Raw genomic sequence first — 99059 nt, 5'->3', positions numbered from 1 at the left:
TTAGAATAGTGAGCGCGTTTCTGCTTAATGGACTTTCCACTTACAAAGTTTGACTTGTGCTTACTATCATAAGTGGCAACAACAAAGTTGATACCTCTATCAATACCTACAACGTTACAGATATCGGAGATATTACTTTCTTCGATATCATAAGTAACAGGGATATGTAAAAAATATTTTCCCGACTTATTTACGAGCTTGGCAGTGCCAAACTTATATATATCGTGGTCGAAGTATTTAGACATCCCTTCAGCGAAATAAGGCAACTTAACACGACCATTCAGCGTGTTTACTGAAAAGCAGTTTTGCGTAAGAGAATAATCTCTGTTCCATACAAGGTCATACTGTGGCTTTTTGAAGGATGGCTGAATCCACTCTTTCTGATTTTCGAGGATGGTCTTGTATCTTGCGATGACGGTCTTAAACGCAGACTGAGCCATCTGAGATTTGAGTCCAAACTTCTTTCGGAGTGTAGAATACAGAACCTTGTTAAGTGAAAACTGTTTTAAGTCATGAGTACGGAACACATATTCAGATACATAATTACAGGCATCAGAATAGACAGACATGGTTTTATCAAGTAGAACCTTATTGTCTGCACTAACGGATATCTGAATTTTAGCCGTGACTGTCATCTGTTCCATAATGTACCTCATTATTATTTCACTAAATATATGATATAATAATTATTAGTGAAATTCAATTGTTTACAAGGAGATTTCAATGACTCAAATTAAGTACTATGGCGTAGATACAGGAATTCCGATATCTCAGAAACATGTACTACGAGTAAAAGAAAATAATGGACGGTGTTCTGCGGTTGTTATGGATATGCATTCTCTTACAGTAGAGCGCAGTGATTGGTGTGCCAGCATTCAAGATTTGAATAACTTTATGCATAAGTGCATCATTGCTATGGAAACTGACAAAGACCATATTCATTTTCTGATAAACTACGACACCACAGATAGAGTATGCGACATAGTTAAGCTGATTAAACAACAAACAACCTATTATCTGTGGCAGAAATATCCAAATTTCTTATCCAAGTGTTATTGGAAACATAAGATATTTTGGTCAGATAGATATTTTGCTTGCAGTATTGGCGAAGTATCATCAGCCACTATACAAAAGTACATAGAAAGCCAGGGTTAATGGCTACGAATATACAAGGCTCCTCCACCGCCCAAGGGCAGTGGGTTTCCGCCTACGAAACCGAAAGGATTTTATTTATGAAATATTCTTAATGTGTTTCTTTAAAACGTTTTACCCAGTACGGGTTTTCTTTATCGAATATTTCTTTCTGTTCAGGAGTAAGTTTGTCAGGATAAACTGATCACGGTCATTATCTTTTAAAGGTTCTAAAATAGCTGGATTGTAAACTTCTATGAATTCCTTTGGAACATTCTTAATTCTTTTTCTTGTCAGCCCCACCGATACCCTTTGCTATATTCTTGGCAAGATTTAAACAGTTTCCTGTTCCCGAATAACAGAATATTGCATTTTCGTGCATAGCAGACCTCCATCATTTTTCATCAGATTTTAAATATAGCTCACAGTCTCATCCAAAGACTTTCGGCTGTTATGATTTGCTAAAGGTCCCGCACCATCCGAAGCATACCCTAGATCTAAAAACGTTAATACATCCATAAATTCCATTTGGTCATTCCTCCTATTTTTTAATAAATTTTTTTCAGCAGAATAAGATTAATATAAAGTATACCATTAATAAACGTAGGTACGATAACAACCTCTATTTTCAATAGAAAAAATCGACTCTTCAGAATTGATTGAGTATATATACTGATACTCCATCAATTCTGAAGAGTCGATTTTTCAAACCACATACGATAATCTTCTATCTTTTTATATCGAAGTTCATATTCATAATGTTTTTTATAGAGTCAACATCATCCGTGATATTTGCATCTCCCCTGATGGTATGCTTTATAGCACTACTGGCAACTGCAAAATTAACTGTTTCAATAGGATCATAATTGTTCATCATTGCATATATCAACCCTGAAGCAAAAGCATCTCCTCCACCTACTCTGTCCAATATATTGAATGTGAACATTTTACTTTCATATGTTTTTCCGTCATGCCATAAGTATGCCTTTAAACTGTTTTCGCTTCAGCACCACCATAGCTTGCTTCAAACGTCTGTGTCATCCTGATTTCTTCATAATTTGGCGGGGTGAGGCGAAGCATTATTTCACCCATTGTGATAAATCTATGTTCCATTGGAAATCTCCTTACGTTTCACGATAGTTATCCTTTTACTCCTAAACCAGCCTTTCTGAACTATTCCATGTAAGCACCTTTCATTGTACTTACCGCATGCTGAGCGAACAGTTTTAAAAGACCGCTCCTGTATTTACTTTCAAAGCCTTTCCATTTAGCCTTTCTTTCGGCTATTACAGCATCTATTTCCTCCGGAGTTTTCCTCTCTCCATAGATGCCAATTATGGAAATGTTTCTATTTTCCACATCAAGCTCTATAAGGTCACCCTCTTCAACAAATGCGATCGGACCGCCTACAGCAGCTTCCGGAGATACATGTCCTATAACAGGTCCTCTTGACGCACCTGAAAATCTTCCGTCTGTAATTAGCGCAACACTTGATGCAAGCTTAGGATCTGCACAGATAGCTTCTCCTGTATAGAACATCTCCGGCATTCCGCTGCCTCTGGGACCTTCATATCTAATAAAAATTGCATCACCGGGCTTCACTTCACCATGAAGCACAGCATCAATGCATTCTTCCTCACTATCATAAGGTTTTGCCGTAAGAACTGCTTTTAACATATTCTTTGGACATGCGGTATGCTTGATAACGCATCCCTCAGGGGCAAGATTTCCCTTCAGGACGGCGATGCTTCCGTCTGTTCCTTTTGCATTATCAAAGGAATGTATGATTTCTTCTCTGTCGATTTTTCGTTTAAAGAATCTGGTTTTCTCACGAAGTATTTCATCGCAGTGTTCATAAAAACCATTCTTCTTAAGCTCTTCCAAATTTTCCCCAAGAGTTTTTCCTGTAACAGTCATTACGTCGAGATGAAGCATACTCTTTATTTCCTCCATCACACGTGGAACTCCGCCGGCATAATAGAAATACTGTGCCGGCCAGTCACCGGATGGACGAATGTTTAATAAATAATGAGCTCCCCTATGTAAACGGTCGAATGTTTCTGCATCAATCTCGAATCCAAATTCATGCGCTATAGCCGGAATATGCATAGTCGCATTTGTGGAACCTGAAATTGCAGCATGTACCATGATAGCATTTTCAAAGCTCTCTTTCGTTACTATATCCGATGCCTTTATTCCTTTAGATATCAGATACATCATCTGCTTTCCTGCATTATAGGCAGCTTCCTTTAACTCCGGAGCCGTAGATGGCATTAATGCAGTTCCCGGAAGCATAAGACCGAGTGCTTCTGCCATGACCTGCATTGTTGAAGCAGTTCCCATAAACGAACAGGCTCCACAGCTTGGGCACGCATGCTGTTTATAGTAATCCAGCTGCTCGTTTGATATGACACCTGTCTTCTCCCATGCATCGAACTTTCCTATCTGTTCAAGTGTCAGGAGCTTATTTATCTTGCAGGCAGGATCATCAACTACATATTTTTCAGGCAGTACATGAGACTCCATTACTCCGCCGGTTACTACTATCGCACTCATGTCTTTCAGTCGACCAATGCTCATTAACATGGCAGGCATGGATTTATCACAGCTGGCAATAAATACACCACCGTCAAAAACAGTAGCATTAGCCTGTGCTTCAATAAGATTTACCATGGCTTCACGATGTGCAAGAGAATAATTTATTCCATCGTGACCCTGTGCAATACCGTCACACATATCTGTAGTGAAATATCTTGCAGCTTTTCCGCCATTTTCATTTACTGCCTTTACTGCCTCATCCACAAATATATTTAAATGTGCTGATCCGGGATGGCTGTCTCCAAATGAACTTTCAACCATGATCTGAGGTTTGGATAAATCACTGATTTTCCATCCCATTCCCATTCTGAGCGGATCCATCTCAGGTGCCAGTTTTCTTACTTCTTCACTTCTAAGCATATTGATCTCCCGAATCTATTTTTATACAAAACATGAAATAATAAATGCAACTATAAATCCTGTAACGCCGACAAGTGTCTCCATGACAGTCCATGTCTTCAGATTTGTCTTTTCATCTACTCCGACCAACGATTTCACCAGCCAGAATCCCGAATCATTAAAATGTGAGCATACTGTTGAACCGCCTGCAACTGCAGCAACAGTACATGCAAGATAAAGCGGTGATAATTCAGCAATTCCCGGCATAGCAGCAATAATTCCTGCCGCCATAGTCATGGCAACCGTTGCAGAGCCGACACATATTCTTACAAGTGCAGCAACGATAAACGCAACAACTACTATAGGCATATCCACTGATGCAACAGCATTACCGATTAGATCACCGAGTCCGGAATACTGAAGTATGTATCTGAGAACACCACCACAGGCAGTAACCAGAAGGATAAGTCCGGTTGGTTCAAGAGATTTTGTCATTATCTTCTCTAATTCTTCCAGGCTATATCCCTGCTTTTTCCCAAGAATAAACATTGCTACGATTGTTGAAATAAGAAGTGCTACAAATGGCTCTCCTAAAAATGTTAATGCGGGAGCGATAGGAGCCATTGCAGGAATTACTCCTGCAAGCGATTTAAGAATGATAAGAACTAATGGTATAAGAACTATTAGTACGATGGTGCCAAATTTTGGAAGCTTTGCTTCATCAAAATCTTCCTGGTTTGCAATGTGCTCAGGTACAGGGATCATATATTTCTTACCACAGATAGAACCCCAGACAGGGCCTGCAACGATCATTGCAACAGTTCCGCTTGCAATACCGATCAGGATAACCCATCCAAGATCAACGCCAAGCATTGTGGCTACAAGTACAGGTCCCGGTGTTGGTGGAATAAATGCATGTCCTACTGCAAGACCTGCTAAAAGAGGGATTGCATAAAACAAAGTGGAACGCTTTGTTCGCTTTGCCAATGAGAAAGCTAACGGAATCAAAATAATAAGTCCCGCATCGAAAAACACCGGCATTGCTATAACAAGACCTGTTAATCCAAGCGCCCACGCAGCCTTCTCATCTCCAAACTTTTTAACCATGGTTACGGCCAGTGCCTGTGCTCCGCCGGAAGCTTCAAGTATAGCTCCAAACATAGAACCAAGTCCTACCAGTAACGCAATACCTTTTAAAGTATTACTGATTCCATCATTTACAGCTGAAACAATGTTTGTTAGCGGCATACCCGCCACAATTCCAATTGTTATGGCTCCGATAAGTATCGAAAGCATTGCGTGAATTTTAAATTTAATAATAAGAATCAACAAAAGCGCCAATCCGACTAATGCCGCTATTACCAAGCGAGCAGGATCCAGCATAACTGCTTCATTCATTTTTAATCCTCCAAATAATTACATCCTGTTACATTCCCGAATAAATACATCTGACGTCTTTCGTATCTGATAACAGTATATCTACGCTGTTTTTACTCAACAAGTTGTTTCGAATCTACATCTATTTTTCACATTATGCACAAAAAAGCTAGTCAAACCGCTGTGGCAAGACTAGCTTTTAGTGCATATTGTTCATTTTCTTCAATTATTTGTATTTCTACTTGTCTGACATCTTTCTACTTGTTCTTCGACATTTCAAGCAGTTTCTGACGATTATAGGTAAGATGCATTATCATTGCACATTTTGCACCCATACTATCTCCCCTCATGATCGCATCTGTAATTTCTCTATGCGTCTCTATTGTTTCTTTCTGCAATTCTCTGTTTGTCAGATTTGCAAAAGTTGTGACAGCGGTAAGAATAACCGGAATCAGAACTTCAACAACCTGATTGCCACTGCATTTTGCGATTGCTTCGTGAAATTCCATATCCTTTTTTATATGGTTCTTCCCTCCCATATACAATCGTTCTACTTCATCACACAGATTCTTAATCCGCTCCTTATCTTCTTCGGTAGCATTTTTACAAGCCACAGCCGCAACCTCCGGCTCCAGCAGGATCCTGACATCAAACAGTTCCATTGCAAGTCTGTATTTATCCTCAAACTGAGATAACCCCAATGGATCGTTAACAACCATTTCCGTGCTTTTTAGAAATGTTCCGGCGCCTCTTTTTACTTCCAAAATCCCTTTGCTCACAAGACTTTTTGCAGCTTCCCGGATAGTACTTCTACCAACGCCGAATTTTTCCGCCAATTTATATTCACTTGGAAGTTTAGTGCCCGGTTCGATCTGTTCCTGTTGGATATACATGATAAGCTGATCTTCTATCTGTGGAACCAATAAAATTTGATTTACTTTCTCATATTTATAAGCCATATAATGCTCCTGTCACAAGTATCATCCAGTTAGTACTCCTTTGTAATAACTGTGTTTTCTTAAAAATACTGCAATGTTCAAAGATCCTCAACATCTATAGTCTTTATTCCTTTTTCTGAGAGAAGCTCAGCGAGTACACCCTTCCCCTGAATGAGTTTCCCTGTAAAACTCCCGTCATAAATCTGCTTTACACCACATGAGGGACTTCTAGACTGAAGGATTGCAAGATCGACTTTCTCTTCGAGTGCCTTCTTAAGGCAGATATCAGCTCCTGCCCTGAATTCCCTATCCTTACTTTCTCCGTTTCTGTTTGTGACTGTGCCTCCAACTATCTCACAGGGAATACGAGGTATAGGAAGCCCTCCCGCAACTTCAGGACACACAGGAATGACGTCATGCCCTTTTACGTATTCAGCTACTTTCTCACTATAGTTATTACCGCCATTGTATTTACAATCCCGCCCAAGAAGACAGGCACTTACAAGTATTTTCATTTCTTTTGACTTTCTTGATTACAATAATATTTACAGAGGGAAACGTGCCGGATTTAAACTAACTGCTGTTCATATTCTATTCCTGCAACAGACTCATGCTGCAGAATTCCCCTGTCTTTTTCTTGTATCTTATCAGCATATATATGATCCACACTGGGAATCCTATAAAACCTATCAGAACCAATATAATTCCGGAGATAAAGCTATCAGGGTTTACAACAAGCCTGTTTAAAGCTGTGAAGGCATCATACAGCGTATGTATAAGCATCGGAACGAATAAAGCGATAAAATAACAGCTGGCCAACGAACCTTTATTTAGAGCCTTCCTATACTTTGCAATTCCGATAAACTCGCCCATTAACATATTAAGAGCCATATGGGCAGGAACTGATATCTTCCTAAGGAGCATATATACCATCTCAATCCCAGTATCATCACCTGAGTATGCCGTTTCTTCCATTATTGTAAATCCAAAGCCAATGGCAGCTCCTAAAAGTATATATTCATATACGTTTCTAATTCTGGGCTTAAAGAATCCGGCAAATATAATGATTGCAATAAACTTTATTACTTCTTCCGGCATACCTGCGGCCATAAATGCACTTACAACCGACCCCATTAATGAAGGCATTTGATCAACTTCGGTCCTCAATGCCGCATTTGCAAAAAAGAGCTTAACTCCTATAAATCCGGAGATTTCCATCGTAGCCATCCCTAAAGCAACCGGCACAAGTGCCTGTATCCAGCCAATAGGTTTAGGTATCTCCCTTTTTATCATCCTGTAATATAGTATTCCGCATACTAAAACCGTAATAAGTAAAGACAAAATTGTAGAAAGAGTCATGCATGTCCTCCGATATATTTTTCCATCAACACCAGATTTACATGGGGTAAACCGTTATAGATTGTAGGTAAAATAGAAAGCTCTTTATATCCAAGTTTACTGTACATTTTTCGTGCAATAATATTTCGTTCGTTTGTATCTATCCTAAGTTCGGAACAACCATTATGTAATGCATAATCCTCATAAAATCTGAGAAACTGCTTGCCGAGTCCCATCTTTCCCGATCGAGGTGATATTGCAAGTGTATGCAGCACACACACCTTATCATCTTCCACCTCATGCTCCCATTTGACATTATTATATATATCCATCTGAACCTTATTTATGATTCCTGAACCAAGGACAATGCCGTCCTTTTCAATAACAAAAAGGTCATCTCTTTTCAAAGCCTCTTCTGCCGTCTCTTTTACAGGATATATCCCCCTGATCCACCCAACAGTAATTATCCCTGATTCCTCTGCCTGATGGATCTCATCATAGATATTTACTACTGCATCAAGGTCCGATTGCGTTGCTTTACGTATCATGATCTAAGCCCCTTTTTAACATTCTCAAACATCGTATGTCCAACATGTTCGCCATGATAGATCATCTGTCTTGTCATGCCGCCGTCTATGCAGATATTTTCGCCCGTGATAAAACCGGCTTTATCAGAACATAGGAACTTCACCATTTCAGCGATATCTTCCGGCTTTCCTACTCGTCCTACAGGCTGCTGTAAGGCATCTGCTCCTATGATTTCAGTATCAGTCGTATCTATCCATCCCGGTGAAATACTGTTCACTCTGGCTTTTCCTGCAAGGCTGATTGCTAGGGCATGTGTTAATGCAGCTATCCCGCCCTTTGCCGCAGTATAGCTTTCTGTTTTAGGCTGGCTCATCCTGTCACGGGATGAAGAAATATTGATTATACATGCTCCGTCTGACAATACAGGTATCAGAAGCTTTGTGAGATAAAACGGAGCGGTCACACCTACGGAAAGGGCGTATTGAAAGTCCTCGTAACTGCATTCATCAATTCCTTTCATGATTGGAAGGGCATTGTTGATGATGTAATCTACATGCCCGGACTGTTCTATGACTTGTTTTGCAAATCTCTCTAACGTATCCTTATCTCCTATATCACCCACAAACCAGTCCCCGGATGCTTTATCAATAATGTGCACGGTAACACCATCAGCCCGAAACGATTCTGCTACAGCTTTTCCAATGCCGTGAGCACCACCTGTAATTACAGCTACTTTACCATTGTCCATAACGATCTCCATCTTCAAAAAAAGCCACCTGCAATTATTACAGGCAGCTCAAAAAAATTTTTTTGGTATTAAAAGCGTTTTAGACAAAACCAAAAAATAATGAACATTTAGATTTTAACCTATAAACCCTTATAACTAATGGCTTTATAGAGTTTCGTTCATGTTACATAAAATCTACAAAACCTTATTAGCTGCCTAAAAAAATTATGATTCTTTCTGTTTCATATGAGAGTCAATGATACTGATACCAAGAATTATGCGATTTCCTCCCCTCATCTTTGTGATCTTCATATTGACGTATACCGGTGTTCCTGTATCGATCAGCCGGTATGTGGTCGTAAATACACCCTGGGCATCCAGATCATGTAGAACATTCTCTTTGGTGAATAATTTAAGGAATGGCTCCCTGTCCTCCTCATAGATTCGAGTCATTGTATCTCGTCTGGCAGATTCAAAAAATTCCTTACCATGACGTACTATTGTCATTTCCTCGCCGCCGACCTTCGAATAATACTCTGTGTAGTCGTTTGTATCCAGGTCGATCACATACAGATTATAATAGTCAGCCGCAAGTGCTCTGACTATATCCTCATAGGTGGTGCTTTCATTAGGTTCCGTTATGGAAAGAACACCAATAGCAACCGCCTCCACTCCTGTTACACTGTTCTCAGCGATTATCCTTACAAATGAGCGGGCTATTGAACCGTCTTTAACTTCTTCATCTACAAATGCTCGATTGCCATTGTTCCGGCACTGCTCAATAGCCTTCATAAATGAAGATCCGGGGCCTTCCTTCGGAACCGGATATTCTGTTTCCGGATTTGACAGGTCAAATCCGAAAGCACGTTTCATAAAAACTCTAAAGGACTGATTGGTGCGTACATACCTTACTTTTTCACCGCTTCTGTTAATTTCCATAATACCAATTGGAACTGTATCAAAGGTATTCTTTATGACACTTTCATCCAGGTTGGAAAGAAATGAAAGATCAAAGAGATTGACACTTCCCAATGTTTCATAGTATTCGGATTGATCAGAATCTTCGAACCCGTTTTGTATTTCTACAGTATACTTTTCTACTATCTGTTCAGGTGGAACCGGCTTCATAAAATAATATCCCTGAAGTTTAGAACATGCAATTTCCTGAAGAAAACGGACCTGACGCTCTGTTTCAACGCCTTCACAGATCGTATCAATCCCTAGAGATGTCGCCATCTTCATCATCTCTTTCAGTATTATTTTTCCTTCTTCTCCATCATCAAGCCTTCTCATAAAACCCATGTCAAACTTGATCAGGTCAAACTTAACACTTTGAAGAACTTCCAGTGACGAGTAGCCGCTTCCGAAATCATCCATCCAGACCTGGAATCCCTGTGAGCGGAAACGTTCGATCTGTCCTTTCATATAGTCGAAATCGCTGCCCACCATACTTTCTGTTATTTCGATATTGATAAACTTCCGGTCAATTTGGGCTTCATCCACAAGGGTACAGATCTCTTTAACAAGATCGCAAGCTTCAAAATCAGCACGGGAAAAATTTATAGAAACAGGAACATTATGATTATAGAGCTTCTTGTTTGATTTCAGATTTTCCAGAACCTGTCTCACCACACACATATCCAGTTTATGGATCAGACCGGTATCCTCAAGAACCGGAATAAATGCTGCGGGCGATAACATCCCCAGCACCGGGTCATCCCATCGTGCCAGTGCCTCAACACTGCAAACCTTGCCGTTGGTTGTTCGGACGATTGGCTGATAATACACTTTGATCCATTTTTCTTCGATGGCTTTATCAATATTGTCTATGATACTCTGGCGTTTTTTCTCCTCAGACATCATATCCAGGTCAAAAAACGCATAGTAGGATTCATTGTTCTTTTTTCGGACATTAGCTGCCATCCGGGCACGATCACAGGCAGTACTGATTTGTACTGATTCAATCCGGTTTGGATAAATACCGATGCGCACAGGAAGGTTTTTTCCATCGTTAACTTTTGCACACTCTGCTATCACTGCGTCAAGATGCTCTTTCAATCCCTCTTCCGGAGCAAATGCGGCAAAATGATCCTGGGCAAAACGGCCACAGCTTTCGCTGCTAAAATGCTTGGCAAGAATATCTGCCACAGCACAGATCAAACGATTTCCCTCTTCAAATCCATGCCAGCGGTTAAAATGCTTTAAGCCGGTCAGATCAAAAAATAGTATCGCGGAATCGATATTTTGTTCCTGCATCTTTTTACAGCCCGCTTCAGCCAGTTCATAGAAATAAACCGTATTTGGAAGTCTCGTCATATAATCATAATAGGCACCACGATACTGATTGTCTTCCTCAAGAAAACGTCTTAAAGTCTGATTGAGGACACTTTCATAAGTTCCCTGTTCATTTGAGAAATGTCCCTCGTTGGCATACCAGGTCAGACATAAGCGCACATCCGGTTTCGGATAGATGCTCTTTCCATATGCATGCAGGATGATATAGTCTGGATCTTTTAAAGTGCGGGTACGATATACAATGTCATACGGAATATCAAAAGCGGCAAAACGATAAGCAGCATCTGCAACCCTGGTCTTATCATCAGGATGGGTGGCGCGATACATATCATTATCCATGGCTGCATATGCGTCTTCTAAACATTTGAATCCAAATTCATCGCAGAATCCTTTTGAGAGCGCAACTGTCACCACCCGTTTATCAATATATTGATAAACCGCAAACGGGATGGTAAGACTTTCCAGTATTTCTTGTGTTCTTTTATCAAAATAAAATCTCGCTGGGAAATTCATGTTTAATCCTCCTGAGCCCAATCAATACGACATAATAATCTTCCATGTTGATTTACGTTCGGTTAAGATTTATGGCTATTTGTTTCCTTTACTTCCATTATACAACAGCAAACCGTTTGTTTGACATAACCACATAAAAACGACAGGTCCCTAATCATTTCGATTGATTAGAGACCTTTTCCCATATTGCAATGTTATTTGAACAAGATAGGGTTTTGTTCATTTTAAATAAAATCTACAAAACAGTAATATACACCTATACAATACTGTAATAGTTTTGTTTGTTTTTACAGTAAAATATGTCATAAGTGGTAGATAAATGGTTTATTTCAAATTTGCTAATCCAATACTCCCCTTATCGAATCATCGAAGCTTTCTGTGATTAGAGTGATCTGTTCTCCGTTAGATTGGTACCCCTCTATGATTTGGTGGTTATCTTGTTTCAGTTGCTCAGCTGAACAATTAGAATCATCAAGCCTTGTTTCGATATCAGAGCCATGTGATTTTATTTCTTCAAAATGCGAATCTGTATATTCATCTGACATAGCAAGGCAGATGAATCTTATCGACTGAAGATACTGCTCCCCAAAACTATTCCTCCAATCAAAAGGTATATAGCAGCCTTCAACAATAAGGTTCTGCTCATTCTCAATAGCAGTCTTTATTATCTCTCGAACGATTGGCCAAAGATAGTCTGTAAGTTCATCATCGTCTTCTGGGGTGAAATCAGTAATGCCGCTACGAATAAGTCCCATTTTCAAATGGTCAATTGAAAAATAAGGGTATTTGTATTTCTCAAGCATCCGTTGTGCCAGAATCGTTTTCCCGACATGGGATGCTCCCGTTATAATTATTACCATCTTTACCTCCGCAACTGGAATTTGTGCGATTAACTTCCGGTTTATTCTTCCATCAAGGATTATGTATTACATTTCTCTTTCCACTATTGGCAGTTCCTCTTACTTCTTCGTGGTAAAAGTAATCTACGATTGTTGGATGTCCTTTCTCTACTCTCTCATACGGAGTTTCATTATCAACAAACCTGCAATCATACTTTTTAGCCAGCTCTTCTGCTTTCTTTTCCAGCGCTTCAAAATAGCTGCGGTTCTTTTTATTATAGATTTCGTCATACAGCGGCACCAGATCCGGATGTTTATCGGAAATGTATTTCATGATATCTGCCTTAAAACCTCCGCGAAGATTCAGATTCTCAAGCCATACAAGGTCACACTGATCTTTTGTCCTGTCTATGATTGCTTCTATATCCGTAATCCCCGGGAAAACGGGTGAAATGAAGCAAATTGTACGAATGCCTGCCGCATATACCTCTTTCATTGCAGCAAGCCTTCTTTCTATGCTTACTGCCGCATCCATATCATCTTTAAACTCTTCATCAAGAGTATTGATTGACCATGATACTGTAAGTCTGCTATTTTCATTGATCTCTTTTAGCAGATCCAGATCTCTTAGTACAAGGTCTGACTTTGTGCAGATAAGTATGTCCGCACCACTGTCCTTTAGTTCTTCCAGAAGTCTTCTTGTATTTTTATATGTTTCCTCTAGCGGATTATAACCATCCGTAACTGTTCCAATGATCACCTTCTGGCCGGCATACTTCTTTGGATTCTTTATTTCAGGCCAGTCTTTCACATCCATGAAGGTTCCCCATTCCTCCGTATGACCTGTAAAGCGTTTCATAAAAGATGCGTAGCAGTATTTACAGGCATGGGGACACCCCACATAGGGATTCACCGAATATCCTCCAATAGGAGTATTCGATTTTGTCATTACACTTTTTGTTTCTATATGATTTACTCTGATTTCTGGTTGTTCCATATCATCTGTTCCTCCAGCACTTTGTTAAAAGCATCCGGCATTTCCTGTATCATTTCTTCTCCCATAATCGGAACAAGATCTTCTTTCCAGAATACAGGAATGTTCAGTTCATGAGCCTGTTCTGTCAATGAATAAGCCCACCCGGGATCTGTTTTAACAGTCCTGCTCTTTGCACCTGTCATGGTTCCCACCACAATCCAGTCAATGCCTGTAAGATCAACCTTACCCGGATCATCGAACAAAGGCTCAAAGGTAACATGATATTTTTTTGCCTTCACATTGCTCCGCAGTGCATCAATACGCCATAACTCAGACTTTCTCGTAACTGTAACGCCAAACCATGCATTATCAAGATCTGTTTCAAAAGACAGAAGATCCGGTCGTTTGGTAAGAAAAAGAAACTGGTGCTGAGGATTCTCTGCTATCTTTTTAAAGACTTCCTCTCTCCATTCCTCATGCCAGCCCGAGAGATCGCTCATGCCGGTCAGCAGAAAATTCTGCGGTTTTTTCTTTTCCATCATACGAAGCTTTCCTTGAAAAAACTGTGGCTTTTCAAAATCATCTATGATGTGATAACGCCTCGTATTGTTTCTGGCATAGCAGTACGGACATCCAACAGTGCACCCTATAACAAGATTCATGTTCTGAATCTGATCTTTAATACAAATACTCATTTGTCACTCCATTCCTCAAGGTTTACCCTGATGCGGTTAAGATACTCTTCAAACTGAAGAATCTCTTTATCCGTAAAATCACGATAATAAATATTCCCCATCTCATTGGATACGGAGTCATAAGCTTCTTTAAGTTCTTTGGCTTTATCTGTGAGGAACAGAAGAGTTTTTCTCTTATCAGCTTCATCAGTTTTGCGGCTTATCAGTCCGTTTTTTTCCATCCGCTCAAGCATGGTTGTAAGTGAAGTAATTGCAAGTCCGCTTTTCTCGGAAATAATTTTAATAGGAACACCATCTTCCTGCCATAAGACATAAAGAATCCTTCCCTGAGCTCCGTTAAATGCATCAATGTTTTTTTCTGCCAGTATCCTTTCAAATATACGATCACCCAGCTGTTTTATTTTTGTAACAAGAAATCCACCATTTGTCTTCATAATTTAATACTCCTATATCGTAGTTTTATACTACGATATAGGAGTATTTGTGTCAAGCACACATATCATAACTTCCAATTTTATTCACTACAGTATCTGCCTGACAAATAACTTGATTTCCTGCTCCAAGAGCCGAAATACATTTGCAACCAGGTAGCCATCAGCGATTGCATGATTCAGGCGAACTGTTACAGGCATAACCAGACTGCCGTTCTCTTTTCTATATTTCCACCAATTAATGATCGGAGCAAAAAACAAATGTCCATCCGGTAATTCAATATTCAATGAATCATAAGATAACCATGATATATACGATGCATCAAACCAATTTGGATGATTAGCCATATCCAAAACGTATTCTCTCGTCTTCTTTGCCTCTTCTATATCCCGCAAAGCATAGGCGTAAAACCTTTCATAGTCCTTACAGTATTCAGTATATACGGGAGTACATGTTTCCGTATCTTCATGAAAAACATACTGTGTAGGATTGATCACATCGTAGCAGATCAGTTCATCAGTCTGCCAAAGATATCCCATTCTGTAATCATCACGTGAATTCAAAACCTTTGAGAGTAAATATAGGAAATTGATATAAAACTTTGTCCCGTTATTCTTCGAATATGTGACAAGATCCGTGACATCTATTCTCGCTGTTATGGATGTCGAGCATTTACAATCTTCCGAAAAGTGGCGAAACACGCCCTTCCTATAGTATGTCTCTCTGTCAATTACCTTATAGTTCATTTTTGAAATCCTCAATAGAACGTGACAGGTCCCTAATCATTTCGATAGATCAGAGACCTGTTTCCCATATTGCAATGTTATTTGAACAAGATAGGGTTTTGTTCATTTTTTGAATTTTTCAAATTACATTATTAATTATCTATTCCGTTTTTCTCAGTGATTAATTTTTTACATTAAGCTAACTAATGTATAATATCAGTATTATGTTTTTGGAGGATTTTAAAAAATGAATTCTTTCCTTTTGTGGTTTGCACCTTTCCTTATTATTTTCATCTGCTCATTAAGTCTGTTTATTTTGGATGGAAATAAAGCCAAAGAAGAAGGAAGGAAACGAAAGACCTGGATAACCGTTTTATTTATTATCAGTTTTGGATTAATGATGACAGCAATCGTACTATCTGTTCTTCTACTGCTACTCACTATTGCAATAGTACAAAACATGTAACTATAGCTGAAACTTTTCCAATTAAATAATTCCAACATTGATTTCTCAAAAATCCGCAAATATGAGTGATAAAGCTTTTATAAAAATATTACTATGTATAGTTGCTGCCGGAGTCATTATTACAGCCCTTCACGCATACTATATTTATTATGCTTACGAGCATTCTTCAATTATATATTTCATTTCAAAGGAGCTTTGGCCATGAGAAAAACTGTTATCATCACAGCCGTCATCAGCTTCTTTGTTTTTGTTAATGTCTTTTTATATGTCACCCTCACCTCTCGTTTAGGGAATAACTACAGTGGTGTATCTCAGACAAAAATGGTTGATGTGGCAAGATATCTTCCTTTTGAAGAAACATCTAACCTTGCAAAAACAGGTTCCTCCATGCATTTTTCCAGCGAGGATGATCTCCCTGTTCTTGATGGTGCAGCTGCACTGGTTCCTGTGTACGCTTCAGTCATAGATTCAGTTTATCCTGAAGGATCTGTTACCTATGAAGGCGGCTCTTTTTCAGACGATAACAAGTACGGCGAGAATTTTGCAAAAGACAGTGTCATGCAATACCAAAACACTATCCGCGGATATGATGCTCTTTTAGAAGGGTCTGTTGATCTCTTTTTCACGGCACACCCATCTGAAAATCAGATGAAGACAGCGAAAGAAAAAGGAATAGAAATTGAACTTGTACCGGTTGGTCTGGAAGCATTTGTATTTTTTGTTAACAAGAATAATCCTGTAGAAAGTCTTACCACAGATGAGATAAGATCGATCTACAGGGGTAATATAACAAACTGGAAAGAAGTAGGTGGTCCTGACAGAAGCATCAATCCTCTTCTCAGAGTTAAAAACTCCGGAAGCCAGACCATGATGGAGAAATTCATGGAAAATGATATGATCAAGCGTCGCAGTATATTTGCCGTTTTCGGTGCCTCCATCGGTTATTCATTCCGGTATTATCTTTCAGGAATGGTAGCAAATGATAATGTCAGGATGCTTGCCGTAAATGGCGTTTATCCAAATGCACAGAACATAAGAAACGGTCTTTATCCTCTTACTTCAAGTTTTTATGTTGTCTTCAAAAAAGATAACCCTAATCCTAATGTCAGAAAACTGGTAGACTGGCTTCTGTCTCCGGAAGGACAAAGACTTATAGAAGCATGTGGTTATAGTCCCATAACCTCGCCATAAACCATGACTGCATTTCTGACACAGTCATCACAGGGACATAACGGCCTTCCGTCTGTTACAGCTTTAAGGTCCTTGCATCTCAAGGCTCCGCACCTGTTTTGGAACTCTTCCTGTATCTTCCTTGTTGCCATTACAGCGCCTTTACCTTCTGTTTTAAGTCCTGCTATCATGGCTGCACCGATCATGGCACCGCATGTAGCTTCCATATTTCCCATCCCTGCAGCAAATCCGGAGGATAACTGCATTAGCTGCACTTCCGTAAGTGTAGTCTGGTCAGACAGTACCCTTGTCACTGCCTGCGCACAGTTACATACTCCTGAGTTCTTTAATTCTGCAGCCAGTTCTGCTCTCTCGTTTAATGTCATTTTATTAAACCCTTTCCTTTGATTTTATCTTACATATGCCCTGAGTCATAGTTCCCATAGGGCAGAAGGAACACCAGGTTCTCTCTTTGTACAGGACCATCACTATAAGTCCTATCAGGGTAGATGTAAGCATCAGACTATAAAATCCAAACCCGAACTGAGCTACCCAGTCAGGAAAAATGCTTCCGTTATAAGCCCATTGCCACGGAACTCTGAATGTCCAGAATAGTTTTATTGCTTTTCTTAGCGTCCCCGCTCCGGAAAACACCAGATATGTCTGGAAAACCATAGTTCCGAACATAGTGAGGAAGAATATCAAAAAACCATACCTGAACCATTTGGAAGACATCCATTTAGGTGCAGGCTTTCCTCTTGAACATTTGAGATTTCTTCCCAATACCCAGAAGAGCTGGCCCCTTCCACACATATGGTTGCAGAACCATTTATTGCCGCCAACAGCTGCAAAGATCAGCGGCAAAATAAAATCTATCATTCCAAGCCATGCGAAAAGAATGTTGAAAAATCCAAGTGCAAAATAGATAATTGACCAGATCCAAAGGTATTCATACCAATGCTTTTTCTTATTTACTGCCATTTTCTACCTCCGAAACTTTTATTGATCCTGCAGGACACGCCTTTTCACATAAACCACAGCCTACGCATTTACCAATATCCACAAGCGCATAACAGCCTTTATGAATGGAAATGGCCTCTCTAGGGCACTGCAGGGCGCAGACCCCACAGGCAACGCATCTGTCTATATCATTAACAGCCTTTCTCATTTTCAATATCCTCTTTCTGTATTGTTATCTTACACTATTTCCTTTATCTTTCTGACAAGAATATCCTTTGGAACTGCCCCTAATTCTTCATCGACAGTTTTCCCAAATATCTTAACGTGACTACTTGTATTTCTCAGCTGATAACCATATTATATTTAGTATAGTTTTTATATCAAGTACGCAGTTTTCATTAACCTGGTAAGGAAAAGTATACCATGAGAAAAAAAGAGAACCATGAACCATTATGCGAAGATATCGCAGGACAGAATTGTGGGTTAAAAAGAATCATTGATAAGATTGGCGGAAAGTGGAAGATCATGATCCTCTGTGTCATAGATAAGAATGATATCGTGCGTTATGGGGATTTACGTCGTTCAATACATGGAATCACTAACACAATGCTCGCTAACTCTTTGAAAGAGCTGGAGGCAGACGGACTTGTCGAACGAAAACAATACGATGAAATGCCTGTCAGGGTCGAGTACAATCTCACCGAGAAGACAAAGAGCCTCATCCCCATCCTTCTTGACCTCAAAAAATGGGGTGAGGACAATCTGTAGATATGTAGTTTAAGATTCTGATCAACTTATGAAAATGATCACATAATAAAAGACTCTATCGCTTGATCCGATAGGGTCTTTTATTTACGTAGGTTTAATTTATAAGGAGAGATGCTTCTAAATCCTCAAATAAAACATCTGAGTATTCATTATCTGATTCTCCCTTCAATTTAACCCAAAATATGTCCGTCACAGCTGATCGTTACAACCTGCCAGGGTATAAATTTGCCACTTGCCCTGAGAGCATTCTCTGTAGCCCTCTGTAATCCGCCGCAGCAAGGCACCTCCATCCTCACGATAGTTACGCTCTTTATATCATTATCACGGATGATAGCCGTCAGTTTTTCAGTGTAATCCACATCATCAAGCTTAGGACAGCCTATGATGGTGATCTTGCCTTTCATGAATTCTTCATGCATATTGGCGTAGGCATAGGCAGTACAATCAGCCGCGATCAGCAGCTTTGCACCTTCAAAGAATGGTGCCTGTGTCGGTAACAGCTTGATCTGACACGGCCATTGGTTAAGACGTGACACAGGACCGGATTCAGACTTGATGATTTCAGGTTCAGTTGGTTTCTCTTCCCTCTTGAACTGCATCATACGGGACCCGGGACAGCCACCGGCAGGATGCTGCCCACCGGCTGCCAAATGAGCCATCATTTCGGACTTACGTTTTGTCTCATCATCAATCTTCATAATATCTTTTACTGACATATCATCACTATCTTCTGTCAATACAGCATTCTGCTGTGCTGCTTTTACCGCAGCCTCATCATAAGCTGGTGCTTCACGATCTTCGAAAGTGATCGCTCCGGTAGGGCATCCCGGCAGGCAGTCACCAAAACCGTCGCAAAAATTCTCTCTGACCAGTTTTGCCTTCCCATTTACGATATCTATGGCACCTTCATGACAGGCACTGGCACATATTCCGCATCCATTGCACTTTTCTTCATCTATCTTTATGATTTTTCGGATCATTTTATATACTCCTCTCTCGTTCTCTTGATTCCGTAAAATGATTCTAGTATGATATATCAAACTATTCGGTTGTATTTACAACAGAAAGAGGATTTAATGAAAGAATTTATTCTTGTGTTACAGAGGACAAAGTTATTTGCCGGTATAGGCGATGACGAGATTTCTGCCATGCTCTCCTGTCTAGGTGCAAGACTACACAGATTCAAAAAAGGTGAATATGTTCTCAGGCAGGGTGAACGTCTAAATGACATTCTGGTCCTTGTTGAAGGAACTCTCCACATCCAAAGAGATGATTACTGGGGAAACCGAAGTATTCTGGGACATATCGGTGTCGGAGAAATATTTGGTGAGGCATATGCTGCTCCTGAAAGCGGGACACTCATGAATGATGTAGTTGCATTGGAGGACAGTGCAGTTTTCTTATTTGATGTGAAACGGATTATCACCACCTGCTCATCCGCATGTCGTTTTCACACAATGGTCGTTCAGAATCTGTTCTTTGCCATCTCTGAAAAGAACAGAAGTCTTGTTCAAAAGCTTGGCTTCATATCAAAGCGTACAACACGTGATAAACTGATATCTTATCTGTCTGAAGAATCTAAGAAAGCAAACAGCTCCTACTTCACGATCCCTTTTAACCGGCAACAGCTGGCCGATTATCTGTCTGTCGACAGGAGTGCAATGTCGAACGAACTTTGCAAGATGCGTGACGAGGGTCTTTTGGAATTTGAAAAAAATCGATTTAAACTTTTATAAAATAACGCAGGGGCTGTTGCATTAAAAGCCCCTGCGTTTTAATTAGTCTTTTTAATCACTTGTGAGTCAGTGTAGCGCTTATCTGATCATTACGAAATAACCATATTTAAAATAATTCGCATAACCAGATTGGTTGAATTTACAATGATTTCTGATTCTGGAAAGTCAAAAGAAAAGTCTTTTAATTCGCTATTTCTGTACATTCCTCTTTGGTATAATTATCTAAAATATGATAAGGGAGAAGCAGCGCATGAACTTGAACCACATCCATCACATAGCCGTGATTTGTTCCGACAAAGATATCGCATTGGATTTTTATCACAATAAGCTTGGTTTTAAGATTATCAGGGAAAACTATAGACCGGAACGTGATGATTGGAAGATTGATCTTGAACTCGGAGACTGCGAGCTTGAGCTATTTATAATGAAGGATCATCCACTCCGTTCTTCACCGGAATCTTACGGATTAAGGCATCTTGCTTTCCGTGTAGATTGCGTGGATGATACAGTTGCAGAATTGGAAGCTATGGGGATCACTTGCGAACCTATACGACTGGATTCTTTCACAGGAAAGAAAATGACTTTTTTTCACGATCCAGACGGACTTCCTTTAGAAATACATGAGTAACTGTCAGACTGAAAATATGTGGAGGTGAAACTTTGCAAGAATTAGTATTACACAGAGTATACAAGCACTTTAAGGGCGATTATTATCTTGTAGAAGATATTGCCCGAGATTCAGAAACTCAACAAGAAATGGTTGTATACCGCAAACTCTATGATGATGGTTCTCTTTGGGTAAGGTCCAAGGAGATGTTTTTATCCGAAGTGGATCATGAAAAGTATCCAGAGGTAAACCAAAAATACAGATTTGAGCTTCAAAATATACCCGGTAAAATGCACTGAGTGTCTGTTTCTCTGCGCTAATTACAAGGTTCAATAAATATAAAATGAAAGATAAAAAGCTTATACATACGGTTATAGATCGATCTGAAAGCATGGTTCAAAAAATACTCCTATTTCCGTACAGACAGGAAATAGGAGTATTTCTTAATATTGGATAATTATGGATTATTATTTTTTCTGATAGGGTTGTATCCTTTGCTCTTAATATGAAAGACCCGGATTGAAGAATCCAAGTACAACACCTACGAATGCTACAACTACAAGGAGAAGCATTACCTTGATAGGGCTGAAACGCTTCCTTGCCATAAGCCACCAGCAGAAGATAACTACTATTGCGGTGAGGATGCCCGGGAACACTCCGTCAAGCTTCTCCTGAAGAACCATGTAAGCTTCGCCGCTTGCATTAACAAGATGAAAACTGGTCTTGACACTTACCCATGTGGCACTTACCGCACCAATAACGATACCGCCGAGTGTTGTTACTGCCTCACGGATAGCCATACCGATATCTCCTACCAGGTACTCAACGGCTTTTGTTCCCATATGATAACCCTTGTTATAGATGTACTTCATTCCGAAGTAAGCAAAAAGGTTCCAGACAATCATGTAGAAAATAGCCCCCATCGGTGAGCCGCCGCCTGACATACCCATGGCGATGCCGAGAAGGATAGGTATCACAGTACCTACTACAAGTGAATCACCGATACCGGCGATAGGTCCCATGAGACCTGCACGAAGACCATTGATAGTCTCGGAATCTACTTCTTTGTTTCCGTTAGCTCTTGCCTCCTCAAGTCCGGCAGTAACACCGACTATGATAGCGCCGAGCTGAGGCTCTGTATTGAAGAAAGCCCGATAGGTTTCCATAGCCTCTGCCTTCTTGTCCTCATCATCATAAAGCTCATCTACTATAGGAAGCATGGAGCAGAGATAACCAAAGGTCTGCATGTGCTCCTGAGAGAAACAGGTCAGGTTTCCGTAGTACCAGTTATGAAAAGCTTTTGATAATGTTTTTTTCGATATTTTCTTCTCAGCCATTTTAAATGTCCTCCTCGTCATCGTCCCAATTGTTGTTTGCTGCGCCTGCCGCTGCAGGAGCTGCCTTTTTAAGCTGAAGCATCTTAAGGTTGTAGATAACAATTGCAAACATTGCTGCAACAACTGTTGCACTTACAAGATTAAGGCCCATAGAAGCTGCCAGTGTAAATCCGAAAAGATAAGGTACGAAATCAAGTACAGATCTTACTATCTGCTTTAAAAGTATTGCGATTCCGACACAAGGAAGGAGTGCACCAACTGTGAAAAGTGTCTTCATGGGAATTCCGTCCATCGGAAGAGATGTCTTGATGAGGTTTACAACAGGCTCACCGAGAAGACACATAACTACTGTAGGGATAAGCGAAAATGTGATGTGTGAGATCCATGGAAGAACCATGTCTACAAGGTAAAGCTTATGATACTCTCTGTTATCTACCCACTTCCAGCCCATGTGCTGCCAGATAAGGTTCATAGTAGCTGTTCCGTAAAAAAGAACTGTTCCGATAGTACCCACCATGGTTCCGAATGATGTTGCAAGAGCGATACCTTCAGCTGAATCTGCAGCAAGTCCGTAACTCTTTAATGCAAGCATTGCAAGAGGTATACCGATATAGGATACTGCACGAACATCAGCAGAAACGGTTCCGCCCGGAGTTACAAGTGCGATATAAACAACCTGCATCGCACATCCTACGAGAATACCTGTCGGGATATCTCCCAAAACGATACCGCAGATAAGTCCGCCAACCAGAGGACGTCCCAGTGTGTAGTTACCGATAGATGTACCGCCAAGTCCCGGCATACTTGAAAGAGATGCAAACAAACCGAGAATTATAGCCTGAATAACACTTATGTTCATGATTAATCTCCTTAGTTTATCAATTAGTTAAAGCCAAACTGACCTCTGAATTTGTTCCAGTTACCGATAGATGTTTCTTTCAGAAGTGCGAACTCTACTTCATAGCCTTTGTTCCTGATATCCTCAAGAGCCTGTGCCTCTTCCTGAGTGATTGACTGATTGTTTCCAAGCTTTACAGCTCCGGGTCTATCGTTGCAAGGTCCAACGATGACAGTCTTGACATCACCTGGTACAAATCCGGAATCTACAAGTATCTTCTTCATATCGATCGGATTCTTGGTGATAACGAAGTAACGTGTATCTGACTCGATTACCTTCCTGCTCTTTGCGATAAACTCATCTACACCCCATACAAAGGTCTTCTTGTCTGAAGCACTCTTGTAAGCAGCCTTTAAAACAGAGTTTGCTGCTGCCGCATCATTAACTGCGATAAGTCCGTCACAAGGGTACTCAAGTGACCATCTTGTCACTGTCTGTCCGTGGATCATTCTGTCGTCGATTCGTAAAAATGTTACTGCCATATCTTCCTCCTATTAATTAAAGTTCTTCTTCCTCATCCTCTGCTTCGATCCTGAATTCATGCAATTGATCTCTTGCACCATCCAAAGCATCGGTCAGAACTTCATCAGTCTCTGCATCGTCTTTGCCTATCACCGTTGTGATAACAAGTGGGAGATTCATACCTCCAAACATCCTTGTTCTTCCGAGAAGTCCAAGCTCAGAGATAACATTGGCTGCATTGGTAAGTGGTGATCCACCTATCAGATCGCCAAAAAGGATGATCTCATCATCTTCTTTAACTACCTTGAGCATCTCTTTTACATTCTCACAAAACTCATCTGCACCCATGCCGTCCTTAAGGCTTGTTGCCAGCAGATCTTCTCTGTCTTCTCCGGCAAGCATGCAGGCTGCGGTTCTCAGTCCCGGAGCAAATTCACCGTGACTGACCAGCACAACATATTTCATACATATACCTCCCCTCTGAGAACTCAGCTCATTTACACATTCCTCTATAAACGTAGTTTTTATCGTTTATCGGAATCACTCTCTGTTTGATTACACTGATACTATAACGATTTCAGAACATTAAATCAGGTAACAAGCGTCACTGAATCGATCAGAAAATTGTACTTCGAAAGATATGACATTTGTCATTTTTATCCCACTAAAAAAGCTCTCTGCAACAGGTGCAGAGAACTTCTACTTTATAAAATGACAGATGTATATGATTTTCTAACTCAACTTCTTAATGTAATTGTTTATCCTTCGATTCCAGATGATCTGTTCCATCCGGATATTGGATTTATCTTCCAGTATGGAGTCAACCGCAGTGGTCACCTCCGTCGCAATCTCTTCGTAATCCGGAAACCGGTTTTCATTTTCTGCTCTTTCCATGACATAAGTAATGACATCCCTATTCAGAACAACACCATAATGATCAAAAACATACTCAGCAAGCTCAGGATCCTCCGTAACCGATTTAAGGGGTGACAATCCCTCGGAATAATCATATATCTCTTTCTGAACCGCTTCTTCAGAAGTAAGAGTCTTCATAAACTGCCAGGCCTCTTTTTTGTAGTGGGAATCTGATGACATGGCAACCGTGAGCGTATCCAGTCTCGAGACATTATCACCATTCATCCCTGCAGGCATAGAAGTATAGCCCCACTCAAAATCAGAATAGTTCTGATAGCTTAAGTCATTCTGAACACTAGCTCTGTAGGTTGCAAATGACATCGGCTCGAAGGCAACCACTCCTTTATAGAAATCACTTGCGGAAGTGACTTTGCCTTTCGGAAGCTTGGTTAACCGTTCAAGAAAAAGCAGCGATTCATAGATATCGTCACCGGTAAAGTCACAAGCAGTTCCCTTGTCATTGAAAAGTTTTACCTTATTTGCCGCAAATGCATCCTGCCATCCATAGTCTATGACTCCGTACTGTCCTCCGGCATTCGTATCCGAAATCCCAGTCATCTCACACGCCTCGTAAAACTCATCCCAGGTCCAGTTCTCATCCGGAACAGGTATACTGTTATCCCGAAGCAGTGTTTTGTTCATGATCATAAGCACAGGCGAGCATTCAAATGGAAGGGCATACTGTATATTCCTGTATCGTCCGCCCTTAAGAGTTTTTTCATAGAATAAGTCCAAAGAAAACCCTATGTCATGCTTTATGAACCCATCAAGATTCTGCATCACGCCAATATCCGCAAAACTCTGGAAAATATCGGATGGAACCAGAAAGACATCCGGCATCCTGCCCTCTGCCTTTTTTTCCGAGAGCCACTCCTGATATTGTCCCAGGGTGATTCCGCTCACATACTGTACTTTGACTCCCGGATTTTCCTTTTCAAATAAATCGATGGCATCATCCAGTATCTTATAGGAATTTCCATTCTGCAGACTCCAGTAACTTCCCGCAAAGGCTCCAACAGTTAAAACTTTTTCCTCACCGGTGGTTACCGGCAGAAATCCGTGTACTGTGAGGATAGCTAAAAGAACCAAAACCCCACTAAGCAGTAATCTGTATCTTCTCTTCACCATGATCCTCACAAATTATCTATATTTTTATTGACAGTTCCGGTCTGAACCGCCCATATGGCAAGCTGTGTTCTGTCTCTTAGATTCAACTTGCTGAGTACAGTACTGAGAGTATTCCTTACCGTTCCCTCAGAGAGATCGAGCTTTGCTGCAATTTCCTTATTGGACAGACCTCTTCCCACAAGTACAACTATTTTCCATTCATTATCACGCAGATCCTTCACCAGCTCATCATCGACTTCGCTGGCAATGTTGGATTTCGCCATCTTTGAAAAGAGATTTACAACTTTGGAAGTCACTGCTTCATTGATTATGGCTGTACCGTTATACACCTTCCTAATGGCATCCGATAGTTCCGTAACAGAGATACCCTTCAGAAGATAACCGCTGGCTCCGTACTTAAGTGCATCGAATACATATTTATCATCATCAAATGTTGTAAGTATGATGATCTTAATGTCAGGATACTGTTCCTTGATGATCTGCGTACATACTACTCCGTCCATACCCGGCATTCTGATATCCATAAGAATGATGTCCGGTTTTTCATTTCTGACCGAACGTATAACCTCTCTTCCATCACTGACAGCATCCGTAACCTGAAAATCCGGTGTATTTTTAAGTATGATTATGAGACTCTGTCTCAGTAACTCCTGATCATCAGCAATCAAAATCTTAATCATATCTGCTTAATCCTCTTTTTCTTCAACACTATTGCCCCATCTTATCGGGATCGAAGCCTCGATAGTAAATCCATGTGAACCATCATACTTAAGGCTTCCGTTCAAGAGACTCAGCCTTTCCTGCATATGATGGAGGCCGAACCCCTTATACACTTTGCCGCAACCTATTCCGTTATCCTTTATTTTTATATTGAGAAAACCATCTTCCCGACCGATGTCAATGTCTATCACGTCAGCCTTGCCGTGACGGATCGCATTTGTCACACTTTCCTGTACTATCCTGTAAATAGCATCCTCCTCATACTGGCTGAAATCGAGAAGTGGTGTGGTACAGTTGTAATTTATCGTTATACCTGTAGATCTCATGGTCTCATCTATTATCTTAAGAAGTGCATCCTCCAGCTTTAGCCTCTCAAGCGCATCAGGTCTTAATGCCTTCACCGATTGTCTGACATCTGTGATTCCCTGTCTCGCAACTTCTTCTATGGCCTTAAGCTGATCCTTTGTAGCATCCGGTGCGATATCCATAAGCATTATACAGGCTTCTATACCTGTTACTATTCCCGTCAGGGCATGTCCCAGAGTATCATGTATTTCCTGTGCAAAACGGTTTCTTTCCCGTGTTTCGGCAGCACTCACCAGTTCTTCGGTATACTCCTCCAACTGTTTGTTTGCTTCAGCAAGCTTTTCGTTGGCGATAGATAACTCTCTGTAAAGCGCCGCGATCCTTTCTTTCTCACTCATCTGTTCCAGGATGAGGAACACCATATATAAGATGAAGATGAATACATCTATGAGAAACATGATATTGACAGCACCGGAGAAAACCGCTGCAACATCTGACCGATAGTAGTTCCATATCTGACTTACGGAAACAGGACTGATATATCTGGAAAGAACATTTCCGTTGAGAACCAGATCAACACAGGAAAGCAAAACGATATACACGATCTTTTTACCCCAGTCAATTCTGTTTCTGACGATATCTGCCAGGATCAAAAGTACCATTACCGTATAGGAAAGCCCCGTGTAGTAAAAAATACCTGCCCCAATCATTATCTCCAGCCATAGCTTCACTATAAGTTCGATATGATTGGTACACTCTATAGACAGCAGGAATAGCAGACTTATGTAAAGAATCCCCGCAACAACAGGTATTTTCCAGTAAACTATGGTTGCGTGACACTTTGTGATAAGATGGAATGCATTTCCCTCCAGGATAAACCCGTGCATTGCATGAGCTGTTACCAGAGTGAAGAACATTATCACAAGGCAGTTAAACAGCTGCATCAAATAAAAAAGCTGTGCCGTAACCCCCGTGATCTCATATTGATTTTTATTTGTTGATTTTTCTTCCATCTTACTGCCACCTGTCTATGGTAAATGAACCTACATTTGTTCTGGTGACCACCTGAACCGGAACTACAACCTCACTCGGGACGGTTTCACCATTAAGAAGTGCATACAGCGAGTCAGCTGCCTCCATACCTATGCGAGTTGGAAACTGGGCTGCAGAGGCCTGCATCTTGCCTTCATTGATGAGAGCCTTGGCATCAGGTGAAGCATCGACACCATAAAGCTCAACCCGGTCAAGCATACCATATTTTTCGAGAGCACTTGCTGCCCCAAGTGCCGCAAAATCATTCAGACAGAACACAACATCAAATTCTTTACCGGACTGTATAAATTTCTCAAGCCCCGGAAGCGCTATTTCATACTGCCCTTCACAAGGTATCTCACCTACAAGATATGTTTTTTTATTTTGACTGACAGCATCCAGAAATCCCTGCACTCGCTGCCTACCCGACATAGCCTCATTGTGTGTCATCACTAAAACCCTTGAGCCCTCCGGGTGATTGGAACAGTAGTACTGCCCTATAGACTTTCCAGCATTATAATTATCAGACTTTATGGTCACGTCCGAAAGTCCGGGATCCTCCAGTTCTGTATCAACTACAATGATTTTTACACCCATAGCCTTTGCTTTTTTTATGACATCTATAAGAGCTGACGAATCCACGGGAGTAACAACAAGTGCATCTATCCCCATATCAAGCATCTCTTCTATCTGTGATATCTGCCGTTCCACACTAAGCGCGGGATCTCTGAGAACTATATTGTCACCCTGAGCTTCGACCCTGTGATTTATCTGTTCATTTACTATCCCATAGAACTCATTGTTCATAGTCATATAAGTGACACCGATAAGGCGGGCATTTTCTTTCTGACCGGCAGAAAAATCCGGTTTAACACATATATATCCTATGATCAGTATGGCACTGATAGCCACCATAAATACTTCTATGGTACGGATTATATGTATATAATGTCTTGATGAATCACTTTCATCGGTACTTTTTTTGTTATAAAACATACTCTTTCCTTCCGCAAAACAGTATTGTTATAAAAGATCATGCATTTGTTAAGAATTTATCGAATCGATTTATTATAGCATATAGAATTGGAAACACATCAAGTGTTTCCAATTCGTACTTGGCCCGTCCCATTGGTTCACTTGCTGAATTGTTAAAGATATCATTATAGTGTGTTTTCACCCTATGTTCATTATTGATATAACTTTTCTTCCTCCTGCCGCGCTGCTTTTCTGATGGCATCATCATATCCCGTCAATGCTGCAAAGGGAGCAAACTGAGCCGCTCTGTTATATATGGACATGGGTTTATGTTTATCTGAAACATGATGCGGCATATCGATGATATCCCCGTACTTTGCCATGACATCATCATGTTTTCCGTACATCTCTTCCTGTGTTATGCCATGCACATTGTGCCATTCCGGTTTTTCACTGTTCATACTGATCTCCTAAAGAAATACTGTAACTCAGTCCCCGTTGAACTGTCAAAGCAAGCCATGACGGGAATGCTGTCTCTAAAACCTCAAAAAATATGCATTGAAATTCAAAACAAACAACTATGCCTTATGACCTCCTATCTGCTCATTCCTTCCCTTCATGGTTGCACCTTCCTGAAGATTCATTCCTTTTAGAACAGCATTCTTGCCGAATTTCTGTTTTAAAGCCAGTGCTGCTTCCTGAAGTTTTTTCTCCTTTTTACGCTCTATCGCCGCCTTTTCTCTTTCCCTTTCAAGCTTCTCATAATCAGTAAAAAGGTCCATCTGTTCCCAGGTTCCGACCTGATCTCCAAACCTTACGGATGTGTCTGCTTCCTTTTCCTCCTTTATCATTGTGGCAGTTATATTGAAACGCCTCACCAAAAGCACCGGATTTATGATCTCATCATAGAGTTTTGCAGCCGCTTCGGTGATAAGTTTTGTTGAGGCAGTCCACTCAGAAAGATTTATGGTACCGTGAGCATGTTTAGGAACTCTTCGGCCCAGATGATCGATCGTCATCGGACCTTTATATTTTTTTCTGATTTCCGGATCTGACAGATTCTCAATGTCATAGCCCACAGTGATCACAAGCTGCTTCGTCACCAGATGCTTACTGACAAGATCAAGAGACAACTGGTCAGCCATCTCCTTCAGAACAAGTCTGCTCTTTTCACAGTCATACGGGCAATGCAGCACCTGGCCTGAACTGATGCTGTTTGTCTCAGGTTTATAGCTTTTCACATCCTTCATCCCACACGGCTCATAGCCCCAGGCATGATCGATCAAAAGTTCAGCATTGATGCCAAATGTTTTGTACAGAAGTTCTTCATCATCGATGGAGCATCTGGCGATATCCCCCATGGTATAGAGTCCCATAGCCTCCAGTTTTCTGGCATAGCCAACACCTACTCTCCAGAAATCCGTAAGCGGACGGTGATTCCACAGAATCCTCCTATAGCTCATCTCGTCAATGTTTGCGATACGTACTCCGTCCTTGTTGGGCGGGACATGCTTCGCAACTATATCCATGGCTATCTTTGCAAGATACATGTTGGTTCCGATTCCTGCAGTTGCGGTTATCTGTGTTTCAGTGTAGACATCCCGTATCATGTCCATGGCCATGATCTCTGCGATGCGGCGTGGCTCCGGTTCAGTTATTCCATGAGTGGACGCATAGGTTTTGAGATATTCTGTAGCATCGATGAAAACCTCATCTATAGAATAAACATGTATGTCCTCCGAAGATGCATATCTCAGGTAAATGTTGTAAATCTGAGTACTGTACTCGATGTATCTGGCCATCTGCGGCTTTGCGGCAATGTAGCAAAGCTTCAGTGTGGGATCTGCCGAAAGCTTCCTTGCATCATCGGATTCACCTGAAAAATCATGACCTTTAAGCTTTCTTTTACGTTCCGCATTGATCTCATTAACCCTCTCAACGACCTGGAAAAGTCTGGCTCTTCCTGAGATCCCATATGCCTTAAGAGATGGCGAAACCGCAAGACATATGGTCTTTTCGGTTCTGCTGACATCAGCCACCACAAGATTCGTCGTGAGAGGATCACGATCTCTCATATGACACTCCACGGAAGCATAGAACGACTTAAGATCTATACATATATAACATCTGTTTTTCATTGTATTACTCAATTCCACCACCTGTAACTTTCCAGCTTATCTGCCTTCAGGATCATAAACTGCTTCAGGATATCCATCAGCAGAAATGATTTTCAAATGTAACCATCATCTTACCTGTTTTTATATTGACTGATTTCATCACATAACCTATTTCCTGCAGATGTCACAATAGTTCCGTATTCCTTGTAAAAACTATCTTATATTAACCGCATATTTTGCCAGATCGACTTTGCCATCAATAACTTCTATCCCATCTGCTTCCAGGAGTTCCTTCTGAGCCCATGCCCCACCAAAAGCATATTCACCGGCCAGCTCTCCTTTTGAGTTTACAACTCTGTAGCATGGAATGTTCTCAAAATCCGGATTCTTGTGTAAAGCATTTCCTACTGCCCGGCACATCTTTGGATTCCCTGCCATGGCGGCTACCTGTGCGTAAGTTGCCACTTTTCCATTTGGAATCCTTTTGACAGCCTCATATATACGTTTGGTTGGACTGTCTGTTACTAGTTCATAGCTTTCTGCTATCATTCTTTTGATTTCTTCGTCAGGGATAGAACCATCCAAAATCACAGTAATCCAATGATCTTTGTTTTGATGATATGCCGGTACTACAGACTTATAAACACTTCTCCAGAAATCGCGCCATTCAGGGTCACACTTCAGATTAAGACAAATATGTCCATCCTTTTCATATGTCCACAAAAATGCCTTCTTACTTGGATTAACTCTGATCAGCTGCCAATTTGAATCGTGAAAAGGAGCTTCCTGATACGTAGATTCAAATGTCAGACCAAATGCTAATGCCTCTTCCCTGGTTTTCATACAGTATCCTCCTAACTTGCTTTACCTTCTTTTTCTTCTCCGGAAATTCTTCGCACATGTTTTCTCATATTTCGCCTCAATTTGTTTAATATATTTATTCTACCTGTTTCAACAAAAAAACAAAGCACTTCAATGCGAGCTTCACGTTCCTACAGATTCAGGATTGTCAGAGTCCGGTTACATGTGATAATCTAACCACATTATAATTGGAAACAGAGGTTACTAATTAATGGAGCTGATTATTTTTTACGCTGTTGCACTTATGTTCGGAGCGGTGGGCGGACTTTTCTTCTATTATCCCTTTCAACAGGGTTACGATACAAAAGAAAAGATTTTATATATTTCTATCGGTACATTTTTTGCAGCTTTGTCTTTTTCAATGTTTACAAAGAATGTGGTACTTGGTGGAACTCTTCTGACACTTCTGATGGGTGGAGCCACTTTAGGATACGGAGTATACGAATCCTACTCCATCATCACGCATCATATTAAAACCGAGGGTAAGCTTGTAAACATTGATAAACACCACTCTTCGAAAGGGAGCGTTTACTATTCTTTGAATTTTAAACTTGAAGGAGATCGTGAAACCTACACAGTTGACCATATTTCTTTTACTAAAAAGTATGTAATTGGAAACACCTACAATATTTTCATTTCAAATCATGATCATGCAGCCTATATACACCGTATAGGACCGTTTTTTCTAAGCATACTATGTATTATTATGGGCATAATCTGGTTTCAGCTGATACCAGAGCTTCTTTGTAAGTAAATGTAACAGATAAGACGGGGTATAGATAATATCGGAACCCGAAGTTCACTGATATTATCTATACCCCGTCTTAAATATTTACGATATTAAAAAATCGTCTAATGTTTTTTAACCTCATCCTGAGGATCCCCGTAGTAAGTTTAATCCTTCTGTTCTACTATATCTGATATCTCGTCAGAAGTATCTCCCTTAGGTTCTTCAGAAGGAGTTTCTTCGCTCTGCCCGGCATCAGCTTCTGAATCTTCTTCAGAAACTTCTCCATGAGAATCTTCAGAAGAAGTATCTTCACTCTCCTCATCATCTACATCTGATACCTCATCAGATCCATCTTCCCGAGAATCTTCAGATGAAGTCTCTTCGTTCTGTCCGGCAGCTGCTTCAGAATCCTCTTCAGAAACCTCGCCCTGAAGGTTCTCGGATGAAGAATCACCGCTATGTTCATCAGCATCCGGATCCTCTTCAGAAGTTTCAACAGATGATATATCATCGTCCTGGTTGGAAGCTTCCATAGGATCTTCGCTCTCAAACGCTGCGGTAGGATCAACAGGATCGTTATCATCTGCGGTCTCAGCATTTTCATCCATCAGGTTATCGATCTCCTCATCGGAGCTGCCTACTTTGGCAGCTTCATCGGATACGTTTTTGCCGTTATTACCGTTATTATTCCCGGTCTGTTGTCCCTGATTCTGATTTTGTGTGTTGTCATCAGTCTCATACTTATATGAAACACTGACTCCGAATTCACTGTTTGTGTCTGATTTCAGATAAAGAACAGGATATTCATTTTCTCTTTCTTTTATTTCGTTTACGTCTAAAACAAAGAATGATTGCATCTTTTTATCTTGGTTCAGCTTACATATTTCATATTTTGAGTTTTCTTTCAGTGGAATGTTATAATGTAAGTTCTTCGTTAAATTAATATAAACAGGAACATAGTTTTCCGTTCCATTGTCAACCCGGCGTATGTAATAATCATTCAACGTCTCATCATCATTACCCTCAAGTTCGTAACATAAATAGTAGAAACCCTTCAGGTTATTATCAACCTTGTATTCACTGTTTAATGCAGAAAGGATATCATCCGCATCCATGCGTCCCTGAGTATCCGGTCCAGGGAGATACATATAGAATGAATAATCATTGTTTTTATATTTTATATGTATCCGATCATAATCAGGGAGCTCTTCTCCGTCTTTCAGAACTGAACCGACATTCCCGTACTTATCTATACTTGCAAGTGCTTTATCATTTTTGGAATAAGTGAATGTTATTTTATTTGATGTATCTTTAAAGTATTTGTCATAAATATCCTCAAAGTTATCTACCACCACTGGAACATCCGTAATATAACCTTCAGCAGGTTTAAGATCTGACCAGTTATCACTGAATCCATCAACATTGGCATCGTCAAATATTTTTGAAACTTTATCAGCCAGATCATTATATCCATGAAGCATAGTTGAGTAGGTGATGTATCCCTTCACGTCTTTATATGAAGTTGTTGCAGTGATGTTAGGCATTGCGTCATACCAGATCTTCAGGAGATCTTCAAGAGGGATATTTAATTCTTTATTCATCCTGTAACATATGTTGCCATAGATAGTTGCTTTGGCATGGCAATCGTTATGATCAGTATAGGTTGCGCTATAATTCTGTCCTCCAACCTTTGAAACATCACCAAGACTTTCCGGGTCTCCCATGCAGCGGAGATTTTTTCCAACACTTTCTTCTATACTCCATTTTTCGAGATCGATTCCCGTTCCGGTTGCTTTATCTCCGGCAAGATATAGTATCATCTCAAGAATGTTTCCGTTGATATCCGCAAATCCTTCATGTAGAGACTTCTCACTAAGATACTGGGATGTAGGAGCCAGGACATCAAGTACTCCATGCCCTACCTCATGAGCAAGAGAATCAAAGGAAGCATTACCTGTATTATCATTTACTGTTATAGAGAAGTATGCACCTCTGAAGCCACAGCTTGCGTTATCTTCCTGATCATTATTGTCAAAGCCTATGATGAAAGGTATGTTTTTCAGGTTATCAAAAAATCCGAGCTTTTTATATTCGTCATAGGTCTTTTGAACAGTCACGAAACTTTGTACGAAATGTGATTTGATCTGATCATCTATCGACGTGAATCCCTTTTTCAAATTGACAGAAGAAATGGCTGGTTTTAAATTGGCAGCTATTTTTCTTTCTTTATCGACTAAGTAGGAATATCTCACACCATCCACGTCTACAGATGCAACTGTTAGTTTTACATTATTTCCAAAATAATCAGTAAAGGTATGCTCTTCTGTTTGTATATCATCTGAGAAAAGAAAATCAAAAGCATACACATTGTTTTCTTTGGTAGGAACATCAGAGTAAGTACCTATATAAAATATTTCATTATCCGGCTGGATCACATATTTTGATATATAACCTGTAGTATCGTCTTTTCCATAAAAGACCTTGCAGTAAGCATTGGCAGTCGAATCGAATACCGTTTCAAATTCCGTTGAGACAAGTGTTTCACCGGACATTTTCGTGCGTTCCAAAATACTGTCAAGATTCACTTTCGCTATAGAATCCAGGTTTTTGTCAAGCTTAGCGCCACAGTTACTGCTTAAACTGATCACCTTGCCTTTATCATCAACTCCCAAATTGATGTTACTGTAAGGATTGTTGTACCCTGTGTTTATATCTGCTCCTGTAAACTGATAATAAGTATCACCTTTTGAATTTCCCACAGTTTTGTTTAACTTAAGTATCTTACTGTCGGGAAGACCGATAAGTTCAAGCATACACTGGATCGCTTTTACAGAATCATCTTCATTGGCAACTGTAATATCAGTGAAATGACCACCTACAAAGGTGACAAACCCATCACTGTCTGCAACAAGTACCAGATTGTCTCCGCATATTTCTTTAAGTTCTTCGAGAGTGAGATATTCACCTATCTCAGATACTGGAACAAGGATATTACCGTTTCCGTCAGTAACACTGTTACTATCGGGAATGCTCCGGACTGAAACATCTGACCTGTCATCTCCTACTGAAGAATCAGTGCTGTCATCCATTACTGAAGAATCGGAGTTCTCATCCTCTTCTGAAAAATCATCAGACTGAGTATTTCTGAGATAATCAGTTTTCCCCCCACCTGCTAAACCGGTTACATAAAAATCCCTGAGCCAGTTGTTCCAGTCATTTCCATAGATTTTTGTCAAGTTTGAGTGTGCGGCACGATACTTATAGATATTAAAATACGGATTACATTGATACCCGTTTAAAATCCCTGAGTTTACAAAGTGTTCATAAAGGGCATCCGGGTCAGTGCCGCACAGTTTTACAGCATCCGGATAAGTTTCGGCATAAAATGTTGCATCAAAAATATCCTTAAGTCCGGAAGGAGCTTCATTACCCATAAAAAAGTATGCAACCCACATATCCCAGTCATCACCAAGATAAGTTTCCAGTTCAGGATGATCATCACGGTATCTTTTGATATCAAAGTATGAATTACATAAGTATCCCCTGGAGAGGCCCTTGGTCAGGAAGTGCTGATATAAAGCTTCCGGGTCAGTGCCTGCTTCAGTCATGGCATCCGGATACTGAAGTGCATAAAAGAAAGGATTGAAAAGGTTTTTGAGTTTTTGCGGATTTGAAACAGAACCCGTTAAAGCCTGAGAATTTTTAACTTCATAAGCTGAATTTGCAGCAGCCGCTGCTTCGGCGCTTTGATTGTTTGCAGCTGCCAATGTTGTCATAGGTACGATCGAAGTACCGACTGTAGACAGAATTGTGGCAGCTAATACGAAAGATGTGCAGCTTCTTTTAGCTGTTGTACGCACCTTTACATGATCATTTCTATGATTAAAGTTTTTCATCCCCTACTCCCAAAAAACATATTTTTTCTCATATAAAATATTAACCCTCGTATTTTACATCATGTTTTTCAGGCTGTAAACCGGTTAGATGAATGATCTGTTTCTTATTTATAAGTACGATTTAACAGTTCATCCCCGGCTGAACTATTATAGGCTCACAGCACTTCTTCCTTGCATCATCAAATTAATCTTCCGCTCTATACTTACAAGTTCGTCTATGTACATTCTACATACATAACTCAGTGACTGCATCTTTCAGTAATTCAGAACAGTTATCTTCCTTTAACCAGTTAAGGAAATCATCATGTCCCAAACTATTTAAGGCATTGAAAACAGCATCCTTCTCACAATTATCAGACCATGCCCTCTTCAACAAGTCGGTTACCTGTTCTTTATAAGCATTCTTCCCCGGCTCCAGTCCTGAAACAGACAATTCTAAGCCGCACTCCGATATGACCTTAGATAAAGTGACTGTAAGTATTGATCTTTTATCATCATACTTAAAGTAAATATCCTGATCATCCTGCAACACTTCTTTTCCACAAACAGAAACAGCAAACTTATCTTTGACTAAATCAACACCATAAATCCTGATCTCATATTTTCTTTCACCTGGAATCAATGACAGTATGCCCTCAGCTTTACCTATATTGATCTCAATTGCGCCATTTTCATCCCAAACAACATTATATTCAGTAGTGACAAGCTGCTGCTTTTTATAATTCATGGAAGTTCCATCATCTTCATACATTGTATAACAGCCATTTGCTCCTGCCCCTATATAAAGCCCTATTCCTTCAGGATTGGCAGTACCATTTTCACGATCATTTAAAGACGTTGGCACGATTCCGCCTGCCTTGAGCAGTACCGGTATTTCATCCAGCTTACGATACAGCTTACGCTTAACTGCTCCTTTATAAATACGTCCGTTAAATATGTCATACCAGATTCCGTCCGGAATCAACATATTAACAGAAGCAACTCTGTACTTTTCATCGGCTGGCTCTGTGATCGCACCAACAAGCAAAGATTCTCCAAAGCCATATTCATTAGGTACATGATATGACGCTTCAAAGCTATGGTAGTCATAGTACATCGGTCTGATCAGCGGTTTATCTTCTTTATATGCTCTGTAGTTTTCAGTATAAAGATATGGAAGAAGGGCATGTCTCAGCCTCATATATTTCCTGATAACACCTCTATATGGCTCATCTATCTCCCATGGCTCCTTATTCATAAACGCACTGTTGCTGCTGTGTAAACGCATGATCGGAGAAAAAACACCATATTCGATCCATCTTACAAGACGCTCGTCATTTTTATCTCCCTGCATATGTCCGCCGATATCATGGCTCCACCAGCCATATCCGATATTGCTTGATGTGCTTGTGAAAAATGGTTGAATATTTAAACTGCGCCAACTGGAAATAGTATCACCTGAAAATCCCACAGGATATCTATGACTGCCGGGACCTGCATATCTGGAGAATATCATAGGTCTGATATTTCTTTTTTCCTGATCAACATAGTGATAATGATTCAGTAAGAATAAAGGATCAACAGCATCAGGCTTTCCGGTGCCCTGCTGCCAGTCGATCCACCAGAAATCAACACCTTCATCCTCCATGGGATTCATCACCTTTTTGAAATATGTATCGCGAAATTTTGAATCGCTGAGATCAAATTCCACCGGCTTTTCAGTTGCAGGGTCGATCCCCATTTCCCGTGCCACATCCTCATACATATCTTCAAAGCCTCTGATGCCGTCTGCAGGATGAAGGTTCAAGGTTGCAGCTAATCCCCTGTCGTGGAGCATCTTTAAAAACCTGCCAGGATCAGGGAACAGTTCCTTATTCCAGGTGTATCCTGTCCATCCGGTTCCGTATTTTTCATCTACCTCAGTGATGTGCCAGTCCATATCGATAACAGCTACGGAAAGAGGTATCTGCTCCTGTTCAAATTTATCAACAACCTCTTTATAGGATTCTTCAGAATAACGATAATATCTGCTCCACCAGTTTCCTAAAGCATATCTTGGGATCATAGGAGTTTTACCGCAAAGCCTGTAGAAATCCCTGAGCCCTTCATAAAAATCTGTGCCGTATCCAAAGAAATAAATGTCAAGTCCATCAGTATTTCTGTTTACATACTCATTTGTTTCATCGAGAACCGGACTTATACTATCATCCAATACCGCATAACCGTTACGTCCAAAGATTCCCGGTTCAAGCATTACTCTTCCATCGGTTTCATCTAAAGTGCGTGCTGTTCCGAGTAGATTCCTGTCAGAATTTCCATAAATGATGCTATAATGCCAGGTTGTCCCAAAATCCTTGAGCTTTATTTCCAAGCCATTTGTAGAAAATGGTTTCTGATCATATTTTAATAAAAGACTGTCTGTTTCCACATATAGATATCCATCTTCGCTCCGGCTCTTCACTTTAATATCATCAAATGTCCTGTTTACAACAGCTTTTGTAATTCTGTCTTCGAATATGCCATCTTCCTGATATTCAAGCCTGATCAAACGATGTGTCAGGATAGATATTCTGTATTTTTCCCCTAAGATCACTGCCATTTCATTACTCCTCTGAGTTTCATAAAAAATGGGCAAGCCTCCAATTTCATATGTAAGCTCGCCCGTCTCCGGTACTGTTCCTTAAAACCCTTTATTTATTTGCATTATAGCAATCATATGCATCCTGCTGGATCTGTAAGAAATCATTAATTCCCATCATTTCAAGCTGTGAAATATATTTATCCCACTGCTCATCCAGGCCGCCGTCAGCAACCCATGTCGCCTGATTTGATGATACATATGCTTCCAGATCGGCATATAATGTTGCAAGAGTATTAAGTTGGTCAGGTGTATAGCTAACATTTGGATATGCTTCACATGCATACTGCTTCACATCTTTATCTAACAAAAGCTTTGCAGCATCACCATTTTCACCGGCATATGAAACTTTGTCATTAAAGCCATCTGCAACATATTTGGGACCGAAGTCACGAAGTGATTTGATCCAGGCAAATGTATCAGCCGAATTGCCATCGTTTGGCTCAAGAACCTTATATGTTCCTGCTGACTCATCCTTTTCTACACCAACTCCAAATGCTCCATAAAAATTCTGGATAGAAGCATCTTCTGAATAGAACTTATCCGCCCAGGCAAGGAGTGGACCGGGATCTTTACAATCTGAAGTTACGACAAATTCATATCTGCTGTAATTCCAATGCTCCGGATCTGATGAAATGTACTGATTTCCATCCGGACCAACAAGTGCCGGAAGTGCTGCATACTGATCTGCATTTGCACCAAATGTTGCATCTGCTGTCCATCCCGGCGCAGAACCGACAATAGGTGTTTCACTCATAAGCTTTGCATCACGCATAGATGTGTCTTCTGTAAAGATTTCAGGATCGATCAGTCCTTCCTCGAAGCATTCATGCATAGCTTTGATTCCATCTTTATAGTTATCTGTAATCGGAAGATATACAGGCTTACCATCCTGTACTGCCATCATATATGTACTATCAGCACCGATGGTTGTGCCAAATGGAAGACAGAAAAACATAACTGAATCTGCGTAACCCTGACCAAATGGGATTTCATCTGTCGGGTCACCATTTCCATTTGCATCCTCATCTCTGAATGCTCGGAGTACCTCTACATACTCATCGTATGTGGTAGGAACTGACAGACCTAAATTGTCCAGCCATACCTTATTGATAAACATCTGATTTGCTACAGTTGGACGACATGGCTTCTTTGAAGGAAGACCATAGATGTGCCCATCAGCAGATGTAGCGAGTGCTCTCATTGTCTCGTCTTCTTCCATGATCTTTTTAAGATTTGGCATGTATTCATCGATATAATCGTCTAATGCTATAAAAGTACCGGCATTAGTGAGGATATCAGTCTCTGTAAAACAGATCGATCCGACAAATGCATCCGGTAAATTGCCGCCTGCAAGAAGAACAGCCTTCTTATCACCCCAATCGGAATTTAATATTGTGTTCCAGGTAATATTAATTCCTGCTTCAGCAGCAGCCTGGTCAGGAAAACCTTTGTGATAATCCTCTCCCCAGTCAGCCCATCTGACTGTTGCCACTTTGTAGTCATCTTCAGCGCTTCCGCTTGTCGGCTCTGTGGATGATGTTGTTCCCCCACAGGCTGTAAGCATCATAGAAGCTGTTAAAAATCCCCCTATTGCGATACTCAATTTCTTTTTCATAGTCTGCTCCTTCTTTCTTTATTGTAACTTAAATTATCCCTTCACTGCACCGATCATTACGCCCTGATTAAAATACTTTTGTAAGAATGGATAGATCATCATGATAGGCAATGTTGAAACCACTATAGAACCATATTTCATCATATCTGAAAGCTGTCTTAATTCCTGGGCCATAGTACCGGTTGCAGCTCCCAGCAAAGATTCATTTGCAATAAGTATTCTTCTCAGAACCAGCTGTAATGGCATCAGATCCTCATTTTGTAAATAGATCAAAGCATTGAACCATGAGTTCCATAAGCCAACTGCTGTCCACAATCCGACAACTGCTATTACCGCCTTTGATAACGGAATTACGAACTGGAAAAAGTACCTCAAAGTAGAACAGCCATCAAGCTGGGCTGCTTCCCATAATGATTCCGGAAGAGTCGATTCAAAGAAGGTTCTTGCAACTATAATGTTGTATGTGCTGACTGCAAACGGAAGTACCATTACAAGCCAGTTATCCAAAAGTCCAAACTGTTTTACCGTAAGATACGTAGGTATGAGACCGCCGTTTATAAACATTGGAACAATATAGAAAATATTGATCCATTTTCTGCCCGGCAGATCCTTGCGGCTCATAGCGTAACCGGCAGTTATATTCACAATCAGAGACACTAAGGTACCAACCACCGTATATACGATAGTATTAAAGTAACTTCTCCATATCTGATCCTGCTCAAATAACAGCTTATAGCCTCTGAAATCAATGCTTTTTGGCCAAAACCATACCTTACCTGTAGCCACATCTGCCGGATTACTGAAAGATGCTATGATTACAAACCACAATGGATAAACAACCATCAGGATCATCAGTATGGCAATAACGTAAAACACAACATTCACTACTTTATCTTGTGAAAAACCCTTCGTTTTCATTACTTCCTCCTAGAACAAACTGCTTTCTGTAGTCTTTTTGGAAACCCAGTTTACGAATAGTAATACGATCAGGTTGACCACCGTGTTGAAAAGTCCAATCGCCGTAGACAGGCTATATTGCATGCTCTGCATACCCATCTTATAAACATAGGTTGATATGATCTCAGAACTCATAATATTCTGAACATTCTGAAGTAAAAAAACTTTTTCAAAGCCTATTCCTAAAATGCTGCCGGCTCTTAAAACCAAAAGTACCATCGCTGTCGGAAGTATCATCGGGATATCAATATACTTTATCTTCTGGAGGGTTGTAGCTCCATCCACAGCTGCAGCTTCATAGAAGCTTGGGTCTACTCCGGCAAGAGCCGCAAGATATATGATACTGTCCCATCCCAGATGCTGCCATATATCGCTCCATACATACACATGCTTAAATTTGCCTGCGTCTGCCATCAGATTAGGAAACTCTTTTCCGAATAAGCCAAAAACATTGGCAAATAAGCCACTGCTTGGTGAAAGAAAGATCAATATCAAACCGCACATAACCATTGTTGAAATAAAATGCGGTAAATATGTAATGACCTGAAATACTTTCTTAAATCTCCCTGATCTCATCTGATTACACATAAGTGCAAGAAGGATAGGAAGAGGAAATCCTACAAGTATGCTATATAAGCTGAGAATGAGGGTATTTTTTATTGTTACACCAAATTGGTATGATCTGAAAAACTGAAGAAAATTTTTAAAGCCCACAAAATGACTTCCTGTAATTCCCAATGCCGGAGAATAATCCTGGAACGCGATAATGATCCCACACATTGGAATATATGAAAAACATATAAGTAGAATTGCCGAGGGAAGTAATAATAAATATAGCTGATAATAATTTGAAATCTTATTGTTCTTTTTCAGTGCCAACTCTCTCATTTGGATTGCCTCCTTGTTTTTTACAAAACAAATCATATAAATAATCCGAAATGAGAAATAGCACTTTTACGATTGTCTGATAGCACTTTTCCGAATTAAAATATCAATCTTATAGAGTATTCACTACTATCCTTTTATAATAAGTAATGTAAAAAATGTGATTTACAAAAGGTAATTTGTATGAAAGCAAAAAGATTTAACAGATCCTTTCAGGCAACTCTTTATATCAGAAGATTGATGCTTCTTGCAATCCCTATCGGATTGATATTTCTGATGGTAAGTGGGTATGCTTTTTCTGAAATGAGAAGACAGAATGATGCTTCAATTAAAAACTCTATTGATATTTATGAAAAAGAATTGTCTCACAAGTTGGATGCGGTAGCACACTTTGTTCAATGGACCGTTGTTCACGAACATGTATTGGAGGATTTCAATCCTGATAACAATATGGGTGATTATCGTCAGGCCAGCGAGGACCTGAGAGCCAGAGTAGGCGAAATGCAATATGCCATCGGTAATGAGTTTCAATATTTCTTTTATTCAAAAGAAAACCAGCTTTTTATCAATGCCTCTTCCATCGCACTGGATTATGCTGCTTATCAGGCTATCAGGGATAAACTGATAAATGATGCAGATGTAAACCAAAGTTCATACATCATAGAATGGACACCTTATGAATTTAACGATTGCACCTTCTTATATTACTGTATCTGCTATAAAGATTATGTATTTGCCAGTGCAATTGATATGAAAGACGTGAGCGCCCCTCTATCATCTTTAAACCTTGGCAGACTGGGCTGCATTCAATTTGAGTCAGGCAACAATGTTTTCTATGCTACTAATGAGGTTCCATCAGGTCCTGCTTCGTTGTTTTACAGCAAAATAGCAATTGAGAATACACAGTATGACATTCCATTTGATATAAGCATTTATATGGATGTTTTCAGCCATTATGGGCATATATTCTTTCTGTTATTTTTGATCTTTCTTTTGGCACTGATATTTATAATACTGATGGGAATATATATTTTGTTCACATACAGAAAGATCATACTTCCGATCAAATTATTATCAGATAATTTAGCTGCCTTGGACAGACTTCCGGAAGATCCGGATCAAACACAGGAAGCTTCCATCATGTTATCTGATACCAATATTCAGGAGCTGAATCAGATAAACAGGCAGTTTAAAAATCTGACCCATGAAATAACCAGACTAAAGATCAATATTTATGAGGCTGAACTTGAAAAGAATAACTTCCTTATTCACTTTTTACAGCAGCAGATCAAACCTCATTTTTATTTAAATTGACTGACCACTATCGACAGTATGCTTAGCATAGGAGAAACTGAAACCGCAAGAAAAATGCTTACATTTACTTCAAAGTATCTGCGCTACCTGTTTCAGGCAGATCAGGATTTCATCAATCTAAGCAGCGAATTAGCCCACATTGAAGATTACATTAATATTCAAAACCTACGATTAGGTCACACCATAAAATATGAATTACACACAAAAGAGGACTATGCCCTTGTACAGGTTCCTCCACTCCTGCTTATCACTTTTGTGGAAAACATCATAAAACATGCCATACCACACGGAGAAACGTTAGATATCAGGATCAACTGCGATAAATATGACTGCAGCACTGATTCTTTATCAGCCAAATACAAAACGCCATTTTATTTTGAGATCACAATTTCAGATAATGGACAGGGGTTGGATGAAGAAATAATAGAAAAGATCAATAACGGAATCTCTGTATCAAAGGATGGTCAGCACCTTGGCTTAAGCAACAGTTTGAAACGCTTAGAGCTTTTATATGACAATCGGTTTGAATTAATACTTGCAAATAATGATGCAATAGGCGCAAAAGTAATCCTTCACATACCATATACACCGGATTAAGAGGTATTTGTCAACTACCCACCGCCCAAAGGGCAGTGGGTTTCCGCCTACGACAACTGAAAGGATTTTATTTATGAATGCATTAATCGTAGACGATGATAGATTTGTTGTCATCGCTTTAGAAAAAGGAATAGACTGGAAAACACTTGGAATAGACAATGTCTTTAAGGCATATCGCATTGAAGAAGCCAAAGAGATCATAAATAATAATCAGATCGATATCTTACTCAGCGACATAGATATGCCACAGGGTTCTGGTATAGATTTACTGGAGTATCTCAGGGAAAACGGCTACAATTTACCGGCCATATTTCTTACAAATTATGCCGATTTCAACTATGCCAAAAGAGCTTTGGAACTTAAAAGCTTTCATTATTACCTTAAACCAATTGATTATGATGAGTTATCCATCATTATAAAAGATGCACTTTTAGAATCAGTTTCAAATGCCAGTAAAAATAAAACTGCAAGAGACCAGCTTTGGGTTAACTATCTTCTTCAAAAGCAGATTTCACCTGATGATTTTCTCTACAAGCTTAAGGCATTTGACTCTGCAGTTAATGATGGGGATCAGTTTATAGTATCACTTTTTCAGATCTATCCCTATGTTTTAAAGGATGGCAGTCAGATCATATGTCAGTACAGCAATATCAATGATATTTATGAGCAGATCACCAAACTCTTTATATCTGTATTTGGCGGACACTTTTCAACTAAGGGATTGATCCTGCCTTATCAGACAGAAGAAAACCTTCTGATAGCCTTAGTGCCTGTACCTAAGGATGAGGGAGCGGGCTCATCACATTTTAATATGATCAAAACCCAGGCAGAGGAGATAGTATTTACAACAAAAGAAAAACTAATGCTGCACTCCAGTTTTTTCATATCAAAGGCGGAATCTGTTTTATCCTTACCATCTACTCTGGACAGATTGCTGCAGCTTAGAAAAGATAATGCAAACAATATTGACAAAGTACTTACTCTTTCCCATTTTGATGCAAAAATAAGTCCCGGACAACCACTGGATACAGATATACTTATGACTGTAATAAATTCAAAAGACTGGGAACAGTTTTATCAGCTTGTACTTAAGTACTCAGCAAAGCTCAAGGCTAATGGTGCCTTAACCGGTACAACCCTTTCAACCCTTTATTTTGAGATCAACAAGCTTTTGTATACCTACCTGGATGAACTGGATATCCCTGCTCAGGATATATTAAGCAAAGACTCGTATCAGTTTTTCAACAGACATATTTCTCTGTCCGAATACTACTTCAGACTTTACCTGGACTATATAGTCCAAGTATTTTCACGGTTTTCCGAGCCTGACAGTGAAGAGCAGTCTATCATAAAATTATTTAATTACGTTGATACCCATTTCAAGGATGAAATATCAAGAAATGATCTGGCTGATATGTTTTTCTTTGACCCTGACTATATAACCAAAATTTTCAAAAGGGAAAAAGGGATGAGCTACATGGACTACATTATAGAAAAACGTATGGAGCTTGCAAAAAAGCTGTTAACAGAAACCAACACTCCGGTCAGGGATATCTCCCTTGCGATCGGTTATGATAACTATTCATATTTTACAAGACTGTTTAAAAAGAAATTCGGGATCACTCCGGCAGAATATAGAAAAGTGATGTAAAATGAGCAGCCCCCTGCGTTCTCCCTAAAATGAGTCAGACCTTCTCGTATCCTTCATAATGGAATGAGATTATGGAAATAAACAAAAGTCACCGTGAACGGTTCATCTTTGGAACTTACCACGGTGGCTTTCTTTCACTATCTCAAAACAATATGGAATATTTTATGGCATGCATGTATGGATTCTATTATGGGATAGATAGGATAAATGTGTATCATTCCCTCTCCCACTATGAGCTCATTGGACACATCCTGATCCAGCATCCTGAACATCTTTGTTACATCCGGATACAGAACCTCATCTGTTCCAATGAATACCGTTATGTTCTTAATCCCTTTCAGATCACCGTAAATAGGGCTGACCTTCGGATCATGAAGATCCAGGTCTCCGGCCCAGCGCTTCGCCACCGAAACAGCAGAGGCTGCTGTTATCAAAGGATCCTTAGGCTGATACTGTTTAATGTCTTCGTTTTCCATTGAGATATCTACCCAGGGAGAAAGCAGGATCAGCTCGTCCGGCAGGCGGATACCTTCTGCTTTAAAATGTTCTGTCAGGGCAAGCGAGAGTCCGCCACCTGCCGAGTCACCCATGAGAATAATCTTCTTCTCCGGATGTTCCTCACAATACTGTTTGTATACCGGCACTATAAGGTCAAATGCCTCTTTATAAGTCCCGAATGGTGCAAGTCTGTAGGCAGGAGCAATAACGTAAGCATTGGTCTCCTTCACAAGCTTTTCTATAAACATCCAGTGAATAGGAATGAAATCATATCTGTAGGCACCGCCATGAATATAAAAAACCGTATAACGTGATACGCCCTTCTCATTTACATAAAAAATGCGGCCGTTTTCATTATCCTCAAATCTGGTCCCTATATTTTTCGGAGCCGGAGACTTTTTCTCTTCTGCTTTAAGAGCTTCAACCATTTTCTGCTCGCTTTCCTCCGCTGAAAGCTTTGGCCAGAACTTAAGAAGATCCCCCACGATTTTTGCGCCTAAACTTTTTCCCATATTTTATTATTTCCTTTCAGGTTTTATCAGTTATTTTTTCTTATGATTCTATTTCGATCTGATATCTTCATTAATGATACCACAAAATCCGAAGTTTATTTTATCAAGAATAAACTAAAAGACCCTACCGGGGTGTACCGATAGGGTCTTCTATGTGCGTAGGATTTATTTTATACTCAAGCTTCTCATATTTAAGCTTTCTAAAAAAGACAAAATCATTTTCTTCTTTCAAAAACCAGTTCATCACTTTTAGATAAATCATTCCTGAATACATATCCAAGACGGTCAAAGTTCTTTATCTCATTTGGATCTTCTATCATGTTCTCTGCCATGAACCTTACCATCTCGCCACGTGCCATCTTTGCATATGTACCCTTTGTCACAAGCTTTCCATTTACAGTCTCGCCAAAAGTTACAGTTAAAAATGTATCATCCGGCTTCAGATACTTTTCTATACACTTTGAATATTCCTTAGAAGCAAGATTAATGATAATTCCGGTTCCATCCCTTACTTCATCATAAAGTTTCTGTCCCCAAAGTTCATATAGATCTTTATGACCACATAAACTTACCTTTGCCTGCATCTCAAGTCTATATGGAGTCACACCATCTAAAGGCTTCAGGACTCCGTAGAATCCCGACAGGATCCTCAGATGTTCCTGAACATAATCTATGGAGCTCCTCTCAAATACTGCAGGTGCCATGTATTGGTAGGCAAGACCTTCATATGAAATTATCGCCGGAGTTAAGCCACTGTGTAAATCCATATCCCTGATACGTTCATAATTCTGCTTCGCTATCTTCTCATTGCAGCCCCACAATTTTTGAAGTTCTGATAGCGAATGATCACAAAGCCAGGACAGGATACATGCTGTCTGTTCAAGGAATACGGGAAGATCCTTATAATCCAGTTTATCAGTATCCTTATTCATTTTTTTAGCAGGCGATAAAATAATTCTCATAGTTTTAAAAAAAATCCCTTATTCCATCTTTTTGCCGAAGAAATATACTTCCGCAGGCATGGTATAGCTGAAGCCGTTTTCGCCTACTTACCTACATCTGATATTCTTCTGCCTTCCGGCAAAACAACAGGCGGTTCTTTTGGATGAAGCTCTTCATTTGCAGCAAGAAATTTCCCGGATTCTACATCATATTTGTACCACCTTGTAACTGACCCCTTTACTCCCATAGTAACCACTTCTGAGAGTGACCCGTCAGGATAAAGCTCTGCGATACCTCTATATGGTGCGCCATAAGAGTACACTGCGTCTCCGTCATGTGAATAAATATCCACTATCTGCCCATGATAGGTGATTATCATATCGATCCAGTCATCATTGTTTATGTCGTAATAGTGATACCAGACCTCGTCATTATTTGTTAATCTCGGCCAACCATGCTGAATGAGCTCTGTTTTGTAGCCTCGCTCCTTTAATTCTTCTTCTGTATAACCTGCATCCTGAGCTTCTTTGTAACTGAGTAAAACTCCCCAGTAAGGATCTACATCTTCGTCTACTACAGACTCCGTAAAATCGGTTACTGAGACCTCTTCTATTTTCACGCTCAAGTCTTCACTGACGATTACCTTATATTTCATGTCAAGGTTTTCCGCTATTGGTGAACGTGCCTCTATGAGCATGTCAGTTTCACCGGGTTTTGTACCGGTAAAAGTAAATATCACATCGTATCCGGCGCCTGTCATCATTTCATGATCTTCGCTGTCATACTTTCTGGTTGATGTATAAGATACAATGCTTTCGTCCTCTATGATTACATTAAAATCCGGTCCGCCTCCGTCAAAAGATTCAAAGCTCAGAGCTGCAGACTTATCATTCATTTCAGTATCTCCTGATGTTGTTCCTTGGGCTGTTGTTTCCTGTAATGTTGTTTCCTGTACGTCTTCACTTTTCACAACATCACCTGTCCAATCGATAATTCCTCCAAACTCGTAGACATTTTTATATCCCATATCAGCAAGTTTCTGTGAAGCTTCCACGCTTCTTCGTCCGCTTCGACAGTAAACAAGGATGATCTGATCAAATTCCGGAAGTTCTTTTGGGGGTTCATTTTCTATACTTTCATTTGGTATAAGAATGGCTCCCGGGATATGCCCTTCATCATATTCATCCTGTCTCCTGACATCTACTATCACATGACCGTCATCCTGTTCCATCATGCGTTTCGCTTCATCCTGATTTATCTTTGTATATGGGTATGTCTGAAACATGCCGTCGCCATCCATTATCTGATCCCTTGATTCACATCCCGAAAGCAGAACTATTATAATTCCACATGCTGCAATAAAATGTTTCCTGAATGACTTTCTCATATATCTCTCCTTCAGCTTTTTCCGACAGGAGTCCATGAAAGCATCTGGCATTTACTTTCGTAATCATCCATTTTGTCAAAGAATTCACTGTCTGACATGTCAAGCTCTTCTGCTTTTCCGGCATCAAATATACCTGAAGTGTTGTGATATAATCCAATGTTTCCGACTTCTTTTTCATCAGAGAAATAAAAATCATCCCATACGATCTCTGTGCCGTCCGGACTCAGATGATTCTCACCGAAGATAGTGATTGCTGCTCCGCCGGAACCACTGTAATAGAAGTGATCATCTCCCATCCATTGATAACTGCTTCTTGCCCAGCCATCAAACACACTCTGCACTTCATCATCTTTTAATGTGAATAAGTTGAAAATGTAACTTCTTGGTTCGTTATCACCATATTTTTCATCACATCCTATGATCAGCTCCGGAATACCATCTCTGCTTACATCTTTCAGTACATATCCAACTGCCTTTGTAAGATCATCATCACCCGGATACATACATTTTTCCATCAGTCCATTTGATACGTACTTGTATTCCTTATCATGATCATAACCATTAGTCACGACCTCACGGACTTCCTCCAGGACCGGAGAATATAATGCTTCATAAGCAGCCAGATCCGCACTGCCCGGTTCGGAATCTTTACCTGCTTTCTTTACAACTTCATCCATGCTTGTAACATGAACATTACCGTCATTAACTCTTTTATATTTTCCGTTCTCAGGAAGTACATCAGGAAATTCAGAATTTTCAATTTTCAGAGTCAGATCATCCCCACTGACTTTATATCCACATGTCATCTCAAAAGGCATTCCGCCATATCCAAGACGGTTTGCCTGGCAGGAGAATGTCTCGTTCCCGTACTCACATCCTCCTGCCGCATAGAAAACTTCAGATCCCGGGTATTTCTTGTACATATAGAGATCAGAACCGGTAAATTCCAGATAAAGATCCGCTCCATCAGCATTATCAAGGATCCATAATCCCTTTAACTCCTTAGCTCCTCCTTCAGCATCCCTTTTAAGGTATACGAAAGCATCTTCCACTCTGTCATCCTTCAGGAAAAGTCTGCTGTCATCATTTTCCGGCACCAGAAAATCATCCTGTTCAAATCCCTCAAAAAGGATTCCTTCATCCGTAAGAGTTATTGTGCCCTTTTGACCCTGATCCCAATACAAACCTGCATTTGACATCACTGAAAATCTCAGTTCGTTTACAGTTACCATATCGCGGTATTCGCTTTTTAGGTCCTCCGGATCATTGGGTATAAACTCACAAGCCCAGAAGCTGTATGCATTAAGGCTCTCAGTATCTTCTGCCATTGCCTGTCCGCAATAAGCATAGAGATTGTCACCAAATGGGACGATATCCATGATATAGTATTCGTCATCACCGTTTTCACTGCCGTAATGATAGCTGTATTTTCCGGCCAGACGTTTAGCAAGAGACTTGTTTTCTGAATTTGAGTTAGCTGTTCCATCATTTTTATCAGCAGTTTTTTCTTCCGTTGAAGTATCCGTATTCTTTTCCTGAGCAGCATCGCTTTCGGAAGATTCGGCCTCTGCATCACCGGATGTCTCTTTGTTTTCTTCAACGGATTCCTGTTCAGTAATACTGCTTTCTGCTGTATTTGAAACACTACCGCAGCCTGCAAGCAACGAGCAAGAGACAGCACAAACTAAAAATCTCATTAAATTACTTCTCGTCATAATAATATCCTCCTCAACTATTAACGCTGTTCTTTGAGCTTTAATATCTGACTCATTACTTTCATATGGAAATATTGTATAAGGCTCTGTAAAGTTTTGTTTATTTTAAATAAAATCTACAAAACAGTAATATACACCTATAAAACATTATAATAGTTTTGTTTGTTTTTCACAGTAAAATATGTCATAAGCGGTAGATAAATGGTTTATTTCAAATTAAGCAAACCTCTATCTCATTTAGGATAGAGGTTATTCGTGCAAATTTAGATTTATCGATTGCATATGCAAATAATCATACTAATACCCATTCCGCCGCCTTTGGTCGGCGGCACAAATAGTGATGAAAAGTATTTTTCACACTACAATACTTGGTACAATCACAAACTGATATAGACTTATATCTTTAATAAATGTATAGTCAGAAAAAGGAAGCAACCAGTCTGATTGCTCCCTCTTAAATCTAAATTATCATAGAATACCCATATTTACAGAAAAAATTTCAAACTCTCCCCTGTTTCCCATATTGCAATGTTATTTGAACAAGATAGGGTTTTGTTCATTTTTTGGTTTTTTTCTCAAAAAATTTTTTTTGGTTTTTAATCTTTTGAACTTTTTTTGGGTTTTTGCTTAAAGATCGATTGTGAAATCCGGATTACCGAATCCATCAACAGTGAAGTAGATTTTCTTTTCTTCAATGTTTACAAATGCCTCGATCCTTTCAGCACTGATATATGGATGCTTATTGAGATACTCTAAAACTCTTGCATTGATGCTTTCTTCAGTGAACTGCTTTCCTGCATATTCAAACATGGTTTTGGCGAAATCAAATTTCTTTTCAGGAGCAGCCTTTGCAGTTGTCTTTGGAGCTTTTACAGTTTTCTTGGCTGCTGTCTTTGCAGTCTTCTTTGGTCCTCTCTTTGCAGGAGCCTTCTTCTCTACAGCTGCCTTTGTATCATCATTTTTAACTTCTGCAGCAGCATCCTTCTTCTTTGTTGCAGCTTTCTTTGCCGGCTTCTTAGCGGCGGTCTTAGGCTTAGGCCCTCTCTTCTTTGGAGCAGCCTTTGCAGATGCTTCAACCTTCTTTTCTTCTGCCGGCTTTTCTTCTGTCTTTGGCTGATCAACTACTTTTACTTCCTCGTTTTCCATACTGGTTACCTTTCTTGAAAAGTTTAAATTACTTGATATACTTATTTATTATTATAAATATGAATAAATTATTTTTCCATAGAAAAGATAAAGTATTTTTTATTTTTCGCAGTAATATATGATGATAAATATACTTCCTGTAGAATGCAAGAAAAGGAACCCTTTCGAATTCCTTTTCTCTTTTTTTTACAGCAATCCATTCTTAAGTTCTTGGAGAACCTGTTCCTGTATTCGATATTTTTCGTGAAGCTCCGGGTTAAGCGCTATAAGTGTATTCGTTATCTTCTTACTTTCTGCTTCTTTCTCTTCTTCTGTCAGCTCCTCATATCCGTAATCTGCAGCGTCTCTATATTCAGGATGCTCTTTGAGGAGTTCTTCCCACTCTCTTTCCGCTTCCTCTTCTTCCCAGGAAACTTCTCTTTCAAGCCCTTGTTCCTGTCTTTCTTTTTCTGCGGCCATACACTGCATCATAAGTCTCATCTTCTGCCGCTCGTTTTCAAGGCGTTCTTCGTAGGGTATTCTCTTGTTGTATTCTCGCTCGTAAGCAAGTTTCTTTTCCGTCACTCTTCTGTTCAAGGCAATCATTTCTAAAAAAGTCATGCCTTCCTGTCCTGCTTTTCTTCTGATTCGGTCTCTGTTGTAAATGACATCTACTTCGTCTACAGTTTTTGAGTATTCCTCCCAAAGTTCTGCAAGTACTCTTTCATCTTCTTCTCTCTTCGCATCTCTTTTTTCTGTTATCGATTTCATCTTTTCCATGGCATCTCCTCCTGATGTTCAAAGAATAACACCGGAAAGAAAAGTTGTCTCTGAACCTGTAGTTTAAAAAAACTCCAACAAATACGGAAAGAGAGGGACCGTCGTCCCTCTCTTTCAACTAAACCTTCTTGATTATACATTTCTTATCATTGAAGGCCATTGCATACTGTAAACGGACAGTATAGCCCTCGTATTTTAACTGGCTTTCATATTTCTTATCTATTATAAACATTATCCACCTTGTCCTTAAAGAATTCCCAAACCTCCTGTCGAAATACAATCTGAACAGATCTGTTTGGTATTCTCAAAGGCATGAGGGGCGGACGACCTGTAACGGCTTTTGTAAGATATCCCGTTTCTACCAGTGCAGACCACAGATTTGTTCCGTTTTCATGAATCCTGTGATATGGAACAAACTCATTTACAGTGCAATCTATGGTTCCTCCTGCCAACAATTGCTCAAAGCTTTCATTCGCGCAGGATGTTTTTCCAAAAAAACCGTGAATCAAGTTAATGGAAGTTTCTGATGTATTCAGCCAGTAGCTCTCAGGCCCTCTGTCATCATCATAAGTTCCATCCAGAACTGATTTTACATATAACAGTACATCCCATGGACAGTACATCTTGTCACGTCCGAACATATATCCATCATACCACTCAGCAACGGTATCATACCGGTCTGACAAGCCTGCATCTGCAAGTAGTTTCTTCACATCATTATCTGTGAAGCCTATGGATGATGCATATATAGGTGACATAACTGTATATGGCATTATGTTGTTGACACCGGTATAGGTACTGTTCTTCACTGTGTATAGACATCCGGACAGCAGCACTGCTTTTACATTATCGTTGGTTTTGCAAATGAAGCTCAGCATATGCTCTATCATGTCTCTTACTTCATCGTAATAAGGCGTACCTAGAGCTTTTGCCATTGGGACATCGTATTCGTCAATGATGACAAAGACCTGCCTCCCATAATGTTTTCTCATTATTTGAGCGAGTAAAGCAACAGACTGAATAGTATCTTCCTCCCCCATTTCTTTCCTTTGTAGTTTGACAAAGAATTCTTTATGAAGATCACTTATTTTCTCACTTTCCAGCAATTCTGCACAACTATCATAAGTAGTTGCTATGGCAATTTGAAAGTTTCTGAATACCTTCTCGAAACTATCTCCGAACACTTCTTTCAGGGATATAAAAATTACAGGATATTGGTTCATGTATTTTTCTACAACATCTGTGTTCTCCATGACCTTTAACCCGGCAAAAATTGATTCACTTTTCTGTCTTATGTCCAGAAAGTCTCGGAACATGGTCATGGTCAATGTTTTTCCGAATCTGCGAGGGCGCGCAAAAAGGACAGCTTTATCAAATCGTTTTATAAGATACTCTTCAATGATTTCTGTCTTATCAATGTAATAAGAATTATTTTCACGCAGATCTCGAAAACTATCGTATGAAGATCTAATGCTTAGCATCAATTTTGCCCTCCTAACGAAGCATGTTCCTCGTATATTATTTATACTAACATCTTATAGCAATTCATGTTATTTCTCAACAACTCCCCTATAAGCAAACGGTCGATTCTGCATCGTAATAATGTCTCTGTGTCCAAAATGCATATCAGCGGTAAAATAAACCAGTATCTCTCACACCTTCTTCACGACTCTCTTCAATACAAATATAAAACAATATATATGTTTTCGTCATCCTTAAAAGTCTTGATAACATCACGCAAATATCTCATACGACAAGACGGATCACTTTTGAAAATTTTCTGAGCACATTTATACAATTTCTGATTTGAAGATGCATACGACAGTCTGGATCCATAAGCATCCGTAATCGTGCTTTTTAGCCTTTCGACTTGTAGCTCATCATCGTATTTATTAACAAGAAGTGAAAATGGAGTATCCGGAAAGAAGCATTCAATAAAATTCATTTGATATACATCATATCCAAAGGCACCTATGTCATACATGGCAACTATCCCAGATGCAGATACACCCTCAATGCTTTCATCTGGAAAGTCATATTCACGCACAAAATATAACTTGCAATTAACACTCATCGAAACACACACCACCTCCGGACTGATGTAACCTTTTTAATTAAATGATAGCGCCTTATATGCTATCTGTCAGTTAACTCGTGGTTTAAAAAAATCCCCTTGAACAAAGACAGAGAGGAACCTTCGTCCCCCTCTATTAATCAAATACTTTCTATAGATTAAATAATAGCGTCTATTAATCTAACTGTCCGTTAAACCGATTTTGCGCTATATTTTCTGTTTGCTTCTTCTACAAGCCTGAATGCTGAAGACATATATTTTTGCTCACTTTCTTTGATACCATTTCTTGTGGCAATTTTTTTCCATGAGCTTGATATTATCTCGGAAAATTTACGAACTTCGTTGACCGCTTCATCTTTGCTGATGTGATAAAACTCGCTGGTCTCTATAGCCTTATCAAATGATCTGTAGCCACTATCTGTGTCTATATTCATCTCAAGGAATTGTTCATCAGCAGCAGGATTTATATCAAAAGCCGGAGACAATTCCCAGGTATCACCTTGAAGCAGGAAGCCATGATTTCTTAGATGATCATCATGATTTGCTATAGCAATATCAAAAAGCATATGCCTGAATAGCTCATGTAAATTTTCATCGGTGTTTAGAGTCAAACGCTGTACCGTTTCTGCAAGGTCGAGATATCCAATTCCGTCAGTTTTACCGTCCCTTGCACCAAGCATGGTCATTGCTGATGCGTAATGAATACGTTTTTCAAATCCATCTGTATATACCCGATCAAATCTTTTTGAAAGAAAAGTACTTCCTAAATCACTTAATTTCATAAGCTTGCATTCGGGAATGTTTAGACCACACTTTGAAGCAAGGTCATTTGCTGTTTTCTCCCATGCTCCTACATCATATGTATCATTCTTGGACGGAAATTTCGCTATCCATAATGAACCGTCAATATCTTCCACGTTTGCTTTCGGGCGGGCTCCACCAAGGGAAGAACCCGGTGCAACAAGCTGTTCAACCCAACGATTATCAGTATCTTTTTCATATCCAAGAGATATCTGTTCAAGTTCTCTTATGGCTGTAATCGGAGGAATTGGGAGGGTATCATTATTTAGAAAATCTCCATCCGAATCAGTTTTATACCTAAATCCACCGATACGGTAACAATCCTGGATTCCGAGAAGATAATCTGATTCAAAAAATTTCTTGGGAGCTCTTTTTTCTTTAATTGCGTACAATGTTTCCCGTCTGTCTATCAACTTGCGTCCCCATCTGTCGGGACAGGAATCCTCAAATGCCCCAAATAATTGTTTATCAGCAGAATATGAACGATATGTAACTTGTGGAATCGTAGGGTCAAGCATTAATAATGAATGCTCTATCAACCATTTCCGATCATATTCAAATGATGCTATCTCGTTACCATTAGCTACACCACAATGAATTGTACCGATTAGTTCGTTGCTGAGCCATCCTGCATATACGAATATATCTTTTTTTCCACTCATTGCTTATTTTTTACCCTTCTTGGAGTCTTAATCTCCAGATCCTGTATAGTTCTGCCAAGTTCATCATCTTTGGCAAGCAAAAGAATGTCATCCTGAAGCCCTAATGCATTCAGGACAGCAAGATACATTCCCATTGACACGGATGGCGAGCCTTTTTCTATTTGTACAACTGTTGTTCTTCCGACATGGGCTTTTTGAGCAATGTCTTCCGCTGTGAGGTGTCTACGTAACCTTGCAAGTTTTATTTGTTCACCTACAGTTTGTAGTTTCCTTGCTGTTTGTGGAAACAATAACGCTTTTCGTTTTCCCATAATCGCTCCTAATGTTTGTATTTATGTATATTATACATTATATTGTTTATATTTACAAACATTAAACCGTCATTGGCGCATTGACGTTATCACCCATATAAAAACAGCATATACAAAAAATTATAATCATCCATGACCGTATCACTATATATTCCCGTCATACTACATCTCTGAGAAGTCTATATATCGCCACACCCTTTTTAAGTCCGAACTCATGAAGAGTTCCGGTGTACAGCTTCTTAGTTGACTCACATTTGTTATCAGAAAAAAACTTAATAATATTATCCGTTAAAGGTTTATACTCGGTATCTTCAAGAAGTTGTTTTATCTTCTCTTTTGTAGAATTTGACTCTTGTATCTTGCCATATTCAACTTCGATATCAACAGTTTGCATTTTATCCCTAATTAGCTTACGTCTTTCTTTATCATTTGAATCAGTAAGTTTTTCAAGACCATGCTCTATGCTGTCGCACACAACAAGCTTTGTTTCTTTAAGATTATCATTAATGCTAAAAAAATCTGATATCGAATCAAAGCCCTTATCCCTTGAGATGAGAGCAATCTGTCCATTGCCAAGAGCACTAAGCCTGCCAGCTTCCGTCGCGATATAGAAATCCAGAGCATTTTTTCTTGATGTTTTGAGTTTATATATAGTAAATTGACAGCCACTATTTTTAATTGATTCAATATATTCTTTGGTGATTTTAGAGCAAGAAACGCTATAAAAAATAATAAGGTAATCGTTTTCATTAAGATATTCAGTGCCCTTAAGTCCATGGAATCCTTGTACGTTTTCATAATCAACTAAAATGGCAGCCATAACAAAATCCCCTTCTATCATTTTCAGGATCAGTTTTATCGTAAAAGAATCGATCTTCAGCTAAAATATCAACTACCATATCTGGCTGATTCATCAATGCACGGGCATAAACTTCTGTAGCTAAAATCAACAAATCAAGCTGTTCTGATGTCATTTCAACTTCCAGTCTCATAATCCTGCAGCTCCTCTTAGATAATCATAGAGTTTTCCGGCTGTACTGAAATCGATATCCTGATCATGTTCATCTTTAATCATTCCCGGTTCATATTTCCTTCCATAATCAAGCTCATAAATAAAGTAGTCAATATCTTCGCATGAATCGTGCATTATCTTTTTTAATAACAACACGACAATGTTTTCATGCGAGATTTGAAGACTGGCCCCATTGCAAAAATCACATTCAACATTTTCCCTGCTGTTTTTGAACAATTCATCTACTTTCGAAACCAAATCAGAGGATGCTCTTAATCTTTCAACGATATCTTCAAATTCATCTTTACTTAATTCATAATCAATCTTGCCTACTGATTTATGTATTATTCGGTGATGGATTTTTTGAACTTGTTGAAAATACACGATTGCCAGTGTTCTTTTATCAAGGAAACTTGTTCCGTTTTTGTCCTTAATTGCCCATTTGCTTTCTGAATTATTGATGATATATAGATAGTCCGTCCAGTTTTCAGTGACATTGATCACTCTCTCTTCCGCACATACCAAGGGACCTATCAACTCTTCAGGATAACCATAATGTTTTTTATTGAAATGTTCTACGAAATTCTCGTACCTGCTGTATGTCACAAAAAAACCAGCCTCAAACTTTTCAAGAACTTCATCAGCATTCCCTTCCGGATACATATCTCCGTTAAATTCAACCGTAGAATAAACTTTGCAATCCTTATCAATATATATAATCTTTCCGCGTGTCATTGTGCACCTCCCATGTTTTTATTTCATAGTACTGTGCACACGACCATCTGTCATTGGACGGATAGTCCAAAATACAGCATTATGCTGCAAACAGTATATAATATGCTTTCATCCTCTTATAAAAAGCCAGGCCGTCATTTTCAATGGATGTGAATCTATCTAACATATTATCAGAATACTCTTTAACCAATAATTCTTCCATATGGACATGGAACAACTCGCTCAGCCTCAAAAGATTATCTACCGAAGGCAGTATAGAACCCTTATACCATCTATACACAGGCTGTGGGCAAGAAAGAAGCAGGTATTTCTGGATATCTTTTACACTATATCCGTTTAGTCTTGCAAGTCTTTGGAGTTTAAGACCTGTTCTCCTCATATCAATCGATGTCTTGTTTTCATTCATTTTCATAACTCCTGTCTGTATAATCGTTAAAACTCATCGATATTCCACATCCGGTTTTATATAACAACGCATAATCCTTTTTTTATTAAATGATAGCGTCTTTTATGCTAACTGTCAGTTAACTCGTGGTTTAAAATCTTCAACATAAAGAAAGAGAGGGAACTTCGTCCCTCTCTCTGTTACCTCTCAATATATCATCAATTGGTGTTTTAAATAACTTGCTTAGCGCATAAAGGTTATCAATGGTGGGAAGGCTTTCTCCCCTCTGCCACTTGTAAACCGACTGTGCGGAAATATCGCCAAGGAATCTGGTTACATCTTCCACTGACAATTTCGATTCCTCCCGAAGATCTTTAATCCTTTTTCCCGTTTCCTTCAGATCCAGTATCGGATATTCCATTTTTGCCTCCTTTGTGTAATACCTATCGTTAAAGTACAAACTGATTACAACATCCTCTGCGATACGCGCAATCAGACACCTCTGTCTTCCGGGGGATGTAAGGCTATGATTTTAATGTGCTGAATGTCCCCAAACTTAGTGTTCAAGAGTTTTTAATTATAGCATAAATTCGAAAAAAAGTTAAGATTTTACATCGTGTTTATTTGACAGATTTTACATCGTGGTTATTTGATTTTTTAACATAATGCTACATAGTAGTCATAACCTTCCGGGTGATGAACTTTTGAGCCTTAAATTGATTACTTGTTTTTCTCAAACTATAACCTTATCATCTATAGTAAGTATCGAATGTGAACATATAAAACACTTTGGATGTGGGAGGAAAATGATGAATATTCACGGACTTCAAAAAATGACGCTTCTGGATTTCCCGGAACATATAGCATGCACGGTGTTTTTGGGCGGATGCGATTTCAGGTGCCCATACTGTCACAACTTTGAGCTGGTGGATGGCAGTGCTGCACCCCTTATGGATGATGAAAAGTTCTTTGGGTTTCTGGAAAAACGGCATGGACTTCTGGATGGCGTTGCCATAACAGGAGGCGAGCCCCTCATGAGAACTGACATTGCCGATTTCATCAGAAAAATAAGAGCTATGGGATTCAAGGTTAAGCTTGATACCAACGGCTATCACCCGGAAAGACTTCAGGAACTGTATCGAGAAGGACTTTTGGACTATGTGGCAATGGACATAAAGAATTCCTTGCCAAAATATGGGTTAACGGTTGGTATCGACAGCCTTGATACAGAACGCATACTTAAGAGCATCTCCATCATCATGAGTTCCGATATCCCATATGAGTTTAGAACCACAGTTGTACATGAACTGCATTCAGACGAAGACTTTACAGCTATCGGCAAGATGATAAAAGGTGCATCCCGTTACTACCTCCAGCAGTTCACCGAAAGGGATACTGTACCTAATAAAAATCTTACCACGCCATCAGATGAGGACATGGTAAGATTTCTTGAGATTGTAAAAAATTATGTTCCGGGGGCTGAACTCAGAGGGTTATAATAGCTTCTTCAGCTCCCCATACATTATCTTCCCCGCTTCGTTCTTCGGGAATTCATCTATCTCATAAAGGCCTTTTCCGCTTTCACTCTGTCAATCATTTTAAATCCTCATTAATCCCGGTTGATTTTTCCCAACGCAAAATTATAAAACTCTTCCTTCTTATTCCCCAAAACCCGATCCGTCAACATGTACCCATGCAGCTTGTCCGACATGACTATCACCATGTTTTTCTGTTTTATAACCTTTGGAATTCTGCTCCATGGGATATCTTCATGTTTGTCTCCCTGTTCAACATGCATTCCGCTGTCATCAAAGCCGAGAACCACACCCTCAGGCATGCTTTCCTTCTGTTTGATGCTCTGTCCGTATATCGCAAGTGGGTGAATAACGGGGAACAGTAAGCAGCCGAATATGATCAAAATTTTATAAAACATATTGGCAGTTCCCAGGAATTTAAACGCAAGTATAAACATTGCAACAGTAAAAACGATGTTTACTGTCCCGGCCAGGGATCTGTAGGTTCTGGACATTGTTATATAGAACAATTCGGAAGCACTTATGTCCATCTTAAACTGATATTTCAATAAAAAATCCTCCACTACCTGTCAAAATAGAGCCGCAAGAAATTTTGAATTCATTTCAAAATACTGATATATGACATCATCATACGAAAAACTAATTCCGTTCAGATAACGTTCCCGGCTCCAACAACCTGAATCTTTGCGGTATCAAAACGGGAACGTATAGGATATATCTATTATCCTCTACGTCCCCGTACATCTCAAGCTATTAATTTATGCCACTTATGTCATTTTATCCTGCATTAACCTGCATATCCGAACATTCTTGGAACACCCAGAGAAATTGCAGGAATAAAGGTAATAAGCAAAAGGGCGATGATCATGCAGATATAGAATGGAAGTGTTGCCTTTACAACTCTCTCCATCTTTACTTTACCAACTGCAGAACCTATGAAAAGTACCGCACCTACAGGAGGTGTGAGAAGTCCGATACCGCAGTTAAGTACCATCATGATTCCGAACTGTACCGGATCGATGCCTATGCTCTTTGCTATAGGAAGAAGGATCGGTGTAGCTATCAGGATGATAGGTGCCATATCCATGATACATCCGAGTATAAGAAGTATCAGGTTAAGTAAAAGAGCGATAACTACAGGGTTATCGGTGACTCCGACAACAGCATTGGCTGCAATCTCAGGAACATGAAGTGTTGTGAGGCAGTATCCGAATACGCTGGAGGTAGAGATAAGTATGAGTACTATTGCGAGAGTATCTACGCACTTCTCAAGTGATTCCCATACACCCTTCCAGTTAAGTCCTTTGTAAATGTAAACACTGACTATGAGACTGTAGATTACAGCGATAGCAGCAGACTCGGTTGCTGTGAACCATCCACCTACAACACCTACTACTACGATGATAACCGCAGCAAGTGCCCAGAAGGATTTAACCAGCTGTTTTCCGAGATTCTGAAGAGAGAACTTTGCACCCTTTGGATAGTTTCTTTTTTTTGAAATAATATATGAACCTATCATAAGGGAAATCGCAAGCAGTGCGCCCGGAACGTATCCTGCAAGGAAAAGGCTTCCTACAGAGATTCCGCCTGCACTCATGGCATAGATGACCATATTGTGGCTTGGTGGAACCAGGAGTCCTTCGCAGGAAGATGTGATGGTTACAGCGGTTGAAAAATCATCATCATAACCCTGCTCAACCATCATGGGGATAAGGATACTACCGAGAGATGCTGTATCTGCCGATGCGGATCCGGAAATTCCACCGAAGAAGTATGAGGCAACGATATTAACCATGGCCATACCGCCGGTCATCCAGCCAACACAGGCGTCGGCAAGATCGATGAGCTTTTCAGAAATTCCGCCGGTTCCCATGAGAACACCCATGGTGATGAAGAAAGGAACAGCCATAAGTGAGAAGGATCTGATACCCTTGATCATCTGCTGTGATATGGTGGAAAGGGGAAGTCCCTGATACATCAGGCATGCTATGGATGATAATGCTACTGCGTATGCTACATGGAAACGCAGAAAGATCATTATTGCGAATGTTCCGAGAAGAACCGCTATAGCGGCGCTGTTTATAACCATTACTGTACCTCCTTCTTCTCATCTTTGATGAACAATCTTCTGACATGTCCGTAGATGGACTCAATTTCAAAAATAAGCATCGCTACTCCCGCAACAGGAATCGGGTAATAGTACCATGCTCTGGAAAGCCATGTGATACTTATGAATGTTCCCTTGCTTCCCAGGGTGGTTGCATACTGCCAGCCCACAACGATCATTATCACTGCAAGAATAAGCACAAAGACATCGGCAACGATATCCAGGAATATAACCAGACCTTCAGGCAGATATCTGTCGAATGCCGTCATTCTTATATGCGCCTTCTTTCTGATGGCGAGAGATGCCGAAAGAACTGCCATATAGGACATCAGTGTAAGTACAACCTCTTCAACCCATGCCTGATGAGGTATGAATTCAAGGTATCGCGCCAGCACCGCAAAACTAACAAGTAATATATCTCCTATAAGCAGGATCTTGCACAATAAAAGAACGAACTTATATACAGCATCATAGACAGGCTTAGCTTTATCTACAGTTCTGAAAAAGTTTTCCATTATTTACCTCCTTAAGACTTTTAAAAAAGAGGCACAGTTATGCGACTGTGCCTCCGCAATGTTTTTAATTACTTGGCAAGATCAAGGATCTGCTGATAGAGATCTTCCTGTCCCTTTGTGTTGTCAGCGATAACCTGCTTTGTAGCCTCCTGCCATGGAGTCTTATCATCAACGTCTACAACATTAACACCGCTTGCTCTGAGTCCTTCAAGAACCTCATTCTCCTTCTGCTCTGAGATTGACTTGTTGTACTCGCCGGCAGCCTTACCAGCCTCCATAAGGATGTTCTGCTGATCTGCTGTAAGCTTGTTCCATGCTTCCTCAGTGATAACTACCTGGATAGCACCAAGTGTATGTCCGTCAAGGATAAGGTTAGGAGCAACTTCATCAAATGCGTTTGACTTGTAGTTTGCGATAGGCTGCTCAGCACCGTCACATACACCTGTCTGAAGTGCTGAATAAAGCTCTGTGAAGGAAACCTCGGTGGCATTAGCGCCAAGACCTGAAACAAGACCAACCATTACAGGGTCATTGGATACACGGATCTTCTTGCCCTTGAAATCATCGATTGATGAAACAGGATCCTTTGTGAAGAAATGACGGAAGCCCTCTTCTCCATAGAAAAGACCGATAAGGTTTGTTCCGTTCTGTGAAGGCTCATCAAGGAACTCTCTTGCAAGATCTGACTCTGCGAACTTCCAGAAGTGGTCTCTGCTTACGAATGTATAAGGAAGTGAAAGAAGCTTTGACTTTTCTCCACCGTAACTTGTAAGTGCAAATGCTGAAATTCTGGAAATATCAACTGTGCCTGTACCGCCAAGCATACCATCAAGTACTTCATTCTCGGAACCAAGTACACCACTTGCCTGAATGTCGATGATGATGCTTCCGTTTGAACGGCTCTCAACTTCCTCTTTGAACTTCTGGCCTGTCATACCAACGATAGTGTCAAGAGGGTTAACCTCTGCATAAGTAAGAACGATAGCGTCAGCTGCAGGCTCAGCAGCAGGTGCTGCGGTTGTCTCAGCCTTAGCCTCTCCTGCAGCCTGTGTGGTTGCAGCAGGTGCTGCTGTAGTGCTTCCGGTATCAGCAGCGGGCTTTGATCCGCAGGCTGTCATGGAAACAAGCATAGTTGCACATAAAAGTGTTGATAAAATTCTCTTCTTCATTTCTACCTCCCTGATTTGTAGGACAATCTTCGTTACACCTTTTTGGTTTTAAACGTTCATATCCTTTTTTTAAATAAACATATATCTTGATTATAATGACAATTGCAGAAAAAGTAAAGCGCTTTCTTAGTCAATTTGCAATATACTTCAAAATATGAAACCACTTACAATTGTGATATTAGACAAATGTATATAAAGACGTTGTAATATATCCAAAAGACCATCTCAACGCCGGAGTTATCCACCGGGGACGGTTCTCGCCTGCGGATAGATAAAAAAGAATCAGAGGCTGTTTCACCTCTGATTCTTAAATAGCAAACTTAATATATGAGCATCAACCGCGGGATGTTTTTTTAACATGGGTTACAAGCTTCATAATACAAACCATGTCTATAAATAACGCGACCGCTATACTGCTTATTCCCCAAGCTATTCCGTAATTCTCTGCGATCAGGCCTATGATCGCCGGCATTATGATGGATCCCAGGCTGGCGATGGTCAGAATGAAGCTCCATGCCAGACTGTACTTCTTTATGATTTCTCCGGCAAATGAAACCGTTGTGGCATAAATCCCCGCCATGGAATATCCGAAGCCCATGATTCCGATAATGATAGGTGCGGTTGTTTTTGAAATGATAAGGACCAGGAAGAAAACAACTATGCCTATACCCATTACGGGAAGAAGGTTTTCTTTCCTATACTTTGTCGAGAGCCATGCCACCGTAAGTCTTCCGGCCAGGATCATTATCCAGAGTATGCTTGCGGTTACCTGAGAAAGATTTGGATTCAGAAGTCCGGTATCCTTGAAGTAGGTTATCATCCAGCCGATGACTCCTGTTTCTGCGCATAAATAGAAAAACAAGGTTGCGGTGCATATGTAAAACAACGGCTCTTTGAAAAAGCCTAAGGTCTCTCTTACCTTATCTTTGGCATCCGTCTCGCCACTGTATGTTTTTTTATCATCATCCTCAGGGATGATAAAATATAAAATCCAGGCTATCACTCCTACTATCGTAAGAAACCAGCAGGCATAAACCCAGTACCCATTGTTTGCTCTGGTGAAAAGCATCAGCACAAGCGGGAATACAAAAGCTCCCACGGCAAAGCAGGCATGCAGGCAGTTCAGAACCCAGGCTATTCCCGGTGCTATGGAGTTGATCTTCACATTGCAATAATTACTGCATGCACCTCTCGCAAGTCCCGTAGCCAGAAATGCAAAGGCCAGAAGAGATCTGTTTCCCGAAAGCATTAACAGAACGGATATCGGAAAGAATGTCTCAAACAGAAGTATGCTTTTCTTCCTTCCGATCATCACGGCAAGTGTCCCGGCGAAGAATCCGGATATCAGATTCCCCACCGAATGAAGACTTACAATGAGTCCACAAAATGCATAGTCAAGACCATTGGCCTCTCTCAGAAACGGGAGCAGCGATCCGGTGGAAAGTGCCAGCATTCCGTTTGCGATAAAAGCCCCGCAGCATAATATAAATTGTTTTTTCTTTATTGCATCATCGTTCATAAGTACTTTCTGACAGCCTCTCTTTTTTCAAAAAATATGTCCCTAATCATATCATATCTTTTGACATTATCAAAAGTGCCCGGTTTCCCCGGGCACAATGAACTAAATACTATGTCCATACTGTTAGTGATTCAATGTCTCCCAGAAGGAAGGCACTTATTTCCACCAATACACTGAATGATGTAAAAACATTTGGTCGGGCGGCTGTATTCACTTTAAATATATTTCCTCACATTGCTGCCCTGTAAATCTTTTCAACCGCTGCAGCGTCCAGCGGACGAATTCTTGAAAGCTTCATGGTGTCCTTCATGGTGGCATCCATGGCAAGGTCTCTGAAATCCTCATCTGTAGGTTTAACTCCAAGCTCTGTGAGGCTTACAGGCATGTTTATGGATCTGAAGAAATCTTCTGTCTTTTCGATGCCTTCCTTCGCAGCCTTCAGATCATCAGTCTCCGTTACGTTCCAGACTTTTCTTGCGAATCTTGCAAATCTAGGTAATGCTCCCTCATAGAGTTCCCTTGCCCAGGTTCCCCAAACCGCAGAGAGGGATGCACCGTGTGTAACGTCATACTTTGCGGATAATGCATGACCGATCTTATGTACCGAGAAATCCTTGCCTCTTCCGCACTCCGTAAGGTTATTGTGTGAAAGACTGGAAGCCCAGAATACCTCACCCATTGCATCAAAATCATTTGGATCTTCCATCACCTTTGCGCCGTTGCTGACCACTGTACGGATAAGGCCCTCTGCTATTTCATCTGTAAGGTCTGCCTTGATATCCGGTATGAAATAGCGTTCCATGGTATGCATCATTATATCCACAACACCTGCCGCAATCTGATTCTTCGGAAGTGTTGCAGCAAGAGCCGGATTCATAATGGCAAAACGGCATCTGTTGAAATCAGTGTTAATGCCTCCCTTTTTGCCGATCTCTTCGTTTGTAAGAACCGCCGAATCACTCATCTCACTTCCTGCCGCCGCGATAGTAAGCACGGCACCAACAGGCAATGATTTCTCAAGGGGAACCTTCTTTGTCCAGATGTCCCAGAGCTTGTATTCAGGATTTGCAGTACCATGGGCAATGGCTTTGGCTGTATCTATGGCACTTCCGCCGCCTACAGCGATAACTATATCGGCACCATAGGCTAATGCTTCCTTAACACCTTCTTCCGCATGAGCAAGTGTGGGATTTGGCTTTGCTCCGCCATATTCTTTATAGTCTACTCCTGCTTCAGTCAGTGATTTTTCAACTCTGTCCAGGAGTCCGCTTTTCTTTACACTGTTCTTTCCGAAAACAAGTAATGCTTTTTTCCCGTATTTCTTTGCAGTCTCACCGGTTTCCTTCTCTGCATCTTTTCCGAATACCACTTCTGTTGGTGCATAGTACTTGAAATTGTTCATTATTAAATCCCCCTTCATTCTATAGAATCCTTTCGGATTATTTTTAACAGTTCAAATATTGCGTAAAATAAAAATAGGATGTGAATGTCAAAAGACGTCCACATCCTATTATATCGCTTTATTATCAATTTGAAATATTTTTTATTTCTCCGATATTAATAAAACATTATTTCTTTTTGACTTCAATAAATATTCTCACTCTGCTCTGAAATCTATAGCCTCTTCCGGATCCAGCGGCGGTGAGAAATAGTAACCCTGGATGGTATCAGCATTAAACTCACGAAGCTTGTCATACTGCCACTCTTGCTCAACACCTTCTATGGTTATGCTCTTACCCATATCATGTACAAGCCGGATAACATCTTTGATAAAATCTTCTTTTCCTTCGCAGAGATAAGTATCTACCAGTGACTTATCGAGCTTTACATCATCTACCGGAACATAAGTAAGGTAAGCAAGTGACGAATAGCCGGTTCCGAAATCATCAAGCAGAAGTATAACTCCGAGGTTTCTGAAGCTCTCAAACAGCTCTTTTGTGATGGTAGTCTCCTCCATCAAAAGACTTTCTGTTATCTCAATCTGCACATACTTTGGATCTACATTATATTCTTTCAGTAAGGCTTCGAGATACTTACAGTAATCAGTGTCATTTATCTGTCTACTGGAGAAATTGATGGATATGGGCTTGATATCCTTCCCCATCTTTTGCCACTCGCCAAGCTGTTTAACCACAAGCTTTGTAATAAGTCTTCCGAGTCTTGAAGTCCATCCGCTCTTCTCTATGACCGGAATAAACTGTCCCGGGCCATACTTTGAATCCCTTAGTCTTACAAGTGCTTCGTAGCCGATGACCTCCTTTGTCTGGGCGGAAACCTTTGGCTGGTACTTCATATAGAATCCGTCATTGTCAAAGGCCTTCAGGAAGGAATCCTTGATCCTGGATTCTTCAATGACCTTCTGCTTCATGTCATCCTCATAAATAAATACCATGTTCTTGCCGCGATTCTTTGCTTCATACATTGCAATTTCCGCGTTGATGACATGCTGTTCGGGAGGTGTTTCACCGTCTGAATTGGATATACCTACACTTGCTGACATTACCACATTGCCGCTGCCTATTGACAGGGGTTTTGAAAAGATATTCATAATGTCATCAACCAAAGGAGATTCTTTATTCAGAATCTTACCTTCTGCGAACATTATAAACTCATCTCCACCATACCTTCCTAAGGTCATACCGTTCTTTTCGGCAAATTTACGAAGAGCCTTTGCTATATCTTTGAGCAGATTGTCACCAACATCGTGGCCGTAATTCTCGTTGATATCCTTAAACCCGTCAAGATCCAGCATTATAACCGTGAATTCCTGATCGGTTGTCAGGGTGCTGTTCAGATTATCAACTATGGCACGTCTGTTAAGGAGACCCAGAAGATCGTCATGCTCGGCCTGATAAATTAACTTTATCTGTGAATTTACAAGCTGTGCTTTGGAAGCTTTCAGGGCTATTACATTTTGCTTTTCCTGCTCAAATGCCATCAATAAGGATCCCATAAAGGACAGCATGGAGACTATGATAAGTACAGCTACAGGAAGCATATTTTTATATACTTCCACAAAGGATTCAGGCTTATTTATATATATAGTATCCTTGGGAAGCAGATTCTCAGACAGCCCGTACAGCTTAAGTACCATATAATTGTACTGGGTGATGCTCGGGGTATATAAAGATAACTCATAGGTTGAGATATCTGCCCCGTTATTCAGAACTTCAGCAATGATCTCTGCGGCATTTCTTGTCTGGACCGTAAAGTCCATATAAGTTCCGCCCAGAACTCCGTATTCTCTTCCTTCCGCGTAAGGTCTGAAAATGGGGGCCTTGACATTATTCACGATTAAACTGGTGGTTTCAAAAAGTGAATGCCTTTCACCATTTCTATCATCATAACAGGTCATGAAGAAGAATATGGCATCCTCCGGAACTTTTTTTAAAGCTTCAAGTATAGCTGTGGGTTCCAGTTCCGTTGAAGTAATGGCATGGAAATCATACTCAGGATATCTCCCCCTGTATGACAGGAATTTTTCAAGATCGGCCTTTCCAGCCGGAGAAGTATCGCATATTGCATATAATTTCTTCTTTTCCGGGAAAAGAGTTATGGCTTCTTCGAAGGTGTCCGCAAAATAATCCAGTTCATAGAAGCCGGTCATCATCGGATTGGCCTCTGCCTGCTTCGCCAGATCCAGACTATTGATACCGAAAAACACCATGGGAAGTCCTTTAAACAGCTCTTCCTGATGTTCGAGGGCAAACTTAAGTGCGGCATCATCTCCCAGGAGGATCGCCTCATAGTGCATTACATCATTATTGTATCTTTTGCTGAAATATTTATAGAACTCATCTATATCCATGTCACTGCCATATATTTTCGTATCCATATAGCAGATATCAAATTCTATATCATTGCTATAGAGTCCATCTTCTATACCTCTGATCTGATCTTTATAGGTATAATACATGGGATCATAGGATGAAAGAAAAAGTACCTTATGCTTAACCTTATCAGGTCCTTTCTGATATCCGGGAATAAACTCACTTTTTATTTCGAAAGCAAGCTGAACAAGGGCCAGTATCATACATACTGCCCCTATCAAAGCAAAAAACATCTTATAAAACTTGTAAATCTTATTTCTATCCATATGTTGTCTGTTCAATCCTGTATTTAATGAAAATCTTATAAATAGAAAGTCAGATCCTCATTTATGCATACATAGAAATAACTTTTCTTCTATAGTACTGTAGTTTTTATCGACAGATTTTTATATATAATTAGCAGATTTATATAATTAAAAATCTACTGAACGTGAAATATGCTATATTAGCTAAGGATATTTTAATCTGGGAAAGCTCCCGACCGGAACGGAAGAACTGAATACTGAAATGGAAAAACTGAATACCGGTTTGACTTTGATCTTATATGAATAGATGACTTTGGTTCAATATATGAAAGGTAAAATAAGTGGAAAAATTATTTGATATAAATGAAGAAGGCTTCAGCATTCGTTGCAAGCTCTATTTTGACAAAACTCCTCATGATCTGAAACACATCGTACTGGCAACCTATGGCTTCGGCGGAAACAAGGACAATAAAGCTATTGAGAAATTTGCGGACAGGATTACTACCAAGTACAAAGGCTTCGGCGTTGTCTGCTTTGACTGGCCCTGCCACGGAAAGGATGCCCGGAATAAATTGATAATTGATGAATGTCTGGAATACATGCGACTTGTTACAGAGCATATCCGGAACGAAATGGGAGCCGATGAAGTTTACAATTATTCTTCAAGTTTCGGCGCCTATATTACCCTGAGATATCTTCATGAAAAAGGGGATAATTCCTTTAAGAGAATCGTATTCCGGTGTCCTGCCATAAAGCTCTACGATTCCATGACCTCCCGGATCACCGATGATGACTGGACGGTTCTCAACAAAGGAAAGGAAATCCTCCGGGGCTACGACAGGAAGATCAAAATCTCTTTGGAGTTTCTCGATGATCTGAAAATTCATGATGTCAGCACCTGGGACTTCATGGACTACGCCGACGAGATCCTCATGATCCACGGCACAAAGGATGAAATGGCCCCCATAGAGGTCGCAAGGGAATTCTCCGAGAATAACGTCATCGAACTTATTGAAGTGGAAAATGCCGACCACCCATTCTCAAACCCACAGTACATGGACTTCGCAATTCAGAAGATCCAGGAATTTTTCAGTCCGGAATAGTAGCTAAACCTGTGAAATCCATTGGAAAGCCAGCGTCAAGGATGACTCAAAACATATGATTTCAAAAGTGAGTCAAAACAGCCGGGGCATGATGCCCCGGCTGAGATTTTATCTGTTATTAATCATTTCTGGATACATATCATGTTTTGTGAGTCTGTCCCAGGCCACCTTTTCCCACTCGGTGCCCTTCTTGCCATAGTTGCAGTACGGATCGATGGAAAGTCCGCCTCTGGGAAGGAACTTGCCCCAAACCTCGATGTACTTCGGGTCCATAAGCTTGATAAGATCCTTCATGATCACGTTGACCACATCCTCATGGAAATCGCCGTGATTTCTGAATGAGAATAGATAAAGCTTCAGGCTCTTGCTCTCTACCATCTTCTTCCCCGGTACATAAGATATGTAAATAGTCGCAAAATCCGGCTGACCTGTGATAGGACAGAGTGATGTAAATTCCGGACAGTTGAACTTTACAAAATAGTCATTCTCCGGATGCTTGTTATCAAAGCTCTCAAGCACTGACGGATCATACTCGTACTTATATTTTACCTGCTGGTTTCCCAGTAATGTTAAACCTTCGTTTTCTCTCATTGTTTACCTCGCCACTCTTATTTCTATAATCAGACCTTTTTGGAGTCTTCCGTTTAATCCCCTCTTCAAACCTTTATTCCGCCAAAAGCGGATCTACAACTCCGTTTGCCTCAAATGCTGCCTCACGGTCTATGCAGGTTCCGCACTTTCTGCAGGGCTTATCCCCTCCTTCATAGCAGGACCAGGTAAGCTCGTAGGGGACCTTCAGGTCAAGTCCGATCTTTACCACATCTTTCTTAGTGATATTTACAAAGGGAGCCTCGATTTTCAGCTGATGGCCTGAACCTTCCCAGATAGCAGCACTCATATGCTCATTAAATACCGGCGAGCAGTCAGGATAAGCACTTCCTGCCGCATCATCGGAATGTGCGCCGTAATAAATCACGCCGCAGTCTTTACTGAGAGCAAGACTTGCTGCCGAAGAAAGGAACAAACCGTTTCTGAAAGGAACATAAGTGCTTACAGGAACTTTTCCACCGGTCTCCTCGATCTGCTTTGCATAAGATTCCTCAGGAATCTCCTCTGTTGACTGCTTAAGAAGAGAGCAATTGCTGTATTCAAAAATCTTTTTAAGATCAAGAAACAGATGCTCTACCCCATAGTGCTTCGCTACCGCGGTGGCTGCATTAACCTCTTTGTCATGCTTCTGGCCGTAGGAAACAGTTAATGCTATGACATTATCCTTTCCATATTTATCTACTGCCATACCGAGGGCTGTGGTGGAATCCACCCCTCCGCTTAATAGAACCATTGCTTTCATAAAATCTCCTTTTCTATCTCAGATACATCTGGAGGCTCGGGTCTGTTTTGAACTCGCCTCTAAGCTCAGCGGTAAAGGTCTTAGTGTTATGCTTTTTGATTCCTCTTGCTGTCACGCAGCTGTGGCAGCCCTCAATAGTTACTGCAACATCTTCGCTGCCGGTTATCTCGATCATTATATCCGCGATGTCCTTGCCGATCTTTTCCTGAAGCTGAAGGCGTCTGCCTACCATATCACAGACTCTTGCGATCTTGGATAGTCCCACTACCTTGCCCTTCGGCACGTAGGCAACATTAACCTTCATATCGTACATGAGGGCAAGATGATGCTCGCAGTAGGAGAAAATGTCTATGTCCTTCATAACCACAACCCTGCCAACACTGCTTGTACCCTGAAGATCCTCTTCAAAAGACTTGTCAAACATCTCGGCAATCTCATGATTTGTATAATTCATGCCTTCAAAAACTTCTGCATACATCTCGGCAACCCGCTTGGGAGTCTCCAGGAGACCCTCTCTGTTCGGATCATCACCAAGGGCGATCAGAATACCGCGTATATGCTCTTCTATAGCTTTTTTATCTATCATTTAAACACCTCTTTTATTGGGATCCCAGATTACCTTGTGAAGCTGTATCTGAAGTCTCACATCATTCATGTTGTTTTTTATCATATAATCAACCATGTCCACCGGCTCAATGCTTCCGAATACAGGACTAAGGTAGGTGTGGCATCTGTTTGTAAGATCATAGGTCTCTATGATGTTTTTTGCTCTATCCAGATCCTCGATACTTCCGGAAACGAACTTAACAGTATCCTGTTTATCCAGGAGCTCAAAGTTGCTGTGAAGCATCCGGCTTTCACATTTACTTCCCGGAAGCTTGTAGTCCATGGTAAACACAGGCCTTTTAGACTTTGTGGATAGAATTCTGCCGTTTTCTTCTGAACCGCCCATAGCTGCCTTGTTCTCACTATCAGAAACCGAATTCCGTATAAACGGCTTCAGATCCACCGCCCCGTTGGTTTCGATCTCCACTCTGAGGTCTGAATCCAGCAGCAAATCTATAAGCCTGTCAACGCCCTCCTGTAGCAGCGGTTCTCCACCGGTGAGGGTGACATTCTTCACTCCCGTTGATTTTACATAATCAAGGATCTCTTCCTGTGACATCTCCGTAAACGGACAGTCCTTCTCATTGGCCCACATGGTATCGCAATAACTGCATGCCAGATTGCAGCCTTTAAAACGTATAAATACCGCAAGCTCACCGGCTCTCGTTCCCTCGCCGTTAATGCTTACAAATTTCTCAACAACCTTCATTCGTTAGCCCTCATAGCAAGCACAGTTATTTGGAGTTTCATATACAGAAACCCTGTTAACATCAAATCCGGAAGCCTCAACACTATCATAAAAGAACTTTGAGAAGTTCTCCGCCGTAGGTCTGAAAGGAACTGCATTCAGCCTGAAGTCCTCATCAAGAAGTGCCTTAACAGTTGCTTCCTTTAATGAACCTTCTTCATATATAAGTGTGTGATCAAACTTGTCACAAAGCTCCTTCACAATCTTTTTCAGATCCGAAAAGTCCACCAGCATTCCCCTGGTCTGAGTTTCTTCACTAAGCTTATCTCCCTTTATCTCCACCACAACTCTCCATCTGTGTCCATGGATATTGCTGCATTTTCCTTCATAGCCCTTTAGAAAATGAGCGGCATCAAAGCTTGATTCCGATTTAAGATAAAACATAAATTCTCCCATCGATTAAGATTTAACTGCAAAAAAATAGCTCTGCATACGCAGAGCTACACAAAATCCAAATACATAAAGAGGCCGGTATAAACCAATCCTCTATAAAGATCCTCTATTATAAACTGGTATATATAGACGGATCATCACATATTTAAAAAGGTAGTCCTGGTTTTGTTTAGTGACAGGAAGGTACAAATGAACTGTCATTTTTAGTTTTCGAAGCTGTATCATACCACTGAAATCAGAACCGGTCAACCACCAGGAGATATTATATTATAAGCATGCATCTATCTTTTAAAAATCAATTATAGAAGTAGGTGCCCGCCGGCTTCGGCGTACGGTATGACACTTTACTGTATTCGGATATCCGTGATCGCCACCTGATTTCCGGTGATGGCGGCGTAAACCTTCTTGTTGCCGTCCCGGATCCTGGTGATATTTTCGATGAAAATTCCGAGATTTTCAGAATCCAGTGTCACACGGTTGCCACGGCGCAGCAGAACAACCTCATACTCCACTCCGTCCTTATTGAGACGCTTCCAGTCTTCCCAGTTGGTAAAGACCTCTGTCTTTCTCATGGTGAACTTGTTCTCGGCATACTCATCGGAATTCTCATTTTCACCATTCAGCTTGATAAGAGCATATTCATGATAACCTTTACCGTTTATCTTTTTGTCCTCAGATGTATAAATGACTATATAAGGACAGTCCCAGACAAGGCTTGCGGAAGGAAGACTCATTGAGTGGAATCTTAACTGTGTCCAGTCCTTGATCTCAATTGCTGCGGTTGAAGCAGATCTGTTACGATCCACCTGAACATTGGGCATATCCGAGGACAGTCTGTCGATATAGCTTACCTCCTCTGCGATACGCGGGATATCCCCCTCCTTAACACTGTCTTCGGTCTGCTCCACCTCGATATCGTAGATGCAACAGTTTTCACCGGTAAGACCCAGGAACGAGAGCTTTGATTTACTCGGAAGTGCAACTATGGCATCAACTGTACTTTCGGCACTTCTCAGCTGCAGCTTGATATGATCCTCATATCTTCCCATAACGATCTCATAGAAATGTTCCGCAGTATCTTTGTCGGCAGTAGCCGCACTGTCTGAAGTTTCCATATCGTCCCGATGTGACCGGCTGTATACATAAGTATTTTCAGTAAGCTTCACCTCGGTATTTCTGGCTCCGGTTGAGATGATGTGCCCATCAAACCACAGTTCACCATACTCGTAATATTTATACGCTTCGATGGATTTTGCATTGCTGTGGATATGTCTGTCAAAGGATTCAAACAGTATGATGGAGGGTAATGCTGTTCCCTTGTCCTTATCAAATGCCGTACATTTGAATCTCAGCTTACTTATATCATTGGATATAGGTATGCCCACAGTAACATTGTCTCTGTATTTCTCACACTTAAGCTCTTTTTCGATGGTGGCATCGGTTCCGTCCAGAAGTTCTCTGCTTTCAGAATCTATTATCTGTATCATGATCTGTGAAAACTCAGGATCAAACTGTCCGCCGGATTCATTCAGAAGCTCTTCCCTGACTATCTGCATTGGAAGCGGCCCTCTGAAACGTTTTTCCGTCACCATGGCGTCATAGGAATTGGCCACGGAAATGATACGTGAGATCTCAGGTATCTGGGTCCCGGACAGTCCATCCGGATAACCCTTGCCATCATATCTTTCATAGCTGTAATGTGCTCCCTGACTGAGAAACGGATATTCTGTAATACTGGAAAGAATCTCCCAGCTCATAAGGGGCTTCTTTTTAACGATCTCATACTCCTCTTCAGTAAGGTTGTCGGTTTTTCCTATAAGACTGTCCGGAAGACCGATCATGCCGATATCATGTAGCAATGCCGCGTAATAGATCTTTTCACAATCCTCGTCATTTTTACCGCTTTGTTTTGCGATCTTTTTGGCGATATCAGCAACTCTTGCTGCATGGCCATGCAGGAATGGATCCTTTTTCTCTACTGCCGCAACAAAGGCATTGGCAGTCTGGTCAAACATTCTCTTCATACTCATCTTTTCCTGACGCAGACTTTCCATTTCCACTCTGTGGGCCCGCTCAACGAATTCATTCATATCCATGAGAACGAAGATATAGATGATCACCACCATTACAGAAAGACAGATGTTGATCATTGAAATACCATAAACAAAAAGCTGTATGACACTGGCTGCTATTGGCATTATGGAAAAAATCACAAGTGGAACAAAGAGTTTCTTTCTCAGACGACGGTAATGCTTAAGTACCACCGACAGCTCAAGTATAGCCATGAGGAACGGAACGATATAGCTGACGGCAAAGCCCGGGGATCTTACATAATAGTTGCTTTCATCAAACATGTAATAAAATCCGGTTATCTGGGAAACAATGATGAGAAGAATGCCTATGGCTGCCAGTTCATCATTAACGTACAGAACTCCGGGAACTTTTTCGGATCCGCCTTCGTGGGTGCACACATCCTTTATGTACTGGTTAACCGAAAAGATAACCCCTATAGTCATACTGAATACAAGGAAATTACTGATTCTGGTCATAAAAAAGCCCATTGAGTCAGCCTGTCCGCGATAAATATATGCAAATCTGTCAGCGAACAGGAGCACCATGGCAGAAAGCTCCATGCCTATAAGAGAAGCTTTTCTATGCACACTGATGAATCGGGAGATAAGACTGAAAAATGCAGTCATACCGCATATACTCCCGAGTGCCAGCATTATATTCAGTTGATGTGCTGCAATTAATTCAATCATAAAACACCTTCCGGTATCATTCTTTTTGATCCGTATTCATGAGCTTCTGTTTGTCTTTTGGATTTTTTAACTCATCAATAACTTTACCTGTGTCCGGTTTCTCCACCATTTCCTCAGGGAGATGCTTAAGTACTGTCTTTTCAAGTATCAGACTGTCTATAGGCTTGGTGAGCCTTCCGTTAAAACCTCTGGAGATATAATATTCTTCACTTAGGCTTGTGTTGGCTGTAAGTACGTAGACCGGAAGCTCAGGATACTTTTCCCTTATCTTCTCAAGAGTTTCCATACCGTCCATGCCCGGCATCATATGATCCAGGAGGACGATATTGAATCTGGTCTCCTTCAGTTTTTCGAGACATTCCTCTCCGCTTGAAGCGGTGGTAACAAATATCTTGGTTGGCTTCAAAAGCCCCTTTATGACACTTAGGTTCGTTGGAGTGTCATCAACCACCAGAACATCCGCATCCGGTGCTATAAACTGAGGAACATACTGACCCTTTATAATATCCTCTTCATTTTCAAGGAATGCTCCCATGGGCGAAGCATCCATTATCTTCTGCTGTACGGTAAAGATAAACTCTGAGCCTTTTCCATATGTACTCTTACAGATCAGATTGCCTCCCATAAGCTCGGCAAATCTCTTTGAGATATCCAGGCCAAGTCCCATCCCCTGCATATTGTTCTTTGAGTCCTTTACCAGACGCTCATAAGCCGTGAACAGCCTGTCCTGATCCTCTGCTTTGATTCCTATTCCCGTATCCTTAACGGAAAATACAAGGCTGCATACATCATCTTTACGTTCCGGCATATAAACCTTAAGCCTGAAGCCTCCCTTATCCGTGAACTTTACAGCATTGGTGAGAAGGTTCAATACTATCTCCTTTATCTTTCCGGAATCACCGTAAAGCTGTTTAGGTATCATCTCATCCACTTTTACATCGAAACTGAGCTCCTTCTCGGAACTTCTGACTCTTATCATGGAAACCACAGATTTCAGAAGATCTTTTACTTCATAGGATTGTTCGATAAGAGACATTTTTCCGGACTCGACTCTGGAAATATCCAGGAAATCATTGATTATGCTGAGGAGGGATTCAGAGGCATTTCTGATGTCCATGGCATAATTCATTATGGACATGGAATAATTCCTGGGTACTCCTTCCGTATCCTCCCTGAGAATCATTTCATCCATTCCCATTATAGTATCTATGGGGGTACGCAGCTCCTGAGTTATGTTGGCAAGGAATCGTGTCTTTGCACTGTTTGCACGGTCAGCCTCATCCTTTGCCAGAAGTATCTCATGGTACTGTTTTCTGATGATGGTATTATTCATGAAATGCCATACCAGAAGTCCCACAAAGACTGCTATGATGAGTATCCTGAGCAGCTTAATGATAAGAAGATCAGTCAGTTTCGGCTTCTTATATAGCCGGTAAACCACATCAGAAATTACGGTTCTTCCATCTTTTTCAAATACCTCCACATGAAGGTCATAGTTTCCGTATGGAAGATCTGTGTACTCCAGTGCATTTAGCTGACTTCTGTTTTCATAAACACCTTCATCGGATACTCCATGTAAATATACGTGAATAAGCGGATCTGCCATGGAATATTCAAAAATATCCGGAAGTATCCTTACACGGCTTACATCTGACGGAATGGTATAGAGCCCGTTATCATCCGGATATACCTTTGTGCCGTCACAGTCTATGCTTTCCAGACCTATCTTAACGTAGGAACTGCTTTGGTTCAGCTCTTTGATACCTGTTCTGATAACACCCTGTCTTCCCGCGATAAAAAGCTCTCCGTTACTGTTCATTGCACTGAAAGAATTACCCGTTATGGCATAAGGCATTCCGTTTTTAACAGTATAGAGATCATATTCATTGATGGAATCGGAAAGCATTTCCCTGTCGTCAACGATGTAGAGTCCCAATGATGACAGGACATAAAGTTTATCTCCCTCATCAAAGTAAATGTCATAGTTATTGCTGTAAGGAAAGCTTGAGACATGCTTCAGGACTCCGTCCTTTATGTACTGAACAGAGTTTGAGGTTATGACCCAGATAACGTTTCTTTCGCTATCTTCCTTTATTCGGAGGATAACATCACTGGTGAGTCCATCTTCACGGGTAATGTTTGTAACCTTATCATTTTCTATCACAAAAATACCGCCGCCATCGGTACCAAGGTAGACTTTGCCATCGGCACATTGCGCCAGTGTAAGAATGACTCCGTTTGTGAGTCCTTCCTTTGCTCCGAATGTTTTGGTCACCTTGCCGTCACTGATGACCGCCATTCCTTCATTAGTACCAACCAGTATATCTCCGTTTCCGGCTTCGGTTGTGCATCTTATTTCTTCAGACGGAAGACCGTCCTTTTTTGTATAGGCAGTAATGAGTCCCGAAGGTTCTCTTTTTACAAGACCCATTCCGTTTGTATAAACCGATACCCAGACATTGCTTTTTGAATCCTTCAGGATATTTCTGATCCTGTTTTTTCCCAGGAATCCTGTAAGCTCATCATTTAAAAGTTTTCCTGTTTTATCGATAACCTTATAGCCGCCGTCGTAGCCTATGTGTATATTGTTGTTTACCAGGCAGACTGCATTAACTGCGCCTTCATTTACTCCGGTATCCTCAGTAAGGTCAATGAAGTTGTTGGAAACAAGCTTCATGACTCCCTGCTTTGAGGATACGAACCAGAGATTACCCTGATAATCAGCTGTCATCTTTTCGAGACCGCTATGGAATTTTATATTGGAGAGTACCTGAAGCTTGTGTGAATCATCAAGATACCCTACCGTATCCGAAGACATAACCCAGATCCTGCCGCAGTTATAGCTTATCCAGTGAGCATTGGAAATGGGGGCAATTGATATCCGCTCCATTTTACCGTCTGAAGCCCCGAAATCCCCATAGTAAACCTCGGAATTTTCGGTCAGGATGTAGATTTTCCCATCATTCTTCGGGTCCGGTAATATTGATGAAATATCGTCTATGTTAAATTCTTCACCGGTATGGACTTCCGACAAAGAACCGTCTTTGATGGTAAAAATGATTCCTCCAAAAGTAAGACCGTAAACCTTACCGCCTGTGGTTCTTGAAAGCTGTAAGATGCGGTGGCTTTCTATTCTTTCGTCCGAAAGCCTTCTTACTCTTCCGTCAAGATCTATGTATACGAGTCCCCCTACGGTTCCGATGTAGACATTACCATTACTGTCCTCTGTAAACGTACGGGCTGAGGAGGATGGCAGTCCTTCCTTATAGGTGTAGTGAGTACTGTTTTCTCCATCAACGACAACCACCCCGTTATCATTGGTTCCAACCCATATCCTGCCTTTACTGTCTTCAAATATATCTCTACCGCTGGTGAGACCGCCGGTGGAATCCAGTCTCTCAAATCTCTGTCCGTCATAGCGCAGTACACCGCTGTATCCGCCTAACCAGATATGCCCGTCCGAGGCACTTAGGATACACATGGCATCGGAAGTGGGAAGCCCGTTTGTTGCATCGTAAACCTCGGTTGTGTATGACATTCCGGCCACCTGTCCCGACGCAGCGTAACCTCCGCCTATCTTGACCGGGGCACCTTCGGGCACACTGCTCCCCGCTTCGGCAGCTGATGCCTTAAGGCCACAAAAACCAAAGACGACCATACATAGTACAGTCACCAATATCTTCAGTTTGTTTTTTACCGGATACATCATGAGCATCATTACTCCTACTTACTCTGTCTTGTTATACTTTCTTAGAACAGTCTTTACTTCAGGCATTGCCTCGAAAAATACTTCTATGCACTTTGGATCAAACTGGGTTCCGGCGCCCTCATTCAGTATTTCCAGGGCTTTATCCAAAGGAAATGCCGGTTTATAAACTCTTGGAGAGGTAAGTGCGTCAAACACATCGGCAACTGCCATGATGCGGGCAGAAAGAGGGATAACCTCTCCGTGAAGTCCCTCAGGATACCCTTTTCCGTCCCATCTTTCATGATGGTAAGCTGCCATATTACGGGCTTCCTTCAGATAGCTTTCACCCGAAACCGTACTTATGGCATCCTCGATTATCTTCTTTCCATGAATCGTATGGGTCTTCATGATCTCAAACTCTTCAGGAGTAAGCTTTCCGGGTTTGTTAAGCACACTGTCTGAAATATTGATCTTCCCTACATCATGAAGAGGTGCACTTCTCACAACATCCGACTTAAATTTAGGGGTTATCTTTTCCGCGTAATAACCTTTTTTCTCCAGACCTTCAACAATTATCTTCACATAAGCCGCTGTTTTCTGAATATGTGCACCTGTGTCGGAATCACGATTTTCCACCATGTTTGCCATGGTCATGATAAGCCCCTGCTGCATCTTTGCTGTGGACTCGTTAAGACGTCTCAGGCTTCTCATTTGTTCTGCCTGGTTCAGGGTCATATCGCAGATAGAGGTGTATAATTTTTCCACTTCGTCTCCGGTATAGATATCAAGTCTCCTGAGAGCTCTCACATTGTTATCCAGTGCTTTCTGGTCATATCCGGAATGTGAAAAGCTGTCCACACACTTTGCAAGACTGCTTATAGGGAAGGCATTGTAAATATCTGACATCCAGATAGCAAAAACCAGTATAACCAGGAAGAATCCTGCAAGAATAGTCATTACCTTGAGAAGGAACTTCTGCATATATATCGCCATGTAATCAAGACTTACATCGGCGCCCACATAGCAGGCACAATTACCCTCTTCATCTTTCACGGGGTAATAAACTGTCAGCAGCCATTTGCCTAGACTGTTGTTCTCTATAGGCTCAATCTCCTTTCCCTCAAGAAGGTCCGGCAGGTAAGGATAAAAAGCATCTTCAATGAGACTGAACTCACCGGGTTCATAAGTCTTTGCACCGTCGTCCGATTCCAGATCAAAGATGAATATCACGCCTCTTTCATCTATCTTCAGGGCATACAGATATTCTACCCCTATGGCATTTTTACGAATCTTATAAAGAAGCTCTTCCGTTTCATTGTAACCGTCAACGCTCCTGCCTCTTTTTATGTAGTCATTGACCTTACCGGGATCAATGACAGAGGCCGCGAAGACAACTGCATTTTTTGCATTCTCAGTTCTGTCATTTTTTTCGTTTTCATAGTAAATGCTTCCGCCTATCCATCCCATTACGGTACATAGTATGAAAGCTATACTTACGATAACGAGGGTCATCCTGGTTCTGGAGGATTTCTTCAGATCCTTTTCCCATTCTTTTATCTCAACAAGTTCTTCGTTAGTGAGGGGTCTCTGCCTCCATATTCCTGCAATGATGCTCCTCTTTTTTCCTTCAGGAATATAACGAAGAAGAAAGGATACAACAAAAACTGTTAATGCCTTATCCAGAATGTTGAAAAGTATATTGATGATCAAATAGGAAACAGCGAAGGAAGTATGCAGCGATCTTGAGAGAGTCTCAATGAATACATTCATGGAAAAACTCAGGGGTGACTCAAATACTCCAAGTCCCACCATAGTTCCCAGAATTCCCGAAAATGTGCCTGAGACAAGTGCAAACCGCAACGCATCAACCGGTTTTTGAAAGTCGTATTTTCTCAAAAACCAAACAGTGTACATGGCAACCAATACGTTTTCGAATGCAAAATACAGCATTCCGTTTTTTATAAAATTGCATATGATATTTGTTGCAAATGCCGTCAGGACTCCGGGGAATATTCCTCCAAGGGCAGCAACGCCTACGCTTCCGATGGTATCCATAAATATAGGAAGCTCAAGTTTTTCCACAATGAAAAACATGACCACATTTATGATCACACCAATGATCACAAGGATGGCACGTTCCCGGATATTCCGTTGTATTCTTTTAGAATTATATTCCATAATCCGTTGCTCCGTATATGTAAGACCATCAAGGGTACTTTTGCTTTAATGAGAAGCTCTGAATTTGACAGATTTTTCCTATTCTTTGTAATGCACAGACTTATAATATATTCGTCGGCAGAATTCTCAAAAAATATATAAATTTATAATAAAAAAAATCAGTTCAGCCTTTGTTTTGGCTGAACTGATTTCTATTTTTATCAGGATTTAAATCTGAGTGTCAGTTTCGCTGCATTGGCGGAAACTGTGTTTACGATGTTGTCAACGTCTGCCAGGGCCTCGCTCAGTTTTCTTCCACTCTTTACTTCTGCAACGATAATATTGGAAAGGATTTCTGTCATCATATTGCTGACGTCGTCAGGTCCGAAGGAGACTCTTCCATCCTTGTCAACATTAGCTCTCATCTGAAAAGCTCTGCCATGAGGAAACATGGCCGGCATAGGCTGCGGAGCCGACATAGCACTTAAACGATCTCTCAGGGTTTCCATGATTTGTTTTCCCAAAGGAGAGTTAATGTCTATCTCATGTATACCATTTATATCAATCGCGTCTCCAACATCCTGCTTAAGCTTTTGCGACTGCTTTTCAATCTCTGCTTTTGAATCATTGTATTTTTTGTCAAGCTGTTCTATATCACGGTTAAATTCCTGAAGTTTGTCATGGGTGCATTTAACAACTGTCTCAGCCAGTTTGTCATAGGTAGAAACGATGGAACCATCCTCTATACGCCCATCCACGTAGGCGACAAAATCCTCCATTACCTGAAATCTGTCATCCTGGGACCTGTCCAGAAGGATGAGGAGATCTTCATTACCCTTCCCCATATATGCAGAGTACACTCTGTCATCTGCATCATAAATATATAAAATATAATGATCTTCAAAACCATCTATTTTTTTCTTAATAGCATTCATACATGTGTCCTCCGTGGTCCTATTATACTAATCGGCAAAAAACAGTAAACAGATAATACCTCAGCCTATACAAAAAATCAAATGGTCAGGCCAATGTCACCTTCACCTTATGATCGTACCATTTTCCCTTTGTTCCAAGGAGGGCAAGGTCAAATTCCTCATCCAGTGCCTCAACCGGGATATCGAAACCATATACCTCTTCCTTTGTTCCGTCGGAGTAGGTTACTTCATCAGTAGTTGGTTCCAATGTCTTTGCACCGGCTTTTTCGGCATCTTTTGCTGTACCCGGGAAGAGCTTTACTATATTCTTTGAAGCAAGACTTACATGGATAGTCATCTTGCCGTCTTCCACAGTAAGTTTTCCGAGGTCGGCATTAGCTTCATTTACATGGAACATGCTGCTATCGGTGGTGAACTTGGCATCATACTCTCCGTCCTCAAGGGCAGTTACTTCTTCTGTGGTCCGCCCGGTTCCGGCTGATTTCTGTGAAGCTTTGATGGCAGCACCGGAATGTGCGGCATAAACTTCCTGAACTTCCTTTATGCTTCCGAGACCTGCAATCTGTGTGTCCACACTGTCAAATGCTTCGGTCGCAAGGAACATGCTCTTCCAGGAATCCTCTTCATCACCGGCCATGTCATTGTTTGCATGATCTCCTGCAACTACCATGAGAGGTCTGAGAATAACCTTCTTGTAGCCGGCATCCTTTATTTTTTCGATAACCGCTTCGCAGGCTGTATCCTCAGGCTCACCCTCTACAGTTCCGATGAAAACATTGGCATATCCAAGCTTTTTCATCTGTGCCTGCATCTGGCTGTAAGTCACCTTTGCTGTATGAGAGGTTCCGTGGCCCATAAATACGAAAGCTGTGCCGTCTTTTTCTGCATCCTTTATATCCTTGAAACCGGCAGTCTTAAGCGCTTCCTCTGTGATCGCCTCGGCTACGGACTCCTTGTCTTCATTTACTGTATCTGCATCTTTTCCTACCTGGCCAAGGAGAGGCTCAGCAACGGTAACACTCTCGAACATATCTTCATAATCTGCCAGCGTGTCGCAGAGCTCGTCATACTCCGCACCATGCATTAGATGTGTAGGCTGAACCACAAGATTCTTCACCTTATTTTGAACGGCACGCTCCAGCGCCTGCTCAACATTGTCGATCTTTTCCTCATCACGGGCCTGTATATGGTTAATGATGATCTGAGCGGTGAAAGCTCTTCTTACTGACCAGTCCGGGAATTCCTCTGCAAGGTACTTTTCGATACCGCCAATGTCTTCTGCTCTGCTGTTATTGAAGGATGTTCCGAAGCTCACCACCAGAAGCTCGTTTTCGCCAATGTCGTCGGCATTCAAAGGATCGTCCTTTGAGGCATCACCTGTATCTCTTCCGAAATAATCGGGATCTGCATGTTCACCTTCAACCATTTTCTTCTGCTCATCTGTAAGAGCATCCCAGGCTTCCTTTGCCTCCCTGCACTGCTCATCTGTGTCATCGTTTCTTTCCTGAACATAAATGGCGTCGATAAGTTCGGCAACATGATCAGCTTTTGCCTTATCATCTTCTTCGGAAGCTTCGCCTGATGCAGCGGTTGTCTCTTCTTTTGCTTCCTCTGTTGTTTCTTCAGCCTTTTCATTTTCCTGAGCCGTAGCCGCTTCTGTTGCTGCACCTGCTTCAGGTACACTTGTGCTTTCGCAGGCCGCCATCGTGACTGATGTAAGCACTGCGGCTAAAATCACTGCAAGTTTTCTCTTTTTCATAATTCCTCCCTTAAAAATACATTCTTGATGTAAATATTAAAAATCGACATCGAATCATTCCGCACGAAGCGCTCACATGGGATTGTCAGCTCATTTAAATTCTCTGTGCGATGGGATAAGGCTTATATATGGCAGTTCCTTTTGAACTGCCATAAATCCCGCATATCCTATTTATAACACGAATCTCATGGATTGCAACATTAGCTCAAACTGCTCATCCGTAATGTCATAAAGATCCTTGATAACAGAAGACTGTAATACTTCTTCCGGTTTCCCTGTCCTGCCAATGCCTTCTTCCTTTACGCATATGACCTTATCTGCAATAACTCTCGCAAGCTCAAATTCATGAAGAGACATGACTATAGTGATGTGTCTTTCGCTTCTCAGCTTTTTAAATATTTCTATCAGTTCCAGTTTATGTCGGATGTCGAGATATGACATAGGTTCATCCAGAATCAGTATCTCCGGCTCCTGGGCAAGAGCTCTTCCGATAAGTATCCTCTGCTTCTGCCCGTCGCTGAGCTTCCTGAAGAGTCTGTCAGCAAGCTCCTGAATTCCCAAGAGCTTTATGACATTGTCCACCACAGCGTGGTCACTTTCACTGAGTATCCCCATTTTACCTGTGTAAGGATATCTTCCGGTTTCGATAATGTCTCTGCCGGTCATATATTCCGGATCTATCCGCTCAGTCAAAAGCAGCGACAGAACTTTCGCAAGCTCCCCCTGATCATACCCGTCAAGCTCCCGTCCGTTCACATAAGCAACTCCGGAAACCGGCTGAAGCTGTCTTGAGACAGTCTTTAAAATAGTTGACTTTCCGGCTCCGTTTGGGCCTATCAGGGTGACTATCTCTCCTTTTCCGATGACGAAATCAATGTTCTCTATGATGGCATTACCCTCATACCCAACGGAAAGTTCGTTGAGCCTGATGATATCTTTCATAGTGGCATTACTGTCGTCCCCTACAGAAAGGCCGTAGGGATTGATGATATTTTTTTTTAGGATATCGCCATCATCCCTAACGGAAGGTCCGTTCGGTTTCAAGGCATCATTGGCCATTTCTTTGTCGGTATAATTTTCAGACCTTCCCATCCATCCTCCTGTCTATCAGCATAAAAATTACTATAGGAGCTCCAAAGATACTTGTAACCGTGCTTATGTTAAGCTCCGTAGGAGCAAAAGTACATCTCGCTATAAGATCGCACAACATGCAGAAAACCGCGCCGCACATAAATGATACCGGAATAAGCACCGTGGGCTCCGAGCTTTTAAGCATCTGTTTTGAAAGAAACGGAACTGCTATACCCACAAAAGAAATCGGTCCCGCAAAGGCGGTTACGCAGGCCGAAAGAACACTTGATAAAAGGATGATGACTATCCGGAAGACTTTGACATTGACACCCATGCTTTTTGCATAATTCTCTCCAAGCCGGAGCGCTCCTATGGGTTTTGATAAAAGAAAAGTGATGATGAGGGTAATGCCTATGACTGCGGCGGAGACACAAACCCCGTCCCAGCTCATACCGGAAAAACTGCCCATGGACCACCCTCTCAGATTTATGATGTCCTTATCCTCCGCAAAGGTCAGAAGGAAATCCGTTGCCGCGGAACAAATATAGCCTATCATGATTCCGGCCACCAGAAGTCCGGCTTTATGCCTGACGCTTCCGGAAACAAAGATAATGAATGCTGTTGACAGAAGTGCACCGGCAAAGGCTGAAAGAATCATGGAAAGCGATGAGCCGGATTTTGACATACTTACCCAGAAAATCATATTGAGGGCAACAGTGAATTTGGCCCCTGAGGATATGCCCAGCACAAAGGGTCCGGCTATAGGGTTTCCAAAAAAGGTCTGAAGCAGAAACCCGGATACCGCAAGAGCCCCTCCCAGAAGAGCGGCCATGATAACTCTCGGCAGCCTGATGATCAGGATGATCTTGGAGACATTGGTATCACCTGCGGTGCCTGTCAGGATCCCGAGGATGTCACTTACGGAAACCGGCACACTTCCTGTGATAATATTGAGTACAAATACGACAGAAAATGCCAGGACCAGAAAGATGCCGACCCAAAGATATCGATGTATTCTTTTTTGACCTATTGTATTCTTTTCATTCATTATTATATTATTTGCATATTACCAGAAAAGCCGCAGCTTCATCACTGCCGGTTAAAATAATGTTTATGTCCTTCGCAAATTCGGAAACCCTGTCCGTAGACTGATAGAATTTCCTGTCGATAAGGTAAACATTACCCTCTTTTACCGCTTTAAAATCCTTTAAAAGCGGAGATTTGTTCAGAAGGTCGTTGAGGGTTTTTACATCCGTATCAATGTTTGTGTTGTAGATGAGAAAATCTGCCCCGGAAGCTTTTGCGTAAAATTCTTCCATAGATATGCCGGTACTTCCGGACTCAATGGAATCAAAAACATTTATACCGCCGCCGTCTCTTATCATGGCAGAAACATAATCTTCTGAATCCCGGACTATAGCAAGTCCCCGGGTGTTGAAATGGAAAAAGGCAACGGTTTTATCCGTTTTTTTGAAGCCGGTATCGGCTCCTGACCGCACTACTTCATCCTCGAAGAAAGCTTCCGCCTTTTCCTCTTCATCCAGAAAAGCCCCGTACAAACGAATCCATTCTGTGCGACCAAGAGCACTTGTTTCATAGCTTGACCAGTCAGTAAAAACGGGAATGCTCAAAGTCTCAAGCTGCTCCTTCACATTAGGCTCATGAAGGATCATGGTTGATTCTATGGCAAGCTCACAGCCTCCCGTAATGAGGGTTTCATAATCCGGCGCACTGTACTTTCCCGCAAACTTCATCCTGCCTGATTCCAATGCTTCCTTCGGTGCCTCAATGCTCCATCCCGACACATCCGTACCGGTAAAGCTGACAGAGTCGATTTCCCCCAGGGCATCAAAAAGTGACATGGCACTTGTTGCAGCGAGATATATGTTACTGACCGGTTTTCTCAGAACTGTTGTGTTTTCCGGTAGTTTTTCCGGCACCTCAGCATCCCTCGGGAGTAGGAGAAACCTGCTTCCGTCTATGACTGAAATAAGCTTTATATCATTATCATAATAGTGAACCGCGAAACCCTTTGCATACTTAAGCTCCATAGAGTGATCATAATTTAATCCTTCTATAGCAGGTATTTCTTTTGCAAGGTCTAAGGACTTATCATTGATCTGTACTTTTACTTCGGCTCTTATATCCTCCGTATTACTTCCGATGCTTACTTCGCCACTCTCTTCGTGGTTGACCTTCGTTTCGGAGGTAACTGCACTGCTTCCCAGGGTTTTTCCTTCAGTACTGCTTCCCGGGTCATTTCCCGCCGCACTGCTTTTAGGGTTATTTCCTTCGGCACTAATATTATGGTTATTTGTCGCACCCGATATTTCATCGAGAGAAATGTATATCGTGTAGCTTATCTCGTGGGGTGAGGACATAGCCGTGGTGCAGCCTATGAGCGTCATCTCCTCATCCAGCTTCACAGGCACTTTGAAAGTCGATGATTTATCCGTATATTCTCCGGTGATCTTTGTATCATCAACACGGACATACTCATAATTCGGACTGGAAAACGATATTGAGGCCACAGCTTCTCCGTATGAAAGCTCAACCTCTTCACAGGTTATGGTCACCCTGCCGCTTCCTCCGGAATAATGAAATACCGAAGGAACATATGTGCCATCAGGCCTTGATTTTCCACAAGATATAAGAAAGAAAAATGCCAGTAGCAGAACCGGCAGAATTGTTTTACGGGTCATTTATTTCCTCAATCATAATGACTTCAAAACTTCAAGTACGCCATCTTCCCAATAAGGCTTTATTACCTCATCCGCAACAGCCTTAAGCTCATCTCTTGCATTACCGACAGCGTAGCTGTGTCCGGCATTCTTGAGCATTTCCATGTCATTGATATTATCCCCAAAGGCATAAGTATCCTCTTTACTGATACCGAGATACTCCTGAAGCCATTTTAATGCAGTCCCCTTGCTTGCATGCTTCTCCACACAATCCATCCAGGCACTGCCGGCTGATGCAATCTTCGCTTTATCCTTCCATTTTGGAGTAAAGCTTTCCCTGCATGCCTCCTCACAGTCAACTCCATGAAAAATCGAAAACTTAATAACCGGGTCCTTTATATCTTCGATATCCTTCATAGGAGTCATCTCAAACCCATAAGACTCAGTAAGCCAGTGATACATCTCACTATCCGGATCCAGTGCATATCCTGCAGCTCCTGTTGAAATAAAACCATCACACCCGGGAATCTTCATAGCATCCCTAAATAACCCCTTCCAGAGACTTTCTTCCATTGGAAAAGATTTGATGATTTTACCGTTCTTCCAGATGCTGGTTCCTCCATCGCAAATAAAATACAAATCATTTACAAGTGAACCTAAAAGCTTCGAAGCACTGGAGAACGACCTTCCGCTGGAAATCACCACCTGTATCCCCTTACCAAGCAGCTCCTTCACCACCTCACAGTACTCCGGATTGATATCAAAAGTCCCATCCTTCACCAAAGTTCCATCCACATCCGAAATCACAATTTTATTCATAAATTAAAAACCTCAAACTCTTTAAAGTTGCTCTTTACTGTACAGTTTTTTATTCTATATATTTTCGGGGCGACATGCAAGTTTCATTGATATGCAGAACAGTTCAGCCGGGGCATTCGCAGGCCTGCGCCGGCTGAACTGTTCCTCCCAATAAAAAAAAGACGGTCGCCCGTCAAGGTGATCGTCTTATCTGTCCAGCACCTGCAACTGCCAAAGATCCATGTCTTCCAAAGAAAACGTATTATGGGTCGGTGTAAATGCCGATGCAAGTTCTTTTGCGGTAACAGTGAAAATGTTTGCCATTCCCGTGACAAGAGTGATCATACCCTCCTCTTCATTGATAACGGCAGCATGTTTTCCGTCCGCAATGTTCTTGTAAATTCTAGTCTCGTTGATAACCATGAAATACCTCCTATATCAAGACTAATCAGTGAGTTAACATACAGATCCTGCCATTTGCTGCCGACACACATTTTAGACCCGTACAATTACTCACATAGTGCTGTAAATTTGTTACACAAAAATTTCTTTACTCTTTATTATATCGGCAAAAATTATTTTTACTATAACAAAAGATTATTTATTTTTACAAAATTTATAAAAAATAATAGTAGATATTCAAAAATATAATTTTATATATCTCTTCTTTGGTGTAAAATGTTTTTCAATTGCAGTTTCTTCAGATGATAAAAATTTATCATTCTGATGATCAGTGCAGTTCAAGCAGTATCTCGGATTTTTTTATTCGTTATACATGAAGGGGGAAAACAATGGAAAATTTCAAATCATTTCTGAAACGTAAGGATATCGAGATATCAGTGAAGCGCTATCTTATCGATGCTCTGGGTGCTATGGCACAGGGACTTTTTGCTTCACTTCTTATAGGAACTATCATAAACACGCTTGGTTCCCAGTTTCATATTCCGTTCCTGACCAGCACAGTGGCAACAATCGCAGGCACGGAATATACCGTAGGCGGACTTGCTTCCGCAATGAGTGGTCCGGCAATGGCTGTAGCCATCGGTTATGCACTTCATTGCCCGCCATTGGTTCTGTTTTCTCTCATTACAGTAGGCTTCGCTTCCAATGCCTTGGGCGGTGCAGGCGGACCTCTCGCGGTACTCTTTGTAGCAATCTTCGCAGCAGAAGCCGGTAAAGCCATCTCAAAGGAGACAAAGATAGATATTCTTATAACTCCGCTCCTGACCATCGGCGTAGGCATTTTCCTCTCAGCCCTGTGGGCTCCTGCACTTGGAAAGGCAGCCATGAAAACCGGAACTCTTATAATGTGGGCTACCGCTCAGCAGCCTTTCATAATGGGAATACTTGTGTCTGTCATCGTGGGCATAGCATTAACACTTCCCATTTCTTCCGCAGCCATATGTGCGGCTTTAAGCCTCACCGGACTTGCCGGCGGTGCTGCAGTTGCAGGCTGCTGTGCACAGATGGTAGGCTTTGCATTTATGAGTTTTAAAGAAAACGGCGTGGGCGGACTCGTATCCCAGGGCATAGGAACCTCCATGCTCCAGATGGGAAACATAGTTAAGAATCCCCGCATATGGATTGCTCCCATACTCTGCTCCGCCATCACAGGACCTCTCGCAACATGCGTTTTTAAAATGCAGATGAACGGAACTCCTATTTCATCCGGTATGGGAACCTGCGGATTCGTCGGTCAGATCGGTGTTTATACAGGCTGGCTCAATGACATTCAGGCCGGTACAAAGGCTGCCATCACAGCAAATGACTGGATCGCTTTATTCCTGATATGCTTCATCCTTCCCGCAGTTTTGTGTCCGGTATTCAATATGTTCTTTACAAAGCTCGGCTGGGTAAAACCCGGAGACATGAAGCTTTGATAATTTGAACAGTTGAAACTATTCTCCACTACTCATCCATAAACCGCCGGTCTGCAAGGCAGATATTTTCCTTTAGACGGCACTGTAATACTTAAAAGTTCGAGGTGTTTTGCCTCGAACTTTTTTATTAAGCAACTACATTTAAACCTTTCGTTATGGTATCATTAAATCAGATAAGGATATTTGGAACGGGTAAAAATCAAATAAGAAATATTATGAAAATTTCATAAAGGAAGGGTTGTGGAATGGGTATAAACAAACGTGATTTTGGAAAAGGAGCCATAAGTGGCTATGGCATCCAGCTTAATGATCTCAGCTGCGGAAATGTTATCAGCTTCATAACAAAGCATAGAGGAGTTATTCAGAGTCTCTATCCTGAAACTGAAATGGATGATATGCTTGGTTGTCTCTATCATGATAACAAAATAAGCGCCAATGATTATGAGTCAGTTCTTTTTGATCATGGCATGGATTTTTTTCCTTACATGGTTGGTTTAGTTCTCAATATAGATCATGGCACAACAGGTTTTCTCGGGTTCGTGGGAGAAGAAGCTTTCGGCGACTGCCTCCTGTGGATGCCTCAATATCCCTGGGAAATGACGGATTACGACAAAAATCTCACAAAAGAAGAATTGGATGAGATATTTGCAAAGCTTCTGGATGAGCTGGGCATCAAGGAATGCCCCAGATATCTGTCATTATACTACGATGACTATCCTGAAGATTTCAAATTGTAAATCAAAGCCGCGTATCTTGCGAGATTGATAAGAGTGGACATATGAGAAGGAGAGGTTTTTCCTCTCTTTTTTTATCACAAAAGTTGCCGGTCTGCAAATGATGACCGGCAACTCAAAGAGAACTATCAAAATCTCTGTTATTTGATTTTTAATTGTAAATGTGTGTATGTCTTCTGTCATGTTTTGTATAGTATATAGCCTTATTTTTATACATCATGTCATCAGCCTTCTTTATACACCACTTAAGTTCTGAAGCATTACTGCACCACTCGAATCCGACAGAGATGTTCGGTGCTTTTTCACCGTTAAGTTCATTTAAAATCTGCTCGTTTTTTTCTTTGAAAATATATTCATCAATAGAAGGTATCAGAACAGCAAACTCATCGCCTCCGGTTCGATAAACATATTGTCTTCCATAAATCTCTGCAAGAAAATCTGCGGTATTCTTAATAAAACTGTCACCCATCATATGACCGCCGTTATCATTTACTTCCTTGAGGCCATTTAGATCCGCAATGACAATCCCCACAGAAACCTCCTTCTCCATAAGGTCCTCTTCCTTATCGATAAAGGCATTTCTGTTATTGACTTTGGTGAGAGCATCGTAATTGATCAGCTGTTCATAGTCATGATTTGAAATATAAGCTCCTATAAAGAATGAAATAGTTTCAAACAGTCTCTTGATATCTATTTCTTTTATTGGTTTACAATTTATCGCACATAAATAACCTGTGAGCTCAGCACGACTGTAAAAAGGAAATGCATAGAACTGCTCTATCGTCTGAGACTTGAAGCCCTCATATATCTCCTCGCCCACAGCCTTAACTTTTTCTATGTCATTTATAAATATATAAGTTTTATTTCTGGCAAATTTCCTCCATAGTTTATCAACGACTTCGTAAGGAATACCTTCCTCTACCTTGTCATCCTCCAACATAATATCTTCACCATAACACTCATATGCATTATTCAGAATACTTTCATTCTTTTTCATGATGAACAGGTGGTCAGCATTAACAACATGCTGAACTCTGTAAAAAACATCCTTCATAGCCTCATGGAATCTTTTATCGCCGTTCAGAACCTTGGCAACACTTACGATAACATCATCCGTGATGGTATTTTGGGCAATCTGCTCCTTCCTGGAAGTTTTCTCGTCCAGGACATTCAGAGCCACGGAGCAGCAACCGGGAATGGAGGATGGCATGATAGTAAATTCAGCCCATTTCCCCAAAGAGTCTATGAACATTTTTTCCTTCACTATCTTGTTGTTGACCATAGCCTGATATGGTATCTCGATCCACTTTTTTTCAGATTCCGGATAAAGCTGGAGATAAGTCTTACCCACAATATCCTCGGGACTCTTTCCCGCTTCGTCTGCATACCTCCGGTTGATGAATACATATTTCATATCCACAACCTTGCTTTTATCCTCATTCATAACAGGACGGTATATAGCAAAAGGCACAGGAACATCCTCATATGAATCCGGCATGATCATCCCGTATCTCTTTTCAAAGCTGGAGACATCCAAGCCAACCAGAAACATATTGTAATCATCATAGGATGAAATAAGCACTACAGAGAACTTGAATTGGCATCCTGTAGAATCAAAGGTGATATATTCAGTCTCTTTACTCTCAATTGCCTTATATGCTGTATCCAGCAGATCCAGTCCATATGGGAATTCATCTATTTCTGTATGGTCTACAACATTGGCCCTGAGTTCCTCCAACAGGCTCTTTTCATATTGCTGATATACAACATTGGAGAATAACTTTTTAAACCTGTTTCTGTTAAGACCAACCAATGCCATAGCCTGGCTGCTAATGATATCAACCAGACCTATCTTGTCATAGAATTCAGAGATAGCCTTGTTTTCGGAAGGAATATTGATATCAGCCAGATGCTGATAAAAAACATTCATGGACTGAGGTTCACTGTAATAGTATCCCTGAACCTTTTCACAGCCTGTGCTCTTAAGAAAACGGAGTTGTTCATCGGTTTCAACTCCCTCAGCAACGGTATGTATACCCAGCTCCTTAGCCATTTTAATGGTTGATATAATAATGGTTCTGGCTTTTTTACCTGTACTGTGGAGAAGCTCCATATCTATCTTCAGTTCATCAAAATCGTAATCCTTGATGACATTCAGAGAAGAATAGCCTGTTCCATAATCATCTATGGTAACCTTGATGCCTTCCTTGTGGAAACGCTCAATTGCATCCTTCATATGCTCTGTACTGTCGATGAATACTTTCTCAGATACTTCCACATTTATAAGATGATGATCAAGGTTTCTTTCATTCAAAGAATCAACTATCATCTTCACCGGATCAGTAGCATCAAAATCCGATTTTGAGATATTAACAGAAACAGGAACAACCTCCTTACCTGCATCAAGCTGATTTCTCAAGCTGTCAGCCACCTTTGAAACGATATACTCATCAACCTTATAGGAAAGACCGTTATTTTCCAGGGCACCGATAAATCTAAGGGGCAGAATAACTCCCTTTACAGGATCGGTCCAACGGGCCAATGCTTCAACACCCGCAACTCTTCCGGAAAGGGTTCTGATGATGGGTTGATAATAAACTTCAATATTGCCGGAGGCTATTGCTGAATCAACATTATCAAGAATATAGCCCTCAAGGGCATCGGTTTTGTCAAAGCCCGGCTTATAGACACAGTAAAACCTGTCGGGATCATTTCTTATATGGTCACAGGCAATCTTTGCAAGATCACAATCGATCATAACAGCAATATCGTCTGCGCTCATATTATAGATTCCGGCATTTAAACGGATGAGCTCTCCGTTTTGCAAAGAGTGTACTGCAGCATTCAGTTTTTCAAGTTTTTCAATAAGTCCAAAGGTTTCTGAACAGAATATATATTTATCTACAGAAAGACGTGAAATATGTTCATCTTTGAAAAAGTCATGGACAACCGAAAAAGCATCCTCCAGATGCCTGTTTTCGTCTTTTGTCCCATAACTTTTTGTGGAAGGATCGAAAATATCAAAATCAAAATAAACCAAAGAGTGCTTTGGATAATCAAAATCAGTCTTTATCTCTCCAAGTATCTCATCTGCATATCCCAATACATCACCCACAACGGATAATGGAGTAAAACCATACCAACCTGTTTTCATGTTTCCGTCTTCAATGACACTATAACTTCTCATAACTAAATCCTTATAAAACCCACAAGAAACAATTACATCAAGCTCTCAAACAATAAATAGATTTTAGAATCAGGTTAAGAAAAGCTAATTTCGGAAACCCATGACACTAAAAAATATTTCCATATCCAAGCTTATATATCGACACTTTTACAGAAAATATATCCGAAACTGTAATATTTTTTGTGTAAAAAACAAAAATATGGTAGTATTTCTTTATCAAATATCGGATTTTATGGTTCTGTTTTTTTATGCATTAAAATGCAGAATATCAACGCAAAAATATGGTTAAACTTAACGATTATTTATTCAACGGCTATACTGTTCTTGAAATACTGCATAACTACAGCGCTGATCTGAAAAAAGATGCACTCCTGACCCGGAATCAGCTTGATATCGCTCATTGTAACTTTTTACTTGAGTTATCGGAAATCCTTGAACATAATGAATTCCTTACGTCTGAATCCCAGCGTATTCAGGACTTCTACATATATTTGTCCGAAAAGTATCCTTTCCTGTCTTTTAATCTGAAAGGTCGTATCAAGTCTATATTAAGAGCAGAAAAGAAATTCAACGGATATATAGTGAAGTTTATATATGATTATTTTCTGGAACATAATGAATATCCGCCTATTTCGGCACTTAAGGCAAAGGTAAACAATTTCAGGGATCTGATAGCCTACAGGATAGTTATATCTCTTCCCGCCAGCAACCGCTCGGAAGGACAGGATCTCGAGACAGAAGAACTGAAATATCTGTATGAAATGGCCAACGTTTTGCCGGAATTTCTTGAAGAGCGTGGTTTCACCGCAGAGCTTGCCGCTTTGAAGCAACACAACACTTCACCTTTACTGTCAACCGCTGTTCAGCCCTATTACAGGGACTATATAGCTAATCCACGTTCATCAGGCTACCGTTCCTTGCATATCACCTTTTATGACAGAATTTCCAGAAACTTTACGGAGGTTCAGTTAAGAACAAAGGATATGGATGATTACGCTGAGATAGGAACGGCAAACCATTATTTTTACGAGAAAAAGCAGGAGAATCCTCTGGTTCAGAGAAACACCATTCCTGTGGGTGAAAATCTTTACTTTGACGAAGCTTACAACCGTATCATTGAGCTCAGAAACTTAGACTTATCGAAGGTTAATGTCAACATGTTCAGCGCACTGGATAACAGGACGATGAATGACGGCTGCGGCCTGTATAAAGGAAGGCTCATACTTCCATATGAACATCTTGCAAAAATCCGGGGACCACTATGATATGGTTCCCGGATTTTTTTATTCTAAAAAAGATTATGATTTAAGCTCTCGTACATTACATGATTCCACAGATTTTTAACGGAAATAGCCGACTATATCTTTATAAGATACTACTGTTATTTATGCTCAGAATGATGTTTCCTTTTTGCTTCATACATCTTTTTATCGGCATTAAAGAGGAACTCATCTATATCAAACTTGCCTTCACTTGAGGCTCCGTCTGAAACGATCATTCCCACACTTATGGTTACGCCTAAATAATCCTTATTATCTTTTCTGAAAAGAGATCTTACTTTTTCCTGGAGAAGCTTCTCTTTCTTCGTATATTCATTCTTCTCCATTTTCCTGAGGAGAACCACAGCGTATTCGTCTCCTCCCAGTCTTGAGGCGATACCGTCAGCATATATATCTTTGATGAAATCGGCAGTTTTCTTCAGAACTTCATCTCCGCGGGTATGTCCAAAGGTGTCATTAACAGTCTTGAAAAAGTCCAGATCCATATATAAAAGTGTCATCTCATTGGCCGAATGCTCTTTTATATAATCATAAAAATATCTTCTGTTATATAAGCCGGTAAGGGCGTCTGTATTGGCCATACGAATGATGTGTTTTTCATATACTTTCTCATCCGTAACGTCACGGAAGAAGCAGAAATAACCCGAGGTATTTCCGAAATAATCACGTATACGCTTTTCATTCACCACATAATAGTGCTTTCTGCCGCCAATTTTTATAGAAGCCTCATACCTGACAGTCTCATCTGTTTCTTCGATGATAGCTGTTGTTCTCAGATGTGTATCCTTCCATTTTTCATATTCAAACAACTCCGGAACCACCATATCCCCGATAAAAGAATTCCCAAACAATCCATTCATTCTGACTGTTTTTCTGTCTGTTGAGAGAATAAGTATCGGTATAGGTATATTTTCAACAAGCAGAGATAATTCAAGTCCCATATTGTTGAAATTCGTTATATCACGTCCTATGCCCGTGGTTCCGCTGATATCTCCGAATCTGTCATAGATAGGAGACTTATATACTTTAAAAAGCTTAAGCCCCTCCACCTTTTTCACAGGCTCTTCAAACTCGCAGGTTCGTCCCGCTTTAATTACCTGCTCCTCAGAATCCTGGCAGGCAAGCCCTTCCTCAATGGGAACTCCCCAGATATAGCTATGATCTCTTCCGCGGCAGTCATCTTTGGTTTTATTGACTGCCTCACAGAAGGCATCATTAACTCTCCAGTGGAGTCCATTCATATCCTTAAACCAGATCATATCCGGAACACTATCGTTCATGGTGGTCAGGATATTTTCATATAACCAGGCATCGTAAACTGACTTGATACTGCGCAGTACCCTGTCAAAGCGCACCTTCCTTATTTCATCATCCTCATTTTCCGGCCATATATCGTAGATTTTTCCTGTCAGAAAGAGTTCCTTCACATCCTCAGAATCTCCTATATAAACAGGATAAAGCTTAATGTCTTCGCCAAAAGGAAGTCCGGCGAGGAAATCCGTTTCATCAGTCACCACCATAACATCACATTTACGTGGGCAGTCCCCGGGATGCTCCGGATTGATTATTTTCACAGTAAAATCAGACGCATAATCATTGTCTGCGCCCTTGCTCACTACAGGTTTATATTTATCAAAGCATTCAGTACTTTTATCTCCTGAAAGTCGGATCACCAGCGATATATTCAAGTGCATGTACATTTCCTCCGGCCTATGGTTTAAAACTGTTTACTGATTTTCTTACAGAATATTATTAAAGATTTGAAGTCATTATACACCATATCCGGTAGCAGAACATTTTAATATTTCGTAAAGTCATATTTATTAATTATCTAAGGTATTACACCACACAAAAAAGAGTACCCTATTCTCATAAAGTACTCTTTAAATATCG

At 40.7% G+C, this 99059-nt stretch carries 87 protein-coding genes and 3 pseudogenes; 15 read left to right on the top strand and 75 right to left on the bottom strand.

Going from position 1 to position 99059, the window contains the following annotated elements; genetic code table 11:
- Positions 1-644, bottom strand: a pseudogene (locus BLV86_RS03860) (RNA-guided endonuclease TnpB family protein); the annotation flags it as partial.
- 79 nt (positions 645-723) lie between these two features.
- On the opposite strand from BLV86_RS03860, the gene tnpA reads away from it, so the two are divergent.
- Entirely contained in the window at positions 724-1155 is a 432-nt protein-coding gene (gene tnpA / locus BLV86_RS18225; protein ID WP_242873227.1) for an IS200/IS605 family transposase, read from the top strand.
- Between the two features lie 88 nt (positions 1156-1243).
- Here the strand turns inward: tnpA and BLV86_RS18730 are convergent.
- From BLV86_RS18730 to BLV86_RS03780, 16 genes and pseudogenes are all read right to left on the bottom strand, one after another.
- A pseudogene (locus BLV86_RS18730) lies at positions 1244-1318 on the bottom strand (DUF7675 family protein); the annotation flags it as partial.
- A gap of 540 nt (positions 1319-1858) precedes the next feature.
- A pseudogene (locus tag BLV86_RS03845) lies at positions 1859-2092 on the bottom strand (PfkB family carbohydrate kinase); the annotation flags it as partial.
- Positions 2093-2118: 26 nt separating this feature from the next.
- Entirely contained in the window at positions 2119-2244 is a 126-nt protein-coding gene (locus BLV86_RS18430; RefSeq protein ID WP_278308768.1) for a hypothetical protein, read from the bottom strand.
- Positions 2245-2304: 60 nt separating this feature from the next.
- Complete coding sequence (gene ilvD, locus BLV86_RS03840; protein WP_090815187.1) at positions 2305-4089, bottom strand: dihydroxy-acid dehydratase; 1785 nt, start codon at positions 4087-4089, stop codon at positions 2305-2307.
- Positions 4090-4110: 21 nt separating this feature from the next.
- Entirely contained in the window at positions 4111-5466 is a 1356-nt protein-coding gene (locus BLV86_RS03835) for a GntP family permease (RefSeq protein WP_090815186.1), read from the bottom strand.
- Between the two features lie 236 nt (positions 5467-5702).
- Positions 5703-6404: a FadR/GntR family transcriptional regulator gene (locus BLV86_RS03830; RefSeq protein ID WP_090815185.1), complete on the bottom strand. Its 702-nt coding sequence runs from the start codon at positions 6402-6404 to the stop codon at positions 5703-5705.
- A gap of 77 nt (positions 6405-6481) precedes the next feature.
- The gene (locus tag BLV86_RS03825) at positions 6482-6898 is read right to left on the bottom strand and encodes a 2-thiouracil desulfurase family protein (RefSeq protein WP_090815184.1); all 417 of its coding nucleotides are present in this window, start codon (positions 6896-6898) and stop codon (positions 6482-6484) included.
- Positions 6899-6974: 76 nt separating this feature from the next.
- On the bottom strand, positions 6975-7742 hold the full coding sequence (locus tag BLV86_RS03820) for a PrsW family glutamic-type intramembrane protease (protein WP_090815183.1): 768 nt from the start codon (positions 7740-7742) through the stop codon (positions 6975-6977).
- Entirely contained in the window at positions 7739-8269 is a 531-nt protein-coding gene (locus tag BLV86_RS03815; protein ID WP_242873226.1) for a GNAT family N-acetyltransferase, read from the bottom strand. The genes BLV86_RS03820 and BLV86_RS03815 overlap by 4 nt, the downstream gene beginning before the upstream one ends.
- Positions 8266-8997, bottom strand: coding sequence for an SDR family NAD(P)-dependent oxidoreductase (locus BLV86_RS03810; protein WP_090815181.1), 732 nt, complete (start codon positions 8995-8997; stop codon positions 8266-8268). The genes BLV86_RS03815 and BLV86_RS03810 overlap by 4 nt, the downstream gene beginning before the upstream one ends.
- A gap of 204 nt (positions 8998-9201) precedes the next feature.
- On the bottom strand, positions 9202-11784 hold the full coding sequence (locus BLV86_RS03805) for a putative bifunctional diguanylate cyclase/phosphodiesterase (RefSeq protein WP_090815180.1): 2583 nt from the start codon (positions 11782-11784) through the stop codon (positions 9202-9204).
- 338 nt (positions 11785-12122) lie between these two features.
- A complete protein-coding gene (locus tag BLV86_RS03800) occupies positions 12123-12644 on the bottom strand; it encodes a P-loop nucleotide/nucleoside kinase family protein (RefSeq protein ID WP_090815179.1) in 522 nt (173 codons plus the stop codon).
- Between the two features lie 52 nt (positions 12645-12696).
- A complete protein-coding gene (locus BLV86_RS03795) occupies positions 12697-13620 on the bottom strand; it encodes a radical SAM mobile pair protein B (protein ID WP_090815178.1) in 924 nt (307 codons plus the stop codon).
- The gene (locus BLV86_RS03790) at positions 13596-14294 is read right to left on the bottom strand and encodes a radical SAM mobile pair protein A (protein WP_090815177.1); all 699 of its coding nucleotides are present in this window, start codon (positions 14292-14294) and stop codon (positions 13596-13598) included. Before BLV86_RS03790 ends, BLV86_RS03795 begins: the two co-directional genes overlap by 25 nt.
- A complete protein-coding gene (locus tag BLV86_RS03785) occupies positions 14291-14728 on the bottom strand; it encodes a radical SAM mobile pair system MarR family transcriptional regulator (protein ID WP_013282512.1) in 438 nt (145 codons plus the stop codon). The genes BLV86_RS03790 and BLV86_RS03785 overlap by 4 nt, the downstream gene beginning before the upstream one ends.
- 87 nt (positions 14729-14815) lie before the next feature.
- Positions 14816-15472: a CatA-like O-acetyltransferase, family 3 gene (locus tag BLV86_RS03780; protein WP_090815176.1), complete on the bottom strand. Its 657-nt coding sequence runs from the start codon at positions 15470-15472 to the stop codon at positions 14816-14818.
- A gap of 646 nt (positions 15473-16118) precedes the next feature.
- On the opposite strand from BLV86_RS03780, the gene BLV86_RS03770 reads away from it, so the two are divergent.
- Complete coding sequence (locus BLV86_RS03770) at positions 16119-17108, top strand: PstS family phosphate ABC transporter substrate-binding protein (RefSeq protein WP_175456433.1); 990 nt, start codon at positions 16119-16121, stop codon at positions 17106-17108.
- On the opposite strand, the gene BLV86_RS03765 is transcribed toward BLV86_RS03770, so the two are convergent.
- The 3 genes from BLV86_RS03765 to BLV86_RS03755 are packed head-to-tail and all read right to left on the bottom strand — an operon-like array spanning position 17084 to position 18255.
- Positions 17084-17473, bottom strand: coding sequence for a C-GCAxxG-C-C family protein (locus BLV86_RS03765; protein WP_031554883.1), 390 nt, complete (start codon positions 17471-17473; stop codon positions 17084-17086). The genes BLV86_RS03770 and BLV86_RS03765 overlap by 25 nt on opposite strands.
- A gap of 4 nt (positions 17474-17477) precedes the next feature.
- Positions 17478-18068: a 4Fe-4S binding protein gene (locus BLV86_RS03760; protein ID WP_090815173.1), complete on the bottom strand. Its 591-nt coding sequence runs from the start codon at positions 18066-18068 to the stop codon at positions 17478-17480.
- Entirely contained in the window at positions 18055-18255 is a 201-nt protein-coding gene (locus BLV86_RS03755) for a 4Fe-4S binding protein (RefSeq protein ID WP_031554887.1), read from the bottom strand. The genes BLV86_RS03760 and BLV86_RS03755 overlap by 14 nt, the downstream gene beginning before the upstream one ends.
- Before the next feature lie 215 nt (positions 18256-18470).
- On the opposite strand from BLV86_RS03755, the gene BLV86_RS03750 reads away from it, so the two are divergent.
- Entirely contained in the window at positions 18471-18815 is a 345-nt protein-coding gene (locus BLV86_RS03750) for a winged helix-turn-helix transcriptional regulator (protein ID WP_044917232.1), read from the top strand.
- Positions 18816-18985: 170 nt separating this feature from the next.
- Here BLV86_RS03750 and BLV86_RS03745 read toward each other — a convergent pair whose 3' ends face one another.
- Complete coding sequence (locus tag BLV86_RS03745) at positions 18986-19795, bottom strand: ATP-binding protein (RefSeq protein ID WP_090815172.1); 810 nt, start codon at positions 19793-19795, stop codon at positions 18986-18988.
- A 96-nt stretch (positions 19796-19891) separates the two neighbouring features.
- On the opposite strand from BLV86_RS03745, the gene BLV86_RS03740 reads away from it, so the two are divergent.
- The 3 genes from BLV86_RS03740 to BLV86_RS03730 all read left to right on the top strand — a co-directional run bounded on the left by BLV86_RS03740 (position 19892) and on the right by BLV86_RS03730 (position 21457).
- On the top strand, positions 19892-20551 hold the full coding sequence (locus tag BLV86_RS03740; protein ID WP_031554893.1) for a Crp/Fnr family transcriptional regulator: 660 nt from the start codon (positions 19892-19894) through the stop codon (positions 20549-20551).
- A gap of 250 nt (positions 20552-20801) precedes the next feature.
- Positions 20802-21179, top strand: a complete 378-nt coding sequence (gloA2, locus tag BLV86_RS03735; protein ID WP_031550515.1) for an SMU1112c/YaeR family gloxylase I-like metalloprotein — start codon at positions 20802-20804, stop codon at positions 21177-21179.
- Between the two features lie 32 nt (positions 21180-21211).
- Positions 21212-21457: a DUF1653 domain-containing protein gene (locus BLV86_RS03730; protein ID WP_031554897.1), complete on the top strand. Its 246-nt coding sequence runs from the start codon at positions 21212-21214 to the stop codon at positions 21455-21457.
- Positions 21458-21658: 201 nt separating this feature from the next.
- On the opposite strand, the gene BLV86_RS03725 is transcribed toward BLV86_RS03730, so the two are convergent.
- From BLV86_RS03725 to BLV86_RS03675, 11 genes are all read right to left on the bottom strand, one after another.
- The gene (locus tag BLV86_RS03725; RefSeq protein WP_031554899.1) at positions 21659-22495 is read right to left on the bottom strand and encodes a PTS system mannose/fructose/sorbose family transporter subunit IID; all 837 of its coding nucleotides are present in this window, start codon (positions 22493-22495) and stop codon (positions 21659-21661) included.
- Between the two features lies 1 nt (position 22496).
- Entirely contained in the window at positions 22497-23354 is an 858-nt protein-coding gene (locus BLV86_RS03720) for a PTS mannose/fructose/sorbose/N-acetylgalactosamine transporter subunit IIC (protein WP_031554901.1), read from the bottom strand.
- Between the two features lie 23 nt (positions 23355-23377).
- Positions 23378-23875: a PTS sugar transporter subunit IIB gene (locus tag BLV86_RS03715; RefSeq protein WP_031554903.1), complete on the bottom strand. Its 498-nt coding sequence runs from the start codon at positions 23873-23875 to the stop codon at positions 23378-23380.
- 16 nt (positions 23876-23891) lie between these two features.
- Entirely contained in the window at positions 23892-24320 is a 429-nt protein-coding gene (locus BLV86_RS03710) for a PTS sugar transporter subunit IIA (RefSeq protein ID WP_031554904.1), read from the bottom strand.
- Between the two features lie 267 nt (positions 24321-24587).
- Positions 24588-25898 (bottom strand): extracellular solute-binding protein, encoded by a 1311-nt coding sequence (locus BLV86_RS03705; protein ID WP_090815171.1) that lies wholly within the window; start codon positions 25896-25898, stop codon positions 24588-24590.
- A 5-nt stretch (positions 25899-25903) separates the two neighbouring features.
- The gene (locus BLV86_RS03700) at positions 25904-26578 is read right to left on the bottom strand and encodes a response regulator transcription factor (protein WP_031554908.1); all 675 of its coding nucleotides are present in this window, start codon (positions 26576-26578) and stop codon (positions 25904-25906) included.
- Positions 26579-26584: 6 nt separating this feature from the next.
- Positions 26585-27937, bottom strand: coding sequence for a sensor histidine kinase (locus BLV86_RS03695; protein ID WP_090815170.1), 1353 nt, complete (start codon positions 27935-27937; stop codon positions 26585-26587).
- 1 nt (position 27938) lies between these two features.
- Positions 27939-28952 (bottom strand): sugar ABC transporter substrate-binding protein, encoded by a 1014-nt coding sequence (locus BLV86_RS03690; protein WP_090815169.1) that lies wholly within the window; start codon positions 28950-28952, stop codon positions 27939-27941.
- A gap of 191 nt (positions 28953-29143) precedes the next feature.
- A complete protein-coding gene (locus BLV86_RS03685) occupies positions 29144-29392 on the bottom strand; it encodes a hypothetical protein (protein WP_044917234.1) in 249 nt (82 codons plus the stop codon).
- 117 nt (positions 29393-29509) lie between these two features.
- On the bottom strand, positions 29510-31069 hold the full coding sequence (locus BLV86_RS03680; RefSeq protein WP_090815168.1) for a Y-family DNA polymerase: 1560 nt from the start codon (positions 31067-31069) through the stop codon (positions 29510-29512).
- Between the two features lie 192 nt (positions 31070-31261).
- Positions 31262-31891: a methylated-DNA--[protein]-cysteine S-methyltransferase gene (locus BLV86_RS03675; RefSeq protein ID WP_090815167.1), complete on the bottom strand. Its 630-nt coding sequence runs from the start codon at positions 31889-31891 to the stop codon at positions 31262-31264.
- A gap of 229 nt (positions 31892-32120) precedes the next feature.
- Between BLV86_RS03675 and BLV86_RS03670 the strand changes: the two genes are divergently transcribed.
- A complete protein-coding gene (locus BLV86_RS03670) occupies positions 32121-32663 on the top strand; it encodes a hypothetical protein (protein ID WP_031554915.1) in 543 nt (180 codons plus the stop codon).
- Between the two features lie 140 nt (positions 32664-32803).
- On the opposite strand, the gene BLV86_RS03665 is transcribed toward BLV86_RS03670, so the two are convergent.
- From BLV86_RS03665 to BLV86_RS03645, 5 genes are all read right to left on the bottom strand, one after another.
- Entirely contained in the window at positions 32804-36535 is a 3732-nt protein-coding gene (locus BLV86_RS03665) for a hypothetical protein (protein WP_090815166.1), read from the bottom strand.
- Between the two features lie 226 nt (positions 36536-36761).
- Positions 36762-39113, bottom strand: a complete 2352-nt coding sequence (locus tag BLV86_RS03660) for a glycoside hydrolase family 31 protein (RefSeq protein ID WP_242873225.1) — start codon at positions 39111-39113, stop codon at positions 36762-36764.
- A 91-nt stretch (positions 39114-39204) separates the two neighbouring features.
- A complete protein-coding gene (locus tag BLV86_RS03655) occupies positions 39205-40770 on the bottom strand; it encodes a type 2 periplasmic-binding domain-containing protein (RefSeq protein WP_090815165.1) in 1566 nt (521 codons plus the stop codon).
- A gap of 33 nt (positions 40771-40803) precedes the next feature.
- Entirely contained in the window at positions 40804-41688 is an 885-nt protein-coding gene (locus BLV86_RS03650; RefSeq protein WP_090815164.1) for a carbohydrate ABC transporter permease, read from the bottom strand.
- Positions 41689-41697: 9 nt separating this feature from the next.
- On the bottom strand, positions 41698-42507 hold the full coding sequence (locus BLV86_RS03645) for an ABC transporter permease (protein WP_278308770.1): 810 nt from the start codon (positions 42505-42507) through the stop codon (positions 41698-41700).
- A gap of 288 nt (positions 42508-42795) precedes the next feature.
- Between BLV86_RS03645 and BLV86_RS03640 the strand changes: the two genes are divergently transcribed.
- The 3 genes from BLV86_RS03640 (at position 42796) to BLV86_RS03630 (ending at position 46174) form a co-directional block, all read left to right on the top strand.
- Positions 42796-43926, top strand: a complete 1131-nt coding sequence (locus tag BLV86_RS03640; protein ID WP_090815162.1) for a sensor histidine kinase — start codon at positions 42796-42798, stop codon at positions 43924-43926.
- A complete protein-coding gene (locus tag BLV86_RS03635) occupies positions 43927-44523 on the top strand; it encodes a sensor histidine kinase (protein WP_330386195.1) in 597 nt (198 codons plus the stop codon).
- Between the two features lie 73 nt (positions 44524-44596).
- On the top strand, positions 44597-46174 hold the full coding sequence (locus BLV86_RS03630; RefSeq protein WP_090815160.1) for a response regulator transcription factor: 1578 nt from the start codon (positions 44597-44599) through the stop codon (positions 46172-46174).
- Positions 46175-46311: 137 nt separating this feature from the next.
- Here BLV86_RS03630 and BLV86_RS03625 read toward each other — a convergent pair whose 3' ends face one another.
- The 14 genes from BLV86_RS03625 to BLV86_RS03555 all read right to left on the bottom strand — a co-directional run bounded on the left by BLV86_RS03625 (position 46312) and on the right by BLV86_RS03555 (position 59534).
- Positions 46312-47184: an alpha/beta hydrolase fold domain-containing protein gene (locus BLV86_RS03625; RefSeq protein WP_049962521.1), complete on the bottom strand. Its 873-nt coding sequence runs from the start codon at positions 47182-47184 to the stop codon at positions 46312-46314.
- Positions 47185-47399: 215 nt separating this feature from the next.
- Positions 47400-48146 carry a peroxide stress protein YaaA gene (gene yaaA, locus BLV86_RS03620; RefSeq protein WP_090815159.1) on the bottom strand — a complete coding sequence of 249 codons (747 nt, stop codon included), beginning with the start codon at positions 48144-48146 and terminating at the stop codon, positions 47400-47402.
- Between the two features lie 83 nt (positions 48147-48229).
- On the bottom strand, positions 48230-49513 hold the full coding sequence (locus tag BLV86_RS03615) for a rhodanese-like domain-containing protein (RefSeq protein ID WP_090815158.1): 1284 nt from the start codon (positions 49511-49513) through the stop codon (positions 48230-48232).
- A gap of 11 nt (positions 49514-49524) precedes the next feature.
- Positions 49525-51228 carry a hypothetical protein gene (locus BLV86_RS03610; RefSeq protein ID WP_090815157.1) on the bottom strand — a complete coding sequence of 568 codons (1704 nt, stop codon included), beginning with the start codon at positions 51226-51228 and terminating at the stop codon, positions 49525-49527.
- 627 nt (positions 51229-51855) lie between these two features.
- Positions 51856-52374 (bottom strand): DUF6465 family protein, encoded by a 519-nt coding sequence (locus tag BLV86_RS03605; RefSeq protein WP_090815156.1) that lies wholly within the window; start codon positions 52372-52374, stop codon positions 51856-51858.
- A gap of 186 nt (positions 52375-52560) precedes the next feature.
- Positions 52561-53133 (bottom strand): hypothetical protein, encoded by a 573-nt coding sequence (locus BLV86_RS03600; protein WP_090815155.1) that lies wholly within the window; start codon positions 53131-53133, stop codon positions 52561-52563.
- A gap of 215 nt (positions 53134-53348) precedes the next feature.
- Positions 53349-54614 carry an AAA family ATPase gene (locus BLV86_RS03595; RefSeq protein WP_090815154.1) on the bottom strand — a complete coding sequence of 422 codons (1266 nt, stop codon included), beginning with the start codon at positions 54612-54614 and terminating at the stop codon, positions 53349-53351.
- 784 nt (positions 54615-55398) lie between these two features.
- Entirely contained in the window at positions 55399-56670 is a 1272-nt protein-coding gene (locus BLV86_RS03585; protein ID WP_090815152.1) for a type II toxin-antitoxin system HipA family toxin, read from the bottom strand.
- Positions 56667-56981 carry a helix-turn-helix domain-containing protein gene (locus BLV86_RS03580; protein WP_090815151.1) on the bottom strand — a complete coding sequence of 105 codons (315 nt, stop codon included), beginning with the start codon at positions 56979-56981 and terminating at the stop codon, positions 56667-56669. Before BLV86_RS03580 ends, BLV86_RS03585 begins: the two co-directional genes overlap by 4 nt.
- Before the next feature lie 157 nt (positions 56982-57138).
- Complete coding sequence (locus BLV86_RS03575; protein ID WP_090815150.1) at positions 57139-57801, bottom strand: PIN domain-containing protein; 663 nt, start codon at positions 57799-57801, stop codon at positions 57139-57141.
- Positions 57782-57973 (bottom strand): hypothetical protein, encoded by a 192-nt coding sequence (locus tag BLV86_RS03570; RefSeq protein WP_090815149.1) that lies wholly within the window; start codon positions 57971-57973, stop codon positions 57782-57784. Before BLV86_RS03570 ends, BLV86_RS03575 begins: the two co-directional genes overlap by 20 nt.
- Positions 57970-58728: a hypothetical protein gene (locus tag BLV86_RS03565; RefSeq protein ID WP_090815148.1), complete on the bottom strand. Its 759-nt coding sequence runs from the start codon at positions 58726-58728 to the stop codon at positions 57970-57972. The genes BLV86_RS03570 and BLV86_RS03565 overlap by 4 nt, the downstream gene beginning before the upstream one ends.
- A gap of 79 nt (positions 58729-58807) precedes the next feature.
- Positions 58808-59134: a helix-turn-helix domain-containing protein gene (locus tag BLV86_RS03560; RefSeq protein ID WP_090815147.1), complete on the bottom strand. Its 327-nt coding sequence runs from the start codon at positions 59132-59134 to the stop codon at positions 58808-58810.
- 139 nt (positions 59135-59273) lie between these two features.
- The gene (locus BLV86_RS03555; protein WP_090815146.1) at positions 59274-59534 is read right to left on the bottom strand and encodes a helix-turn-helix domain-containing protein; all 261 of its coding nucleotides are present in this window, start codon (positions 59532-59534) and stop codon (positions 59274-59276) included.
- Positions 59535-59919: 385 nt separating this feature from the next.
- Between BLV86_RS03555 and BLV86_RS03550 the strand changes: the two genes are divergently transcribed.
- A complete protein-coding gene (locus BLV86_RS03550; RefSeq protein WP_330386194.1) occupies positions 59920-60612 on the top strand; it encodes an anaerobic ribonucleoside-triphosphate reductase activating protein in 693 nt (230 codons plus the stop codon).
- Between the two features lie 110 nt (positions 60613-60722).
- On the opposite strand, the gene BLV86_RS03545 is transcribed toward BLV86_RS03550, so the two are convergent.
- From BLV86_RS03545 to BLV86_RS03515, 7 genes are all read right to left on the bottom strand, one after another.
- A complete protein-coding gene (locus BLV86_RS03545) occupies positions 60723-61196 on the bottom strand; it encodes a YcxB family protein (protein WP_031556009.1) in 474 nt (157 codons plus the stop codon).
- A gap of 239 nt (positions 61197-61435) precedes the next feature.
- Positions 61436-62737, bottom strand: a complete 1302-nt coding sequence (locus BLV86_RS03540) for a TRAP transporter large permease (protein WP_090815144.1) — start codon at positions 62735-62737, stop codon at positions 61436-61438.
- Positions 62737-63270, bottom strand: coding sequence for a TRAP transporter small permease (locus BLV86_RS03535; RefSeq protein WP_031556004.1), 534 nt, complete (start codon positions 63268-63270; stop codon positions 62737-62739). Before BLV86_RS03535 ends, BLV86_RS03540 begins: the two co-directional genes overlap by 1 nt.
- A 68-nt stretch (positions 63271-63338) precedes the next feature.
- Positions 63339-64439: a TRAP transporter substrate-binding protein gene (locus tag BLV86_RS03530; protein WP_090815143.1), complete on the bottom strand. Its 1101-nt coding sequence runs from the start codon at positions 64437-64439 to the stop codon at positions 63339-63341.
- Between the two features lie 334 nt (positions 64440-64773).
- On the bottom strand, positions 64774-65958 hold the full coding sequence (locus tag BLV86_RS03525) for an MFS transporter (protein ID WP_090815142.1): 1185 nt from the start codon (positions 65956-65958) through the stop codon (positions 64774-64776).
- A 229-nt stretch (positions 65959-66187) separates the two neighbouring features.
- Positions 66188-67360, bottom strand: a complete 1173-nt coding sequence (locus tag BLV86_RS03520; protein ID WP_090815141.1) for an iron-containing alcohol dehydrogenase — start codon at positions 67358-67360, stop codon at positions 66188-66190.
- A 195-nt stretch (positions 67361-67555) separates the two neighbouring features.
- Positions 67556-70054: a GGDEF domain-containing phosphodiesterase gene (locus BLV86_RS03515; RefSeq protein WP_090815140.1), complete on the bottom strand. Its 2499-nt coding sequence runs from the start codon at positions 70052-70054 to the stop codon at positions 67556-67558.
- 320 nt (positions 70055-70374) lie between these two features.
- On the opposite strand from BLV86_RS03515, the gene BLV86_RS03510 reads away from it, so the two are divergent.
- Positions 70375-71136: an alpha/beta hydrolase family protein gene (locus BLV86_RS03510; RefSeq protein WP_090815139.1), complete on the top strand. Its 762-nt coding sequence runs from the start codon at positions 70375-70377 to the stop codon at positions 71134-71136.
- A 108-nt stretch (positions 71137-71244) separates the two neighbouring features.
- Here the strand turns inward: BLV86_RS03510 and queF are convergent, their stop codons facing one another.
- The 15 genes from queF to BLV86_RS03435 form a co-directional block, all read right to left on the bottom strand.
- Positions 71245-71727: a preQ(1) synthase gene (queF, locus tag BLV86_RS03505; RefSeq protein ID WP_090815138.1), complete on the bottom strand. Its 483-nt coding sequence runs from the start codon at positions 71725-71727 to the stop codon at positions 71245-71247.
- 73 nt (positions 71728-71800) lie between these two features.
- Entirely contained in the window at positions 71801-72487 is a 687-nt protein-coding gene (gene queC, locus BLV86_RS03500) for a 7-cyano-7-deazaguanine synthase QueC (RefSeq protein ID WP_031555981.1), read from the bottom strand.
- Between the two features lie 13 nt (positions 72488-72500).
- The gene (gene folE, locus BLV86_RS03495) at positions 72501-73073 is read right to left on the bottom strand and encodes a GTP cyclohydrolase I (protein WP_031555977.1); all 573 of its coding nucleotides are present in this window, start codon (positions 73071-73073) and stop codon (positions 72501-72503) included.
- Entirely contained in the window at positions 73074-73802 is a 729-nt protein-coding gene (locus BLV86_RS03490; RefSeq protein WP_090815137.1) for a radical SAM protein, read from the bottom strand. It lies immediately after the preceding gene.
- Between the two features lie 3 nt (positions 73803-73805).
- Positions 73806-74225: a 6-carboxytetrahydropterin synthase QueD gene (queD, locus tag BLV86_RS03485; RefSeq protein WP_031555967.1), complete on the bottom strand. Its 420-nt coding sequence runs from the start codon at positions 74223-74225 to the stop codon at positions 73806-73808.
- Between the two features lie 353 nt (positions 74226-74578).
- Entirely contained in the window at positions 74579-76996 is a 2418-nt protein-coding gene (locus BLV86_RS03480) for an HD domain-containing phosphohydrolase (RefSeq protein ID WP_090815136.1), read from the bottom strand.
- Between the two features lie 16 nt (positions 76997-77012).
- A complete protein-coding gene (locus BLV86_RS03475) occupies positions 77013-80705 on the bottom strand; it encodes an ATP-binding protein (RefSeq protein ID WP_175456432.1) in 3693 nt (1230 codons plus the stop codon).
- Positions 80706-80723: 18 nt separating this feature from the next.
- Positions 80724-82862, bottom strand: a complete 2139-nt coding sequence (locus BLV86_RS03470) for an HD domain-containing phosphohydrolase (RefSeq protein WP_090815134.1) — start codon at positions 82860-82862, stop codon at positions 80724-80726.
- Between the two features lie 200 nt (positions 82863-83062).
- The gene (locus BLV86_RS03465) at positions 83063-83776 is read right to left on the bottom strand and encodes a hypothetical protein (protein WP_090815133.1); all 714 of its coding nucleotides are present in this window, start codon (positions 83774-83776) and stop codon (positions 83063-83065) included.
- Between the two features lie 85 nt (positions 83777-83861).
- A complete protein-coding gene (locus BLV86_RS03460) occupies positions 83862-85535 on the bottom strand; it encodes a sirohydrochlorin cobaltochelatase (protein WP_090815132.1) in 1674 nt (557 codons plus the stop codon).
- 171 nt (positions 85536-85706) lie between these two features.
- Entirely contained in the window at positions 85707-86627 is a 921-nt protein-coding gene (locus BLV86_RS03455) for an ABC transporter ATP-binding protein (RefSeq protein ID WP_090815131.1), read from the bottom strand.
- Entirely contained in the window at positions 86614-87654 is a 1041-nt protein-coding gene (locus BLV86_RS03450) for a FecCD family ABC transporter permease (RefSeq protein WP_090815130.1), read from the bottom strand. Before BLV86_RS03450 ends, BLV86_RS03455 begins: the two co-directional genes overlap by 14 nt.
- A gap of 7 nt (positions 87655-87661) precedes the next feature.
- A complete protein-coding gene (locus tag BLV86_RS03445) occupies positions 87662-89308 on the bottom strand; it encodes an ABC transporter substrate-binding protein (protein ID WP_090815129.1) in 1647 nt (548 codons plus the stop codon).
- A gap of 12 nt (positions 89309-89320) precedes the next feature.
- Positions 89321-90106, bottom strand: coding sequence for a Cof-type HAD-IIB family hydrolase (locus BLV86_RS03440; protein ID WP_090815128.1), 786 nt, complete (start codon positions 90104-90106; stop codon positions 89321-89323).
- Positions 90107-90292: 186 nt separating this feature from the next.
- Complete coding sequence (locus BLV86_RS03435; RefSeq protein WP_031555939.1) at positions 90293-90508, bottom strand: hypothetical protein; 216 nt, start codon at positions 90506-90508, stop codon at positions 90293-90295.
- 368 nt (positions 90509-90876) lie between these two features.
- Between BLV86_RS03435 and BLV86_RS03430 the strand changes: the two genes are divergently transcribed.
- A complete protein-coding gene (locus BLV86_RS03430) occupies positions 90877-91965 on the top strand; it encodes a PTS sugar transporter subunit IIC (protein WP_031555935.1) in 1089 nt (362 codons plus the stop codon).
- A 245-nt stretch (positions 91966-92210) separates the two neighbouring features.
- Positions 92211-92702, top strand: a complete 492-nt coding sequence (locus BLV86_RS03425; RefSeq protein ID WP_090815127.1) for a hypothetical protein — start codon at positions 92211-92213, stop codon at positions 92700-92702.
- 148 nt (positions 92703-92850) lie between these two features.
- Here the strand turns inward: BLV86_RS03425 and BLV86_RS03420 are convergent, their stop codons facing one another.
- Complete coding sequence (locus tag BLV86_RS03420) at positions 92851-95886, bottom strand: bifunctional diguanylate cyclase/phosphodiesterase (protein WP_090815126.1); 3036 nt, start codon at positions 95884-95886, stop codon at positions 92851-92853.
- A 281-nt stretch (positions 95887-96167) separates the two neighbouring features.
- On the opposite strand from BLV86_RS03420, the gene BLV86_RS03415 reads away from it, so the two are divergent.
- The gene (locus BLV86_RS03415; RefSeq protein ID WP_090815125.1) at positions 96168-97151 is read left to right on the top strand and encodes a nucleotidyltransferase family protein; all 984 of its coding nucleotides are present in this window, start codon (positions 96168-96170) and stop codon (positions 97149-97151) included.
- 116 nt (positions 97152-97267) lie between these two features.
- Here the strand turns inward: BLV86_RS03415 and BLV86_RS03410 are convergent, their stop codons facing one another.
- Positions 97268-98860 (bottom strand): sensor domain-containing diguanylate cyclase, encoded by a 1593-nt coding sequence (locus tag BLV86_RS03410; protein WP_175456431.1) that lies wholly within the window; start codon positions 98858-98860, stop codon positions 97268-97270.
- Positions 98861-99059: the final 199 nt, after the last annotated feature.

It is taken from the genome of Oribacterium sp. KHPX15 (assembly GCF_900107835.1).
GTDB lineage: Bacteria > Bacillota > Clostridia > Lachnospirales > Lachnospiraceae > Oribacterium.
The sequence above is the reverse complement of the archived record's forward strand: the minus strand, read 5'-3'. Positions and strand labels throughout refer to the sequence as shown.

Excerpts from the sequence above, each read along its gene's own strand:
- tnpA (WP_242873227.1), top strand. The coding sequence starts at position 724 with ATGACTCAAATTAAGTACTATGGCGTAGATACAGGAATTCCGATATCT.
- BLV86_RS18430 (WP_278308768.1), bottom strand. The coding sequence starts at position 2,244 with ATGGAACATAGATTTATCACAATGGGTGAAATAATGCTTCGCCTCACC.
- ilvD (WP_090815187.1), bottom strand. The coding sequence starts at position 4,089 with ATGCTTAGAAGTGAAGAAGTAAGAAAACTGGCACCTGAGATGGATCCG.
- BLV86_RS03835 (WP_090815186.1), bottom strand. The coding sequence starts at position 5,466 with ATGAATGAAGCAGTTATGCTGGATCCTGCTCGCTTGGTAATAGCGGCA.
- BLV86_RS03830 (WP_090815185.1), bottom strand. The coding sequence starts at position 6,404 with ATGGCTTATAAATATGAGAAAGTAAATCAAATTTTATTGGTTCCACAG.
- BLV86_RS03825 (WP_090815184.1), bottom strand. The coding sequence starts at position 6,898 with ATGAAAATACTTGTAAGTGCCTGTCTTCTTGGGCGGGATTGTAAATAC.
- BLV86_RS03820 (WP_090815183.1), bottom strand. The coding sequence starts at position 7,742 with ATGACTCTTTCTACAATTTTGTCTTTACTTATTACGGTTTTAGTATGC.
- BLV86_RS03815 (WP_242873226.1), bottom strand. The coding sequence starts at position 8,269 with ATGATACGTAAAGCAACGCAATCGGACCTTGATGCAGTAGTAAATATC.
- BLV86_RS03810 (WP_090815181.1), bottom strand. The coding sequence starts at position 8,997 with ATGGACAATGGTAAAGTAGCTGTAATTACAGGTGGTGCTCACGGCATT.
- BLV86_RS03805 (WP_090815180.1), bottom strand. The coding sequence starts at position 11,784 with ATGAATTTCCCAGCGAGATTTTATTTTGATAAAAGAACACAAGAAATA.
- BLV86_RS03800 (WP_090815179.1), bottom strand. The coding sequence starts at position 12,644 with ATGGTAATAATTATAACGGGAGCATCCCATGTCGGGAAAACGATTCTG.
- BLV86_RS03795 (WP_090815178.1), bottom strand. The coding sequence starts at position 13,620 with ATGGAACAACCAGAAATCAGAGTAAATCATATAGAAACAAAAAGTGTA.
- BLV86_RS03790 (WP_090815177.1), bottom strand. The coding sequence starts at position 14,294 with ATGAGTATTTGTATTAAAGATCAGATTCAGAACATGAATCTTGTTATA.
- BLV86_RS03785 (WP_013282512.1), bottom strand. The coding sequence starts at position 14,728 with ATGAAGACAAATGGTGGATTTCTTGTTACAAAAATAAAACAGCTGGGT.
- BLV86_RS03780 (WP_090815176.1), bottom strand. The coding sequence starts at position 15,472 with ATGAACTATAAGGTAATTGACAGAGAGACATACTATAGGAAGGGCGTG.
- BLV86_RS03770 (WP_175456433.1), top strand. The coding sequence starts at position 16,119 with ATGAGAAAAACTGTTATCATCACAGCCGTCATCAGCTTCTTTGTTTTT.
- BLV86_RS03765 (WP_031554883.1), bottom strand. The coding sequence starts at position 17,473 with ATGACATTAAACGAGAGAGCAGAACTGGCTGCAGAATTAAAGAACTCA.
- BLV86_RS03760 (WP_090815173.1), bottom strand. The coding sequence starts at position 18,068 with ATGGCAGTAAATAAGAAAAAGCATTGGTATGAATACCTTTGGATCTGG.
- BLV86_RS03755 (WP_031554887.1), bottom strand. The coding sequence starts at position 18,255 with ATGAGAAAGGCTGTTAATGATATAGACAGATGCGTTGCCTGTGGGGTC.
- BLV86_RS03750 (WP_044917232.1), top strand. The coding sequence starts at position 18,471 with ATGAGAAAAAAAGAGAACCATGAACCATTATGCGAAGATATCGCAGGA.
- BLV86_RS03745 (WP_090815172.1), bottom strand. The coding sequence starts at position 19,795 with ATGATCCGAAAAATCATAAAGATAGATGAAGAAAAGTGCAATGGATGC.
- BLV86_RS03740 (WP_031554893.1), top strand. The coding sequence starts at position 19,892 with ATGAAAGAATTTATTCTTGTGTTACAGAGGACAAAGTTATTTGCCGGT.
- gloA2 (WP_031550515.1), top strand. The coding sequence starts at position 20,802 with ATGAACTTGAACCACATCCATCACATAGCCGTGATTTGTTCCGACAAA.
- BLV86_RS03725 (WP_031554899.1), bottom strand. The coding sequence starts at position 22,495 with ATGGCTGAGAAGAAAATATCGAAAAAAACATTATCAAAAGCTTTTCAT.
- BLV86_RS03720 (WP_031554901.1), bottom strand. The coding sequence starts at position 23,354 with ATGAACATAAGTGTTATTCAGGCTATAATTCTCGGTTTGTTTGCATCT.
- BLV86_RS03715 (WP_031554903.1), bottom strand. The coding sequence starts at position 23,875 with ATGGCAGTAACATTTTTACGAATCGACGACAGAATGATCCACGGACAG.
- BLV86_RS03710 (WP_031554904.1), bottom strand. The coding sequence starts at position 24,320 with ATGAAATATGTTGTGCTGGTCAGTCACGGTGAATTTGCTCCGGGACTG.
- BLV86_RS03705 (WP_090815171.1), bottom strand. The coding sequence starts at position 25,898 with ATGGTGAAGAGAAGATACAGATTACTGCTTAGTGGGGTTTTGGTTCTT.
- BLV86_RS03700 (WP_031554908.1), bottom strand. The coding sequence starts at position 26,578 with ATGATTAAGATTTTGATTGCTGATGATCAGGAGTTACTGAGACAGAGT.
- BLV86_RS03695 (WP_090815170.1), bottom strand. The coding sequence starts at position 27,937 with ATGGAAGAAAAATCAACAAATAAAAATCAATATGAGATCACGGGGGTT.
- BLV86_RS03690 (WP_090815169.1), bottom strand. The coding sequence starts at position 28,952 with ATGTTTTATAACAAAAAAAGTACCGATGAAAGTGATTCATCAAGACAT.
- BLV86_RS03685 (WP_044917234.1), bottom strand. The coding sequence starts at position 29,392 with ATGAACAGTGAAAAACCGGAATGGCACAATGTGCATGGCATAACACAG.
- BLV86_RS03680 (WP_090815168.1), bottom strand. The coding sequence starts at position 31,069 with ATGAAAAACAGATGTTATATATGTATAGATCTTAAGTCGTTCTATGCT.
- BLV86_RS03675 (WP_090815167.1), bottom strand. The coding sequence starts at position 31,891 with ATGAAAACCAGGGAAGAGGCATTAGCATTTGGTCTGACATTTGAATCT.
- BLV86_RS03670 (WP_031554915.1), top strand. The coding sequence starts at position 32,121 with ATGGAGCTGATTATTTTTTACGCTGTTGCACTTATGTTCGGAGCGGTG.
- BLV86_RS03665 (WP_090815166.1), bottom strand. The coding sequence starts at position 36,535 with ATGAAAAACTTTAATCATAGAAATGATCATGTAAAGGTGCGTACAACA.
- BLV86_RS03660 (WP_242873225.1), bottom strand. The coding sequence starts at position 39,113 with ATGGCAGTGATCTTAGGGGAAAAATACAGAATATCTATCCTGACACAT.
- BLV86_RS03655 (WP_090815165.1), bottom strand. The coding sequence starts at position 40,770 with ATGAAAAAGAAATTGAGTATCGCAATAGGGGGATTTTTAACAGCTTCT.
- BLV86_RS03650 (WP_090815164.1), bottom strand. The coding sequence starts at position 41,688 with ATGAAAACGAAGGGTTTTTCACAAGATAAAGTAGTGAATGTTGTGTTT.
- BLV86_RS03645 (WP_278308770.1), bottom strand. The coding sequence starts at position 42,507 with ATGTGTGGGATCATTATCGCGTTCCAGGATTATTCTCCGGCATTGGGA.
- BLV86_RS03640 (WP_090815162.1), top strand. The coding sequence starts at position 42,796 with ATGAAAGCAAAAAGATTTAACAGATCCTTTCAGGCAACTCTTTATATC.
- BLV86_RS03630 (WP_090815160.1), top strand. The coding sequence starts at position 44,597 with ATGAATGCATTAATCGTAGACGATGATAGATTTGTTGTCATCGCTTTA.
- BLV86_RS03625 (WP_049962521.1), bottom strand. The coding sequence starts at position 47,184 with ATGGGAAAAAGTTTAGGCGCAAAAATCGTGGGGGATCTTCTTAAGTTC.
- yaaA (WP_090815159.1), bottom strand. The coding sequence starts at position 48,146 with ATGAGAATTATTTTATCGCCTGCTAAAAAAATGAATAAGGATACTGAT.
- BLV86_RS03615 (WP_090815158.1), bottom strand. The coding sequence starts at position 49,513 with ATGAGAAAGTCATTCAGGAAACATTTTATTGCAGCATGTGGAATTATA.
- BLV86_RS03610 (WP_090815157.1), bottom strand. The coding sequence starts at position 51,228 with ATGACGAGAAGTAATTTAATGAGATTTTTAGTTTGTGCTGTCTCTTGC.
- BLV86_RS03605 (WP_090815156.1), bottom strand. The coding sequence starts at position 52,374 with ATGGAAAACGAGGAAGTAAAAGTAGTTGATCAGCCAAAGACAGAAGAA.
- BLV86_RS03600 (WP_090815155.1), bottom strand. The coding sequence starts at position 53,133 with ATGGAAAAGATGAAATCGATAACAGAAAAAAGAGATGCGAAGAGAGAA.
- BLV86_RS03595 (WP_090815154.1), bottom strand. The coding sequence starts at position 54,614 with ATGCTAAGCATTAGATCTTCATACGATAGTTTTCGAGATCTGCGTGAA.
- BLV86_RS03585 (WP_090815152.1), bottom strand. The coding sequence starts at position 56,670 with ATGAGTGGAAAAAAAGATATATTCGTATATGCAGGATGGCTCAGCAAC.
- BLV86_RS03580 (WP_090815151.1), bottom strand. The coding sequence starts at position 56,981 with ATGGGAAAACGAAAAGCGTTATTGTTTCCACAAACAGCAAGGAAACTA.
- BLV86_RS03575 (WP_090815150.1), bottom strand. The coding sequence starts at position 57,801 with ATGGCTGCCATTTTAGTTGATTATGAAAACGTACAAGGATTCCATGGA.
- BLV86_RS03570 (WP_090815149.1), bottom strand. The coding sequence starts at position 57,973 with ATGAGACTGGAAGTTGAAATGACATCAGAACAGCTTGATTTGTTGATT.
- BLV86_RS03565 (WP_090815148.1), bottom strand. The coding sequence starts at position 58,728 with ATGACACGCGGAAAGATTATATATATTGATAAGGATTGCAAAGTTTAT.
- BLV86_RS03560 (WP_090815147.1), bottom strand. The coding sequence starts at position 59,134 with ATGAATGAAAACAAGACATCGATTGATATGAGGAGAACAGGTCTTAAA.
- BLV86_RS03555 (WP_090815146.1), bottom strand. The coding sequence starts at position 59,534 with ATGGAATATCCGATACTGGATCTGAAGGAAACGGGAAAAAGGATTAAA.
- BLV86_RS03550 (WP_330386194.1), top strand. The coding sequence starts at position 59,920 with ATGATGAATATTCACGGACTTCAAAAAATGACGCTTCTGGATTTCCCG.
- BLV86_RS03540 (WP_090815144.1), bottom strand. The coding sequence starts at position 62,737 with ATGGTTATAAACAGCGCCGCTATAGCGGTTCTTCTCGGAACATTCGCA.
- BLV86_RS03535 (WP_031556004.1), bottom strand. The coding sequence starts at position 63,270 with ATGGAAAACTTTTTCAGAACTGTAGATAAAGCTAAGCCTGTCTATGAT.
- BLV86_RS03530 (WP_090815143.1), bottom strand. The coding sequence starts at position 64,439 with ATGAAGAAGAGAATTTTATCAACACTTTTATGTGCAACTATGCTTGTT.
- BLV86_RS03525 (WP_090815142.1), bottom strand. The coding sequence starts at position 65,958 with ATGAACGATGATGCAATAAAGAAAAAACAATTTATATTATGCTGCGGG.
- BLV86_RS03520 (WP_090815141.1), bottom strand. The coding sequence starts at position 67,360 with ATGAACAATTTCAAGTACTATGCACCAACAGAAGTGGTATTCGGAAAA.
- BLV86_RS03515 (WP_090815140.1), bottom strand. The coding sequence starts at position 70,054 with ATGGATAGAAATAAGATTTACAAGTTTTATAAGATGTTTTTTGCTTTG.
- queF (WP_090815138.1), bottom strand. The coding sequence starts at position 71,727 with ATGAGAGAAAACGAAGGTTTAACATTACTGGGAAACCAGCAGGTAAAA.
- queC (WP_031555981.1), bottom strand. The coding sequence starts at position 72,487 with ATGAAAGCAATGGTTCTATTAAGCGGAGGGGTGGATTCCACCACAGCC.
- folE (WP_031555977.1), bottom strand. The coding sequence starts at position 73,073 with ATGATAGATAAAAAAGCTATAGAAGAGCATATACGCGGTATTCTGATC.
- BLV86_RS03490 (WP_090815137.1), bottom strand. The coding sequence starts at position 73,802 with ATGAAGGTTGTTGAGAAATTTGTAAGCATTAACGGCGAGGGAACGAGA.
- queD (WP_031555967.1), bottom strand. The coding sequence starts at position 74,225 with ATGTTTTATCTTAAATCGGAATCAAGCTTTGATGCCGCTCATTTTCTA.
- BLV86_RS03480 (WP_090815136.1), bottom strand. The coding sequence starts at position 76,996 with ATGATTGAATTAATTGCAGCACATCAACTGAATATAATGCTGGCACTC.
- BLV86_RS03475 (WP_175456432.1), bottom strand. The coding sequence starts at position 80,705 with ATGATGTATCCGGTAAAAAACAAACTGAAGATATTGGTGACTGTACTA.
- BLV86_RS03470 (WP_090815134.1), bottom strand. The coding sequence starts at position 82,862 with ATGGAATATAATTCTAAAAGAATACAACGGAATATCCGGGAACGTGCC.
- BLV86_RS03465 (WP_090815133.1), bottom strand. The coding sequence starts at position 83,776 with ATGAATGCTATTAAGAAAAAAATAGATGGTTTTGAAGATCATTATATT.
- BLV86_RS03460 (WP_090815132.1), bottom strand. The coding sequence starts at position 85,535 with ATGAAAAAGAGAAAACTTGCAGTGATTTTAGCCGCAGTGCTTACATCA.
- BLV86_RS03455 (WP_090815131.1), bottom strand. The coding sequence starts at position 86,627 with ATGGGAAGGTCTGAAAATTATACCGACAAAGAAATGGCCAATGATGCC.
- BLV86_RS03450 (WP_090815130.1), bottom strand. The coding sequence starts at position 87,654 with ATGAATGAAAAGAATACAATAGGTCAAAAAAGAATACATCGATATCTT.
- BLV86_RS03445 (WP_090815129.1), bottom strand. The coding sequence starts at position 89,308 with ATGACCCGTAAAACAATTCTGCCGGTTCTGCTACTGGCATTTTTCTTT.
- BLV86_RS03440 (WP_090815128.1), bottom strand. The coding sequence starts at position 90,106 with ATGAATAAAATTGTGATTTCGGATGTGGATGGAACTTTGGTGAAGGAT.
- BLV86_RS03435 (WP_031555939.1), bottom strand. The coding sequence starts at position 90,508 with ATGGTTATCAACGAGACTAGAATTTACAAGAACATTGCGGACGGAAAA.
- BLV86_RS03430 (WP_031555935.1), top strand. The coding sequence starts at position 90,877 with ATGGAAAATTTCAAATCATTTCTGAAACGTAAGGATATCGAGATATCA.
- BLV86_RS03425 (WP_090815127.1), top strand. The coding sequence starts at position 92,211 with ATGGGTATAAACAAACGTGATTTTGGAAAAGGAGCCATAAGTGGCTAT.
- BLV86_RS03420 (WP_090815126.1), bottom strand. The coding sequence starts at position 95,886 with ATGAGAAGTTATAGTGTCATTGAAGACGGAAACATGAAAACAGGTTGG.
- BLV86_RS03415 (WP_090815125.1), top strand. The coding sequence starts at position 96,168 with ATGGTTAAACTTAACGATTATTTATTCAACGGCTATACTGTTCTTGAA.
- BLV86_RS03410 (WP_175456431.1), bottom strand. The coding sequence starts at position 98,860 with ATGCACTTGAATATATCGCTGGTGATCCGACTTTCAGGAGATAAAAGT.